This is a genomic window from Rhodococcus tibetensis (assembly GCF_024438035.1).
Classification (GTDB): domain Bacteria; phylum Actinomycetota; class Actinomycetes; order Mycobacteriales; family Mycobacteriaceae; genus Rhodococcus_F; species Rhodococcus_F tibetensis.
In genome coordinates this window covers 57672-173014 of the sequence record NZ_JANFQF010000005.1, presented here as the reverse complement: position 1 = coordinate 173014, position 115343 = coordinate 57672, and the positions used below count along the sequence as shown (strand labels likewise).

At 66.5% G+C, this 115343-nt stretch carries 106 protein-coding genes and 1 riboswitch (3 of these 107 running past the window's edge); of the genes, 44 read left to right on the top strand and 62 right to left on the bottom strand.

Annotation, left to right across the window (positions count from 1 at the left end):
• Window positions 1-38, top strand: partial view of a malto-oligosyltrehalose trehalohydrolase gene (gene treZ, locus NOF53_RS07810; protein ID WP_255966971.1) — the 3' end only. The gene continues 1711 nt to the left of window position 1, outside the view; 38 of the gene's 1749 nt are visible here — the last part of the coding sequence; the start codon falls outside the window, past its left edge; the stop codon is at window positions 36-38.
• Here the strand turns inward: treZ and NOF53_RS07805 are convergent.
• Window positions 1-1570: the 5' portion of an MFS transporter gene (locus NOF53_RS07805; RefSeq protein WP_255966970.1), read on the bottom strand. 11 nt of this gene lie to the left of the window's left edge; 1570 of the gene's 1581 nt are visible here — the first part of the coding sequence; its start codon is at window positions 1568-1570; its stop codon lies off the left edge, out of view. The two genes, treZ and NOF53_RS07805, sit on opposite strands and share 49 nt — an antisense overlap.
• A gap of 124 nt (window positions 1571-1694) precedes the next feature.
• Between NOF53_RS07805 and NOF53_RS07800 the strand changes: the two genes are divergently transcribed.
• Window positions 1695-2219 carry a TetR/AcrR family transcriptional regulator gene (locus NOF53_RS07800; RefSeq protein ID WP_255966969.1) on the top strand — a complete coding sequence of 175 codons (525 nt, stop codon included), beginning with the start codon at window positions 1695-1697 and terminating at the stop codon, window positions 2217-2219.
• A 1-nt stretch (window position 2220) separates the two neighbouring features.
• On the opposite strand, the gene ilvA is transcribed toward NOF53_RS07800, so the two are convergent.
• Both ilvA and NOF53_RS07790 read right to left on the bottom strand, forming a co-directional pair.
• Window positions 2221-3570, bottom strand: coding sequence for a threonine ammonia-lyase IlvA (ilvA, locus tag NOF53_RS07795; protein ID WP_255966967.1), 1350 nt, complete (start codon window positions 3568-3570; stop codon window positions 2221-2223).
• A 50-nt stretch (window positions 3571-3620) separates the two neighbouring features.
• Window positions 3621-4055, bottom strand: a complete 435-nt coding sequence (locus NOF53_RS07790; RefSeq protein WP_255966965.1) for a nitroreductase family deazaflavin-dependent oxidoreductase — start codon at window positions 4053-4055, stop codon at window positions 3621-3623.
• A gap of 145 nt (window positions 4056-4200) precedes the next feature.
• On the opposite strand from NOF53_RS07790, the gene NOF53_RS07785 reads away from it, so the two are divergent.
• Window positions 4201-4443 (top strand): hypothetical protein, encoded by a 243-nt coding sequence (locus NOF53_RS07785; RefSeq protein WP_255966963.1) that lies wholly within the window; start codon window positions 4201-4203, stop codon window positions 4441-4443.
• Window position 4444: 1 nt separating this feature from the next.
• On the opposite strand, the gene dnaE is transcribed toward NOF53_RS07785, so the two are convergent.
• The 5 genes from dnaE to lspA all read right to left on the bottom strand — a co-directional run bounded on the left by dnaE (window position 4445) and on the right by lspA (window position 11192).
• Window positions 4445-7981 carry a DNA polymerase III subunit alpha gene (dnaE, locus tag NOF53_RS07780; protein WP_255966961.1) on the bottom strand — a complete coding sequence of 1179 codons (3537 nt, stop codon included), beginning with the start codon at window positions 7979-7981 and terminating at the stop codon, window positions 4445-4447.
• Between the two features lie 98 nt (window positions 7982-8079).
• Window positions 8080-8997, bottom strand: coding sequence for an EamA family transporter RarD (rarD, locus tag NOF53_RS07775; protein ID WP_255966959.1), 918 nt, complete (start codon window positions 8995-8997; stop codon window positions 8080-8082).
• Window positions 8994-9698, bottom strand: a complete 705-nt coding sequence (locus NOF53_RS07770) for a hypothetical protein (protein WP_255966957.1) — start codon at window positions 9696-9698, stop codon at window positions 8994-8996. Before NOF53_RS07770 ends, rarD begins: the two co-directional genes overlap by 4 nt.
• Complete coding sequence (locus NOF53_RS07765; RefSeq protein WP_255966955.1) at window positions 9670-10596, bottom strand: RluA family pseudouridine synthase; 927 nt, start codon at window positions 10594-10596, stop codon at window positions 9670-9672. Before NOF53_RS07765 ends, NOF53_RS07770 begins: the two co-directional genes overlap by 29 nt.
• Entirely contained in the window at window positions 10593-11192 is a 600-nt protein-coding gene (gene lspA, locus NOF53_RS07760; RefSeq protein WP_255966954.1) for a signal peptidase II, read from the bottom strand. Before lspA ends, NOF53_RS07765 begins: the two co-directional genes overlap by 4 nt.
• Before the next feature lie 51 nt (window positions 11193-11243).
• Between lspA and NOF53_RS07755 the strand changes: the two genes are divergently transcribed.
• Complete coding sequence (locus NOF53_RS07755; RefSeq protein ID WP_255966952.1) at window positions 11244-12197, top strand: hypothetical protein; 954 nt, start codon at window positions 11244-11246, stop codon at window positions 12195-12197.
• On the top strand, window positions 12197-12940 hold the full coding sequence (locus NOF53_RS07750; protein ID WP_255966950.1) for a sensor domain-containing protein: 744 nt from the start codon (window positions 12197-12199) through the stop codon (window positions 12938-12940). Before NOF53_RS07755 ends, NOF53_RS07750 begins: the two co-directional genes overlap by 1 nt.
• A 103-nt stretch (window positions 12941-13043) precedes the next feature.
• On the opposite strand, the gene NOF53_RS07745 is transcribed toward NOF53_RS07750, so the two are convergent.
• The 24 genes from NOF53_RS07745 to NOF53_RS07630 form a co-directional block, all read right to left on the bottom strand.
• Window positions 13044-13544 (bottom strand): WKL family lipoprotein, encoded by a 501-nt coding sequence (locus tag NOF53_RS07745; RefSeq protein WP_255966948.1) that lies wholly within the window; start codon window positions 13542-13544, stop codon window positions 13044-13046.
• Window positions 13545-13699: 155 nt separating this feature from the next.
• Window positions 13700-15046, bottom strand: a complete 1347-nt coding sequence (locus tag NOF53_RS07740; protein WP_445263531.1) for a DNA polymerase IV — start codon at window positions 15044-15046, stop codon at window positions 13700-13702.
• Between the two features lie 31 nt (window positions 15047-15077).
• A complete protein-coding gene (gene ileS, locus NOF53_RS07735) occupies window positions 15078-18212 on the bottom strand; it encodes an isoleucine--tRNA ligase (protein WP_255966946.1) in 3135 nt (1044 codons plus the stop codon).
• A 236-nt stretch (window positions 18213-18448) separates the two neighbouring features.
• Window positions 18449-18697, bottom strand: a complete 249-nt coding sequence (locus NOF53_RS07730; RefSeq protein ID WP_255966944.1) for a hypothetical protein — start codon at window positions 18695-18697, stop codon at window positions 18449-18451.
• Between the two features lie 49 nt (window positions 18698-18746).
• Window positions 18747-19586 (bottom strand): DivIVA-like cell division protein Wag31, encoded by an 840-nt coding sequence (gene wag31 / locus NOF53_RS07725; RefSeq protein ID WP_255966942.1) that lies wholly within the window; start codon window positions 19584-19586, stop codon window positions 18747-18749.
• 102 nt (window positions 19587-19688) lie between these two features.
• A complete protein-coding gene (locus NOF53_RS07720; protein WP_005247609.1) occupies window positions 19689-19991 on the bottom strand; it encodes a YggT family protein in 303 nt (100 codons plus the stop codon).
• 142 nt (window positions 19992-20133) lie between these two features.
• Window positions 20134-20811: a cell division protein SepF gene (locus NOF53_RS07715; RefSeq protein ID WP_255966939.1), complete on the bottom strand. Its 678-nt coding sequence runs from the start codon at window positions 20809-20811 to the stop codon at window positions 20134-20136.
• Window positions 20812-20921: 110 nt separating this feature from the next.
• The gene (locus NOF53_RS07710) at window positions 20922-21698 is read right to left on the bottom strand and encodes a YggS family pyridoxal phosphate-dependent enzyme (protein WP_255966937.1); all 777 of its coding nucleotides are present in this window, start codon (window positions 21696-21698) and stop codon (window positions 20922-20924) included.
• A gap of 36 nt (window positions 21699-21734) precedes the next feature.
• The gene (gene pgeF, locus NOF53_RS07705) at window positions 21735-22478 is read right to left on the bottom strand and encodes a peptidoglycan editing factor PgeF (RefSeq protein WP_255966935.1); all 744 of its coding nucleotides are present in this window, start codon (window positions 22476-22478) and stop codon (window positions 21735-21737) included.
• Complete coding sequence (gene ftsZ / locus NOF53_RS07700; protein WP_255966934.1) at window positions 22475-23671, bottom strand: cell division protein FtsZ; 1197 nt, start codon at window positions 23669-23671, stop codon at window positions 22475-22477. Before ftsZ ends, pgeF begins: the two co-directional genes overlap by 4 nt.
• A 213-nt stretch (window positions 23672-23884) precedes the next feature.
• Entirely contained in the window at window positions 23885-24526 is a 642-nt protein-coding gene (locus NOF53_RS07695; RefSeq protein WP_374212587.1) for a cell division protein FtsQ/DivIB, read from the bottom strand.
• 233 nt (window positions 24527-24759) lie between these two features.
• Complete coding sequence (murC, locus tag NOF53_RS07690) at window positions 24760-26268, bottom strand: UDP-N-acetylmuramate--L-alanine ligase (protein WP_255966930.1); 1509 nt, start codon at window positions 26266-26268, stop codon at window positions 24760-24762.
• Window positions 26265-27413 carry an undecaprenyldiphospho-muramoylpentapeptide beta-N-acetylglucosaminyltransferase gene (gene murG, locus NOF53_RS07685; RefSeq protein WP_255966928.1) on the bottom strand — a complete coding sequence of 383 codons (1149 nt, stop codon included), beginning with the start codon at window positions 27411-27413 and terminating at the stop codon, window positions 26265-26267. The genes murC and murG overlap by 4 nt, the downstream gene beginning before the upstream one ends.
• Window positions 27410-29029: a putative lipid II flippase FtsW gene (gene ftsW / locus NOF53_RS07680; RefSeq protein WP_255966926.1), complete on the bottom strand. Its 1620-nt coding sequence runs from the start codon at window positions 29027-29029 to the stop codon at window positions 27410-27412. The genes murG and ftsW overlap by 4 nt, the downstream gene beginning before the upstream one ends.
• Entirely contained in the window at window positions 29026-30522 is a 1497-nt protein-coding gene (gene murD / locus NOF53_RS07675; protein ID WP_255966924.1) for a UDP-N-acetylmuramoyl-L-alanine--D-glutamate ligase, read from the bottom strand. Before murD ends, ftsW begins: the two co-directional genes overlap by 4 nt.
• A gap of 4 nt (window positions 30523-30526) precedes the next feature.
• Window positions 30527-31606, bottom strand: coding sequence for a phospho-N-acetylmuramoyl-pentapeptide-transferase (gene mraY / locus NOF53_RS07670; protein WP_255966922.1), 1080 nt, complete (start codon window positions 31604-31606; stop codon window positions 30527-30529).
• Entirely contained in the window at window positions 31603-33117 is a 1515-nt protein-coding gene (locus NOF53_RS07665) for a UDP-N-acetylmuramoyl-tripeptide--D-alanyl-D-alanine ligase (protein WP_255966920.1), read from the bottom strand. The genes mraY and NOF53_RS07665 overlap by 4 nt, the downstream gene beginning before the upstream one ends.
• Window positions 33114-34727, bottom strand: a complete 1614-nt coding sequence (locus NOF53_RS07660; protein WP_255966918.1) for a UDP-N-acetylmuramoyl-L-alanyl-D-glutamate--2,6-diaminopimelate ligase — start codon at window positions 34725-34727, stop codon at window positions 33114-33116. The genes NOF53_RS07665 and NOF53_RS07660 overlap by 4 nt, the downstream gene beginning before the upstream one ends.
• A gap of 175 nt (window positions 34728-34902) precedes the next feature.
• Entirely contained in the window at window positions 34903-36753 is a 1851-nt protein-coding gene (locus NOF53_RS07655; RefSeq protein WP_255966916.1) for a peptidoglycan D,D-transpeptidase FtsI family protein, read from the bottom strand.
• On the bottom strand, window positions 36750-37430 hold the full coding sequence (gene ftsL, locus NOF53_RS07650) for a cell division protein FtsL (RefSeq protein WP_255966914.1): 681 nt from the start codon (window positions 37428-37430) through the stop codon (window positions 36750-36752). The genes NOF53_RS07655 and ftsL overlap by 4 nt, the downstream gene beginning before the upstream one ends.
• On the bottom strand, window positions 37427-38443 hold the full coding sequence (rsmH, locus tag NOF53_RS07645) for a 16S rRNA (cytosine(1402)-N(4))-methyltransferase RsmH (RefSeq protein WP_255966913.1): 1017 nt from the start codon (window positions 38441-38443) through the stop codon (window positions 37427-37429). Before rsmH ends, ftsL begins: the two co-directional genes overlap by 4 nt.
• Before the next feature lie 198 nt (window positions 38444-38641).
• The gene (mraZ, locus tag NOF53_RS07640; protein WP_255966912.1) at window positions 38642-39073 is read right to left on the bottom strand and encodes a division/cell wall cluster transcriptional repressor MraZ; all 432 of its coding nucleotides are present in this window, start codon (window positions 39071-39073) and stop codon (window positions 38642-38644) included.
• A 485-nt stretch (window positions 39074-39558) separates the two neighbouring features.
• Complete coding sequence (locus NOF53_RS07635; RefSeq protein ID WP_255966911.1) at window positions 39559-39987, bottom strand: SCO2097 family morphological protein; 429 nt, start codon at window positions 39985-39987, stop codon at window positions 39559-39561.
• Between the two features lie 234 nt (window positions 39988-40221).
• On the bottom strand, window positions 40222-40632 hold the full coding sequence (locus NOF53_RS07630) for an SAV_6107 family HEPN domain-containing protein (RefSeq protein ID WP_255966910.1): 411 nt from the start codon (window positions 40630-40632) through the stop codon (window positions 40222-40224).
• Window positions 40633-40859: 227 nt separating this feature from the next.
• Here NOF53_RS07630 and NOF53_RS07625 point away from each other — a divergent pair, with 227 nt between their 5' ends.
• From NOF53_RS07625 to NOF53_RS07605, 5 genes are read left to right on the top strand one after another with little or no spacing between them, the layout of a single operon-like run.
• Window positions 40860-41495, top strand: coding sequence for a GNAT family N-acetyltransferase (locus NOF53_RS07625; protein ID WP_255966909.1), 636 nt, complete (start codon window positions 40860-40862; stop codon window positions 41493-41495).
• 34 nt (window positions 41496-41529) lie between these two features.
• Window positions 41530-43119 (top strand): phytoene desaturase family protein, encoded by a 1590-nt coding sequence (locus tag NOF53_RS07620; RefSeq protein WP_255966908.1) that lies wholly within the window; start codon window positions 41530-41532, stop codon window positions 43117-43119.
• A complete protein-coding gene (locus tag NOF53_RS07615; protein WP_255966907.1) occupies window positions 43116-43937 on the top strand; it encodes a carotenoid biosynthesis protein in 822 nt (273 codons plus the stop codon). The genes NOF53_RS07620 and NOF53_RS07615 overlap by 4 nt, the downstream gene beginning before the upstream one ends.
• Window positions 43938-43968: 31 nt before the next feature.
• On the top strand, window positions 43969-44691 hold the full coding sequence (locus NOF53_RS07610; RefSeq protein WP_308213789.1) for an LppM family (lipo)protein: 723 nt from the start codon (window positions 43969-43971) through the stop codon (window positions 44689-44691).
• A 56-nt stretch (window positions 44692-44747) separates the two neighbouring features.
• Complete coding sequence (locus tag NOF53_RS07605) at window positions 44748-45848, top strand: glycosyltransferase family 2 protein (protein ID WP_255967228.1); 1101 nt, start codon at window positions 44748-44750, stop codon at window positions 45846-45848.
• Here NOF53_RS07605 and metF read toward each other — a convergent pair.
• Window positions 45841-46848 carry a methylenetetrahydrofolate reductase [NAD(P)H] gene (metF, locus tag NOF53_RS07600; protein ID WP_255966906.1) on the bottom strand — a complete coding sequence of 336 codons (1008 nt, stop codon included), beginning with the start codon at window positions 46846-46848 and terminating at the stop codon, window positions 45841-45843. The two genes, NOF53_RS07605 and metF, sit on opposite strands and share 8 nt — an antisense overlap.
• Before the next feature lie 171 nt (window positions 46849-47019).
• Between metF and NOF53_RS07595 the strand changes: the two genes are divergently transcribed.
• The 4 genes from NOF53_RS07595 (at window position 47020) to NOF53_RS07580 (ending at window position 52370) form a co-directional block, all read left to right on the top strand.
• The gene (locus NOF53_RS07595) at window positions 47020-48117 is read left to right on the top strand and encodes a polyprenyl synthetase family protein (protein WP_255966905.1); all 1098 of its coding nucleotides are present in this window, start codon (window positions 47020-47022) and stop codon (window positions 48115-48117) included.
• Between the two features lie 10 nt (window positions 48118-48127).
• Entirely contained in the window at window positions 48128-49735 is a 1608-nt protein-coding gene (gene crtI / locus NOF53_RS07590) for a phytoene desaturase family protein (RefSeq protein ID WP_255966904.1), read from the top strand.
• Between the two features lie 81 nt (window positions 49736-49816).
• A complete protein-coding gene (locus tag NOF53_RS07585) occupies window positions 49817-51421 on the top strand; it encodes an alpha-(1->6)-mannopyranosyltransferase A (protein WP_255967226.1) in 1605 nt (534 codons plus the stop codon).
• 7 nt (window positions 51422-51428) lie between these two features.
• Window positions 51429-52370, top strand: coding sequence for a phytoene/squalene synthase family protein (locus tag NOF53_RS07580; RefSeq protein WP_255966902.1), 942 nt, complete (start codon window positions 51429-51431; stop codon window positions 52368-52370).
• A gap of 25 nt (window positions 52371-52395) precedes the next feature.
• Here NOF53_RS07580 and NOF53_RS07575 read toward each other — a convergent pair whose 3' ends face one another.
• Complete coding sequence (locus NOF53_RS07575; RefSeq protein ID WP_255966900.1) at window positions 52396-52764, bottom strand: Rv2175c family DNA-binding protein; 369 nt, start codon at window positions 52762-52764, stop codon at window positions 52396-52398.
• A gap of 130 nt (window positions 52765-52894) precedes the next feature.
• Between NOF53_RS07575 and pknB the strand changes: the two genes are divergently transcribed.
• Complete coding sequence (pknB, locus tag NOF53_RS07570; RefSeq protein ID WP_305086601.1) at window positions 52895-54874, top strand: Stk1 family PASTA domain-containing Ser/Thr kinase; 1980 nt, start codon at window positions 52895-52897, stop codon at window positions 54872-54874.
• Between the two features lie 29 nt (window positions 54875-54903).
• Here the strand turns inward: pknB and NOF53_RS07565 are convergent, their stop codons facing one another.
• Together NOF53_RS07565 and NOF53_RS07560 are read right to left on the bottom strand one after the other, a co-directional pair.
• Window positions 54904-56289, bottom strand: coding sequence for a class II 3-deoxy-7-phosphoheptulonate synthase (locus NOF53_RS07565; RefSeq protein WP_255966894.1), 1386 nt, complete (start codon window positions 56287-56289; stop codon window positions 54904-54906).
• 42 nt (window positions 56290-56331) lie between these two features.
• Window positions 56332-56823, bottom strand: coding sequence for a polyadenylate-specific 3'-exoribonuclease AS (locus NOF53_RS07560; RefSeq protein ID WP_255966893.1), 492 nt, complete (start codon window positions 56821-56823; stop codon window positions 56332-56334).
• A 67-nt stretch (window positions 56824-56890) separates the two neighbouring features.
• Between NOF53_RS07560 and NOF53_RS07555 the strand changes: the two genes are divergently transcribed.
• Window positions 56891-58213 (top strand): glycosyltransferase 87 family protein, encoded by a 1323-nt coding sequence (locus NOF53_RS07555; protein ID WP_255966892.1) that lies wholly within the window; start codon window positions 56891-56893, stop codon window positions 58211-58213.
• 6 nt (window positions 58214-58219) lie between these two features.
• On the opposite strand, the gene NOF53_RS07550 is transcribed toward NOF53_RS07555, so the two are convergent.
• The 6 genes from NOF53_RS07550 to NOF53_RS07525 all read right to left on the bottom strand — a co-directional run bounded on the left by NOF53_RS07550 (window position 58220) and on the right by NOF53_RS07525 (window position 62783).
• Window positions 58220-58981 carry a lysophospholipid acyltransferase family protein gene (locus NOF53_RS07550; RefSeq protein ID WP_255966890.1) on the bottom strand — a complete coding sequence of 254 codons (762 nt, stop codon included), beginning with the start codon at window positions 58979-58981 and terminating at the stop codon, window positions 58220-58222.
• A 127-nt stretch (window positions 58982-59108) separates the two neighbouring features.
• Window positions 59109-60122, bottom strand: coding sequence for an ROK family protein (locus NOF53_RS07545; protein WP_255966888.1), 1014 nt, complete (start codon window positions 60120-60122; stop codon window positions 59109-59111).
• Window positions 60123-60180: 58 nt separating this feature from the next.
• Window positions 60181-60579, bottom strand: a complete 399-nt coding sequence (locus NOF53_RS07540) for a hypothetical protein (protein ID WP_255966887.1) — start codon at window positions 60577-60579, stop codon at window positions 60181-60183.
• On the bottom strand, window positions 60576-61817 hold the full coding sequence (locus NOF53_RS07535; RefSeq protein WP_255967224.1) for an ArsA family ATPase: 1242 nt from the start codon (window positions 61815-61817) through the stop codon (window positions 60576-60578). Before NOF53_RS07535 ends, NOF53_RS07540 begins: the two co-directional genes overlap by 4 nt.
• Window positions 61814-62251: an SRPBCC family protein gene (locus NOF53_RS07530; protein ID WP_255966886.1), complete on the bottom strand. Its 438-nt coding sequence runs from the start codon at window positions 62249-62251 to the stop codon at window positions 61814-61816. Before NOF53_RS07530 ends, NOF53_RS07535 begins: the two co-directional genes overlap by 4 nt.
• A 151-nt stretch (window positions 62252-62402) precedes the next feature.
• Window positions 62403-62783 (bottom strand): SRPBCC family protein, encoded by a 381-nt coding sequence (locus tag NOF53_RS07525; protein WP_255966885.1) that lies wholly within the window; start codon window positions 62781-62783, stop codon window positions 62403-62405.
• A 168-nt stretch (window positions 62784-62951) separates the two neighbouring features.
• On the opposite strand from NOF53_RS07525, the gene NOF53_RS07520 reads away from it, so the two are divergent.
• Window positions 62952-64763, top strand: a complete 1812-nt coding sequence (locus tag NOF53_RS07520) for an AMP-dependent synthetase/ligase (RefSeq protein WP_255966884.1) — start codon at window positions 62952-62954, stop codon at window positions 64761-64763.
• A 52-nt stretch (window positions 64764-64815) separates the two neighbouring features.
• Here the strand turns inward: NOF53_RS07520 and NOF53_RS07515 are convergent, their stop codons facing one another.
• The 4 genes from NOF53_RS07515 to NOF53_RS07500 all read right to left on the bottom strand — a co-directional run bounded on the left by NOF53_RS07515 (window position 64816) and on the right by NOF53_RS07500 (window position 69372).
• On the bottom strand, window positions 64816-65943 hold the full coding sequence (locus tag NOF53_RS07515) for a glycosyltransferase family 4 protein (protein WP_255966883.1): 1128 nt from the start codon (window positions 65941-65943) through the stop codon (window positions 64816-64818).
• A gap of 43 nt (window positions 65944-65986) precedes the next feature.
• A complete protein-coding gene (locus NOF53_RS07510) occupies window positions 65987-67354 on the bottom strand; it encodes a hypothetical protein (protein ID WP_255966882.1) in 1368 nt (455 codons plus the stop codon).
• A 49-nt stretch (window positions 67355-67403) separates the two neighbouring features.
• On the bottom strand, window positions 67404-68456 hold the full coding sequence (locus NOF53_RS07505) for a C40 family peptidase (protein ID WP_255967222.1): 1053 nt from the start codon (window positions 68454-68456) through the stop codon (window positions 67404-67406).
• Window positions 68457-68832: 376 nt separating this feature from the next.
• A complete protein-coding gene (locus NOF53_RS07500; RefSeq protein WP_255966881.1) occupies window positions 68833-69372 on the bottom strand; it encodes an NlpC/P60 family protein in 540 nt (179 codons plus the stop codon).
• A gap of 14 nt (window positions 69373-69386) precedes the next feature.
• Window positions 69387-69549, bottom strand: a riboswitch (cyclic di-AMP (ydaO/yuaA leader).
• Window positions 69550-70014: 465 nt separating this feature from the next.
• Here NOF53_RS07500 and NOF53_RS07495 point away from each other — a divergent pair.
• Together NOF53_RS07495 and NOF53_RS07490 are read left to right on the top strand one after the other, a co-directional pair.
• Window positions 70015-71781 carry a DEDD exonuclease domain-containing protein gene (locus tag NOF53_RS07495; RefSeq protein WP_255966880.1) on the top strand — a complete coding sequence of 589 codons (1767 nt, stop codon included), beginning with the start codon at window positions 70015-70017 and terminating at the stop codon, window positions 71779-71781.
• The gene (locus NOF53_RS07490) at window positions 71778-72053 is read left to right on the top strand and encodes an Lrp/AsnC family transcriptional regulator (RefSeq protein ID WP_109335029.1); all 276 of its coding nucleotides are present in this window, start codon (window positions 71778-71780) and stop codon (window positions 72051-72053) included. The genes NOF53_RS07495 and NOF53_RS07490 overlap by 4 nt, the downstream gene beginning before the upstream one ends.
• A gap of 18 nt (window positions 72054-72071) precedes the next feature.
• Here the strand turns inward: NOF53_RS07490 and trpD are convergent, their stop codons facing one another.
• A complete protein-coding gene (gene trpD, locus NOF53_RS07485) occupies window positions 72072-73175 on the bottom strand; it encodes an anthranilate phosphoribosyltransferase (protein ID WP_255966879.1) in 1104 nt (367 codons plus the stop codon).
• 58 nt (window positions 73176-73233) lie between these two features.
• Window positions 73234-73713, bottom strand: coding sequence for a hypothetical protein (locus NOF53_RS07480; RefSeq protein WP_255966878.1), 480 nt, complete (start codon window positions 73711-73713; stop codon window positions 73234-73236).
• 125 nt (window positions 73714-73838) lie between these two features.
• Between NOF53_RS07480 and ctaE the strand changes: the two genes are divergently transcribed.
• From ctaE to qcrB, 4 genes are all read left to right on the top strand, one after another.
• Window positions 73839-74450 (top strand): aa3-type cytochrome oxidase subunit III, encoded by a 612-nt coding sequence (gene ctaE, locus NOF53_RS07475; protein WP_255966876.1) that lies wholly within the window; start codon window positions 73839-73841, stop codon window positions 74448-74450.
• Between the two features lie 64 nt (window positions 74451-74514).
• Window positions 74515-75366: a cytochrome bc1 complex diheme cytochrome c subunit gene (qcrC, locus tag NOF53_RS07470; RefSeq protein WP_255966874.1), complete on the top strand. Its 852-nt coding sequence runs from the start codon at window positions 74515-74517 to the stop codon at window positions 75364-75366.
• On the top strand, window positions 75363-76505 hold the full coding sequence (qcrA, locus tag NOF53_RS07465) for a cytochrome bc1 complex Rieske iron-sulfur subunit (protein ID WP_255966868.1): 1143 nt from the start codon (window positions 75363-75365) through the stop codon (window positions 76503-76505). The genes qcrC and qcrA overlap by 4 nt, the downstream gene beginning before the upstream one ends.
• Window positions 76506-76534: 29 nt before the next feature.
• Window positions 76535-78184 carry a cytochrome bc1 complex cytochrome b subunit gene (gene qcrB / locus NOF53_RS07460; protein WP_255967220.1) on the top strand — a complete coding sequence of 550 codons (1650 nt, stop codon included), beginning with the start codon at window positions 76535-76537 and terminating at the stop codon, window positions 78182-78184.
• Between the two features lie 15 nt (window positions 78185-78199).
• Here the strand turns inward: qcrB and NOF53_RS27690 are convergent, their stop codons facing one another.
• The gene (locus tag NOF53_RS27690; protein WP_255966867.1) at window positions 78200-79132 is read right to left on the bottom strand and encodes a DMT family transporter; all 933 of its coding nucleotides are present in this window, start codon (window positions 79130-79132) and stop codon (window positions 78200-78202) included.
• 66 nt (window positions 79133-79198) lie between these two features.
• Here NOF53_RS27690 and NOF53_RS07450 point away from each other — a divergent pair, with 66 nt between their 5' ends.
• Window positions 79199-79804, top strand: coding sequence for a TetR/AcrR family transcriptional regulator (locus NOF53_RS07450; protein WP_255966866.1), 606 nt, complete (start codon window positions 79199-79201; stop codon window positions 79802-79804).
• A 62-nt stretch (window positions 79805-79866) separates the two neighbouring features.
• Here the strand turns inward: NOF53_RS07450 and NOF53_RS07445 are convergent, their stop codons facing one another.
• Together NOF53_RS07445 and ctaC are read right to left on the bottom strand one after the other, a co-directional pair.
• Entirely contained in the window at window positions 79867-80283 is a 417-nt protein-coding gene (locus NOF53_RS07445; RefSeq protein ID WP_255966865.1) for a cytochrome c oxidase subunit 4, read from the bottom strand.
• Between the two features lie 41 nt (window positions 80284-80324).
• Window positions 80325-81398 (bottom strand): aa3-type cytochrome oxidase subunit II, encoded by a 1074-nt coding sequence (ctaC, locus tag NOF53_RS07440; RefSeq protein ID WP_255966864.1) that lies wholly within the window; start codon window positions 81396-81398, stop codon window positions 80325-80327.
• Between the two features lie 253 nt (window positions 81399-81651).
• Between ctaC and asnB the strand changes: the two genes are divergently transcribed.
• Window positions 81652-83577 carry an asparagine synthase (glutamine-hydrolyzing) gene (gene asnB, locus NOF53_RS07435; protein WP_255966863.1) on the top strand — a complete coding sequence of 642 codons (1926 nt, stop codon included), beginning with the start codon at window positions 81652-81654 and terminating at the stop codon, window positions 83575-83577.
• Window positions 83578-83648: 71 nt separating this feature from the next.
• Here asnB and NOF53_RS07430 read toward each other — a convergent pair whose 3' ends face one another.
• Window positions 83649-84623 (bottom strand): carbohydrate kinase family protein, encoded by a 975-nt coding sequence (locus tag NOF53_RS07430; protein ID WP_255966862.1) that lies wholly within the window; start codon window positions 84621-84623, stop codon window positions 83649-83651.
• Between the two features lie 171 nt (window positions 84624-84794).
• A complete protein-coding gene (locus NOF53_RS07425) occupies window positions 84795-85145 on the bottom strand; it encodes a HesB/IscA family protein (protein WP_213572445.1) in 351 nt (116 codons plus the stop codon).
• A gap of 268 nt (window positions 85146-85413) precedes the next feature.
• Between NOF53_RS07425 and NOF53_RS07420 the strand changes: the two genes are divergently transcribed.
• A complete protein-coding gene (locus NOF53_RS07420) occupies window positions 85414-86070 on the top strand; it encodes a DUF3043 domain-containing protein (RefSeq protein ID WP_255966861.1) in 657 nt (218 codons plus the stop codon).
• Window positions 86071-86088: 18 nt separating this feature from the next.
• On the opposite strand, the gene NOF53_RS07415 is transcribed toward NOF53_RS07420, so the two are convergent.
• Window positions 86089-86304: a hypothetical protein gene (locus NOF53_RS07415; protein WP_255966860.1), complete on the bottom strand. Its 216-nt coding sequence runs from the start codon at window positions 86302-86304 to the stop codon at window positions 86089-86091.
• A gap of 100 nt (window positions 86305-86404) precedes the next feature.
• Between NOF53_RS07415 and cobU the strand changes: the two genes are divergently transcribed.
• From cobU to NOF53_RS07400, 3 genes are read left to right on the top strand one after another with little or no spacing between them, the layout of a single operon-like run.
• The gene (cobU, locus tag NOF53_RS07410) at window positions 86405-87052 is read left to right on the top strand and encodes a bifunctional adenosylcobinamide kinase/adenosylcobinamide-phosphate guanylyltransferase (protein WP_255966858.1); all 648 of its coding nucleotides are present in this window, start codon (window positions 86405-86407) and stop codon (window positions 87050-87052) included.
• Window positions 87049-88146, top strand: a complete 1098-nt coding sequence (gene cobT / locus NOF53_RS07405; RefSeq protein ID WP_255966856.1) for a nicotinate-nucleotide--dimethylbenzimidazole phosphoribosyltransferase — start codon at window positions 87049-87051, stop codon at window positions 88144-88146. Before cobU ends, cobT begins: the two co-directional genes overlap by 4 nt.
• Window positions 88147-88148: 2 nt before the next feature.
• Window positions 88149-88889 carry an adenosylcobinamide-GDP ribazoletransferase gene (locus tag NOF53_RS07400; protein ID WP_255966854.1) on the top strand — a complete coding sequence of 247 codons (741 nt, stop codon included), beginning with the start codon at window positions 88149-88151 and terminating at the stop codon, window positions 88887-88889.
• A gap of 22 nt (window positions 88890-88911) precedes the next feature.
• On the opposite strand, the gene NOF53_RS07395 is transcribed toward NOF53_RS07400, so the two are convergent.
• Window positions 88912-90015 (bottom strand): branched-chain amino acid aminotransferase, encoded by a 1104-nt coding sequence (locus NOF53_RS07395; protein ID WP_255966852.1) that lies wholly within the window; start codon window positions 90013-90015, stop codon window positions 88912-88914.
• Window positions 90016-90077: 62 nt separating this feature from the next.
• On the bottom strand, window positions 90078-91178 hold the full coding sequence (gcvT, locus tag NOF53_RS07390; protein WP_255966850.1) for a glycine cleavage system aminomethyltransferase GcvT: 1101 nt from the start codon (window positions 91176-91178) through the stop codon (window positions 90078-90080).
• Between the two features lie 146 nt (window positions 91179-91324).
• Here gcvT and NOF53_RS07385 point away from each other — a divergent pair, with 146 nt between their 5' ends.
• Window positions 91325-92842, top strand: coding sequence for a leucyl aminopeptidase (locus NOF53_RS07385; RefSeq protein WP_255966848.1), 1518 nt, complete (start codon window positions 91325-91327; stop codon window positions 92840-92842).
• A 66-nt stretch (window positions 92843-92908) separates the two neighbouring features.
• Here the strand turns inward: NOF53_RS07385 and NOF53_RS07380 are convergent, their stop codons facing one another.
• Window positions 92909-93247 (bottom strand): oxidoreductase, encoded by a 339-nt coding sequence (locus NOF53_RS07380; protein WP_255966846.1) that lies wholly within the window; start codon window positions 93245-93247, stop codon window positions 92909-92911.
• A 327-nt stretch (window positions 93248-93574) separates the two neighbouring features.
• Here NOF53_RS07380 and sucB point away from each other — a divergent pair, with 327 nt between their 5' ends.
• The 5 genes from sucB (at window position 93575) to NOF53_RS07355 (ending at window position 98988) form a co-directional block, all read left to right on the top strand.
• On the top strand, window positions 93575-95287 hold the full coding sequence (sucB, locus tag NOF53_RS07375; protein ID WP_255966844.1) for a 2-oxoglutarate dehydrogenase, E2 component, dihydrolipoamide succinyltransferase: 1713 nt from the start codon (window positions 93575-93577) through the stop codon (window positions 95285-95287).
• Between the two features lie 90 nt (window positions 95288-95377).
• Complete coding sequence (locus NOF53_RS07370) at window positions 95378-96268, top strand: TIGR01777 family oxidoreductase (protein ID WP_255966842.1); 891 nt, start codon at window positions 95378-95380, stop codon at window positions 96266-96268.
• A gap of 47 nt (window positions 96269-96315) precedes the next feature.
• Window positions 96316-97095, top strand: a complete 780-nt coding sequence (gene lipB / locus NOF53_RS07365) for a lipoyl(octanoyl) transferase LipB (protein WP_255966840.1) — start codon at window positions 96316-96318, stop codon at window positions 97093-97095.
• A 51-nt stretch (window positions 97096-97146) separates the two neighbouring features.
• Window positions 97147-98157: a lipoyl synthase gene (lipA, locus tag NOF53_RS07360; RefSeq protein ID WP_255966838.1), complete on the top strand. Its 1011-nt coding sequence runs from the start codon at window positions 97147-97149 to the stop codon at window positions 98155-98157.
• 72 nt (window positions 98158-98229) lie between these two features.
• Window positions 98230-98988, top strand: a complete 759-nt coding sequence (locus NOF53_RS07355; protein ID WP_255966836.1) for a DUF4191 domain-containing protein — start codon at window positions 98230-98232, stop codon at window positions 98986-98988.
• A gap of 76 nt (window positions 98989-99064) precedes the next feature.
• On the opposite strand, the gene NOF53_RS07350 is transcribed toward NOF53_RS07355, so the two are convergent.
• Window positions 99065-99541 carry an RDD family protein gene (locus NOF53_RS07350; protein ID WP_255966834.1) on the bottom strand — a complete coding sequence of 159 codons (477 nt, stop codon included), beginning with the start codon at window positions 99539-99541 and terminating at the stop codon, window positions 99065-99067.
• A gap of 212 nt (window positions 99542-99753) precedes the next feature.
• Between NOF53_RS07350 and glnA the strand changes: the two genes are divergently transcribed.
• The 6 genes from glnA (at window position 99754) to NOF53_RS07320 (ending at window position 106461) form a co-directional block, all read left to right on the top strand.
• Window positions 99754-101190 (top strand): type I glutamate--ammonia ligase, encoded by a 1437-nt coding sequence (gene glnA / locus NOF53_RS07345; RefSeq protein WP_109329159.1) that lies wholly within the window; start codon window positions 99754-99756, stop codon window positions 101188-101190.
• 524 nt (window positions 101191-101714) lie between these two features.
• On the top strand, window positions 101715-102749 hold the full coding sequence (locus tag NOF53_RS07340; protein ID WP_255966831.1) for a putative antibiotic biosynthesis monooxygenase: 1035 nt from the start codon (window positions 101715-101717) through the stop codon (window positions 102747-102749).
• Window positions 102750-102847: 98 nt separating this feature from the next.
• The gene (locus tag NOF53_RS07335; protein WP_255967209.1) at window positions 102848-103498 is read left to right on the top strand and encodes an ABC transporter permease; all 651 of its coding nucleotides are present in this window, start codon (window positions 102848-102850) and stop codon (window positions 103496-103498) included.
• Window positions 103491-104702, top strand: coding sequence for an ABC transporter ATP-binding protein (locus tag NOF53_RS07330; protein ID WP_255966829.1), 1212 nt, complete (start codon window positions 103491-103493; stop codon window positions 104700-104702). The genes NOF53_RS07335 and NOF53_RS07330 overlap by 8 nt, the downstream gene beginning before the upstream one ends.
• Window positions 104699-105469 carry an ABC transporter permease gene (locus tag NOF53_RS07325; protein ID WP_255966827.1) on the top strand — a complete coding sequence of 257 codons (771 nt, stop codon included), beginning with the start codon at window positions 104699-104701 and terminating at the stop codon, window positions 105467-105469. The genes NOF53_RS07330 and NOF53_RS07325 overlap by 4 nt, the downstream gene beginning before the upstream one ends.
• Complete coding sequence (locus tag NOF53_RS07320) at window positions 105469-106461, top strand: glycine betaine ABC transporter substrate-binding protein (RefSeq protein ID WP_255966825.1); 993 nt, start codon at window positions 105469-105471, stop codon at window positions 106459-106461. Before NOF53_RS07325 ends, NOF53_RS07320 begins: the two co-directional genes overlap by 1 nt.
• A gap of 3 nt (window positions 106462-106464) precedes the next feature.
• Here NOF53_RS07320 and NOF53_RS07315 read toward each other — a convergent pair whose 3' ends face one another.
• From NOF53_RS07315 to NOF53_RS07300, 4 genes are all read right to left on the bottom strand, one after another.
• Window positions 106465-107430 carry an endonuclease/exonuclease/phosphatase family protein gene (locus tag NOF53_RS07315; protein ID WP_255966823.1) on the bottom strand — a complete coding sequence of 322 codons (966 nt, stop codon included), beginning with the start codon at window positions 107428-107430 and terminating at the stop codon, window positions 106465-106467.
• Window positions 107427-110441: a bifunctional [glutamine synthetase] adenylyltransferase/[glutamine synthetase]-adenylyl-L-tyrosine phosphorylase gene (locus NOF53_RS07310; RefSeq protein WP_255966821.1), complete on the bottom strand. Its 3015-nt coding sequence runs from the start codon at window positions 110439-110441 to the stop codon at window positions 107427-107429. Before NOF53_RS07310 ends, NOF53_RS07315 begins: the two co-directional genes overlap by 4 nt.
• A gap of 8 nt (window positions 110442-110449) precedes the next feature.
• On the bottom strand, window positions 110450-111790 hold the full coding sequence (locus NOF53_RS07305) for a glutamine synthetase family protein (protein WP_109329144.1): 1341 nt from the start codon (window positions 111788-111790) through the stop codon (window positions 110450-110452).
• Window positions 111791-111906: 116 nt separating this feature from the next.
• A complete protein-coding gene (locus NOF53_RS07300) occupies window positions 111907-113475 on the bottom strand; it encodes an alpha/beta hydrolase (protein WP_255966819.1) in 1569 nt (522 codons plus the stop codon).
• Window positions 113476-113657: 182 nt separating this feature from the next.
• Here NOF53_RS07300 and panB point away from each other — a divergent pair, with 182 nt between their 5' ends.
• The 3 genes in view from panB to pip are tightly spaced (at most 40 nt apart) and all read left to right on the top strand, a layout consistent with a single transcriptional unit that may run on beyond the window.
• The gene (panB, locus tag NOF53_RS07295; protein ID WP_255966817.1) at window positions 113658-114527 is read left to right on the top strand and encodes a 3-methyl-2-oxobutanoate hydroxymethyltransferase; all 870 of its coding nucleotides are present in this window, start codon (window positions 113658-113660) and stop codon (window positions 114525-114527) included.
• A gap of 40 nt (window positions 114528-114567) precedes the next feature.
• Entirely contained in the window at window positions 114568-115029 is a 462-nt protein-coding gene (locus tag NOF53_RS07290) for a hypothetical protein (RefSeq protein WP_255966815.1), read from the top strand.
• A gap of 2 nt (window positions 115030-115031) precedes the next feature.
• Window positions 115032-115343: the 5' end (the start) of a prolyl aminopeptidase gene (gene pip, locus NOF53_RS07285; RefSeq protein ID WP_374212582.1), read on the top strand. It continues 663 nt past the right edge of the window; the window shows 312 of its 975 coding nt (coding positions 1-312); it begins with the start codon at window positions 115032-115034; the stop codon falls past the right edge of the window.

Below are 115343 nucleotides of genomic sequence, written 5' to 3'. Positions count from 1 at the left end.
TGGTGCTCGACGCCTCGAGTGCGGTCACCTCGGTCTGACCGCCACGCAGCATCCGAAGCACCAGCACCGCGGTGGCGAACAGGATCAACGCGGTGGCGCCTGCCGCAACGTGCATGCCGTCGACGAACGCGGTTTGCGCCGACTCGAGGAACACCGAGCGCGCCATCTCCGGAAGATGGTCGGCTTCGGCGACCGCAGCACCGAGCGTGCCTCGGGCGGCGTCCACTCGTTCCGGTTCCAGCATCGACGTATCGAGGCCGCCGCGGAAGAGGGCCATCACCACGCTGCCCAAGACCGCGACACCCAACGCCACGCCGAGTTCGTAGGCCGTCTCGGACACGGCCGAGGCGGCGCCCGCCCGCTCCGGCTCGACGGCGCTGACGACGAGATCGGATGTCAGGGTCAGCGCAATGCCGACACCGGCGCCTGCGAGCGCGAAGCCGATGACGAACATCGTGGGCGCACCGTCGACACTCAGTGTCAGCATCAGCGCCGCACCCAGTCCGGCGACCGCGAGACCGCCTCCGAGGACGTGGGATGTCCGCCACCTGCCCACCATCCAGGCGGCGGCGAGCGCGGTGACAGCACTCAGCAGCATTCCGGGCAGCATCAGCACACCCGATTCCAATGCGGTGTTACCCAACACCAGCTGTAGATACTGGGAACCGAAGAACAGCACACCGGCCAGGGCGAAGATGGACAGCAGGTTCGTGAGCACCGCCGTGGAGAAGGCCGGCTTGGCGAACAGTCCGACGTCGATCATCGGATCCTGCATGGCGCGCTGCCTGCGTACGAATGCAACGCCCGAGACCAGGCCCACCAGCCCGATCGCGAGGAGTACCGGGTCGAACCCATGCACCACCGTTTCCTTCACCGCGTACACGAGCGGCAGCATCGTCGACATCGACAGCGCAGCGCCGAACAGGTCGAAGCGGCCGGGGGCCGGATCCTTCGACTCGGGGATCACGAGCGGTCCGGCGACGATGAGGACGGCCATCACCGGGATGTTGATCAGGAACACAGAACCCCACCAGAAGTGCTCGAGAAGCCAGCCACCGATCAGGGGGCCCGCCGCGGTTCCGCCGCCGGCCATCGCACCCCACACACCGATTGCCAGCGTGCGTTCGCGGGGGTCGGCGAAGATCGTCCTGATGAGCCCGAGCGTCGCCGGCATGAGGGTTGCGCCGGAAACGCCCTGCAGCACTCGGGCCGCGATGAGCATCTCCGGGGTCGGCGCCCACGCCGCGATCAACGAGGCCACACCGAACCCGGCAGCACCCACGAGCAGGAGGCGCCGACGGCCGATGCGGTCGCCGAGGGTGCCCATCGTGATCAGCAGACCGGCGAGCACGAAAGAGTAGACATCGATGATCCACAGCAGCTGGGTGCTGCTCGGCTCGAGGTCGGCACTGATGAAGGGCAGCGCGAGATCGAGCACCGTGCCGTCGACGGCGATGAGCAGTACAGCGAAGGCTAGAACGACGAGTCCGAGCCAGTCTCGGCGCGAAGCGGATGCCTGATCCGGCGCGCCGAAGGCGTCGTTGATCCCGCGATCCATGGAGACAGACATGGTTTTCCTGCGACTTTCCCTTGGAGGGCCGGCACGGTAGGTAAACCGTCCAGCCGGTACAGTCGGCTACTGTACCGTGAACCGTCCGGACGGTAAAGTCGTTTTCCAGGTACAGTGCCTCTCCATGGCTGCCGGTACGCGCGATCGAATACTCGACGCCCTCGAAAAGCTGTTACTCGACGTGGGAATCGCTCAGGTGACGCTCGAGTCGGTCGCCGCCGAGGCGGGGGTCTCCAAGGGCGGTCTGCTGTACCACTTCCCCAGCAAAGAGGCACTCTTGGCGGCGATGGTGCGCCGCCTCGGCGAGCGCGCCGACGCCCAGCTCGCCGACGCCGTCTCCGGCGGCACCTCGCTGTCCGAGTGGTACTTGCAGGTTCCGGATGCGAGCACAACCGAAGAGCTGGCACTCTATCGATCCACGATCGCCGCACTGCGCAGCGTCGACGGGCAGCACGACGAGATCCAGCGCGCGGTCATCGAGGTCATGCGCGGCTGGGACGAAGGTCTCCAGAGCGAAATCGACGACCCGGTGCAGGCCGAGATCGTCCGACTGGTCGGCGACGGAATCTACCTCGCCGCACTACTCGGACTCCCCCTGCCCGAACCCGAGTTGTACGGCAAGGTCGTGGAGCGACTGCTCCAGGAGTAACTCAGGTCAGGTAGCGGTACGCCGGGCTGCCCGGTTCCAACCGCTCCACCTGCATCTGCGAGTGCTCCATCCGCTCGAGCAGGTCGCCGAGTCCGTCCGCACTCCCGAGTTCGATACCCACCAGCGCCGCGCCGGTCTCACGGTTGTTCCGCTTGACGTACTCGAACAACGTGATGTCGTCCTCCGGACCGAGTACCTCGTCGAGGAATCGGCGCAGCGCGCCCGGTTCCTGCGGAAAGTCGACGAGGAAATAGTGCTTGAGACCGAGATGCACCAGCGAGCGTTCCAGAATCTCGCCATACCGGGAGACGTCGTTGTTGCCGCCCGAGACGAGGCACACCACGGTCGAACCGGACTCGAACGTGATGTTGCCGAGCGCAGCGACGGACAGGGCACCCGCCGGCTCCGCAATGATGCCCTCGTTCTGATACATCTCGAGCATGGTGGTGCACAAGGCACCCTCGTCGAGATTCGTCATGACGAAACTTTCCGGATCGAGCCGGATCGTCGACCCATCGGCCTGCAGCAGAGCCGTGTGCGAGACCACCTCGGCGCCGAGCGCGGACACGACAGCGAACGGCAGGTCACCGACGCGCTTCACCGAGGCACCGTCGACGAACGGATCGATCTCCGACAACGTCACCGGAGCACCGGCCACCAAGGCGGCCGTCATCGACGCCGCGCCGGTCGGCTCCACACCGACGAGGGCAGTGCGGGGCGCATGGGCGCGCAGATACGTCGCCATACCGGCGATGCAGCCGCCGCCCCCGACCGGAACGACCACGGTGTCGGGAACCGTTTCGAGCTGCGCGAGGATCTCGGCGGCGATCGTCCCTTGGCCCGCCGCAGTGCGTGCGTCGTCGAACGGCGGGACCATCGTGGCACCGGTGCGCAGTACATCGGCTGCGGCAGCAGCAGCCGCGGCGTCGTAGGTCTCCCCCGTCAAGATGAGTTCGACGAATTCTCCGCCGTGCGCGCGGATACGATCGCGCTTCTGCTTCGGCGTATTAGACGGAACATAGATTCGTCCGACGATTCCCATTGCGCGACAGGCGAATGCGACCCCTTGCGCGTGGTTGCCCGCGCTGGCCGTCACCACTCCCGCCGCACGTTCGCCCGGGGCGAGCTGGGCCATCAGGTTGTAGGCGCCGCGCAGCTTGTAGGAGCGGACCACCTGGAGGTCCTCACGCTTGAGGTAGACATTCGCGCCGGTGAGCGCCGACAGTCGCTCGCTCCACTGCAGCGGCGTCGCGTCGATCACGTGGGAAATTCGCTCGATCGCCGCGTCGATCTCGCCCACTGTCAGGGGCGAGGTGATGTTTCGGGCTGCGGTATCGGGCGATGTGGACACCCGAATATGTTCCCACCACGGCAGCCCGCAGTACCAGCCGGGGCGAATTCTCAGGCGAGCTCGAGAACGAACACGGGAATTTCCCGGTCCGTGTTCTTCTGATATTCGGCGTAGTCGGGGTACGCGGCGACTGCACGCTCCCACCAGGCGGTCTTCTCCTCGCCGGTTACCTCCCGCGCCACCATGTCCTGCTTGCGCTGTCCGTCCCGGAGCTCGACGTGCGGATCGGCCTTCACGTTGTAGTACCAGACCGGGTTCTTCGGAGCGCCTCCCAGGGACGCCACCACCGCGTAGGTGCCGTCGTGCTCGACGCGCATCAGCGGTGTCTTGCGAAGCTTCCCGGATTTCGCACCGCGGGTGGTCAACAGCACGACTGGCCGTCCATTGAGCGTCGTACCTTTGGTGCCGTCGCTCGATTCGATCAACTCCGCCTGATCTGCGGCCCACTTGGACGGACTGGGTTCGTATTCACCTGTGAGTGGCATGCGTCCAGTGAACCCCGACCGCCGAGAACGCGCCACCGAACGCCCCGAACCAACGGCTGGCAGCGAGTGTTCGTTGGACCGAACTCACAGTTGCGCGTACCCTGATCGTCACGCACGGATCTACGAACAGCGAGGTGAACCCGCGATGACGACATCCGACACGCCGATTGCTCATGTCTCGGTCAGCCACCGCACTCCCCGCACGGTGGACCTTGCCGGTACCGCGTGGCCCCTCTACAAACTCGAAGCCGTCGCCGTCGGGTTGCTGGTCTTTGTGGCTGTCCTCGCCGTCACCGAGACAGCGCAGGTGGCCGTGCTCACCGCCGCCGCCGTCGCGGTGGTGGTCTGGTGGGTACGCCGACTCTTCCCCGACGCCCCACCCGAGTAGCTCACACCGACAGACAGCTGGGCCCCAGCAGCGCCTTGAGGTCGCCCATCAACGCCGAAGACGGCTCCACGCGCAGCACGTCGTCCACCTTCCACAGCGTGATTTCGGTTCCGCCGATCAAACGCACGTGCACATCGGACGTCCCCGGGTGCCGCGTCAGTACCTGCCGGAGCGCGCCCAGCTTGTCTTTGGTGCACTGGCGCAGCGGGAGGCTCACCGCCAACGGCTTCGCGACACCGACGGCCGAAAGATCCGGCACTGCAAGGTCATTCGCAATGAGTGAAATCCGGTCGTCACGCACCGACACCCGCCCCTTGACGAGGACGACGGAGTCCTCGGTGACATCCATCCCGTACACGGAGTACGCCTGCGGGAAGAACAGCACCTCGATACCACCCGAAAGATCCTCGAGCTGCGCCGACGCCCACGTCAGACCATTCTTGTTGATCCGCCGATTCACCGAGGCGAGAATGCCGCCGACCGTGACCTGGGTACCGTCCTTGACATCGCCTTCCAAAATGGTGGGAATCGCTGTGTCGGACTGGGCGGACAGGACGTGCTCGACGCCGTTGAGCGGATGCCCGGAGACGTAGAGGCCCAGCATTTCCCGCTCCAATGCCAGCCTGTGCTTGCTGTCCCATTCCTCGTCGGGAATCTTGACGTTGAACACCGAGGAGATCGATTCGTCGGCGTCGTCGCCCCCGAACAGGTCGAACTGGCCGATGGCCTCAGCTTTCTTGGTGCCCATCACCGCGTCGATCGCATCGGCGTGGACGAGCATGAGCCCCTTGCGGGGATGGCCCAGCGAGTCGAACCCCCCAGCCTTGATCAACGATTCGGTGACCTTCTTGGAGCAGGCCGCGGCATCGATCTTGTTGAGGTAGTCCGAGAAATCCACGAACTTGGACTTCTCCTTGCGCGCCTTGATGATCGACGCCACCACATTGGCACCGACGTTGCGTACCGCGCCCATGCCGAAACGAATGTCTTCACCGACCGAGGCGAAGTTGACTTCCGACTCGTTCACGTCGGGCGGCAGCACCGTGATCCCCATCTTGCGGCAGTCCGCCAGGTAGATGGCGGCCTTGTCCTTGTCGTCACCCACCGATGTGAGCAGGCCGGCCATGTACTCGGCGGGATAGTTGGCCTTGAGGTATCCGGTCCAGAACGACACCAGTCCGTAACCGGCGGCGTGGGACTTGTTGAAGGCATAACCGGCGAACGGAAGGATGGTGTCCCACAGCGCCTTGATCGCGGGCTCGGAGAAGTTGTTGGCGAGCATGCCCTCGCGGAAACCGGCGTACGCCTCCTCCAGGACCGAGAGCTTTTTCTTACCCATGGCTCGACGGAGAATGTCTGCCTGTCCGAGCGAGTACCCGGCCACCTTCTGAGCGATCTGCATGATCTGCTCCTGGTAGACGATAAGGCCGTAGGTGTCGGCGAGGATCTCCTTCAGAGGCTCCTCGAGCTCCGGGTGAATGGGCTTGACCTCTTGGCGACCGTTCTTGCGGTCGGCATAGTCGTTGTGCGCGTTCATGCCCATCGGACCGGGCCGGTACAACGCGAGCACCGCGACGATGTCCTCGAACCCGGTGGGCTGCATGCGTCGAAGCAGATCGCGCATAGCGCTACCATCGAGCTGGAAGACACCGAGAGTGTCACCCCGCGACAGCAATTCGTACGTTGCCGGGTCGTCGAGCGGCAACGTGTCGAGGTCCAGGTCGATGCCCCGGTTGGCCTTGATGTTGTCGATGGCGTCACCGATGACGGTGAGGTTCCGCAGTCCGAGGAAGTCCATCTTCAGCAGGCCGATGGCCTCGCACGACGGGTAGTCCCAGCCGGTGATGATGGCGCCGTCCTGGGCGCGCTTCCACACGGGGATGGCGTCCATCAGCGGTTCGGACGACATGATCACCGCGCAGGCGTGGACGCCCGCGTTGCGGATCAGGCCTTCGAGGCCCTTGGCAGTCTGATAGATCTTCGCGACGTCCGGGTTGGAGTCGATGAGGGCGCGAACCTCCACCGCTTCCTTGTAGCGCTCGTGATCCGGATCGGTGATGCCCGACACCGAGATGTCCTTGGCCATGATCGGCGGCGGCAGCGCCTTGGTGATCTGGTCCGCGATCGCGAAACCGGGCTGGCCGAACTGGACCCGGGCGGAGTCCTTGATGGCCGCCTTCGTCTTGATGGTGCCGAACGTGATGACCTGGGCGACGCGGTCGCTGCCCCACTTGTCCGTCGCGTAGCGCACCATCTCGCCGCGACGGCGGTCGTCGAAGTCGATATCGATATCGGGCATGGAGACGCGCTCGGGGTTCAGGAACCGCTCGAACAGCAGACCGTGCGGGATCGGATCGATGTTGGTGATACCCATCGCGTAGGCGACGAGCGACCCCGCGGCGGAACCTCGGCCGGGACCGACTCGGATGCCGACCTCACGCGCGTGGTTGATGAGGTCACCGACGACGAGGAAGTAAGCGGGGAAACCCATTTCGAGGATGACGCCGATCTCGTAATCGGCGCGGGCGAGGTACTCCTCCGGCGGTCCGTCGGGGAACCGACGGTCCAGTCCGCGCATGACCTCCTTGCGCAGCCAGGTGCCCTGAGTCTCGCCCTCGGGGACCGGGAAGATCGGCATCCGGTCGTGATGCGCCCACACGTCGTCGTACGACTGGACCCGCTCGGCGATCAGCAATGTGTTGTCGCACGCGCCGGGCACCTGGTCGTCCCACAGGGCCCGCATCTCCGCGGCCGACTTCAGGTAGTAGCCGTCGCCGTCGAACTTGAACCGGGTGGGGTCGGACAGCGTCTTACCGGTCTGGATGCACAGGAGGGCCTCGTGGTTCTCCGCGGCTTCCTTGGTGACGTAGTGGCAGTCGTTGGTGGCGAGCGGCGGAATCTCGAGTTTCTTGCTGATCTCGAGCAGGCCCTCACGAACCCGTCGCTCGATCGACAGTCCGTGGTCCATCAGCTCGAGGAAGAAATTGTCCTTGCCCCAGATCTCCTGCCACTTGGCGGCGGCCTCGAGGGCCTCCCGGTCGTGGCCGAGTCGCAGCCGTGTCTGGATCTCACCGGACGGGCAGCCCGTGGTCGCGATGATGCCCTCGTGGTGGGTGGCGATGAGCTCTTCGTCCATCCTCGCCCACTTGCCGAGTTGACCCTCGATCGACGCGAGCGAGGACAGCTTGAACAGGTTCCGCAGACCGGTTGCGTTCTCCGCGACCATCGTCATGTGGGTGTACGCACCGCTACCGGAGACGTCGTCCGACTTCTGGCTGCGGTCACCCCACAGAACCCTTTTGGTGTTGAAGCGCGATTCCGGAGCGACATAGGCCTCGATACCGATGATCGGCTTGATGCCCTGCTTCTTCGCCACGTTGTAGAACTCGCTGGCGCCGTACATGTTGCCGTGGTCGGTCATCCCTACCGCCGACATCCCCAGCCGCTCGGCCTCTTCGAACAGGGGGCCGACCTTGGCCGCACCGTCGAGCATCGAGTACTCGGTGTGATTGTGCAGATGTACGAACGAGTCAGCCACGTGCGCCTCTCTGAAGGTCTGGGAGCCTCACGAGTGTAGGCCCTCGGACCGACACCACCGGTCGCCGCGACGGGGTGTCGGCGAACTCGTGACGAGAGTTACTGGACTGGCTCCTGTGACGATCGGAGGGTACGTCGGCCGCGCCGGACCCGCACCAGCGCATCGGTTGTGAAGATCGCAAGCGCCAGCCAGATCAACGCGAAACCGATCCACCGGGAGGCCGGCATGTCCTCGTGCAGGACAGCCACGCCCCACACCATCTGCAGGGCCGGCGTCAAGTACTGCAACATGCCGAGGGTGCGCAGCGGCACCCGTTGCGCCGCAGCGCCGAACAACAGCAGCGGAAGCGCGGTCACCGGGCCTGCGGCGATGAGGAGCAGGCTGTGGCCCGGCCCGTGCCCGAGGAACGTGCCGGTACCCGCGACTGCGAGGAATACGAGATAGCCGAGTGCGATCGGTCCGGCGACGATGCCTTCCGCGGTGAGGCTGGTTCTCGGGTCGAGCGGCATCACCTTCTTGCAGAGGCCGTAGAGCGCGAAGGACAGCGCCAGAGTGAGGGCGATGAACGGCGGATGTCCGTAGTCGACGGTGATCACGACGACCGCCGCGGCGGCGAGCGCGAGGGCTACGATCTGCGCGGGCACCAGACGCTCCCGGAAGATCACGACACCCAGGAGAACGCTCACCAGCGGATTGACAAAGTACCCGAGCGCGGTCTCGACCACCCGGTCCGACGTCACGCCATAGATGTACGTGCCCCAGTTGACCGCGATCAACGCCGACGCGGCGGCCACGAGCAGCCAGGTCCGGACACCGAGTCCGCGCAGCGAGCGGATTCGCCCGGACACCCACAACACCACGAGCATCAGCGCCAGCGTCCACACCACCCGGTGGGCGAGGATCTCCACCGAGCCTGCCGGGCCGAGAACGCCGAAGAACGCGGGAAACGCACCCCAGAGCACGTAGGCGCCGACTCCGCAGGCCACGCCGACGGTCTCCGTCTTCCGCGCCTTCACGAACCGCCTCCGGACACCGCACCGTCGTCGGGTCCGGGCGTCACTGTCTCGCCCTGCTCGGGCAGGAGTGGCCGTATCGCGAAACGTCCGAACACCGCGTCGGTGTGTAGTGCCTCGACGGCGCGGACCGCCGAGGCCGACTGCAGTTCCCTCAACCGGTCGAGGTCCCCGCGGACCACGATGGCGATCACGCAGGCACAGTTCTGCGCGAACTTCTCGGAGGACACCTCGGCAATCTCTCCCTGCCGGACCGTCTCACCGGTCATCCTCTGAACCCGGCCGGACGCCAGGACGTGGGCGCGCTCGATCGCCGCGTCGCCCGAGGCGACCGAGACCGGCACGAGCGGCGTCTGGACGCGGTCGAGTGGAAGCCGGAACAGCAACTGTGACACCCGTACGGCGGCCGCGACCTCGAGCACGGTCTCAGAGGACACCGGCAAGGTGAACGACACCAGCGCCCAGTGCTCGTTCCCGAGGGGTTGTTCCAGCGAACGGGACGCACGTACCAGATAATCGGACACCAGCTCCCCGTTGTCGGGACCGAGAGCGTCGGACGTGACGAGCCGGGTCCGAACCGGATTGGTGATCCCCAGCGCGATCACCAGGAGGAACACCAGGGCGATCGTGACACCGATCGCGGCGGCGACTCCAGTCGGGCGGCCGCGGTTCACCTCAGCTGGACCGGAGAACCTCGAGAGCATCCTCGAGGTCTTTCGGATACTTGGAGGTGATCTCCACCCACCGCCCGTCCGCCGGATGCGCGAAACCGAGCGATCGGGCGTGCAACCATTGGCGCTCGAGACCGAGCCGTTCCGCCAGTCGCGGGTCCGCGCCGTAGGTGAGGTCGCCGCAGCAGGGATGCCGCAACGCCGCGAAGTGCACGCGGATCTGGTGGGTCCGCCCCGTCTCGAGGTGAATGTCCAGCAGGCTCGCCGCCTGGAACGCTTCGACGGTGTCGTAGTGCGTGATGCTGGGCTTGCCGTCCGCGGTGACCGCGAATTTCCAGTCGTTGCTGCGATGCCTGCCGATCGGTGCGTCGATGGTTCCGCTACTCGGATCGGGGTGGCCCTGCACGAGGGCGTGGTACCGCTTGTCGATGGTCCGCTGCTTGAACGCACGCTTGAGAAGCGTGTACGCGCGTTCCGACGTGGCCACCACCATCACGCCCGACGTGCCGACGTCGAGCCGATGGACGATGCCCTGACGTTCGTGTGCACCCGAGGTCGAGATCCGGAAACCTGCGGCGGCCAGGCCGCCGATCACCGTGGGACCGGTCCAGCCCACACTTGCGTGCGCGGCCACCCCCACGGGCTTGTCGACGGCGACCACGTCCTCGTCGGCGTACAGAATTTCCATACCTTCGACGGGTTCCGCCTCGATCGTCAGGGGGCGCGGCGGCTCCGGCAATTCCACCTCCAGCCAGGTGCCGGCGGACAGGCGATCGGACTTCCCGACCGGCGCTCCGTCGACGAGAACCGAGCCGTCCTCGGTGAGCTGCGCGACGGCGGTTCTCGAGAGCCCGAGCAGTCGCGCGAGGCCGGCGTCGACCCGCATCGAGTCGAGCCCGTCCGGGACCGGCATCGACCGAGTTTCCCTCACTTCTTCTCCACCGCCTTACGTGTTCCGTCCGGTTCCAGGCCGATCAGGGTGAGCACAACGAGTAACACCGCACCACACACGATGCCGGAGTCGGCCACGTTGAACACGGGCCACCAGCCGACGGAGACGAAGTCGACGACGTGTCCCTGCATCACTCCCGGCGCGCGGAAGAACCGGTCGACGAGGTTGCCGAGAGCACCACCGAGGACGAGTCCCAGACCGAGCGCCCACCACGGTGACCGCAGAGTCCGCCCGATGCGCACGACACCGACCACCACACCGACGGCCACGAGCGTGAGCAACCACGTCATACCCGTGGCCATCGAGAACGCGGCACCCGGGTTGCGCACGAGCCGCAGCGTGACGACGTCGCCGATCACGGGAACCGACTCCCCCGGCGCGATGTTGGCGACGGCGAGCACCTTGGTCACCAGGTCGGTGACCAGTACTACACCGGCGATCGCGAACAGCAGCGGCATGCGCTCATAGCGCGTGGACGAGGGTGCTGCTGCGGTGGACGTGGCACTGTCGTTCGGGTCTTCGGCGGCGGTGTCGTTCTCGGCCGCGGGGTCTTGACTCACCCGTCCATCATCCACTACGCGGGCAAGCCGCCGTTCATGTGCTCCCGTGCCCACTAGCCTGGGGGCGTGCCACTGTTCTCGAAAGCTTCGCGACCCGGTTCCGCTCTACTCGCCGCAACACTCTCCCTGATCGCTCTGGCCGCGGGCTGTGGAAGTGACGACGACTCCTCCCAGGCCAGTCCCGCGGGGACCACATCCACCACCGCCGAGGTGACGGTTCCCATCTCCGCGACGACCGTCCAACTGACCCGGCCCGGTGACGAGCCGCGTGAGGTGATTCAGCGCCGGCAGGCGGAGGACGTCATGCAGCAGGTGCGGCTGACCACGGGCGCCGAGGTATTCCAGCGGATCGACGATCAGCCGGTCCAGGACTTCTCCTCCCCCGAGATCACCGTTCCCCTCACCGCAGTCGTCACGCGCCCGACCGACGACGCCGACGGCGCCACCGCGCTCGACCTCACGCTCGGCGACGTGACGAGCCCGGACCAACGTCTGGGCAGCGCCCTCGAGGCGACCATGGGGTCCGGAGCCGGCTTCACCGTCGATTCGACCGGTGCGATCACCGCGCTTCGCCTCCGCCCGGCCGCCGAGGCCCAGGACATCGCGCGCTCCGCGATCGAGCAGGCCTTCTACCAGGCCGTGTACCGCATGATCGCCTTTCCAGCCGAACCTGTCGGGGTGGGAGCGCAGTGGACCATCCACCAGAAGGTCATGAGCGGCATCGCGCTCGATCAAACGACGGTCGCCACCCTCACTGCCCGCGACGGGAACCGGTTGACCATCGACTACACAGTCGACCAGAAACCGCAGTCGCCGATCTGGCAGCTCCCCGGTGAGGCCGGGACGCTCAACGTCGACCGGTACATCATGCAGGGGGCGGGCACGATGACCGTCGATCTCGGCCTCCCGCTGCCTGTCGCCGGGACGGTGACCGTGTCCGGCGAACAGCAATACAGCGATCCGGACGGCGCCACCCTTCTGCGCCAGACCACGTCGAACCGTGTGCAGTGGGTGTCCTGATGCGCAGGTCAACGACTGCCGCCGTCCTCACCGCCCTCGCCGTGTCGGCGTGCTCGTCGACCGCGGACGGCGAATCGGGACCGGACGAGTTCCTTGGGCCGCTCGGCCCGATCGTGACCGCGTCACCCGGGGCCTCCGGTGCTCCGTTCATCGACCAGGCCGCGCTGCGCGCTGCACTGCTCGACGTCCGTGACCTTCCCGTCGGGTTCGCCCCGGTCGCCGACCCGGAAAAGGACCTCGGACTCCCGCCGGCCTCCGAAACTGCGGAGTCCGACAAATCGAGCACCGACCCGGCCCTGTGCGGCGCCGTCCTGTCTCCTGTTGCAGATCAGCATCCCGGCGCCGCATCGTCGGCGTCCGCTTGGTTTCAGGGCCCCGACTTCACGACCATCGACCAGGATGCGGCGAGTTACGCCACGGCTGCCGAAGCCGCCCAAGCGTTCACCGACATCCAGACAACCCTCGCGCAATGCAGCGACTACTCGGGAACGGACGCCGACGGCGTTGATGTGCAGTACCGGGCCGGCGGCCGGGACGGACATCCGGCGGGCGACGCATCGGTAGGCTTCCGACTCGTCACCACGAGTGACGGCTTCAGCCTCGTCTCGGATGTGGCCGTTGCGGTTGCCGGAAGCACAGTGACCCAACTGGTGGCCACCGGGCAGGAGCCGATCGACGAGGGCGTCTTCGAGAAGATGACGCAGGCCGCCGCGAGCAAGCTCGCGCCCGCCCCGGCCGGCTGAGCGGCCGGCTCCGGCCAGGAACGACCGATGCCGGCGTCCCGCGAAGGGACGCCGGCATCGGTATCGAAACTCTAGCGATCCGTCCGGACCGCACCGCCTCCGATCAGGCGGGGCAGGCAGGCGAGGTCAGCTGCGCAAGCGAAACGATCTGGCATGCGGTGACCTTCGACAGCTTCCACTGTCCGTTCTCGCCCGGGATGAAGATCGCAGGCACACCACCCTGCTGAACCTGGCCGTTGACGGTCAGCTGCAGCTGGCCACTGGCGGTGCCGTCACCGTTGTCGATGACCGGGTCGAGCACGGTGACCTCGGCGTTGTTCGCCTTGGCGGCAGCGGCGACCTGGTTGATGAGCTGGGGATCCTGCTCGGAACCCTCGACCATGGCCGACTTCTCCTCGAGGGGGGTGTTGGGGTCGAGGCCCTTGACGAGCAGAGCGTTGAGTTCGGCGGCGGTGGGCACCTCGATGGCTTCCGAGGTCTCGGCTGCGGAAGTCGTGGTGGTCGTGGTCTTGGTCGCCGTGTTGCTGTCGTCCGAACCACAGGCGGACATCGTGAGGGCTGCGGCGATCGCTACTGCGGCAACCGTGATCTTACGAAGCTTCAACTGAATAACCTCTTCATTCTCGGGTGTTCGTTCTCGGGCGAACTCAGCATCGTAGTGCTGCATCCTGGGGCAACATTACCCAAGGGTAAGCACCAGTCCCCGAGGCTACCTTCTCGCCGAGCCGCCCTGCACCCTGTCCCCGGCTGGCCCGAACCTCAGGCGAGGGAGCCCTCCACTCCCGCTTGCGCGAGTTGCTCGTCGTTCTCCTTGAAGGTGCGCGCCACACCGGGACCAGTTGTGCGCGTTTCGAATCGGACGGTCACGACACCCTGCCCCGCGCCCTGGACCCAACCGTGCCCGAAGTCGGGATGCATCACATCGAGACCCGGATGCCATCGTCGCTCGGCCTCGCGTGCCGGGATCGGCTGCACGGGCGACACCGCGCCGCCTTCGGCCTGTGCCGCCGCCGAGTCCCGATAGCCGGGCACGTCCAGATCGAGTTCGGGAAACAGCGAACCTTGCCGCACCGTCGACAGACCGGCGAAGCCGACCCCGACGAGGCGCACGGGACCGAGTTCGAGAGGGTCGATCACCTGTCGCTGAGCCGCGGCGACAAGGGTGGGACGGTCCAGCGTGGCGTAGGGCAAGGTGACCGACCGGGTGACGATGCTCATATCCGCCTTCTTCAGCTTCAGCACCACTGTTCGCGCCGCCCGGCCGTCCTTCTGCAGGCGTGCGAATGCGGAACCAGCACTCGACTCGACCGCTCCCCGCAGTTCCGCGAGCGTGACAATGTCGGTGGCGTAGGTGGTCTCGGCACTGACCTGTTTCGACTCGGCCCGCTCGGCGACGGGCCGATTGTCGATGCCCCGCGCCAGCCGGTGCAGGCCCGGGCCGATCGTGGTGCCGAGAATGGACGCGACCTCGGCTTCGGGAGTGCGCGCGAAACTTCCGATCGTCTCGATGCCGAGGCGTTTGAGCTTGTCCTCGGCGACGGGACCGATGCCCCACAACTTCCGCACCGGCAGCCCGTCGAGCAGCGCGTGCTGTTCTTCCGGCGCGACGACGGTGATTCCGTTCGGTTTGGCCAGACCGGACGCGATCTTGGCCACCTGCTTGCCGGATCCCGCACCGATCGATGCGACCAGTCCGGTTTCTTCGAACACCAGGGCCCGCAGGTCCTCGCAGTACCTGCGCACCATGGCCGCATCCGCCCCGGCCAACTCTGCCGGTTCACCGAAGGCCTCGTCCATCGACAGCTGCTCGAGCACGGGCATGGGACCACGCACCGCATCGAACACGGACTTGCTCAACATGCCGTACAGCCGACCGCGCGGCGGCAACACGACGGCACCGGGCCCGACGAGCCGCCGGGCCTGGTGCATCGGCATCGCGGAGCGGGCTCCGAACACCCGCGCCTCGTAACTGGCCCCGGCGACCACCCCACGGCCGCCGAGCCCACCGACGAGCACCGGGCGGCCACGAAGCGTCGGCCGGGTGAGCTGCTCGACCGAGGCGAAAAACGCGTCCATGTCGAGGTGCAGCACCCATCGACGGCTCACCTGGTGCAACGTACCCGCCCGGTCCGACAGCTCACACTTTGGAGATGGCCGCCCGCACACCCTCACCGAGCTCGACCGCGTCGGCGGGCGCGTCGGCGAGTTCGAGCTCGACCGCGAGGATCTCGCCCGCGATCAGATCGCGGTGAGCACGTGCCCAGTCCCGCCGTTCGGCCGGAACCTCGAGCACCACGGTGATGCGGTCCGATACGTCGAGGCCTGCTGCCCGGCGCGCGTCCTGCAACTCGCGGATGCGGTCCTTCGCCCAGCCCTCGGCTTCCAGTTCCTCGGTAACGGCCGAGTCGAGAACCACCAGACCGGCACCACCCGGCAGTGCGGCGGTCGACTCGGGTTCGGCCGCCACGAGCCGCTGCGTGTACTCCTCGGGCAGCAATTCGATCCCCGCCGCGGTGACGACCCCGTCCGCATTCTCCGACCACTCACCCGACTTCACGGCCTTGATCACGGTCTGCACGTCCTTGCCCAAACGCGGCCCCGCGGCGCGCGCGTTGACGACGAGCTCGAAACGGCCGTGCACGTCCACATCCGTCGTCAGGTCGACCTTCTTCACGTTGACCTCGTCGGCGATCAGTCCCAGGAACGGACGCAGGCGCTCCGCGTCGTCGGCGGCCACCGTCACCTCGGGCAGCGGCAACCGCACCCGCAGGTTCTGCGCCTTCCGCAAACCGAGCACCGTCGAGCACACCGACCGGACCTCGTCCATCGCCGACACCAGTTCCGGATCCGCCGGCAGTTCACCCTGGGCAGGCCAGTCCGCGAGATGCACCGACCGGCCGCCGGTCAGCCCCCGCCAGATCACCTCGGTGATCAGTGGGAGCAAGGGAGCGGAGAGACGGGTGACCACCTCGAGCACCGCGTGCAGGGTGTCGACCGCCTCGGCGTCCTCACTCCAGAACCGCGAACGCGAACGGCGTACATACCAATTGGTCAATGCATCACAGAACGTGCGCAGTTCGTCACACGCGCCGGCGATGTCGTTCGTCTCGAGCGCATCGGTGATCACGTCCCTGGTGCCGGCCAATTTCGCGAGGATGTACCGGTCGAGGACGTTGGTCGAATCGGTCCGCCACTGGCCCGGCTTCGGCGCATACAGCTGCAGAAAGCTCCACGCGTTCCACAACGGCAGCAGCGCCTGCCGCACACCCTCGCGGATGCCTTGTTCGGTGACCACGAGGTTTCCGCCCCGCAGGATCGGCGAAGACATGAGGAACCACCGCATGGCGTCCGAGCCGTCGCGCTCGAACACCTCCTTGACATCCGGGTAGTTGCCCTTCGACTTGCTCATCTTCAGTCCATCGTCGCCGAGCACGATGCCGTGCGCCGCAACGGTCTTGAACGCGGGACGATCGAACAGCGCGGTCGCGAGCACGTGGAGGGTATAGAACCATCCGCGAGTCTGACCGTTGTATTCGACGATGAAGTCACCCGGGAAGTGGCTATCGAACCAATCGCGATTCTCGAAGGGGTAGTGCACCTGCGCGTAGGGCATCGACCCGGATTCGAACCAGCAGTCGAGTACCTCGGGAACTCGACGCATCATCGACTTTCCCGTCGGATCGTCCGGGTTGGGACGGACGAGCTCGTCGATCATCGGCCGGTGCAGATCGCTCGGCCGCACGCCGAAGTCGCGCTCGAGTTCGTCGAGCGAGCCGTACACATCGGTCCGCGGGTACGCCGGGTCGTCGGACACCCACACCGGGATGGGGCTGCCCCAGTACCGGTTACGGCTGATGTTCCAGTCGCGGGCACCCTCGAGCCACTTGCCGAACTGTCCGTCACGGATGTGCTCGGGTACCCAGGTGATCTCCTGGTTCAGCTCGACCATTCGATCGCGGAATTTGGTGACCGCGACGAACCACGACGGGACCGCCATGTAGATGAGCGGCTGCCCGCTGCGCCAGCTGTGCGGATACGAGTGCTCAATCGTCTCGTGCCGCAGCAACTTTCCAGCAGCCTTGAGGTCCTTGATGATCGCCGGGTTGGCGTCGAACACCTGAAGTCCCTCGTAAGGCGGGACCATCGACGTGAACTTGCCACCCGCGTCGAGCGGCTGGACCAATTCGATGCCGTTGCGGAGGCAGTAGTCGTAGTCCTCCTCACCGAAAGCCGGGGCCATGTGCACGATCCCGGTACCGGATTCCGTGGTGACGTACTCCGCGGAGATGACGCGATGCGCGTTCTCGTGGCCGGCGAAGAAATCGAACGGCGGATCGTAGTGCAGACCGATGAGATCGGCCCCCTTGTGTTCGGACAGCACCTCCGGCGAGTCACCGAGTTCACGGGCATAGTGGCTCAGACGATCCCGGGCGAGCACATAGCGCTTCCCGTCGAGCCCCGATACCTGTACGTAGTCGATGTCGGGATGCACCGCGACCGCGAGGTTGGACGGCAGCGTCCAGGGCGTCGTGGTCCAGATGATCGCGTTCGCGCCGTCCAGCGGGCCCTCACCGCGCAGCGGCATGTCGACGGTGACGGCCGGGTCCTGACGCATCTTGTACGCGTCGTCGAGTCGGGTCTCCTGATTCGACAGCGGCGTCTGCTCGTACCAGCTGTACGGCAGCACCCGGAAGCCCTGGTAGATCAGCCCCTTGTCGAACAGCTCCTTGAACGCCCACATGACCGACTCCATGAAGTCGAGGTCCAGGGTCTTGTAATCGTTGTCGAAGTCGACCCACCTTGCCTGGCGGGTGACGTAGTCGCGCCACTCGTCGGTGTACCGCAGAACCGAGGACTTGCAGTACTCGTTGAACTTCTCGAGACCCATGACGTCGATCTCGGATTTGTCCTTGATGCCGAGCTGCTTTTCCGCCTCGAGTTCGGCCGGAAGGCCGTGGCAGTCCCACCCGAACCGGCGCTCGACCTTCTTGCCGCGCATCGTCTGGAAACGCGGGATCAGGTCTTTGACATACCCGGTCAGTAGGTGACCGTAGTGCGGAAGACCGTTGGCGAACGGCGGGCCGTCATAGAAGACGAACTCTTCGTCGCCGTCACGCTGCGTCACGGACGCCCGGAAGGTGTCGTCCTCGTCCCAACCTGCCAGCACACGCTGCTCCACCTGAGGGAACTTGACGCCCGTATCCTGCTGAACGCCGTAATCGACCTTCGGGTAGGACTCGTTGCTGTTGGTGACGTTACTTGTGGTGCTCACCGCGATCTCCTCGTGCCTGACGTACTCGGCACGGGGACGACGGGGACGCCTCCTGCGTCACCACCGCGGTACCACCCCGCTTGCACTCCGACGGGAATGCCACTCACTAACGGGCTGTGACGGGCCCACCCGTTCGGTTCTACTGAGCCGGCTTACCGGCCGTTCTTCCGAAGGCTCCCCGGTGATAGCCGGATCGACGCCGTGGTTTCGATCTGAAATTGCTCGCTGCACGCAGTCTAGTCGCCCTCGCCGCCATGGGACCGGTTCGCCGATTCACCGGACGTGGTCGATGGCGGAACGGAATCGGTGTCGCGGCCGGGTCCTGCCGCCGTCCGCCTGCCGGCGAGGGCACTGACCAGCAGCAGCACTGCACCCGCGACGCACACCACGATGCATCCCCAGGCCCAGATGACCGAACCGGTCATCAGAGCGACCACCAGAAGGCCGAACCCTACCGCTGCAAGAACGAGTGTCACGACCAGCACGGCTCAACCTCTATCCGGGCCGCTGGCTGGGCAACTACTGCACGCTCAGTCAGCTATTGCCCTTGGCGTAGGACTGGCTGTAATTCGACTGTGATCCGCCCTGTGCGAACGAATCCTGACCACCGTCCACCGGAACCGCAGACCCACGCTGCTCCAGCTCCTCGAGCTGCGACTCCAGGTACGACTTCAGCCGCACGCGGTACTCGCGCTCGAAGGTCTTGAGCTGCTCGATACGACCCTCCAGTACCGAACGCTGCTGGTTGATCGTGGCCATGATCTCGGTGTGCTTCTTCTCCGCGTCGGCCTGCAGTGCGTCAGCCTTCTCCTTGGCCTGCCGCAGCTGGGTCTCGGAACGGGTCTGCGCGTCGGTGATCAGCGCCTCGGACTTCTGACGAGCGTCCGCAATCATCGATTCAGAACGCTGACGCGCATCGCTGACCAGTTGCTCCGAATTGGTGCGAGCGCTACCCAGCAGCTGCTCGGACTCGGTCTTCGCATCACTGGTGAGACGATCCGCCATCTCCTGAGCCAGGCCGAGGACCTTGGCGGCCTGCATGTGAGCATCCGCTCCCTGAGGGGCTGCCTGCGCAGCGGTCGGGGCCGGGGCAGGCGCCGGTGCCTTGGGCTGCTCGACGACACGCGCGGGCTCGGCCTTGGGCGCAGGTGCCTGCGCTGCGCCGGCGGGACGCGGAGCCTTCTTCGCATCGGCGAGCTCCTTGTCGAGCTCACCTACTCGCTGCCGAAGATCGGCGTTCTCCTCGATCAGGCGCGACAACTCTTGCTCGACAAGGTCTAGAAACGCATCGACCTCGTCTTCGTTGTAGCCCCGCTTACCGATCGGCGGCTTGCTGAACGCGACATTGTGCACATCAGCTGGAGTCAGCGGCATGGAAGGATCCCTTCACGCGTCATTTGGCGGTCTAGCAAGCATTCAGTTACAGCGCAGTCTACGTAACGGTGAACCAACACTGGATCAATGGGGTCCATTCTGTCACACCAGACCCGTGGCCCGCGCTTGTCCCTGAACGATCGACATCAGGATGAAGACGATGAACAGCAAGACCATGATGGATAGATCCAACCGCACCCCACCGAGATTTATCGGGGGGATCAACCGCCGGAGCAGTTTGACCGGCGGATCTGTGACCGTAAATATCGCCTCGAGAATGACGACCACGACGCCGGTCGGCCGCCAGTCCCTGGCGAAGGTCCGTACGAACTCGACGATGATTCTGCCGATGAGAAGCAGCCAGAAGACAAACAGTATCAAGTAGATCACCGAGAACAAGGCCACACCTTCACTCTGCCTGAAACAGTTCGGTCTATCAAAACAAGCCGCGTGGCAAGGGCATTGTGCACCTCAGCCACCGCGGCCCGCATGACGTCCGAGCGTCCGGATCCCGATGATCACGCTCCCGTTTCCCCTGACCGCAACTCTACTTCTGACTGTAGAAGCCGGTTTCCGCGATTCGGCGGCGCTCTTCGGCCGAAACGTCGATGTCGGCGGGTGAGAGCAAGAACACCTTCGTGGCGACCTTGTCGAAGGAGCCGCGCAATGCGAACGCGAGCCCCGCCGCGAAGTCGACAAGACGCTTCGCGTCGGCGTTGCTCATCTCCACGAGGTCCATGATGACCGGGGTGCCGTCGCGGAACCGCTCACCGATGGTGCGCGCCTCGCTGTAATCACGGGGCCGGAGCGTCGTGATCTTCGAGAGCGGCCCTCCCTCGTCGAAGAGGGGTCCGCGACGGCTCTCCACTCTCTCGGACCGAGTATCGACAGCCAGCGCACCGCGGGTGCTGCCACGCACCGACCCACTGACACCCGGACGCGCCGAACGCACAGCCACGGGCTCTACCCGGGACGCGTGCCGCGGGCCGTCGTAGCGGTCGAATTCGTCGTCGAGATCATCGCGTCGGCCCGGCGCGTACGCAGCCTTGCTGAAGGCCGGCTCGGCGAAGTCCCGGTCGTCGCGGTCGAGATACGGATCACGTCCACCGTCCCGTACCGGGCGCGCAGGCCTGCGAGCGGGCTCCGGCTCGTCCAGGTACTCGTCCTCGTAGTCATCGAGGGGAACCATGCCGAAGTAAGCCTTGAACTTGTGCAGACTGCTCATTGATCGACCTTCCTTGGCGCGGCGGACAGGATCCCGCTACGACCGGTCGCAGCGGTGTGGACGGGTTGGCGATCACCCAGCCGACTTTCCTTCGAGGCTCGCCTCGGCGATCATTTCGAGGTTATAGGCCGCGCACCCAACAGAGCGGTTCCGACACGCACGCACGTCGACCCGTGTCGGACAGCGTGCTCGAGATCCTTCGTCATACCCGCTGAGAGCTCCGTCGCATCGGGATGCTCCAGGCACAATCGGGCATGTATGTTCTGGAGTTCCTCGAATGCGGCATCGGGGTCGGCCTCGATCGGTGGAACTGCCATCAGCCCCCGGTACTCGAGGTGCGGGGCCGACTGGACCTGCGCCGCAAGGTTTTCCAAATCCGCCGCCACAGCGCCGCCGCGCTGAGGATCACCGTCGAGACTGACCTGGAGCAACACCCGCAGTGGCGCGGTCCGTTCTCCCGCCTCGAACGCCGCGGTCGCTGCTCGCCCGAGCGCGCCGATCAGTCGTTCACTGTCCACCGAGTGAATCGCGTACGCCCACTGGGCGATCGCCCGTGCCTTGTTGCGCTGCAGGTGACCGATCATGTGCCACCGCACAGCCGGGTCCGGAACCCGCGAACGGAACTCGCCGATCTTCGCGGTAGCTTCCTGCTCACGGGACTCACCGAACTCGCGGCAGCCGAGTTGGTAGAGGATGCGGGCATCGGATTCCGGGAAGAACTTGGTGACCGGGAGAAGCGTCACCTCGGACGGTGTGCGACCCGCGGCGCGGCATGCCGCATCGAGCCGGTCGCGCACTGCTCCGAGCGCAGCCGCAATCTCCGACTCACGACCGCGCAGTTCGCCCGCTTCGCGCACACAGTCGCCTGCTTCGGGCACCCTATCCATCGTCTCCACTCCCACACCGATCGTCTCGCGCAGTATCTACCCGCCGCCCTGCCCAGTATCCATCCAGATCACCGCTGCGAGCCGGCCGGTCGGTGCCTCGCGCCGATGACTGAAGAGCGTCCGGTCCTCGATGGTGCAGCGCGGATCCTCGGCCACGCCCGAGACTCCCGCATCGAGGAGCTGCCTACGAATACCGGCCCGCAGGTCGAGACCGGGTGTCCCCCGCACCGTGCGGGTGGCGCTACCGGGAAGAGCCTTCTCGACGTCGGCCTGCATCGCGGCGGGCACTTCGTACTGTCGTCCGCTCGCCGCCGGTCCGAGGAACGCACCGATCCTCCCGATCCGTGCGCCCTGCTCCACCATGACCTCGAGGACCCGCGAAACTATGCCGATGCGCGCACCGATCCGTCCGGCATGCACGGCCGCGATGACGCCCGCCTCCTCGTCGGAGAGCAGGACAGGCACGCAGTCGGCGCTGAGTGTCGCCAGCGCCAACCCTGGGACTGTGGTCACCAGCGCATCCGTTGCCGGTACCACCGTCTCAGTGGGTCGGTCGATGACCGTCACGTTGCGACTGTGGATTTGCTCCATCCAGATCAGGTGATCGAACGGAACACTGATCTTCTCTGCCAGCCGACGACGATTGGCCTCCACCGCGACGGGGTCGTCCCCGACGTGGTCACCGAGATTGAAGGACTCGTACGGTCCGACGGAGCGTCCTCCTGCACGTGCGGTGACCACACGACGAACCCGGAATCCGGGACCCGGCGACGAACTCAACGACGCATGAAGGAGGGCACGTCGACATCGTCTTCACCCTCCTCGTCGGACACCGGCACGGCGCGCGACGAACCGTTTCCGGACAGCGGAGGCAGACCGCCAGCGCTGTGCGAACTGATCGTCTCGCGCGTCACGGACATCGGCTCGCCGCCCTGCGGCTCCGCGCCCTGGCTCACTTCACCTGCGCGTGCGGCTCCGATGGCGCTGCGTCCGGCCGCGGCGGACTCGACCGGACGACGGGCCGGCGTGCCCCCGTCGAATCCGGCGGCAATCACGGTAACCCGCACCTCGTCGCCCAGCGAATCGTCGATCACGGTGCCGAAAATGATGTTGGCATCGATGTGTGCCGCTTCCTGCACGAGCGAGGCGGCCTCGTTGATCTCGAACAGACCGAGGTCGCTGCCACCCGCGATCGACAGCAGCACGCCGCGCGCACCCTCCATCGACGCTTCGAGGAGAGGCGAGTTGATCGCCGACTCGGCTGCCTTGATGGCACGCCCCTCACCGCGTGAGGATCCGATGCCCATCAGTGCGCTGCCTGCTCCCGACATGACGCCCTTCACGTCGGCGAAGTCGACGTTGATCAGCCCCGGGGTCGTGATGAGGTCGGTGATGCCCTGGACACCGTTGAGGAGAACCTCGTCGGCGCTGCGGAACGCATCCATGAGGCTGACCGCGGCGTCGCCGAGCTGGAGAAGGCGGTCGTTCGGAATGACGATGAGGGTGTCGCACGATTCGCGCAACGACTGGATGCCGGTGTCAGCCTGTCCGCCGCGCCGCTTTCCCTCGAACGAGAAGGGCCGCGTCACCACACCGACGGTGAGCGCCCCGAGCTTGCGCGCGATACTCGCGACCACCGGGGCCCCACCGGTACCCGTGCCGCCGCCCTCACCGGCCGTGACGAACACCATGTCGGCGCCCTTGAGGACTTCCTCGATCTCGTCCTTGTGGTCTTCTGCGGCCTTGCGGCCGACCTCGGGATCTGCGCCGGCTCCGAGTCCGCGGGTGAGTTCGCGGCCGACGTCGAGCTTGACGTCGGCGTCACTCATCAGCAGCGCTTGCGCGTCGGTGTTGACGGCAATGAACTCGACTCCTTTGAGTCCCTGCTCGATCATCCGGTTGACTGCGTTCACGCCGCCGCCGCCGATGCCGACGACCTTTATTACGGCGAGGTAGTTGTGCGGGGGCGTCATCGGCTCTCGCCTTCCATGAGTGTGTATCACGCTTTCGTACAAAACAGCCGGGGTAAACTCTCAACCTGAACCATAGGGTTACGGTTATGTCAAGTACTCGACTAGAACGAAACGCTATGCACCGCCATCGGGATACGCCATTAGGCGCGCCGAGGCGCGCCCAGTTATTTGACGAACTCACCCGCGGTCGTGCCGCCCACGTACTCCACTCCCCTACCGGACCGTCGGCAGATCAGGGCTCGACACGTCGTACGTCTGCCCCGGCTGGGTCAGCAGTGGCAACGTGACCGCCGCCTTCCGTTCGGACTTCTCCGTGCCGCCCCACACCACGACGCGTCCATCGAGCAACGTCACCGAGATATCCGAGATCGATTCAGCAGCAACCTGACCCACCTGCCCGCGCAATTGCGGAGGCATCGACTCCAGCACGTCGAGCGCGGCCTCGGTACAGGGGTCACCCCACCCGGGTGTCTCCGTCACCAACCGCGGAACACCGGGCGGCGGTGGCGCGATCTCGTAGTCGACGGCCTCCGCGTCCAGCAGATGCGTGCCGTCGGGCGTGTCGACGAACACGACCGGCAACCGCTCGGTCACCGTCACCCGGATGGTGGACGGATACATTCTCTGCACGCGGGCGCTGGCCACCTTGGGGATGGCGGCGACCCGTTGCGCGGCCGACCCGGTGTCGACACGCAGCAGCGGCTGCCCCTGCGGCACGGCGAGCACCTGTCGAATCTGTTCCTCGGGAATCGTCGTGGCACCCGCGACATCGGTGGAACGCACCGACAGCAGCGGCGTGAACCAGGCCACGAGACCGAGCCCCACCACCACGACGACACCGATCAGACCGGTCACCGTCGGCCGGCGATACCACGACCGACCCGGCGCCTCCACGGCGTCGGGAACTGCTGCGGGGGAGCCGGATCCGCGTGGCCGGCGAGTCGCCGGGTCACCGACCGGCGACGTCCGCCGCGACGAGGACCTGGTGCCGGGGTTCCGCGCCGAGGCGCCGCCGGGACGCGGGCTGCGCTGGGCGTCGCGGCGGACCGGGCGATCCGGCCGCTCGGGGCGACCTCGACGCTCCCGCGTCATCGCGATGCGTGGTGCGGGGCCGCACGCAGTGCGTCGAGAATCTGGTTGCCGAGCATCGTGACGTCACCCGCACCCATCGTGATCACGACGTCACCGGGACCAGCCAACGCCGCCACCTGACGCGGCGCCTGCGACAAGTCGGGCTGATAGTGCACCGGCTTGGACACCGCCAGCGCGACCAGTGCCCCACTGACACCGGGCATGGGTTCCTCCCTTGCCCCGTACACGTCGAGCACCACCACCTCATCGGCGAGATCGAGGGCATGCCCGAACTCTTCCGCGAAAGTTGCTGTACGCGAGTAGAGATGAGGTTGGAACACCACGATGACATTGCCCCGGCGGACCGATTCCTCGGACGCCCGGCGATCCGCCTCGTGCGGCTGGCGCACCAGGTCGGCCGCCGCGCCGAGCACCGCACGGACTTCGGTGGGATGGTGCGCGTAGTCGTCGAACACCCGAACCCCGCGCTCACGTCCGGTGAACTGGAACCGACGGTGCACGCCGCCGAAACCGGCGATTCCTTCCAGGATTTCGTCCACGTCGGCACCTGCTTCACGTGCCGCGAGAAGAGCGGCCAGCGCGTTGAGTGCCATGTGCCGTCCGGGCACACCCATCCGGATCGTCCTCGGCGACTGCTCCCCCGCCAGCTCGAACTGCAGCACTCCCCCGACGTCCCTGGCCTCGAAACTCAGCAGTCGCGCGCCGACCTCGACGCCGTCGACCGGAGCGAAGGCTCCGTCGGCGTTCTCGGCGCTGCCGTATCCGAGCACCCGCACACCGGGAAGTTCCCGCGCCGCCACCCGCTGCGCGAGCGCCGCCGAACCCGGATCGTCGAGACACACGACCAGAAGTCCACCGGGCGCCAGCCGATCGGCGAAATCGTCGAAAACCTGGATATAGGCCTCCGGGCTGCCGAAATAGTCGAGGTGGTCGGCCTCGACGTTGGTCACGACGACGACGTCGGGGTCGTACTGGAGCAGCGAACCGTCACTTTCGTCGGCCTCCGCGACGAACACGTCGCCGCTGCCGTGATGAGCGTTGGTCCCAGCCTCGTTCAGCTCGCCGCCCACCGCGAAGGAGGGGTCGAAACCACAATGCTGCAGCGCCACCACCAGCATCGACGTCGTCGACGTCTTACCGTGTGTGCCCGAGACGAGCAGGGTGCGGTGACCTTGCATGAGCGACGCCAGCACCGCGGGGCGCAGGATGACGGGGATGCCGCGCCGCGCCGCCTCGACCAGTTCCGGGTTGTCCTTCGGAATGGCGGCGTGCGTCGTGACCACCACCGTGGGTCCGCCGGGCAGGAGGTCGAGTGCGCTGGCGTCGTGGCCGATGCGCACGTTCGCGCCACGCGCGCGCAGCGCCAGCACACCGCGGCTCTCCTTGGCGTCGGAACCGGACACCTGGCCACCTCGGGCCAGCAGGATCCGGGCGATACCGGACATTCCGGCACCACCGATCCCCACCATGTGGACGCGTTCCAGGTGCGCGGGCAGGTCGGTCATCGGGTTCCCCTTGTCAGCGCGGCCACGTCGAGAACAATCTGCGCAACCTCGGCGGCTGCGCTACGGTGACCCGCCCCGGCCGCGCGTCGCCCCATGTCCGCGAGCCGCGCTGGGTCGCGCAGCATCGGGATCACGGTGTCCGCGACGAATGCGGCGGTCAGGTCGCCGTCACGGACAATCATTCCACCTCCGGCCGCGACCACCGGCCGCGCATTCAATTCCTGCTCGCCGTTGCCGTGCGGCAACGGCACGTACAGCGCGGGAAGGCCCACCGCCGACACCTCCGCCACCGTCATCGCACCCGATCGGCAGATCACCGCATCGGCGGCCGAGTAGGCGAGATCCATCCGCGAGAGGTACGGAACCGCCACGTAGGGCGGACTACCGGCGGTATCGGGGACGTCCAGGGTGTTCTTCGGACCGTGCGCGTGCAGGACCGCGATCCCTGCCGCTGCCAGCGACTCGGCAGACCCCGACACCGCCTCGTTGAGCGACCGTGCACCCTGTGATCCGCCGAAGACCAGCAGCACCGGTCCGTCCGCGGGAAGCCCGAAATGGGCCCGAGCCTCGGCACGCAACCCGGCCCGGTCGAGACCGGTGATGGACGCACGCACCGGAATGCCCACGATCTCGGCCTCCGAACGGCCCCGCGCCTTCACACCGGAACCCGCCACCGCGGCAAGGACCCGTGCGGCACGACGGGCGCCGATCTTGTTGGCGATTCCCGCGCTCGCATTCGCCTCGTGCACCACGATCGGAATTCTGCGGCGACGCCGCAGTAGCCCGGGCCCGGCCGCCAGGTAGGCGGGCAGCGCCACGTACCCACCGAAACCGACGACGACGTCGGCACCGGTTTCGTCCATCACCGCACGGGTACGACGGACCGATTGCCGCACCCGGCGAGGAAGCCGCAGCAGGTCGAGGGTGGGCTTGCGGGGAAGAGGCACCGGAGGAATGAGTTCCAGTGGATAGCCCCGCTCCGGAACCAGGGTGGTTTCGAGACCCCGCGCCGTGCCCAGCGCCGTCACCACCACGTCCCCGTCGATCGCCTTGATCGCATCGGCCACCGCCAGAGCCGGTTCGATGTGTCCGGCGGTACCACCACCGGCCACGATCACCGACAGCGTGGGCTTCTCGCCGCTCACCTACGAAATCCTCGCTCTCCTGCTCGGCCACCCGAGCTTCGCTGCTGGCGCACACCGCGGTCGGGTGTGCGGGCATTGCCGCGTGCCGCGCGGCCCTTGTCGTACGTGATGCTGCGGGTGCGGGCCGCCATCTCGCGGCCTGCCTGTCGACGTGCCTCGGCCCGTCGTACCGCCTCCGCCCGGGCAGCGTCCGCCCGCACCGGGGAATACGCCTCCGGCTTCGGGAGACGCAGAAGGCGCCCGAAGCGGCCGTCCTGACCCGAATGCAATGCCGCGACCGCCTCCGGTTCGTGCCGGGCCGCATTCGCCACCACGCCGAACATGAACAGCGTCGTCGCCGTCGACGTTCCCCCTGCCGACACGAGGGGCAGCTGCAGTCCGGTGACGGGAAGCAGTCCGATGACGTACCCCACGTTGATGAACGTCTGACCGGTGATCCACACCGTGGCCGTGCCTGTGAGCAACCGCAGGAAAGGATCGGCCGATCGGGCGGCGATGCGTAGACCCGTATACACGAACAACCCGAAGAGCCCCAGCACGGCGGCACCGCCCAGGAAGCCCAGTTCCTCACCGATGATGGCGAAGATGAAGTCGTTGTGCGCGTTGGGCAGATAACTCCACTTCGCACGGCTCTGCCCCAGTCCGCGCCCGAGGATTCCACCGTCGGCCAGCGAGTACATCGCCTGGCGTGACTGATAGCCGATGCCCTGCGGATCTTCGTCCGGATTGAAGAAGGCCCGCACGCGGGCCGAACGGTAACCGGCGGTGAGTGCAAGCACCACCACCCCGGCGAGACCGGTACCGACGATGCCCAGGAACAATTTGAGCGGCAGACCCGCGAACCACAGCAAGGCCATCAGGATGATGGCCAGCGAGACCGTCGTTCCGAGGTCGGGCTGCAAGATAATGAGCACGAACGCCAGAAGCGCGGCGGGAATGAGTGGGACCAGCATGTCCCGGATCCCGACCAGGTCGCTTCGGCGTGACGCCAAGATGTGCGCACCCCAGATGGCAAGCGCAATTTTCGTCAACTCGGCCGGCTGCAGCGACACGCCGCCGACCACGAACCATCCTCGGGTGCCCTGCGACACCGTTCCGATACCGGGTATGAGCACCAGTATGAGGAGGACGATCGTTGCCGCGAAGGCGGGAAAGGACAGGGCACGCATCACCCGTACCGGGATCTGCAGCGCGACGAAGAACAGGATCATCCCGACACCGGCGAAGATCGCCTGCCGGGTGAACAGCGTGTAGGCCGAGCCGTCGTTGGCGTACGCCTCCACACTTGACGACGACAGCACCATCACCAGTCCCAGCACCGTCAGCAGGAACGCGATGGTCACGACGAGGTGGAACGACGCCAGCGGTCGGGCCAGCCAAGCACCGATCCGGGTGCGGGGCGCGCGCGGCGGCGAGGTCCGGGTGCGCGGACCCTGCGGTGGGCGGCGGGGAGCAGCCGACCGCGAAGAACCGGCCTGCGAGCGCGGGTCTTCGGAGAAGCGCGGTCGGGGCGCGTCACCGAACCGCGGCCGCGGCGGGTCACCGCGGCCGCGTTCACCGGCACGGCTTCGCTGCGCGTCGGTCACGCGGCGTGCGCGCGGGTCGGCCGAGGTCATTGCGGCTTCCCGGAGATGTCCGATACACGCAGCCGGCTGACCGCGTCGACGAAACTCCTACCTCGATGACCGTAACTGTCGAACATGTCGAGCGAAGCGGCGGCAGGAGCGAGTACGACGGCGTCACCCGCTGTCGCAAGAGCGGCTGCCTCGCGCACAACGGCCGCCATGACCGCATCGCTGTCGGTACCCGGCGGCAGGACCACCCGTCGGGTCGCGGCTCGAGCAACAGCACTCACTCCAGCATCGTCTCCCGTTTCGACACTGACCACGGGAACCTGGGGGGCGTGTCGCGCAAGCGACTCGGCGATGTGGGTGGCATCACGCCCCAGCAGCACGACTCCGGTCAGGCGGTCGGCCACCGCGACGACCAGGTCGTCGACCTGCGCGCCCTTGAGGAGGCCGCCGGCGATCCACACCACTCGCTCGTGCGCCAGGATCGACGGCCCGGCCGCATGCGGATTGGTGGCCTTCGAATCGTCGACGAAGGTCACACCGCCGATCTCGGCAACGCGCGCACCGCGGTGCGGGCCAACGACGTAGTTCGCCAGACCGCCGGCCACATCCTCGGGCTCGACCCCCGCGGCGCGCGCGAGCGCAGCCGCGGCCAGCGCGTCCATCAGCCCGGCGGGACCGGGCGGGGTGATCCCCGCTGTCGGGGCCAGCCGTTCTCCGTCGGCGAACGCCCGATCGACCAGGTGGCCGTTCTCGATACCCAGCTCCCCCGGCCCCGGGACACCCAACCGGAAACCCACCGTGCGTTCGGCGGGCGACGAGGAGGCGAGGGACGCCGCTATCTCGTCGTCGAGGCCCAGTACCGCGACGTCACCAGTCAGCGCGCGCGCCTTCGCTTCGATGTACGACTGCATACCGCCGTGCCAGTCCAGGTGGTCCTCGGCGATGTTCAGGATCGCTCCGGCCGCGGGCCGGACCGACGGTGCCCAGTGCAGTTGGAACGACGAGAGTTCCACCGCCAGCACCTCCGGCCGAGGCGACGTCTGGCGCAACGCCTCGAGAACCGGGAGTCCAATGTTGCCGCAGGCCGCGCTCGGGATCTTCGCCGACGCGAGGATCGACTCCAGCATCGAGGTCGTGGTCGTCTTTCCGTTGGTGCCCGTGACCACCAGCCATCTGCGGGGCGGACCGTAGAGCCCCGATCGGTCCACATGCCAGGAGAACTCGATATCTCCCCAAATGGGGATGCCGTCTCCGGCGGCGACCGAGAGCAGAGGGGCGTCGGGCCGGAAACCCGGGCTGGTCACGACCAGTGCAAAGCCACGGACCCGATCGCGATCCGCGAGGAGGTCGTCGATGGGCACGGTGGCTGCGCCGAGGCGTGCGCACTCGGCGAGGGCATCGGCGTTCGAATCGGTGACGGTGACGAGGGCTCCGAGTTCCCGGAGGGGTTCGATCGTCGCCCGGCCCGAGACACCCGCCCCCGCAACGAGCACGCCACGACCACGCAACCGATCGAGCTCCTGATCCTCGGCCACTGCGTCAGCCGCCGATCGCTGCCAGGTATTCGCTGTAGAACAGCGCGAGACCGATCGCCGAGGCAATGGCCGCCAGCAACCAGAAGCGGATGATCACCGTGGTTTCCGCCCACCCGGCGAGTTCGAAGTGATGGTGGAACGGCGCCATTCGGAACACTCGTCTTCGGCTCGACCGGAACACCGCGACCTGGATCACCACGGACGCCGCTTCGGCGACGAAGAGTGCGCCGATGACCACCATCAGCAGTTCGGTGCGTGTCGTGATGGACAACCCGGCGAGCATTCCGCCCAGAGCCAGGGAGCCGGTGTCGCCCATGAAGATCTTGGCGGGCGCAGCGTTCCACCACAGGAAGCCGATGCACGCACCGGCCCCGGCGGCGCAGATCAGGGCCAGGTCGAGCGGGTCCCGGACGTCGTAACAGCCCTTTCCCGGACTGGTCTCACACGCGTTGCGGTACTGCCAGAACGTGATGATGACGTAGGCGCCGAGGACGAGGCTCATGGAACCAGCCGCCAGGCCGTCGAGGCCGTCAGTGAGGTTGACGGCGTTCGACCACGCACTGACCAGCAGGTAACAGAACGCGACGAACACCACGGAACCTACGGTCACCGTCGCGATGTCGCGGACGTACGACAGATGCGCGCTGCCGGGGGTGAGGTCGTTCGCGCCGCGGAACTGCAGCGCAAGGATGCCGAACGCCACCGCCGCGACCAACTGGCCGACCAGCTTCGCCGTCTTGTTCAGTCCCAGGTTGCGCTGCTTACGGATCTTGATGAAATCGTCGAGGAAACCGACACCACCGAGCGCGGTGGTCAGGCCCAGCACCAGCAGACCCGACGCCGACGGGCCGTCCGCGTTGTAGCCGATACCGATCAGGTGCGATCCCCAGTACCCGGCCCACAGGCCGGCGAGGATAGCGACGCCGCCCATCGTCGGGGTCCCGCGCTTCGACTGGTGACTCGCCGGACCCTCGACGCGAATCTCCTGGCCGAAACCCTGACGGGAGAACGCCTTGATGAGGACGGGGGTCAGCAGAATCGAGACGGCAAGCGCGATGCCCGCCGCGAAAAGGATCTGTCTCACCGCATGGCCTCCGAACCCTTCTGTCCCGTGTGTCCCGCCAGCACCGCGTCCGCGACCTCCCACAGTCCGATCGATTGCGACGCTTTGACCAATACGAGGTCACCGGCCGCCAGTTCCTTCTCGAGCAACGCGATCGCGGAGGCTGCGTCGGGAACGAGTATCGCCTCGTCACCCCACGAGCCCTCCATGACAGCGCCTTGGTGCATAGCCCGTGCCGGTCTGCCCGTACCGACGATGATCAACTTGCTCACGTCCAGCCGGACCGCGAATCTGCCGATCGCATCGTGCTCGACCACTGATTCTGGACCCAGCTCCGCCATTTCCCCGAGTACCGCCCAACTGCGGCGCGCCGCGCCGCGACCGGTCCTCGCCATCGACACCAGCGCCTTGATGGCCGCCCGCATCGAATCAGGATTGGCATTGTACGAGTCGTTGACGACCGTCACACCGTCCGGGCGATCCCGCACATCCATTCGGCGAGCAGACACCGCTGCGGCCCCGGACAGGGCCTGGGCCACCTGGCCGAGATCCGCACCGCACTCGAAAGCCACTGCGGCAGCGGCGAGCGCGTTCCCGATCTGGTGTTCACCATGCACGGCCAGCTCGACCGGAACACTGCCCGAGGGCGCGGTGAGCGTGAACCGCGCACGCGCCTTCTCATCGAGCACGATGTCAGTGGCCCGGATATCCGCCGCCTCCGACTGACCGACGAGAACGACGCGCGCCGAGGTCCGCGAGGCCATGGCGACGACCAGAGGGTCGTCTGCATTGAGCACGGCGACGCCGCCGTCCTCGGCAGCGGGAAGCGCTTCGGCCAGCTCCCCCTTCGCGAGGGCGATCGCGTCACGCGAACCGAACTCACCGAGGTGCGCCGTACCCACGTTGAGGATCACCCCGATGCGGGGAGGCGCGATGGTGGCCAGGGACGCGATGTGTCCCAGGCCGCGTGCAGACATCTCGAGAACCAGGAATCGGGTGTCGGCGTCCGCGCGCAGAGCCGTCCAAGGATGTCCGAGCTCGTTGTTGAACGATCCCGGCGGCGCCACCACCGGCCCCGAGGGACGCAGAACAGCGGCCAATAGATCTTTGGTCGACGTCTTGCCCGCGGACCCGGTCACTCCGACCACAGTCAGGCCCTTGTCGGTGAGTTCGTCGACACAGGCCCGCGCGAGCTTTGCCAGAGCGGCGAGTACAGCGGCGCCGGACCCGTCCGCATCGTGTTCGAGTGCCATCGCCCGGCTCGGGACATCCGGCGGAATCGGCGGCACCACAACCGCGGGAACCCCTACCGGACGCGCCGCCAGGACGGCGACTGCACCGGCCGCGACTGCAGCAGCCGCATGGTCGTGGCCGTCGACACGGGCACCGGGCAGAGCGAGGAAGAGGCCGCCGACGCCAACCTTCCGCGAATCGAACTCGACGCTGCCGATCACCTCGGCGGAAGGATCGACGACGTCGTGGAGTTCACCGCCCACGATCGCTGCAATGCGAGCGAGTGTCATCGGGATCATTTGCTTCCTCCGACTACCTGCTCGATCGCTTCGCCCAGTACCTCACGATCGTCAAATGGGTGCTTCACCCCGGAAATCTCCTGACCGGACTCGTGTCCCTTACCCGCGACCAGAACTACGTCGCCTGCCTGCGCCCAGCTGACGGCGTCGGCGATCGCCCTCGCCCGGTCCGCTACTTCCCGTACTTCTCCCCGCTCGGATTCCGGCACCTCGAGTGCACCTTCCCGGACCGCGGCCCTGATCGTCGCCGGGTCCTCGGTGCGCGGGTTGTCGTCTGTGATGATCAGCAGGTCCGCCCCTCGCGCCGCGGCCGACCCCATCAGGGGTCGCTTCCCGGTGTCGCGGTCACCTCCCGCACCGACGACCACCGCGATGCGGCCCGGCACCTGGCTCCGAAGCGTCGCAATCACGGCTTCGAGGGCAGCGGGTTTGTGCGCATAGTCGACGACAGCGAGGAAGTCCTGGCCCCGATCGATCCGCTGCACCCGTCCGGGTACGTCGACCTCCGCGATGCCCTTCACGGCCTCGAGCGGATCGACCCCCAGCGACGCGCCCAACGCGACGGCCACCGAGGCGTTCGCCACGTTGTACCGACCCGGAAGCTGCAGCAACACCTCGAGCGACGTGCCGTCCGGTGTGGTGAGGGAGAAAGTCTGCGAACCGGAAGGTGACACCGTCGGCGCCCCTGCGGTCCACTCGGCCTCCGGACCGCCGGGCACGGTGGCCACCCTCGACACGACCGAGTCGGCGTCGGCGGCAACCTCTGCCATCCGTTGCCCCCATACGTCGTCGACGCAGACGACCGCCCGCGGTGCATGGACTGACGATTCGGCACGGAAAAGCCTGGCCTTGGCGGCGAAGTAGTCCTCGAAGTCGCGGTGGAAGTCCAGGTGGTCCTGCGAAAGATTGGTGAAGGCACCCACATCGAAGCGCACACCGTCGACCCGGCCGAGCGAGAGCGCGTGACTGGACACTTCCATCACCACCGTGTCGACCCCTTGCTCGAGCATCACAGCGAACAAGGCGTGTAGTTGCGGGGCCTCGGGCGTCGTCAGTGCACTCGGCACCCGTCGACCTTTCATCCGCGTTTCGATGGTGCCCACCAGACCAGTGGTGCGCCCGGCTGCGGTGAGGGCACCCTCCACGAGATACGAGGTGGTGGTCTTTCCGGAAGTCCCGGTGATACCGATCACCTGCATGCGCTCGGACGGCCGTCCGTAGATGGTGGCCGACAACTCGCCGAGAACTCCGCGGGGATCGTGGTGGACGAGGACGGGCACGTCCGCGCCCAGCCGGGTCACCACCTCGAATCCAGCCTCGTCCGTGAGGATCGCGGCCGCACCGCGTGCCACAGCGTCTGCCGCGAACTCCGCCCCGTGCGCCCGCGCACCGGGCAAGGCCGCGAACAGGTCGCCTTCGGCGATGGCCTGAGCCCGAAGATCCACTCCCGTGACGACGACGTCGGCGGCTGCGCCTGCGGAAGCCTCGATTCTGGCTCCTGCGGCTGCGGCGAGAACGTTCACCGGGGTGCGGACCGGGTGGGCGGGGCGCAGGTCTTCCACGGATTTCAGCGGCGCGGACGTCGACTGCGGGCGGGACGGAACAGGCACCGGGCTCCTCTCGGGTGTCGACTCACTTCGGATAATGGGCGTCACGCACGGCTCGAACAGTGCGCGACCTGGGCATCTTCACGCGACATTGTTCACTGAACGACTGTGCCCACTGAACGGCCGACGTGTCAGATTACCGCGACCGTTCCGAAAGGCGGATTCGGCCGACCATCGCTCAATCGGCTTGGAGCACCAGCCTGCGTCCGGGATCGGGGGACATCGGGACGCTGTCACGTTGGAGCAACCACGACGCGATGTTGTGAAACAGTGGCGCGGCGGACTGCCCACCGGTGCCGTCGGCGCTACGCGTGGGCGCATTGAGCATGATGCCGATGACGTATCGCGGATTGTCTGCGGGCGCGATCCCGGCGAACGTGATCCAGTAGTTCGAATTCGAGTAGCACTTGCACGCCGGATCGACCTGCTGCGCTGTCCCCGTCTTGCCACTGATCTGGTAGCCGTCGACGGCAGCCTGAACACCGGTACCGCGCTGGTTGCCGGTGTCGTTCTGTGTGACGGACCGGAACATGTCGCGCACGGTGGACGCCGTCTGCGGACTGACGACGGTAACCTCCTCCGGTCGCTCTGTCTCGGTTCTGTCGCCGTCCGCGTCGATCGTTGCCCTCACGATGCGCGGCGGAATGCGGACACCGTCGTTGGCGATGGCCTGATACATGCCGGTCATCTGCAACAGCGTCATCGACAGACCCTGGCCGATCGGCAGGTTCGCGAAGGTGCCGCCCGACCACTGGTCGCGGCTCGGCACACTGCCCGCGCTCTCGCCGGGCAGCCCCACCTCGGTGCGCTGACCGAGACCGAACTTCGACAGCATGTCGGCGTACCGGTCCTCGCCGACGCGCTGGGCGAGCATCAGTGTGCCGACGTTCGACGACTTGCCGAACACCCCGGTAGAGGTGTACGGAGCGACGCCGTGATCCCAGGCATCCTTCACCGACACGCCTGCCATTTGAATGGTGCCGGGAACCTCGAGAACCTCGTCGGGGTTGGTCAGCCCGTACTCGATGGCGGCCGCGGCGGTGACGATCTTGTTCACCGATCCCGGCTCGAACGGGGTACTGACAGACAGATTGCCCATCTCGACGGATCTCGGATTGTTGCCCACACCGATTGCCGGATTGAATGTGCTGTCGTTCGACATCGCCAGCACCTCCCCTGTATGGGAGTCGAGCACCACAGCCGAGGCGTCCTTGGCGCCGGACTTGTCCTTCGCCATCTGCACTTGCTGTTGCACGTAGTACTGCAGATCCGAATCGATGGTGAGTTCCACACTCGACCCGTCCACGGCAGGTTGCTTGTCACGCCAACTGCCGGGAATGACGGCTCCGTCGGACCCGCGGTCGTACGTTTCGGAACCGTCCGTGCCGGCGAGGGTGGAGTCGAGGGAGTCCTCGAGGCCGAGGAGTCCGTGCCCGTCCCAGCCGGTCGCGCCGACGAGGTTCGCGGCAAGCGACCCACCGGGATATTCGCGGATGTCCTGGCGCTCGAGACCCACTTCGGGAAACTTCTCGCTGATGTCCGCCGCAACCGCCGGGTCGACACTGCGGGCGAGGTAGACGAATGTCTCGTCGCTGCGCAGTTTTTCCTTCAGTTCTTTCTCCGGGGCAGCGTCACCGAGCCGGTCGTGGATCTCCGCGGCGATCGCATCGAGCCGGGAATCGACTTCGGGGGCGATGTCGCTCTTGGCTCTCGCCTCCTCGAGTTCCTTGCGGACTCGCGCCGGCTGGAAGGTGAGGGCCTTCGCTTCCATCGTGAAGGCAATGGGATTGGCGTTGCGGTCCGTGATCGATCCGCGCAGCGCCGGATCCACCTGGGTCGTGGTGCGTTGATTCGCCGCCTCGGCCGACAGTTGCGGCGCGTCGATGACCTGAATCCACAGAAGTTGCAGCGCGGCGAGGCCGAGCGCTCCGAACATCATCCCGCGTCCGATCCGCTGCCTGAACGGAAAGGACCCCGTGCCGGCGCCCTTGGGGCGCCGGGGACGACTTCTCGGTGCGTTTCGGTTCACCGGCGACCACCCGATGGTGGTGCTGTCGTCGGTGCAGTGGTCGAAGGCATCACGGGAACCAATTGTTCACCTCGGGCCTGGATCTCAGGGCTATTGCCGGGACGCGGCGTGGCGCGTGGTGCCTGCGTGGTGGTGGAACCTCGGTTCGGAGCGGTCGCGACCGTGCTCCCCGCCTGGGTGAACGGGGCCGCGGCATCGAGCGGCGGCACGGGTGACCCGGATGCCGGAGCCGGCTTTCCGACCACCTCGACGCTTCCGTCCAAGTGCACCACGAGACGAGCCGGATCGTTCGCTGGAACCATCCCCAGCTCGGCCGCTTCCTTTGCGAGTTCGGGCGCAGAGTTGGCTGTCTCCACGTCCCGCTGCAGCGCCGCCTTCTCTTCTGCGAGCGACTGATTGTGTTCACGCGCAGCACTGAGCTGATAGGAATCCTCGGCGGAGCGGGTCGTGAGCAGGAGAGTGACCGCCAGGCCAAGGGTGAGCAACCCGAGAATCGTTGCCACGAAAGGGATCCGGGCGGCGAGCGAACCGGCGCGATTCTTGCCGGCTACTGCGGTCGGCGTTCCGTTGTGCACCGCCGCACGCTGGGTACGTCGCTCGTACGCCCGCTGGGCAGCGCCCGAACGGTTACCCCCGCGCGCGGGTCGCACCTCGGGGGAACTCACCTGAACCGTCATGCCGCCGACCTCCTGGCAATTCTTTCTGCAGCGCGCAAGCGCACCGGGGCTGATCGTGGGTTCTCTTCTACTTCCTGCTCGGACGCGCGCTCCGCCCCTCGGGTGAGGATGCGGAACTCCGGCCCCATTCCCGGTAATTCGACAGGGAGCCCCTCGGGACTCCTCGACTTCGAGCGGGGAGTGATCTCCTGTTTGACGACCCGATCTTCGAGCGACTGATACGACATGAACACGACGCGTCCCCCGACAGTCAACGAGTCGAGCGCAGCTGGTATTGCCGCTCGCAGGGAATCGAGTTCGCCGTTGACCTCCACTCGAAGGGCTTGGAACGTCCGCTTGGCGGGGTGCCCCCCGGTCCGGCGAGTGGCCGCCGGAATGGCGCGATACAACAGTTCGACCAGTTCGGCGCTGGTCGTGAACGGCTGCTTCGCCCGCTGTCGGACGATTTCCGAGGCGATTCTTCCCGCGAATCGTTCCTCGCCGTACGTGCTGAGGATCCGAGCCAGATCACCGTGGCTGTATGTGTTGAGTACCTCTGCCGCCGTGATGCCTGTCGTCGGATCCATCCGCATGTCGAGCGGTGCGTCGATGGAGTAAGCGAAACCGCGATCCGACTCGTCGAGCTGCATCGATGAGACCCCGAGGTCGAAGAGGATGCCGTGCACGGAATCCTCGGGAGGAAGTCCCGCTTCGACGAGGGCATTCTCGATGCCGTCGTACCGCGTGTGGACGAATGTCACCCGGTCCGCGAACTGGGCGAGCCGAGCTCCCGCGATCTCGAGGGCGTGTGGATCTCGATCGAGGGCCACAAGTTTCAGCTGCGGGTACGTCCGGAGGAAGTGCTCGCTGTGCCCGCCGAGGCCGAGGGTGGCGTCGATCATGACAGCTCCCCCACCCTCCGGATCGTGCAAAGTGAGAGCGGGGCCCAGCAGTTCGACTGCCCGGTGCAGCAATACCGGGATATGACCGAAACCATCGGCGGGCGAGGATTGTTCCCCCTCGTGATCCACCATGATCCCTCCGGCTCCTGCTTCTGTGGTGCGGGTGGACGTATCCGAAGCCGGGGTCCACTTGTCGAACTTCTCTTTTCGGCCGGTTGCCGGTGCGAATGCTTCGAGGTCCCTGCCCGAAATGGAAACCTGGCGCTGGGGAAGTGCGTCAGGGTTCCGTCGGACAGAGGCCTCGCTGCATTCGCAGGCTCGCAGTCATGCTCAGACGATCTCGCCGAGCGCGACTCCCGTTGCCTGCGAGTAGTTCTCCTCGTTTTCCTCGATGTAGGTCTGCCATGCTTGCGCATCCCAGATCTCGAGGAAATCGACCGAACCGATCACTACGCAATCCTTGGAAAGACCCGCGTAACGACGGTGATCTGCCGAGAGGGTGATGCGCCCCTGGGCATCTGCGTGCTGCTCATCGGTGCCGGCAGCGAGACCACGGACGAATGCTCGCGCTTCCGGATCGCTTCTCGAGGCGGCCGCGGCCTTGCGCGCAAGCGCAGTGAACTCTTCCCGGGGATACACCGCAAGGCTGTGATCCTGACCCTTGGTGACCATCAACCCTCCCGCCAGTGCATCCCGGAACTTTGCGGGCAACGTCAGCCGCCCCTTGTCGTCGAGCTTCGGCGTGTAGGTACCGAGAAACACTCGACACCTCCCACTACGTCCATATCGAACGCCGCATGCCCGGGCGGTTCACCTTCGCTCCCCGCTGCGCACCACAGTACCCCACTTTCCCCCACTGACAAGGCGGAAAGGACGGTGTTTCCCTGCCGTTTGCTCGATACTTGCTGGTCAACGCGAATTCAGGAAAGTGGGGGAAAATTCCCCGAGTGATCGCAAACACGGCACAGGCACGCGGCCAAGCAACCCAGAGCCCCCCGGCGCGCATCAAAAGACCAGGTGAGCCGCCGCGAATGGACACGACTGCGGTCGCGACTCGATCACCCCACCCATGATGGGGGAAAGTGGGGCGAGACGTGGGTGCGGGTGGGACCCGAATACGGGCGGACGTTCACTGGATCGTCGTCCCGCTCACGACACGACGTCGCGGCGGGGCATTCCTCAGCACAAAAAGGCGTTGGCGGTGTGGCATCGAAATGCCACACCGCCAACGCCGAGAGTGAGTTCTGTTACTCCTGCTCGAACCTCTTCTTGAAGCGATCTTCCATTCGCGACGAGAACCCGCCACTCTTGCGTCCGCTCCGAGGCTTACCCCGGTCGGTCCTCTTGGTCTCGTCGGGCGTGGTCGAGCCGCCACGCGACGACTGTCGGGACTGCTTCTTTCCCCCACCCCACAGGAGGAGGACTCCCGCACCGAACATAACGATGAAGCCGATCAAGCTGATGATCGGAAAACCACCCGGCTTGATCGGCAGGGCGACGCCGGCGATGAGCAGTACCAGTCCCAGGACGAACAGGGCTACAGCTTGCAATCGACGACGACTCGATGCCGCACGCATGCGACCGCCTCGCACAGTGGAGGCGAACTTGGGATCTTCGGCATAGAGAGCGCTCTCGATCTGGTCGAGCATGCGCTGCTCGTGCTCGGAGAGTGGCACGGTACCTCCCCCGGCACTGGAGTGTTGGCCACCGCCTCACGGTGCGAGACGGTGGGTAACCGACTTTGGCGGCTACCTAGATTCAATAATACGAGCAGTTCGATCCCCGTACCACCTACTCGGTGCACGAGTTCGACACCAACCTTACGGACTCCCGCACCGAACCCTGCCTCGGGCTTCGCAATGTGGCCGACCGCGCGCGTGTCCGGGCCCGGTTCCGAGCTCGACGGGCAGCTACGACGCCCTCAAATCGATGTCGACACCGCGCCCGATGTGGTCTTCCACCGCTTGGAGAAACCGCCCCACCTCGACAAAGAACTCGTCCGCCTCGAGATCGGTGAGTGTTCGCGACATACCGGCCTCTATCGCCGCGCGAGTGGCGGAGTGCCCGGCGAAATAGTCGGCCCATTCGCCGAAATCGACCGCCGCGTCGGCCATGAGAACCCAAGCGTTACGCGTTCGTGTCCGTCGGCCTCCCGGCGAGGCACCCTCCGCGGCCGCCAGCACCGCACCGGCACCGCGGAGTGCGGCCAGGTACGCGCTGTGGAAACGATCCGCAGGCGAGCCGGCACCGACCGATTGGGAGAGGAGCGCGTCGGCTCGAGCGAGCAACGACGCGGCGCGCCGCGATGCAGGAGCACGCACATCCCCCGGTCGCCGCGAGCGCTCAGAAGTCGGTCCTGAAACCGAGTTGTTCCTCACTTCGAACACCTCCACAACCCCGGTGTGTCCACCCCGCCGGGCGTAGTCCTGTCGTGAGCCGGGGCGCCGGCGATGCTCGCTTCCCTCGAGCATCACCGGATCCCCGCTATCGAACATCCGTTCGACCTATTCAATATAGCTGGACCCACCGACACGTCGTCAAGAGAAGGGTGAGACCGGTCGACACGAACGCTGACCAGATCCCGCTCGTGGTCGAACTCTCGGCTGCCGAGTTTCGCGACCGCCTCCAGGAGGCCCTCGCGATCTATGTCGCCGCCATGGGCTATCCCCGGGGGACGGAATATCACCGGGCGCCGATGTGGACCGAGCACGTGCAGCGATCAGGGTGGTGTGGTGTCGGCGCAGTGGTCCCCGCCGATCCGTCCACCGAATCCGATGCGGTCGACCGCCTCGTCGCTGTCGCCTACGGCTACCGGGGAGCCCCCGAACAGTGGTGGCACCAGCAGGTCCGCACCGGTTTACGGCACACCGGCTGGACCCTTGACCGGATCGACACGATCCTCGACGACTATTTCGAACTGACCGAACTCCACGTGCACCCCGACGCCCAGGGACACCGTCTCGGCGAGACGCTCCTTCTCCGACTGCTCGACCGCAGACCCGAGCGCGGTGTGCTGTTGTCCACCCCCGAGGTCGCCGACGAGGACAATCGCGCGTGGCGGCTCTATCGTCGTCTCGGATTCACCGATGTGCTGCGGCACTTCCGGTTCGCAGGTGACAATCGTCCGTTCGCGGTCCTGGGTCGTAACCTTCCGCTCGGCCGTAGCCTTTCCGCTGGGCTCTAGCCTCCCCCTACAACAGAACCGCTAGCCTGGCCCGATGATCGATGCGGTGGTGGTCGGGTCGGGACACAACGCTCTGGTGTCGGCGTGCTATCTGGCTCGGACCGGGTGGTCGGTCGAGGTGATCGAACGCGACACGGTACCGGGCGGAGCAGTCTCGACGGTGGAACGGTTCCCTGGTCACCGGGTCGACCGCGGGTCCTCGGCACACATCATGGTTCGCCACACCGGCATCGTCGAAGAACTCGATCTGCACGCGCACGGTCTGCGCTATCTGGACTGCGATCCGTGGGCCTTCGCTCCCGCACCTGCGGGAACCGATCGACCGGGCATCGTCTTCCGCCGCAGTATCGACGCCACCTGCCGGTCCATCGAGGAGTCCTGCGGACCCGCCGAGGCCGACGCGTATCGGCGGTTCGTCGACGTGTGGGGGCCGCGCAGCGCGCGCGTGATGCAGGCATTCAGCAGGCCGCCGACCGCCCCCGCGTTGCTGTCCTCGTTCTGGGGCCTCGACACGGGAGCCGGTGGCAGCGACCTGTCGCGGCAGTTCCTCGCGTCGGGTGACGCCCTGCTGGACGAGTACTTCGACGACGAACGGCTCAAGGCTGCACTCGCCTGGTTCGGCGCCCAGTCCGGGCCGCCGATGTCCGAGCCCGGCACGGCCCCGATGGTCGGATTCGCGGCGCTGATGCACACGATTCCACCCGGCCGGGCTGTCGGTGGCAGCGGCGCGTTGACGGCGGCGCTGGCGTCGCGGTTGCGTGCAGACTCCGGCGTCCTCTCCCTGGGTGAAGAGGTGACAGTGCTGCGCCGGGACGGAACCTGCTGGATCACGCGGACATCGGAGGGGCGTGAAATCCGTTCGCGCACAATCATTGCCGGGTGTCATGTGCTCACCACCCTCAGCCTCCTCGAAGAGGGCGGCTTCGACAAGCAGGCTCTCGATCGCTGGCGCCGGCGGATTCGGGTCGGACCGGGTATCGGGATGGTGGTGCGGCTGGCAACCGACGCATTGCCGTCGTATCCGAGCGCTCCCGACACCTCGGTGACCAGCGGACTACAGCTCCTCGTGTCCGATCGCGCGCAGCTGAGGCTCGCCCACGGTGCCGCATTGGCCGGGGAACTTCCGCCGCGGCCCGCGGTACTGGGAATGAGCTTCAGTGGCCTCGACCCCACGATCGCGCCCGCGGGTCAGCATCAGGTGACCCTGTGGTCCCAGTGGCAGCCGTACCGGCTCAGCGGCGGGCGGCGGTGGAGCGACCTGGCCGGGTCCGAAGCCGATCGCATCGTCGACGAAGTCGAGGCTCTCGCCCCCGGTTTCTCCGCATCGGTCCTGGACCGCCATGTGCAGTCGCCGCGGGACCTCGAAGACGAGATGGGACTGATCGGGGGAAACGTGATGCACGTCGAGATGTCCCTGGATCAGATGATGATGTGGCGGCCTCTCCCGGAACTGTCGGGGCACCGAGTCCCCGGAGCCGAACACCTGTATCTCACCGGCGCCTCGACGCATCCGGGCGGCGGGGTGTCCGGCGCCAGCGGGCGCAGCGCCGCAACCCTCGCGCTCCACGACGCGCGCCGCGCCGCCAGGACCGCCCGTCTGCGGCGCCTGTGGCCGAGGCGATGACCGCTCGCATTTCCGTCCTGGCTGCCGCAGCAGCGATCGCGGCGCAAATTATCTACCCCTTGGTGCACGGTGACCTCCGCGACGTGGTGACGGTCTGGGTCGTGCTCCTGTTGGCCGCGGCGAGTATCACCCACGCCGCCGTCACGCGGGGGCCGCGCTGGACCGCGGCTCTGGTGCTGGTGACCGCGGGACTCGGCCTGTTCTCGGAGGTCGTCGGGACGGCAACCGGCGTGCCCTACGGCTGTTACGACTACAGCGTCGACCGACTCGGCCCGGCACTCGCCGGTGTTCCCCTTGTGGTGCCGTTCGCCTGGACAGCGGGTTTCTACCCGGTGTGGTGTGTCGCCTCCCTACTGGCGCGAGGCAGACTTCGGCACCTTGTTCGAATTGCCCTCACGACCTTCGGAGTCGTCGGGTGGGATCTGTATCTCGACCCGCAGATGGTCGCGGACGGGCAGTGGACATGGTGCGTCGCCGACGCGGGTCTTCCCGGTGTGGAGCACATCCCGGTGACCAACTACGTCGGCTGGTTCCTCGTGGCGGCTGCCATGGCGGCCGCCATGGAGTGGTTCGACCACCGCATTTCCCACACCGATCCGAGTGCACCGCACCACGACGGCGTCCCGATCACCCTGTTCCTGTGGACCTGGCTGGGGTCGGCACTGGCTCACGCCGTGTTCCTCGACGGACCGGGACTTCGATACTCGGCGATGTACGGGTCGATCATGATGGGATTTCTCGGAATTCCCCTGCTCGTCGTCCTTCTGCGGTCGAGGGTCCGGCAACCCGAGATCCCCGACACGCCCCCTCGCGCCTGACACCGGTTCACGCCCCTGGCACGATACGACTGTGCAGCTGCCCTCACTCCCCGCCCCGAACACCACCCGCGCGCGGAGCCGGGCCCTCTCGCTGACGGCCCTGGCACTCCTGCTCGTACCGCTGCTCGCCGGCTGCCTGCGTGTTCAGGTGTCGATGGGAGTATCCGCGGACGACCGGGTCTCCGGCCAGATCGTGGCTGCGGCCGTGCCCGCGAACGATCAGGACAAGGGGCCGCAGCTCACCCCGCCCAATGCGTTGTCGGGCAAGATCCGCGTGCAGGAGTACAAGAAGGACGGGTACGTCGGTACCCAGGCGTTCTTCAGCGATCTCACGTTCGGTGACGTGCAGCAACTCGGCTCGATGTCCGAGCAGGCCACCGGCAGTTTCCAGATTTCGCTGCGCCGCACCGGCGACCTCGTGACCCTCGAAGGCAAGGCCGATCTCAGCTCGGTTCCCGCCCAGGGCACCGATGTGCAGTTCACCATCGCCTTCCCAGCCCGGGTGGCCACGACCAACGGCACTCGTGAAGGGGACTCCATCGTGTCCTGGAAGCTGCCTGCGGGTGACACGTCCACCATTCGCGCCGAGGTGCGCTACTCCGACCCCAGTACCCGCAGCTTCGCGGGCTGGGCGGGCATCATGGCGGGTGTGACGCTCGGGGTGGCCGTGATCGTGGGGGCGCTGGCATGGCTGGCCCGCAACAAGGAGCCTGCGGTGGGCAGCGGACGCCGCAAGGACTCCTCGACCGTGTGACTCCTGCGGCGATCGTTCATCTGGTCCGCATAGGTTCGCTGCTGTCGGTGGCCGGGATGGTCACCGCCGCCGCCAATCTGCGCAGCGCTCCACGCCTGCGGGTGCCGTCCCGCACCATCACCGAACCGGTCACGGTCTGCATTCCTGCCCGCAACGAGTGCCGTCGACTGCCTGCGCTGATCGAGGACCTGACCGGTCAGCGCGGCGTCGAGGATCTCTGGGTGCTCGTGTTCGACGACGCCTCGACCGACGACACTGCCGCGATAGCCGAGGCTGCGGTGGCCGGCGACCCGCGGTTCACCGTCGTCAGAAGCAGCGACGAGCCGCCCCCAGGGTGGGTGGGAAAGCCCGCGGCCTGCCACCGCGCCCGCGAACACGCCGAAGCGCTCCATCCGGACCGGGGCGGACTGCTGGTCTTCCTCGATGCCGACGTGCGGCTGCAACCGGGCGCGCTCGCCGCGGCCTGTTCCGCACTCCGCGACACCGGGGCGGGGTTGGTCTGCCCGTGGCCGTTCCAGGAGTCGGTGTCGATCGCCGAGATCGCCGTCCAGCCGCTCCTCGCCTGGTCGTGGGCCGCTTCGCTGCCCGTGCGACTCGCCAATCGTTCGTTGCGGCCGTCCATGGCGGTGGCCTGTGGACAGTTCATGGTGTTCGACTCCGCGGCCTACCACCGGGTGGGCGGGCACGGCGCCGTGGTGAACAGTCTCACCGAGGATCTCGACATCGCCCGACTGCTGCGACGCCGCGGAGTTTCCACGCACGTTGTCGCGGCAGGTGGTGTCGCGACCTGCCGGATGTACGAGGACGCGCGGGCTCTGCGCAGCGGATACGACCGCTGGTTGTGGACGGCCTTCGGCTCGCGGTGGGGGGCGGTGACGGCCCTCGGCATGGCCGGATCTGCGTACCTCCTGCCGCCTGCAGCGCTCGCGGTGGGCCGCGGCCGGGTGCGCCGCTGGGGCGCAGTCGGTTATCTCGCTGCGGTGACGTCGAGGCTGTGCGCACGAGCCCTCGAACGGGGGGCGTCACCCACCGCGACGGACGTGGCCGGGGCGATGGGTCACCCGTTCTCGGTCACCGCGACAGCAGCACTGACCGTGTCCTCACACCTTGCCCACCACCGTGGACGGACCAGCTGGAAGGGGCGGGCCCTCAGCTGACGCGGGCCGAAGTGACCGGCCGGGGCTCGGCTGCTCCCGATCCGACCTTGTCCCCCAGCCTCGCCAGCACCTCGCTGGTGGCACGGGCAAAGTTCAACGTGATGAAGTGCAATCCCGGCGCACCCTCGGCGATGAGCCGCTCGGCCATCTCGGTGGCCACATCGATGCCGATCTCACGGACGGCGGCCCGATTCTCCTCGGGGCCGTTACCGGCGGCCCGGCTCAACCGGCGTTCCAGGTCGACCGGCAGCCGCGACCCCGACAGTTCCATCACACGCTGCACCGACCGGAGGGACGTGATGGGCATGATTTCGGGAATGATCGGCTTTTCGCCCTGCTCGGCGTCGAAAGCCGCGACGCGGTCGCGCAGGCGAAGGTAGTCGTCGACGTCGAAGAACATCTGGGTAATGGAGTACTCCGCGCCGGCACGGAGCTTCGCGACCAGGTACCGGGTGTCGTGGTCGAGGTCCGGCGCCCGGTAGTGACCTTCTGGGAACGACGCCACGCCGACATGGAAGTCACCGAGGTCACGCACGAGGCGGACCAGTTCCTCGGCGTACTCGACGCCCTCCGGATGTTTCTTCCATTCGCCCAGCGGATCGCCCGGGGGGTCGCCACGCAGGACGAGAATGTTGCTGATTCCGCGGTCGGCATAGGCGCCCACCATCGACCGGAGTTCGTCGACACTGTGCGACACCGCGGTGAGATGCGCCACGGGCAGTAGCGTCGTCTCCTCGGCGAGCTGACCGGTGACACGCACGGTGCGGTCACGAGTAGAGCCGCCGGCGCCGTAGGTCATGGACACGAAGGCCGGTCCCAGACGTTCGAACTCCCGGACAGCGCGCCACAGGCGGGCCTCGGCGGCCTCGTCCCGCGGGGGCGAGAATTCGACGGAGAAGGGCACCCGACCGTCACGGCGCGACCGGATGCGGTCGACGATGGAGGGAGTGCGGGTCACCCAGCCTTCGCTGGCCCGCCCCCTGACGGAATCGAATGTCACCCGACAAGCATAGGTACCGCTGCGCCGTCTGTGCCCACCGCGTCTTCGATCATCATCGATCGGGGAACGAGGCCTGCGTCGGAAACACGGCATCAGAACCTGCCGGGGGACGCCCACTATGGTGGTGACGAGGCCTGCTGCCGCTCGCGGTGGGCACGCGGAACTTCGATCTTGGAGGCAACACTGTCCGTCGGAACGCGCCCCACCGCTCTGGCGGCCGAGGTCGAGAATGCGCTTCGGGAGTTCTTCGCCGGCCGGACGGAGTTGGTTGCCTCCGTGGGCGGCGGCTACCGCGACGCCGTCTCCACCCTGGAAGACTTCGTTCTCCGTGGCGGAAAGCGAGTCCGCCCGGCATTCGCGTGGACCGGGTGGACCGGCGCGGGCGGTGACCCGCACGGTCCCGAGGCCGGTCCGGTACTGCGCGCCTGCTCGGCTCTCGAGCTGGTCCAAGCCTGCGCCCTGGTCCACGACGACATCATCGACTCCTCGACCACCCGACGCGGGTTCCCCACCGTCCACGTCCAATTCGAGGAACTTCACCGCGCTGGTTCCTGGAGCGGCGAGTCCCTGCACTTCGGGGAGGCAGTCGCCATTCTGCTCGGCGATCTGGCGCTGGCCTGGGCGGACGACATGATCCGCGAATCCGGCATCGGCCCGGACGCCGTCGCGCGCATCTCCCCTGTCTGGTCCGCGATGCGCACCGAGGTCCTCGGCGGCCAGTTCCTCGACATCAGCAACGAGGCCAGAGCCGACGAGTCGATCGACGCGGCGATGCGGGTGAACCGGTACAAGACCGCCGCGTACACCATCGAGCGACCACTGCACCTCGGTGCTGCCCTCGCCGGGGCAGACGACGATCTCGTGTCGGCTTATCGGCGTTTCGGGACGGACATCGGGATCGCATTCCAACTGCGGGACGATCTTCTCGGCGTCTTCGGCGACCCGGCCGTGACCGGAAAGCCGTCGGGTGACGACCTCCGGGCAGGCAAACGCACCGTGCTGTTCGCCATGGCGCTCCAGCGGGCCGACCGCGAGGATCCCGAGGCGGCAACATTGCTGCGCCGGAGCATCGGCACCGACCTGTCCGACGCGGAGGTGGACGTCCTCCGCGAGGCGATCACCTCGCTCGGCGCAGTCGCCGACGTGGAGCAACGCATCGAGGAACTCGTCGGCTCGGCGCTGACCACCCTGACGGCGAGCGCTGCGACACCCGAGGCGAAGCAGCAACTCACCGACATGGCTGTCGCCGCGACGCGGCGCAACTCCTAAAAGGCACGAGATGGCACGCACACTCCGCACCGTTCCGGGTCCCACCGATCACGTCGTGGTCGTCGGCGCCGGTCTGGCCGGCCTGTCGGCAGCTCTGCACCTGAAGGGGTCGGGTCGACGTGTCACCGTCCTCGAACGGGATTCGCTGCCTGGCGGCCGGGTGGGCACGTACCGCGGCCCGGGCTACGACATCGACAACGGGGCAACCGTCCTCACGATGCCGGAGCTGATCCGTGAGGCCTTGGCAGCGGTCGGTGCGGATCTCACCTCGACCCGGCCCGCCCTGGTGCTCGAGAGACTGTCCCCGGCCTATCACGCGCGGTTCCCGGACGGGTCGTCGCTCGATGTCCACTCGGACCCCGACGCGATGGTCGCCGAGATCACCCGGGTGTGCGGACCCGAGGAATCCGTCCGCTACCTGAAGTTACGACGATGGCTCGGTCGCATCTTCGACGCCGAGTACTCCCGCTTCATGGACGCGAACTTCGACTCGCCCCTCGACCTCGTGTCGAGCCGGGCCGCCGCGACGGATCTGGTCACGCTCACCGCCCTGGGTGGGTTCGGCCGGCTCGGTTCCCGTGTCGATCGCACGATCAGCGATCCGCGACTGCGCCGGATCTTCACCTTCCAGGCTCTGTACGCCGGGGTGGCGCCGGCCGACGCTCTCGCGGTGTACGGCGCGATCGCCCACATGGACACCTCGCTGGGCGTCTACTTCCCGCGCGGCGGCATGCGCTCCATCGCTCTCGCGCTCGCCGATGCGTTCTCCACGGCGGGCGGTGATCTCCGGCTCGACACGACGGTTACGCGGGTGGACACGTCGGGCGGCCGGGTGCGCGCCGTCCACACCGCATCCGGTGACCGGATCGAGTGCGACGCGGTGGTGCTCACCCCGGACACCGCAGTCGTCGACGAACTGCTCCGGCCGGCTACCGGAAAGATCCCGCGCCGCGTCCGGGTGTCACCGTCCGCGGTGGTGCTCCACGGCACGATTCCCACAGCGGTGAGCGCCCGGTGGGCGGCCCAGCGACACCACACCATCGACTTCGGCTCCGCGTGGGAGAAAACCTTCGCCGAGATCACGGCGCGAGCCGGACGCGGTCGCCTCATGACGGACCCCTCACTGCTGCTGACCCGGCCTGCACTGTCGGACCAGAGCCTCCTCGTAAACCGCTCGGATGTTCCGTCCGAGCCCCTGTCCGTGCTTGCGCCCTGCCCCAACCTCCACAGTGCCCCGCTCGAGTGGTCGTCCCTGACCGGCCCCTACGTCCGCGAACTTCTGCAGGTGCTCGAGGACCGCGGTTACGCAGGCATCTCCGCAAGGTTCGAGATCGACCACGTGGATACCCCGTTGACCTGGCTGAACAAGGGCATGAGCGCGGGCAGCCCGTTCGCTGCAGCACACGTCTTCCGTCAAACAGGCCCCTTCCGGCGTCCGAACCTGGTGCCGGGGCTGGACAACGTCGTCCTGGCCGGTTCCGGCACCGTTCCCGGTGTCGGCGTTCCGACCGTCCTGCTGTCGGGGAAACTGGCGGCCCGGCGCATCACAGGTGCGCAAAAGCCCGAAATGCGGATATATGAGCGAGGCGTGGCAATAACTGGTGTCGCGAGCAATTAAACTAGGCGCGACCATGTGGTGCGCGCGATGATCGGTGCACCGATCGCAACCGAACTCACCCCGGGGGAGGAATCTGCACTCATGACGTCCTCTGCCCCGCAGGCGACCGTCGCCCACGCGACGACACTGCCGCACCGTTCGTGGCCTCAGACCACGGCCGACTTCCTCCGAAGCACGGCGGGACACGCGTCGATACTCGGTTTCGCCGGCGCGATCATGATCACGTTCGGTGGTTTCGGAGCGGGCAGCGTCCGCCGTGAGGATCCTCTGCTCGAGGCGATGCATCTGTCGTGGCTACGGTTCGGGCACGGCCAGATTCTCTCCACCGCCATAGTCTGGATCGGCGTCATCTCGATGATCACCGCCTGGGTCCGGTTGGGGCGCGGAACGCTGGCCGGGGACGTCGCGCTGCGACAGTTACGCATTATCGTCCCGATCTGGACGGCGCCCCTGCTGCTGGCGGTGCCCATGTTCAGTCGCGATGCCTACTCGTATCTTGCCCAGGGCGCTCTCTTGCGCGACGGGTTCGATCCCTACGCAGTTGGTCCGGTGGTCAATCCTGGGATTCTTCTCGACAACGTCAGCAACGTATGGACCACGACCACCGCGCCCTACGGTCCGGTGTTCCTCCTCCTCGGGCAGGGGATCACCGCCCTGACCGGTGACAACGTGATCGCCGGCACCATGCTCCTGCGTCTGACGATGCTGCCGGGCCTTGCCCTCATGATCTGGGCGGTTCCACGCCTCGCGCGACATCTGGGTGGAAACCCGGCCATCGCCCTGTGGTTGGCAGTGCTCAACCCCCTCGTCCTCGTGCATCTCATCGGCGGGGTCCACAACGAGATGCTGATGGTCGGTTTGATGACGGCAGGAATAGCACTCGTCCTCGAACGGCGCCATCTCGCGGGCATCGGGCTCGTCGCGATCGCAGTGGCCATCAAGGCGACCGCTGGGGCCGCGCTCCCCTTCTTGGTGTGGATCTGGATGCTGCACGAGAGGCAGAAGGCACAGGCCGAGGGCCGCACTCCGGCGTCACCGCTGACACTGTTCGCGAAGACTGCCGGCGCGGGGTTCGCCGTCTTCGTGGTGATCTTTGCCGCGGCGTCGGCGGTGGCCGGAGTCGGACTGGGCTGGATGACGGCGTTGTCCGGTTCGAACAAGATCATCAACTGGCTGTCGTTGCCGACCGTTCTCGCGCACGTGGTTACCGTCGGAACGTCGTGGTTCGCGGATCTGCGGCTCGGGGAAATCCTCGCGATCACCCGCCCGATCTGCGCGGTCGCACTCGTCGCGATCGTCCTGACAGTGTGGTGGAAATTCAAGAACACCGAACGGGACGCGATTCTGGGAATCCTGATCGTCCTCGTGGCCATCGTCATTCTCTCACCGGCCGCGCTGCCCTGGTACTACTCCTGGCCCGTCGCCATCGCGGCCGGCTTCGCACTGTCCACGCGCACCCTCATGGTGCTTGTCGGGCTCTCCACCTGGCTGATGCTCGTGTTCCAGCCCGATGGCTCGATCGGCCTCTACACCTTCCCGCATGTCGTACTCGCCACGTTCGCCGCTGTGGTCGCGGCAGTGTCGCTGCGCACTGTCGACCCGCTGCGGCTGCGCGCACCCCGGCCGACGCCCGAGGTTCCCGCCGCCGGACTCGGAAGCGTAGCCGCCTCACCCGGTGTCGAATAGCCGGGCAATGACGGACCTGGCGGACAGCTACCGCTACTGCGGCGCCCTGACGGCGGAGCACGGACGCACCTACCACCTCGCCACCCGATTGCTTCCCGGGCCCCGTCGCACGGCGGTCCATGCGCTCTACGCGTTCGCCCGTACGGTCGACGACATCGTCGACGTCGAGATGGGCGAGGAGCGATCGATCCAGGACTGCGCAGCAGAACTCGATCGAATCGAGAAGATCCTCCGCCTGGGTTTCGCCGACCGCACCGCCGTGGACCATGGGGCCGTTGCCGAGATGGCACCCGTCCTTCCCGCTTTCCTCGACACGGTCGCTACCTTCCGCATCCCATCCGAGTACTTCTTCGCGTTTCTCCAATCGATGCGGATGGATATTCCCGGCGCGCAGGCGCACCGGCCCCGGTACGGCACGATGGCTGCCCTCCGGGAGTACATGTACGGCTCGGCTGCCGTGATCGGATTGCAGATGCTGCCGATCCTCGGCACGGTCTGCCCCGTCAGCGAAGCCGAGCCCCACGCCGCAGCCCTCGGCGAAGCGTTCCAGCTGACCAATTTCCTCCGGGACGTCGGAGAAGACCTCGACCGGGGTCGCGTGTACCTACCGGCTGACGAGCTCGCAGCCTTCGGTGTCGACACCGACCTCCTGGTCTTCAGTCGACGCACCGGGACGACGGATCAGCGCATCGTCCGGGCGCTGGCCCACCTCATCTCGGTCACGCGGTCGGTGTACCGGGACGCGGAGCCGGGAATCGGCATGTTGGACCGCCGGGTACAGCCCGGGATCAGAACGGCCTTCATCCTGTACTCACGGATTCTCGACGAAATCGAGCGCAGTGGCTACGCCGTCCTGCACCGGCGCGCGACGGTGCCCCGCAGAAATCGGTGGTCCACTGCTCTGCCGCAGTTCGCCCGGCTCGTGGTACCCCCACGCGGCCGGAAGTGACGCGGCCTCACAGACGTGACGGCGCTCAGAAACCCATCGCCTGAGCCCGGCGGATCACCTCACGCGCCAGGTCGCCGTGAAGCGCCTGCACGGGGCTACCCGGCAGGCTGTCGTCCTCACGGAAGAGCCAGAGCAAGATCTCTTCGTCACGAAAACCGCCGTCGTGCAGTACCGCGATCAGGCCGGGCAGCCACTTCAACGTCTGCCCGTCGTCGCCGAAGAACACTTCCGGCACGCCGAGTACGCCGTCCCGGCGCACAGCGAGCAACTGCTCATCCCGGAGAAGTTGCTGCACGCGCGTGACGGGTACATCCAGCGACTTCGCGACGTCCGCCAGCTGAAGTAGCGAGACAGACGGGTCCAGGACATCGTCACAGTAAGGGATGGCACTCACTCCCCTAACGTTATCTGGTCGGTTCCGGCGTGGCGCTACCGGTCGGTCTCGCTGGCTACGATTGGAGGGCGCGTGGCCGGGCTGCGCGGACATACGGGGGACGGACACAGTGCTTGATGGAGGTCAACGTTTGATCGGCGAACTGCTCGACCGGCGCTATCGGGTGGATGCCCTGATCGCGCGTGGCGGTATGTCCACCGTGTATCGGGGGCTCGACATGCGCCTCGACCGTCCGGTGGCCATCAAGGTGATGGACCCGCAGTTCGCTGCCGACCCGGCCTTCGTCTCCCGCTTCGAATTCGAAGCCCGTTCGGTGGCCCGGCTCAAGCACCCCTCCCTGGTCGCGGTCTACGACCAGGGACACGACCGCGAACACGCCTTCCTGGTGATGGAACTCGTCGACGGCGGAACGCTGCGAGAACTGCTGCGTGAGCGCGGGCCGATGCCGCCGCATGCCGTGGCCGCGGTGGCAGGACCGGTCCTCGACGCCCTGGCGGTCGCTCACCGCGCGGGACTCGTGCACCGCGACGTCAAACCGGAGAACATCCTGATTTCCGACGGCGGCGAGGTGAAGATCGCCGACTTCGGCCTGGTCCGTGCCGCCGCGGCGGCCACCACCACGTCCAACAGCGTCATCCTCGGCACCGCGGCATATCTGTCGCCCGAGCAGGTGACGTCCGGGGTCGCAGACACCCGCAGCGACGTCTACTCCACCGGAATTCTCCTTTTCGAGCTTCTCACCGGGCGCACACCGTTCACCGGGGACACCTCCCTGTCGGTTGCGTATCAACGCATCAACCAGGACGTCCCCCGACCGGGGTCCTACATCGCCGGGGTCCCGCACGAGTTCGACGAACTCGTCGCCGAGGCCACCCACCGGGAACCTTCGCATCGCTTCGCCAACGCCGAACAGATGGGAACGGCGCTCCGCAGTATTGCAGCTTCGCTCGAGCTACCCAACTACCGGGTGCCCGCACCCCGCCGGTCGGCGCAGCATCTTGCGGCCGCTGCGAGCGCGCCCCCGCCCAGCCCGCTCGCCCCACCCACCGTGCATCTTCCCGCTGCTCCGCTCCAGGCACCGCTCCCGCGGCACAGCGGGCAGCCCGGTGTACAGCACACCCGCATCGTGACTACGGGCACCCCTCGTCCCCCGATGGACGGGCAGGGGTTCGACGTCGACGACGAACCCGACGACGGATACCGGTACCCCGACTTCGCGGCCGAGCGCCAACGGTCGCGGCGAACGACGATCGTGTGGCTGCTGGTGATTCTGATGCTCGCCCTCGCCGTGGGGTTCGGCGGCTGGTGGATGGGTTCGGGCCGGTACACCGCGGTCCCGGCCATCGACGGGCTGGGTCGAGGCGCCGCGGTAACAGCGATCGAGGCGGCGGGGCTGTCGTCGGAGATCCGCGGCGAGTACTCGGACACCGCCGCACTCGACACGGTACTGGGAACCGATCCCCCGGGTGGCTCGCGGATCTCCCGGGACGGGACGGTGGCGCTCATCGTGTCACTCGGACGGCCGACCGTCCCTCCCCTGACAGTCGGCGGCGACCGCTCCGAGATCGAGCGCGAACTCCGGAACCGGACCTTCACCCCCGTCGACGGGGGGCAGGCGTTCAGCGCAAAGGTGCCGATAGGTGCGGTGGCCGCGCTCGATCCGGCGCCGGGTACCGAACTCCCGACAGGCTCGCAGGTGAAGCTCGTCGTCAGTAAGGGTGCTCCTCCGGTCGACATCCCCGACGTGCGGGGAGTGTCGGAGGCCGAGGCCCGGGCAGCCCTCGAGTCGGTAGGCATCGTGGTGCAGAACACCGCTACCGACTTCGACCGGAAGGTCGAGGAAGGCGATGCCATCGCCACCGACCCGAAGGCCGGCACCCAGGTCAGCGCCGGCACCAGCGTCACCTTGACGGTGTCCAACGCTGTGCGGCTGCCGTCGATGCTGGGACGCACCGTGGGTTCCGCACGTGACGAGCTGACTCGACTCGGACTCGAGGTGAAGGTGCGTCAGGTCACCGACACCGACCGGTCCGTGGTGATCAGCCAGAACCCGGGCAGCGGCGACCTGGTGAAACCTGGTAGCACGGTCACCTTGGTGTCGCTGCCCTGAGTCTGTTGGATGCGCCGCGTCTGTCTGGATCAGCCGCGCAGCATCTCCGCAACGAGGAACGCGAGTTCCAGCGACTGCTGGGTGTTGAGCCGGGGGTCGCAGGCGGTCTCGTATCGGCCCGAGAGATCGAGATCGGAGATGTCCTGGGCGCCGCCGAGGCACTCGGTGACGTTCTCGCCAGTCAACTCCACATGGATGCCGCCCGGGTAAGTACCGAGACCGTGGTGGACCTCGAAGAATCCCTGCACCTCGTCGACGATGCGGTCGAAATGGCGGGTCTTGTAGCCGGTGGACGCCTCGTGTGTGTTGCCGTGCATCGGGTCGCACTGCCAGATGACCTGGTGCCCGGTGGCCTGCACCTTCTCGATGATGGGCGGCAACATCTCACGCACCTTGTTGTTGCCCATCCGGGAAATCAGGGTCAGCCGGCCCGGCTTGTTCGTGGGGTCGAGACGCTCGACGTATTCGACTGCCATCTCAGGCGTCGTGCTGGGACCGATCTTCAGTCCGATCGGGTTCGACACCAGTTCCGCGAAGGCGATGTGGGCTCCGTCGAGCTGGCGGGTGCGGTCACCGATCCACAGGAAGTGGGCAGACAGGTCGTACAGCTTGGGGTGGTCGTCGTCGTTGTCGAGACGGAGCATCGCCCGCTCGTAATCGAGGACCAGCGCCTCGTGGCTGGCGAAGATCTGCGCCTGATGCAGGCTCGGGTCGGTGACGCCGCACGCGTTCATGAACTGCAGGCCACGGTCGATTTCCGCGGCCAGCGCCTCGTAGCGGGCACCGGCGGGTGAGGACGCCACGAACTCACGGTTCCAGTCGTGGACCTTGTGCAGATCGGCCATGCCCGCGCCGGTGAGCGCGCGCACCAGGTTCATGGCTGCGCTCGCGTTCGCATAGGCGCGCACCAACCGCGACGGGTCGTGGGCGCGTACCGCCTCGTCCGCGACGAGGGAGTTGATCATGTCGCCGCGGTACGACTGCAGTCCCAGCGCGTCGACGTTCGACGATCTCGGCTTCGCGTACTGACCGGCGATGCGCGCGACCTTGACCACGGGCAGGCTCGCGCCGTAGGTGAGGACGACGGCCATCTGCAGCAGCGTGCGGATGTTGCCCTTGATGTGCGGCTCGGTGTTGTCGGCGAAGGTCTCCGCGCAGTCGCCTCCCTGCAGGAGGAACGCCTCCCCGCGGGCAACCTGCGCCAGCTTCTCCTGCAGCGCCACGACCTCGCTGGCCACCGTGATCGGTGGAACGCTCTCGAGGACGGTCCGCATCGCGGCCGCCTGACCCTCGGGCCATTGCGGCTGCTGCGCAGCCGGCTTGGCCAGGGCAGCATCGAGCTGCTCGCGCATCACGGAAGGAAGCGGCGGAAGTTCGGGCAAGCGGTCGATCGGCACGTCGACAGTCCAGTTCACCCATACAGGATATTCGCTCCGCACGATGGATGGCGAGTCAGGTCACCGCAGGGACCGTGCCACCCGCACGGTTTCGAACTTCGCCATGTTGTGCCGGGCATCGGCCAGCGCGTCGTGGGCATCTCCCGGTGCAGGTGGAAGCGCTGGACTGCCGTTGTCTTCCCAGTACTGACGCAGCTCGCGGGTGTACCGGGGCAGCGACTGCGGCAGCGCCGTCATGTCCCCCCACAGCTGGCACAGGGCGACGTGGTCATAGGCGGCCACCCATGCCCACAGCTCGGGCACGACACCGGGTCGTGGGATGAGGAACGCGAACAGGTCGTCCCGGATCCGCGCGCGGCTCTTCCACAGCGGCGACGAAGGCTGGGGCAGTTTGGGCAGAACGTTCCGCCGCACCCACTTCCCGGCACGCGCAGGGTCGAACTCGGTGGACACGGCGTAGAATTCACGTCCGTCCTCTGCGACCACCCCGATCGACACCAGGTCGATCGTGCGACCATCCTCGATGAACTCGCAGTCGTAGAAGTAACGCACGCCCGCAGACTATGCCTCATTCGTCGGCGTCGACCGGATCCACCCCTTACTCCTGAAGGAGACCTTGGTGAGCGCTACCTCCGACGGTCGTCGGTCCGCAGGTACCGTCGCGGACCACTCCGACGCCCCGAGGACGCCGCTGCAACGACGCGTTGCGCGGGGGGTGATCCGGGCCTTCGTCGTCGTCGGACTCGCGGTGGGCTTCGCCTACAACCTCGTCGGTTTGCCTGGTCTGCGCGACTTCGGTTTCTACTACCGGCTCGACCTGGACGTCTACCGTCTCGGCGGATCGGTGTTCCTCCACGGCCCCACTCTCTACGGATCGATGCCGCCGACGCAGATGGGCAACTTCCTGCCGTTCACCTATCCGCCGCTCTCGGCGGTCGTCTTCAGTCCGCTGTCTCTGGTGTCGCTGGACGCTGCCGGAATGGTGGTGACCGTGTTGTCTCTGGCCGCCCTCTTCGGCGTACTCGTCGCCACTCTCGGCTCCCTCAGCATCGCCCCGCGGACCACCCTGATGTGGACGGCGCTCGGCGCGCTGGCCGTGGCCATGGCGCTCGAGCCGGTGTCGTCGACTCTCGATTACGGACAGATCAACATCATCCTGATGGCGTTGGTGGCGTTCGACTGCCTCGCGAAGCGAACACCCCTGCCCCGCGGTGTGTTGATCGGGCTCGCCGCCGCGGTGAAACTGACCCCGGCCGTATTCGTGCTGTACTTCCTGCTGCGCAAGGATTTTCGAGCGGCGGTGACGACCACGGCCGCCTTCCTCGCGTTCAGCGCGGTGGGTGCGATCGCGACGTGGAAGGACTCGGTCACCTACTGGACCCAGACCCTCTTCGACTCGGGCCGGATCGGCACTCCCGCCTATCCGGCGAACCAGAGCATCACCGGGGTACTGGCGCGTTTCGACGCGAGCGAGTCGTTGCGTACCCCGATTTGGCTGCTACTGAGCCTCGGGGTCCTTGCTCTGGTGATCGCCGCGATGCTCCGAACGCTCCGCGCCGGGGAGGCTGCGCTTGCGCTCGGGTTGAACGCTGTGCTGGGACTCTTGGTGTCGCCGGTGTCCTGGTCCCATCACTGGGTGTGGTCGGTGCCGATCATCCTTACGCTCGGAGTTCTCGCCTACCGGCGTCGCAGCATCGCGCTCGGTTTCGCCGCAGTGGCGGGGCTCGCCGTCGTCAAGCTGGCCGCCCACTGGAAACTGGGTGTCGGCCGCTGGAGCGGCGTCCACTGGAGTGTGTGGGACCAGTTCCTGGCATCGTCCTATGTGTGGTGGGGCCTCGCTATGGTGGCCGTGGCGTTCTTCACCTTCGGCACGGCGCCGTCCCGGCCGGACGGGGACAAACGCCGGAAAACGTCCGGCGACGTGTCCGTCCCCGTGGCGTGACTCGGGTCAGCTAGCGCGCGTATCCGGCATCCGAGTGACGTCGGTGGCCGGCGCGAGCGCTGCCTCTGGCACCGCCGTCGGCGCGCTACCGGTGGTCGCCGCCTTCTTGAGCGTCGCCGCATAGATGTCGACGTACTCCTGACCGGACAGCTTCATCAGCTTGTACATCACCTCATCGGTGACGGCCCGCTCGACGAAGCGATTGCCGCCCATCCCCTCGAAGCGGGAGAAGTCGATCGGCTCCCCGATACGGACGGTCACCTTCGCAGGACGCCACAACCGCGAACCGATCGGATTGACCTTCGCCGTTCCGATCATGGCCACGGGGATCACCTTCACACCGGACTCGAGCGCCATCCGCGCCAGTCCCGTCTTCCCCTTGTAGAGCCTGCCGTCCGGAGAACGGGTGCCCTCCGGGTAGATGCCCAGCAACTGCCCCTGCGAGAGCACGCGCAGTCCAGCGTTCAGCGCGTCCTGCGCGGCGTCGGCGCCGGTGCGGTCGATCGGCACCTGACCCGCGACGGAGAAGAACCAGCGCTGGAAGGCCCCCTTCACGCCCGTGCCGGTGAAGTACTCGCTCTTGGCAAGGAAAGTGATCCGGCGCGAGACGCGCATCGGAAGAAAGAACGAATCCAGCACTGCCTGATGGTTACTCGCCAAAATGGCTCCACCCTCGGCCGGAATGTTCTCCGTTCCCTCTACGGTGGGCCTGCCCAACACCCAGAGAACCGGCCCCAAAAACACGTACTTGAAGAGCCAGTACCACATGGCGTCCCTCCCGTTTCAACCCAAGCTTCGTTCGGGTCGACTCTACTTCGGGTAAGTGTGGGCCGCTACACACGCCCTGGTACACCGCACAGCATCACACTGCAGGTTTACACGTGTCGACGAGGAGTCAACCTACCCGGTCGGGTAGGACCGCCCGGGCGAGTTCGGCGGCACCGATCATGCCCGCCGCCTCCCCCAGCTGTGTCGACCGGATACGTGCCAACGGCCGGTGTCCCGCTCCGGTGGTCAACGCAGCATAATGCTCGCGCGCCTCGTCGAGGAACAACGGAGACGAGCTTGCCACGCCGCCTGCGATCACGATGAGATCGGGGTCGTACACATCCCCGATCAATGCCAACCCCACCCCGAGCCAGCGCGCGAATTCGCGCATCGTCTGTTGCGCCAGGGGGTCCCCGTCCTGGGCGGCGCCGGCGATCCGGCGCCCCGTCAGCGAACCGGGATCGACCGCGACATCGCGGGCAAGGACAGTGGACGTCGTCGGGTCGGCGGCCAGCAGCTCGATCGCCGTGTCCACGAGAGCGGTGCCGCTGCAGTACCGCTCCCAGCACCCGCGCTTCCCGCAGGCGCACGGGCGGCCGCCGGGAACGACCTGGATGTGCCCGAGCTCAGGTGCGACACCGTGACTGCCGCGGTAGAGCCGCCCGTCCGCGAGAAGGGCGGCGCCGACCCCGGTACCGATGGCGAGCATCACCACGTTCCGTCCTCCCGCCGCAGCGCCGAATCGGTGCTCGGCCCACGCCGCGGCATTGACGTCGTGTTCGAGGATCACCGGCAGGCCCAGGCGTTCGCTCAGGTCCCGACCGACCGGTTCACCCACCCAGGGCAGGTGGGGCGCGAACCGCACAGTGGTGCGGTCCGGGGTGATGAAACCGGCGACCGCCAACCCGACAGCGGCAATGCTGTGGCGTCCCGCCAGCTCCCGCACGGCGCGATCGAGACCGTTCTCGAGGGCCTTCGCCGACGCCGGTGTCGGCGACTGAAGCGAGTCGAGGACCTCCCCGCTCGAATCGACCACCGAGGCACGGATGCTCGTACCGCCCACGTCGATACCGATGGTCAGTGCCGAGCTGCCGGCCTGGTCGCTGCCCGCGCCGCTACTCATGAACATGATTGTGCCCATGCCGGACCGTCTGCGTGCACGAGATCGGCGGACGGCACCCGCATGAGATCTGCAGCGGTCAATGCTTGATGGTGACCGAGATCGGGACGAACGCCGATTCAGCGGGAGACGGTGGTGCGTCCTCGGCACCGCTGCCACCCGGCGGAGATTCGGGCGCCTGCGGGCCGTCGTGTACACGATGCTCGTCGAGGATCTGCCGCAGAACCGCGACGAGCACGGTCCCCTGATTCGCCAGAAGTGTCACGAGATCGTGTTGCTCGCCGCGAATCACTGCGGCGAGAGCGCAGACCGGGCACCACGTGCACCCCGACCACTCGCCGGTAGCCGCTCTCTCGTCGTTCGGCCCGTCCTGCGAGTGCGGTGCCGCGGCGCGCTGCAATATCGGCTCGAGTCGCTCCAGGGCACTTTCGGCCAATGCCCGCAGATCCGCGACAAGTTGAGCGTGATCGTCGTTCATACCGGCCACACCTGCGGATCTGGGGTGAACCGCACGACGAGATCGGAGCCGTCGAGTTCCGCCGCCGCAACGACGCATCGGCGCAGCACGGAGGCGAGCCGTATCCGACGACGCACCCCTTCGGCACCCACAACCAAGTCGTCCTCCACTCGACCCAAGGTGAGAGTCGACGGATTCACCAGCGGCAGATACATCCGCATCGTGTACACAGAATCCACACCGGCCCCCGATTCCAGCCCCACCCGCACTGCGGGAGGGTTTTTCCCCAGCACCGCAACCGCGTCCGCGTCGTCGGCATACAACTCCCGGGCAATACCGCCGAGATCGGCCAACCCTACCGGCTCCGTCACCGAGCGCGTCACCGAGCGGATCACCGTCGCTCCGACCGACGTTGTGAGCTCGGCGAGCACCCGCTGCTGCAGAGCCCGTCGCCGGGTCAGCCATACGACTCCGGGGCCATCCCCCTCAGAAGCCGAGTCGAACTGCGGCAGAAGGTTGTTCACGAGAATAGCATCGACACGCAGGTCGGAGAGCGCGGCTGCGGCCAGGGTGCGGCGAGTTTCCGTGAGCACTACCCGCTCGGGCGTGGTCACCAGGCGCACAGTGGTTTTCGGGCGATTCGTCAGCAGTGCCCGGACTTCGGCGACGGCGGAGACCACCTGCTCGAGGAGCGATACCAGCATGACCAGCCGGGGGTCCGTGCCCACGAGGGCAATGATCCGCCGGTGTTGCGGCCACACCCGCTCGATGTAGTCGAGGGTCATCGCGGGTGCGGCGAGTGTTCGCAGCGCATCCGCGGTCGGCGGGCAGTCGACAACCACGGTGTCGTACCGCCCGCCGGTGGCGAAGCCGACGATCTCCCCCAGCCCCAGCACGTCCTGCACACCCGGGAGGCCCGTCAACTCCTCGGGTTCGAGTGCCGACAGTTGAGCGCCGTGGTCATGGTTGCCCGCGGCGGCGAGCAAGGCCGACACACTCCGGAAGCGCGCCTCCAGCAGGGCGAGGGTGTCCAGTTCGAGCACGTCGAGACGGTCAGCCACCGACACGAGGTCGCGGGCGGACCCGATGCCGAGGACGTCGGCAAGCGAGTGCGCCTGATCGAGGGAAACGAGAAGTGTCCGACTACCGCTGTGCGCAGCCGCCTGCGCCGTCGCGGCAGCGAGCGTGGTCTTACCCACCCCGCCCTTGCCGACGAAGAACTGAACCCGCGCAGGGCCGCGACCACCCTCGCTGATCAGCCTTCCACCCGCTTCTTCAGTTCCTTGAGCGCCGTATCCGTGATGGCTTTTTCGGCCTTGCGTTTGAACAGCCCGATCATCGGGATGGTGAGGTCCACGGTCAATTCGTAGGTGACGGTGGTACTGCCGCCCGATTCCTCCTCGAGCACATAAGAACCGAACTGAGCCTTCTGAATCTCGCCGGATTCGAGTTCCCAGGTGACGGCCTTGCCGTCCTGCGCCCAGTCGTATCGGAGCACATAGGTGTCCTTCACCATCCCCGCGTCGAGCACGAAGCGCACGCGATCGGCCCTGCCGTTCGCTCCCGGGTCCAGCACCTCCACGGACTTCGCTGCCGTCACCCACGCCGGATACGCATCGAAGTCGGCGATCACATCCATCACCCGGGCGGCCGGCGCCTCGATACTGATCGACCTCTTGGTCCTCTCGGGCATGGAGTGGACGCTTCCTTTCGCGTTGCGGACCCGCTCGCCGATGGCCGGGCCACACTGTTCCTGGTTCCGTGACTGTGTCGTGCCCGACTATCACACACGATTTCTGTGCTCGGACACAATGCCGACGACTCCCAGCGGGTGGGGCACGAGCTCAGGACGGTGGTTCGCCGGGTGCGCGACCCGCTTCGAGTTCCTTCTTCACCTCGAAGGACATCACTTTCCCCTCGACGCGGCGGCGCCGGTTCAGCGCGGCCAGGTCGGGTGAGGCGGACTTTGCGCTCCGCGCCGGTTCGGCGTGCAGGAAGTAGTGGACGATCACACCGTCGAGCACCGGTTCGAGCCACACCTCCATCGTTCCGGTCAGAGAACCGGCCACGATCCACCGGATGCCCTTGTCGGCACGGTCCTCACGGACGGAGAGAGTGAGGTCGGGCCACCACCGGCGCCATCGGGCCGGCGGGGCGATCGCCGCGGCAACCTGCTCGGGTGGGGCCGCGACGAATGTCTGGTCTGCGACCTGAATGCTGCTCACACCGACTAGCTTCACACACTGCCGCGACGCGGGTGACGTGTGGTTCCGCCGGTATACGCAACAGGCACTCACCGGGCGTTCGTCAGGCTGGGAACGAGCTGTACAGGCGAAGGTCTAAAGTCGAGCCGGACAACTTACTCGTCAGTATTTTCAGCGTCGGAGGTTTTCGTGCCCGAGTTCAGCGCGCCACAGTCGTTCACCATCGCGGAGGACGCGTCCGCAGTCGACTCGGTGTTCGCCCACGCAGCGGCCCGGCCGGCGCTGGTCGTGTACAAGCGGAAGGTCGCGGGAACCTGGTCGAATGTCACGGCCGCCGATTTCGCAGCACAGGTCACCGCAGTTGCGAAGGGCCTCATCGCCCTGGGCGTCCAGCAGGGTGATCGGGTCGCCCTGATGTCCGCCACCCGGTACGAGTGGCCGCTCATCGACTTCGCCGTCTGGTCCGCCGGCGGCGTCACCGTCCCGATCTACGAGACCTCCTCCGCCGAGCAGGTTCGCTGGATCCTCGAAGACTCCGAAGCCATCCAGTTGATCGTCGAGAACGCAACGCACGCGGCGACCGTGAAAGCGGTCGCCGCCGAAGCCGCGGCGCTGCGCGGAGTGCACCAGATCGAGGCGGCCGACGGTGGTCGCGGCGTCATCGACGAACTGACCGCACTCGGCACCGACGTCCCCGACTCCGAGATCGAGGCCCGGGTCGCAGCACTGAAATCGAGCGATCCCGCGACTCTCATCTACACCTCCGGTACCACCGGCCGCCCCAAGGGCTGCCAGCTGACGCACTCGAACCTGATCGCCGAGTCCAAGGGCATCCTCGACTCGAGCCTCGGCACCCTGTTGAAGTCCCCCGGTGTCAGCACGTTGATGTTCCTGCCGATGGCGCACGTCCTAGCGCGCGCAGTGAGCATCGCGTCGTTCGACGCGGGCGCCGCGCTCGGGCACACGAGCGACATCCCGAATCTCGTCCCCACGTTCGGCGAGTTCCGTCCCGACTTCATCCTGTCGGTGCCCCGCGTCTTCGAAAAGGTGTACAACAGTGCGCGCGCCAAGGCACACGGCGAGGGCAAGGGCAAGATCTTCGACGCCGCCGCCGAGACTGCCATCGCATGGAGCGAGGCGCAGGACGAGGGGGGAGCCGGCCTGATCCTCAAGGCGAAGCACGCCGTGTTCGACAAGTTGGTGTTCTCGAAGCTGCGTGCCGCACTCGGCGGAAGATGCCAGCTCGCGATCTCCGGTGGCGCACCCCTCGGCGCGCGCCTCGGTCACTTCTTCCGTGGCATCGGAATTACCATCTACGAGGGCTACGGGCTCACCGAGACCTCAGCGGCGTTCGCGGTGAACACCATCGGCGAACAGAAGGTCGGTTCGGTCGGTAAGCCCCTGGCGGGCAACTCGGTCCGGATCGCCGACGACGGTGAGATCCTGCTGTCGGGACCGGTGGTGTTCCACGGATACTGGCGCAACGAGGCGGCCACGGCCGACGCACTCGACAACGGCTGGTTCCACACCGGCGACCTCGGATCGGTCGATGCGGACGGCTACATCACGATTACCGGCCGCAAGAAAGAGATCATCGTCACAGCTGGTGGCAAGAACGTCTCCCCCGCGCAGCTCGAGGATCACCTTCGCGCGCACCCGCTCATCAGCCAGGCCATCGTCGTCGGCGACCAGAAGCCCTTCATCGGCGCACTGATCACCATCGACGCCGACGCGCTCCCCGCGTGGAACGAGCGCAACGGCAAGCCCGCCGACACCAAGGTCGGCGATCTGCTCACCGACGCCGATCTCACAGCGGAGATCGACGAGGCCGTCGCCGAAGCCAACAAGCTCGTCTCGCATGCGGAGGCGATCAAGAAGTTCCGTGTTCTGCCCGTCGACTTCACCGAGGAGACCGGCGAACTGACGCCCACGATGAAGCTCAAGCGAAATGTGGTGCACGAGAGCTTCTCCGAAGACATCGCCGCCATCTACGCGAAGTAGCCACCCCGGGAGTACTTGTCGGCCGGTGGCGGCAGCAAGTACTCCCGGGTCCCTACGCGAGTAGGCCCCGCAGCTGGGCGGCGAGCACGTCCCATCTCCATTCCGCCTTGACCCATTCGCGTCCGGCCGCACCCATGGCGGCGGCGCGATCACGGTCGGAGAGAACGGAAATCACCGATCGTGCCACGTCGTCCACCGACGTGCCGTCCACGACCACTCCGGTGTCGTTCTGGCGCACCGTTTCTGGCGCACCTCCCGACTGTCCCGCAATGACAGGGACTCCGCTGGCGGAGGCCTCGAGGAAGACGATTCCCAGGCCTTCCACGTCCAGTCCTGCGCCGCGCGTGCGGCACGGCATGGCGAACACGTCGGCGATCGTGTGGTGCGCCGCCAACTCCGTCGACGGCACCGTACCCGTGAACACCACGTGGTCCGCCATGCCCGTCGCGCGCGCGATAGACCGCAGGCGGTCCTCGTAGGGCCCACCGCCAACGATCACGAGCACCGCACCGTCGATGTGTGTGCGGATGGTCGGGAGCGCCCGGATGAGAACGTCCTGCCCCTTGCGCGGCACGAGGCGCGAGAGGCACAGGACGGTCGGCCGCTCCCCCAGCCCGTATCGGGCCCGCAGTTCCGCGCGGGCGCCGCTGTCGGGTGCGAACCGGTCCGTGTCGACTCCTGGCGGCACGTGCTCGAGCGCGGCGCTCGCACCGAACGCGGATGCGAACCGGCCGCGGGTATAGCGGCTGACGTAGGTGACGACGTCCGTCTGCTCGCCGATCTGCCGCAACGCCTGGCGCGCGGCGGGGAGCATCGACCAGCCGACTTCGTGTCCGTGTGTGCTGGCCACGACGCGTTGCGCGCCCGCACGGCGAAGCGTCGGAGCGAGCAGTGCCAGAGGCGCAGCGGCGCCGAACCACACATTCGCGCACCCATACTCTTCGATCAGTCGCGCGGCGCGCCGGGCCACGAACGGGGTCGGCACCATCAGCGTGGTGGGATGACGCACCACCGGAAAGGGCTGTCGTGCATCGAAGGTGACGTGCGAGTCGCCCCGCCACCGCGGGGCGTACACCACCAGGTCTTCGGCAGGAAAGTGCTTGGCGAAGGTGTGCAGGTACGACTGGATACCACCGGGACGCGGCGGAAAATCGTTCGTCACCAACAGGGTTCGACGCATGTGATCACCGTAGGCGGTTGACCACATCCTCGGCGACGCAGGGTCACCCCAGGTGGGCGTCCATCCAGTCGGCCCAGTCGGCCCGGAATCGATCGGTGTCGACATCGAGCACCTCGGACAGCCGGTCGTCCACCTGCACCGGATCCCTCTCCCCGACAGCCAACGCGCGATACAGCTGCGTCAGACTCGATTCGCCGAATTTCTCGGCCACGAAGGCACTGAGGGACCAGGCCGTCTCGTAGGCGACGGACCCGCGCTCACCGGCGGCGGAGAAGTCCTCGTCACGCGGGAACTCCTGCGGTGCGCCGTCCGCGTCCACCAGAGCTGAGAGTGCGGGCGCGATCTGACGTTCCTCCTCATTCGAACCGCGGTATGCCGCGTACTCCGCGTACCCTTCGAGCACCCACATCGGCGAATGATCCACCGTGTCGGCCCTCGCCGCCACGTGCGTCAGTTCGTGCCGCAGGATCGCCCTGCGTGTCACCTCTGTGAGGCGCTCCGCCGACGCCGGACTGAACACGATCCGCTGTCCGCTCACCGCAGTTGCCTCCGCGTCGACGGCATCCGAGACAGCGACAGCGGCGATGTCACGTCCGTCGTGATCCGGTCCGACCAGCGCTGTGAACTCGTCTTGCGATGCCGCCACCCACACGAGCGCCCTGCCGGCCCAGTCCGGCCCCCACAACTGAGTGACGTTGATAACCGCCGACGGGAGTTCTTCGGCCAACCGGTCCACCATCGCGGCATTCTCGGGGTGCCCGAGCACCACCGAGGTCCGTCCGTCGCCCGTGTCGACGCGGCGCGACACCACGGGACCGAAATCCCACGGTCCGCGCCAGGTGTGCCGATCCCCGTCCACTGTGGCGTTGTCGCTCACCAGCGTCCAGCGGTCACCGCGCCGGGCAACGACGAGGGCCACGGGTTTGCGAGTGGGAAGCTCGTCGGCGCCGGCGATCGCATAGCGGAGTTGGACAGCCGGCGACCACACCTCGTCGGCGCCGAGCGCGTCGACCAGGCTCGCCGGCACCTCCGTTGCGGGGCCGTCGGCGAGCTCGTATCCCCAATCGGAGAATTCGACACCCTCGAGATTGGCGGTGCGCCGGGTCTCAGCGGCGAGGAAGCCGGGCGACGCCGATGCATCCATTACCTCCGACAGCGCTCCCGCGTCATTCGAGCGCACCGCCCTCGCCCATCGATCCAGGAGCGCCTGCACCCCGACCAGGCGGCTCTGGTCGTCCACGACGGCGGTGCCGACAGCTCCGTCGGCACTCGTGCCGGTCGAGGAGAACGCGGTCAGGCCCAGTACGACGAGCACGGCGAGAACGAGTCCCGCCAGAGCGGCGAGTTCCCACGGACGCGCCCTGCGGCGTGATGTCGGATCCCCGGCGGTCGACGGCTCTGATTCGGGCACGCCGGTGAGTGTATGAGCATGCCTCTGCACCGCTGCGGGACGGTCGCCGTCAGTAGCGGCGTGCGCCGTAGAACGGGAACTTGGCCATCGACTCGATCTTCACCGGAACACCGAACGTCGACGCGTGCAGGATGTTGCCGTTGCCCGCGTACAGACCGACGTGGGAGGCGTCGTCGTAGAAGAGGACCACATCGCCGGGCTGGAGCTGATCGCGCGACACCGGGGTACCTGCGCTCGCCTGCGCCTGACTCGAACGCGGCAACGTCTTCCCGACCTGCTTGTAGGCCCACACCACGAGCCCCGAACAGTCGAATTCGTTCGGACCGGTAGCGCCCCACACGTACGGGTCCCCGATTCGGGTCATTCCGGCCTGCAGTGCGCTGGACCCCGAACCGGGTGTGAGGTGCGCGAGGATCGTATTCGGATCGAAGCCCGGCGGGAACGGGGTACCTGCCAACTGGTCGCGCTCGGCGCCCGTGAGATCACCGAACGCCTTCATCACCTCACCGATCTGTGCCTGCAGGTCGCTCTGCTTACGTTGCAGATCGTCGCTGAGAGCTTTGGCTTGCTCGGTCGCGGAACGGGCGGTGTCCGCGGACTGCTTCGATGCTGCTGCGGCCTTCGCCGCATCCGACGTCGCCGCCTGGAATTGCGCGACCTGATTGCGCGTCTCGTTGGAGATCACATCGAGGGCCGACATCTGGTCCAGCAGTTGTTGCGGCGAATCGCTCACCATCACGGCGAAGAGCCGATTGGTCCGGGCACCCTGGTAGTTGGCGGTCGCCAGTTTGTTCACCACCGGCTCGAACACCGCGATGCGCGCGTTGGCGGCGTCGAGGGCGCTCCGATCACCGGCCAGCTTCACCTCGGCGTCGCGTTGTGCCGCCAACTTGGCGTCGAGGTCGATCTGCGCGTTGTGGAGTGCCTCCGACGTCTGCTCGGATTGGCGGGAAAGGTCACCGAGTTTGGCGAGCGCCTCCGTCGGGTTGGTCACCGCTGGGTCCGCAGCTGCCTGAAGGGTGGGCAGCGAGGTGACTGTCAACGACAGGACGCCCACAGTCAACACGCTGCGCAGCGAGCGCTTCATCTTGTATGAGCCCACGGAATGCGGTTCTCCGTTCATCGATCTCCACCACCCGAGACGCGATGCGGTCCGCGACGCGGAGGGTCCGCGGTCGCGCACGGCCACGGATTGCTGAAGAGGTGGCAACCCGCGTTGTCGCCCGGTTCGGACGACAATGAGTTCGCAAGGTCTCGGATAGGTTACGGAATGGCATACGTTCGTGTCCACCTCCGCCACGGTCCGGTGGCGCAGACGACACAGGAGCCGTTGTTCGCGGATCGACCTGCACGCAGATGCACAAAGAGTGGGTCCGAATGGCGATTCGAACCCACTCTCGGTGGTCGTGCGCGATCCTGCGAAGCTACCCCGTCCATCCCCGAACGAGTGCGGGGGATGCGTGTGCCACGCGGCTGGATCAGTAGCGGCGTGCGCCGTCGAAAGGCATCGACGCGATGGGAGCCAGCTTGACCGGCTGGCCCGCGGTCGACGCGTGGATCACGTTGCCGTTGCCGGCATAGATGCCGGAGTGCGACCCACCGTAGAAGGACACGACATCGCCGGGACGCAGATCGGACTCCGAAACGGGAGAACCGGCTGCGGCCTGGTCGTAGCTGGTGCGCGGGAGGTTGAGCCCGGCCTGCTTGAACGCCCACTGCACCAGACCGGAGCAGTCGAACGAGTTGGGACCGGCAGCGCCGTACACGTAGGGGGCACCGAGCTTGGTCTGAGCGGCCTGAACAGCCTTGTCACCGGTGGAGCTCGCCGGCGGCGCGGGCAGCGCGGGCGCTCCGGGGACCTGCGGGATGACGACGCCCGGGATCTCGAAAGTTCCGATTCCCGGGATGGTGATGGGGTCCGCAGCGGCCGGGGCTGCGGTAGCGGTGAGCGCACCTACTGCAAGAGCGCTGGCGACGATTGCCCGCCGCACATTCCGCTTGGAAACTTGTGACGCCACGAAAGGGGTACTCCGTTTCTTCCATTCGTCCGCCGACCGAGTTAGCTGACGGGTTCGGGCTGGGAAGATCAGCCCTACCCACCGGTCCGATGTACGTCCCGGCAGGATTCACCCCAGTAGAAACTTGGGTTCCCGGTACGGCTCTCTCACGAGAAGCCGATTAGGCGGTGACTAGCGATGCTGTCCCGGTGTGGGGCGGCAAGACTCCGCTAGGTCTCAGGAAGGTTACGAAACGGAGTACCCGGATGTCGACCGGGACACGCTGAAAGCACATGCTCGGCCCTGGTGCGTGGTGGCGTGCGCGCGATACGCGCTTTCGATAACGGCTAGATAACAAGTGGTCGGTTTCCCATCTCGTTTCGGTAGCGCCCGTGGCGATTTCGGGCCGACGAGACTCGGCGAGGCTTCGCCGAAAGTGGCATCCGCGCTGTTCACGTGCCGTTTCCCGGGATGAGACCCGCGATGCATCGCCGACCCGGAGGTCGTCTCCTCGTCGGCCCGAACCGCGCCGATCGTGGGAGAGCCGCGGCTCCCGCCCGCACTCCGGGACGAGTCCGGAAATGACAGTGTGATCCTCGTCTCCCCCGCTCCGGAGAGTCGTCCGAAGGGGTTTGTCGGTGCCCGTCCATACGCTCTCAGACCGTGAGAGCTTCCGGCGTACCCGAGCAACTGAGCTTCGACGAGCTCGACACCCCGCTGCGGGACACCACCTTCGTGATCGTCGACCTCGAGACCACCGGCGGGCGACCCGGCGAAGACGCGATCACCGAGATCGGCGCCGTGAAGGTGCGCGGCGGCGAAGTGATCGGCGAAATGGCCACCCTGGTCGATCCGGGGCGCTCCATTCCGCCGCACATCGTGGAGATCACCGGGATCACCACGGCAATGGTCGTGGATGCGCCGCGTATCGAGCGTGTGCTGCCCGCCTTCCTGGAGTTCGCACGAGGCTCGGTGCTGGTGGCGCACAACGCCCCCTTCGACACCGGCTTCCTCCAGGCCGCCGCGTCGGCCACCGCCACTCCCTGGCCGAAGTTCACGGTGCTGTGCACGGTCAAATTGGCGCGCCGCGTCTTGACCCGCGACGAAGCACCCTCGGTCAAGCTGTCCTCCCTGGCCCGGCTCTTCGATGTCAGCACACAACCCACACACCGCGCACTCGACGACGCACGCGCCACCGTCGATGTCCTGCACGCCCTCATCGACCGTGTCGGCAATCAGGGAGTGCACAGTCTCACGGAACTCGTCGACTACCTTCCTGACGTCTCCTCCCACCAGCGGGCCAAGCGCACACTCGCCAGTCATCTCCCTCACGCCCCCGGCGTATACCTGTTCCGCGGTCCCTCCGACGAGGTGCTCTACGTCGGGACGGCAACCGACCTGCGCCGACGGGTGCGCAATTACTTCACCGGGTCTGAAACCCGCGGGCGGATGAAGGAGATGGTGGCGCTCACCACCCGCATCGACCATGTCGAGTGCTCGCACGCGCTCGAGGCCGGCGTCCGCGAGCTGCGCCTTCTCGCCGCGCACACCCCGCCGTACAACCGGCGGTCGAAGTATCCGAAGCGTGGATGGTGGATCACACTCACCAACGAAGCGTTTCCCCGGCTGTCGGTCGTACGTACTCCCACCCGGGATTCGCTCGGCCCGTTCCGGTCCCGTTCCACGGCGGTTGAGGTCGCGGAGACGCTCGCCGAATACTGTGTCCTGCGCACCTGCACGACCCGAATACCCACGGGACGTGAGCACGGGCCGCAATGTCCGCCGCGAGAGCTCGCCCCGTGCCCGGCGGCCGTGCAGGGTCTCGCCACCGAGGACGACTACCGCCCAGGTCCCCGCCTCTTCCGGCACCTTCTACGCGGCGTCGACGACACCCCGCTACGTCGGATGCGTGAACGGCTGGACAATCTCGCGGCGGACGAATTGTTCGAGAACGCCGCGCGGTTGCGCGACCGCACCGCCGATGTGGCTCTCGCACTGCGCAGGATGCAGCGACTGGCGGCCCTCACCACCCTCGACGAGATCGTGGCTGCCCGTCCGGCCGCCACCGGCGGCTGGGAGTTCGCCGTCATCCGGCACGGCCGGCTCGCATCGTCCGGCCGCGCGCGGCGCGGAGCCCATCCGATGCCGGTGGTCGACGCGCTGGTGCTCGCCGCCGAAACCGTCGTTCCCGACGATTCACCGCTCCGCGGCGCCTCACCCGAAGAAGCCGGCCTGCTGGCCCGCTGGCTCGACACCGACGGCACGCGCATCGTCAGCGCGTCCACGGGGTACTGCGAACCCGCACGGGGTGCCGGATCGTGGGCCGAGTGGTGCGAACGGGCCCGCGCCGGTAGTGAGCCGACCCCGGAACCGGAGTCCAGAGCGCCTGTGCCCGACTCTGTTCGCCACCACATAGGCTGGCAGGCATGATCAACGCCATCGTCCTGATCCACGCCGAAGCCCGCCGCATCCCGGAAACGGCGCAAGCCGTCGCCGATATCGACGGGGTCGACAAGGTCTACTCCTGCGCAGGCGACATCGACCTGATCGCGATCGTGCGGGTCCGGGACCACGCGAAGATTGCCGAAGTGGTCACCGAGGGGATCAACAAGGTCGACGGAGTGTCCAGGACGGCAACACACATCGCGTTCCAGTCCTACTCGAGCGCCGACGTGGAGGCAGGCTTCTCCATCGGCGAATGACCTATGCCGGCCGGGGTGTTACTTCGTCGCCGTCATGGCGGAGGTGACCTCGGCCCACTTCGTCAGAAGTGCCGCCGCCGCCCCGCTGTCGATGGACTGAGCCGCCGACGTAATCCCCTCGGCAAGAGACTCTTCGAGCGAGCGGTCGCCGAGACCACGGAAGGCCGCGATGGCGCCGGCCGCGTTGAGTAGCACGGCGTCCCGCACCGGTCCGGCGTCGCCGTCGAGGAGTCGCCGTGCCACCGCCGCGTTGGCTGTGGCGTCTCCGCCCCGCAGCTCGTCCAACGACACCCGCGCGATGCCGAGGTCGCGAGGATCGAGCTGCCGCACGGTCACCGATCCCTCCGACACGATATGTACGGTCGACGTGCTCGAGGTCGTCAGCTCGTCGAGTCCGTCGTCCCCACGCACCACGAGCGCGGAGTTACCGCGCTGCGCGAGCACGCCGGCGACCACCGGGATCAGATCCGGGAACGCACAGCCGATGAGCCCCGCGCGCGGCCGAGCCGGATTGGTGAGCGGCCCCAGCACGTTGAAGACCGTCGGAATGCCGATTTCCTTGCGGGGCGCCGCCGCGAACCGTAGGGCGGGATGGAAGACCGGGGCGAAGCAGAAACCGATTCCGGCCTCGCGCACCGAGCGCGCCACCTCGTCGGGCCCCAGGTTGATCCGGACCCCGAGTGCCTCGAGTACATCGGCGCCGCCACTCTTGGACGACGCAGCCCGGTTACCGTGCTTCACCACCCGAATTCCGCTGGCCGCCACCACGATCGCCGCCATCGTGGAGATGTTGACCGTGTTGGAGCGGTCACCACCGGTACCCACGATGTCCACGACGTCGGCATCGACCGGCACCTTGCGCGCATGACCCAGCATCGAGTCGGCCAGTCCGCGCAATTCTTCCGGAACGACACCCTTCATCTTGAGGCCGACACCGAACGCGGCGATCTGCGCGGACGTGGCGTTGTCGGACATGATCTCGTCCATCGCCCATGTCGCATCCTGCACCGACAGGTCGTGTCCGTCGGTGAGCGCACCAAGGACCGACGGCCACGTGCGCGCGGGCAGGGTCGCGTCGTTCGTCCCCTGAGCGTCCGGGCCCTGCACGGTCGGGCTCTGCATCGTCGTGTCCCCTCGAACTGGTAGCGATGTGTACTCGTGTCGATCCGCTCCCCGCAGCCTAGTTGCCTGCCGCTTCCGCCTCGCGCGCCGGTTGCACCGCATCCCACCCCGCGACGAATCCACCGAGCCGCTGCGCGAGCCCGGCCATTCTCGACCGTTCCTGGGAACAGTGCAGCGCGTCCAGCACCTGGACGCGCTGCAGCACGAGCTCCACGGCCGCCTCGGCTGTGCCGGACGGACCGGCAACCGAAAGGCCGGTGCGCCGTGGCCGGTATCCGTCCTGCGCCGCGATGGACGCCGCCTCCCCCACTGCGGTGGCCGGCAGTCGCAGATGGTGACGCAGGACGGCTTCCTCGTCGGCCCGCCACACCGGTGACTCGGAGGCCGCGCGTTCGAGGGTGGCCGAGCACGCCTCCACGTCGTCGAAGCAGGAGGCGACGACGACGAGGTCCTCCCGATCCGGATCCAGCGGAGGGGCTGACCTGCTACCGCCGAACAGTCTCCGCAACCACCCCGTACTGTTGTCACCAGTTCGCATTCCCCCACCCTTTCATGCCCGCCACCAGCGCGTCAGCTGGCAGAATCGGACAACCGGGACGCGTCGACGCGCCGAGGGTGGACCCGGGTAGTCGCCTCTTACGACGAAGCGTCATACTTCTGTCTGTGACGAGCGCAGTAGGGACTTCAGGATCAGCAATCACCCAACGCGTGCACTCGCTGAACCGACCAAACATGGTCAGCGTTGGCACCATCGTGTGGTTGTCAAGTGAGCTCATGTTCTTCGCAGGGCTCTTCGCCATGTACTTCGTGGCCAGAGCACAGGCGAATGGAAACTGGCCGCCGGAGCCGACCGAGCTGAACCTCTTCCTCGCCGTTCCGGTGACCCTCGTGCTGATCGCCTCGTCATTCACCTGCCAGATGGGCGTGTTCGCCGCGGAGCGCGGCGACGTCTTCGGTCTCCGTCGCTGGTACCTCCTCACACTCGCCATGGGCACGTTCTTCGTGCTCGGCCAGGGATACGAGTACATCCACCTCGTCGAAGAAGGCACGACGATCTCGAGCAGCGTGTACGGCTCGGTGTTCTACATGACCACCGGATTCCACGGCCTCCACGTGATCGGCGGCCTCATCGCGTTCGTCTTCCTGATCGCCCGCACCATGGTCAGCAAGTTCACGCCAGCCCAAGCCACCGCCGCGATCGTCGTCTCGTACTACTGGCACTTCGTCGACATCGTGTGGATCGCCCTGTTCGCCACGATCTATTTCATCCGTTGATCAGCTGAACGCCCCAGGCAGCCCCCTGACGTCCAGTCCGTCCCGACATACCAAAGGGATACAGATGAGTTCATCCCCCCCTCCCGCATCCGATACCACGGCGTCCGCCGCGAAGACACGTCGCCAGCGGAAGCTCCGCAGGCGCGTCACGGGCGCCCTGGTCCTGATGATGGGACTGGTCAGCGCCGGTTTCCTCGCGTCCGCGTTGACGCCGACCCCGCAGGTGGCCACCGCCACCGACGATCAGGCAGCACTGATCCGCGAAGGCAAGCAGTTGTACGACACCTCGTGCATCACCTGCCACGGCGCGAACCTGCAGGGTGTGCAGGATCGCGGCCCGAGCCTGATCGGTGTCGGCGAGGCCGCCGTGTACTTCCAGGTGTCATCGGGGCGCATGCCGGCCGTGCGCAACGAGGCCCAGGCCGAGCGCAAGCCCGTCAAATTCGACGCCGAGCAGACGGACGCCATCGGCGCATACATCCAGGCCAACGGCGGCGGTCCCACGGTCGTGCGTGACGAGAACGGCGAGATCGCCCAGTCCTCGCTGCGCGGCGGCGACATCGGACGCGGCAGCGAACTCTTCCGCCTCAACTGCGCGTCCTGCCACAACTTCACCGGGCGCGGCGGTGCACTGTCCTCCGGCAAGTACGCGCCCGTCCTCGACCCGGCCAACGAGCAGCAGATCTACACCGCGATGGTCACCGGCCCGCAGAACATGCCCAAGTTCTCGGATCGCCAGCTCACCCTCGAGGAGAAGAAGGACATCATCGCCTACATCAAGTTGGCAGGCGAGACCAAGCAGCCCGGCGGCTACGGACTCGGCGGCTTCGGTCCCGCCTCCGAGGGCTTGGCCATGTGGGTCATCGGAATCATCGCTGTCGTCGGTGCAGCACTGTGGATCGGAGCGAGGTCATGAACGACGCTGGCCAGCCGGGCGGCGCCACGCCAAAAAAGTACACGGATGCAGAACTCGAGAACCTGAGCCGCGACGAACTGGTCGAACTCGGCACCAACCTCGACGGGGTCGACGTTGCGTTCCGCCGCAACCGCTGGGCGGTCGAAGGAACCAAGGCCGAGAAGCGCGCCGAACGCTCGGTGGCGTTCTGGTTCGCTCTCGCCGGCGTGTCGGCGGTCGCGTTCATCGCGATCTACCTGTTCTGGCCGTGGGAGTACGCCGGAGCCGGTGAAGAGAACTACTCCGCGTACAGCCTGTACACCCCGCTGATCGGCCTCACCATGGGTCTGGCGATTCTCGGCCTGGGTGTCGGTGCCGTGCAGTTCACCAAGAAGTTCATCCCGGAAGAGCTGTCCATCCAGGACCGCCACGACGGCGGATCGTCCGAGACGGACCGCCGGACCATCGTCGCGGAACTCGGCGACTCCTTCGACACCTCGACGCTCGGCCGCCGCAAGCTCATCAAGCGCAGCCTGTTGTTCGGTGGCGGCGCACTCGGCATCATGTCCTTGATGCCGCTCGGTGGCCTCGTCAAGAACCCGTGGGCCCAGCGTGACGATTCGCCGCTCTGGGTATCGGGCTGGACTCCGCGCTACGCCGGCGAGACCATCTACCTGCGCCGCGACACCGGCCGTCCCGAGGATGTCGTCCTCGTCCGGCCGGAAGACCTCGACGCCGGTGCCATGGAGACCGTGTTCCCGTTCCGTGAGTCCGATCGCGGCGACCACGACGCCCTTCTCGCAGGTCTGCGTGGCATCCGCAACGCGACGATGCTCATTCGCCTACGCACCGAAGACACTCAGAGAGTGACCAAACGTAAGGGCCAGGAGAGCTTCAACTACGGCGACTACTTCGCCTTCTCGAAGATCTGCACCCACCTCGGCTGCCCCACCTCGCTGTTCGAACAGCAGACCAACCGAATTCTCTGCCCGTGCCACCAGTCGCAGTTCGATGCGCTGACCTACGGAAAGCCGATTTTCGGACCCGCTGCTCGTGCACTTCCGCAGTTGCCTATTACAGTGAACGAAGAGGGTTTCCTAGTTGCCACCGGTGACTACATCGAAGCTCTCGGCCCGGCATTTTGGGAGCGTCGACCGTGACCGACAACAAACCGTCCAGACTCAACGCCATGGCCGCCGGCCAGGCGGAGGCAATGGACTCCCGTTACCACCTCGCAGCTGGAATGCGGCGGCAGATCAACAAGGTCTTCCCCACCCATTGGTCGTTCCTGCTCGGTGAGATCGCGCTCTACAGCTTCATCATCCTGCTGATCTCGGGTGTCTATCTCACCTTGTTCTTCGACCCGTCGATGGCCCACGTGGTCTACAACGGCGCATACGAGCCCCTGCGCGGCGTCACCATGTCGCGCGCATACGAGACCACGCTGAACATCTCCTTCGAGGTGCGCGGCGGACTCTTCGTCCGCCAGATCCACCACTGGGCTGCGTTGATGTTCGCGGCGTCCATCGTGGTCCACCTCATGCGCATCTTCTTCACCGGCGCCTTCCGGCGTCCGCGTGAAGCGAACTGGGTCATCGGCTGTCTTTTGCTGATTCTGGCTATGTTCGAGGGCTTCTTCGGGTACACGATTCCCGACGACCTGCTGTCGGGTACGGGCCTGCGTGCCGCGTTCTCCGGTATCACCTTGAGCATCCCGATCGCCGGCACCTGGATGCACTGGCTGATCTTCGGCGGCGACTTCCCCGGCGACCTGATCATCCCCCGCCTGTACGTGGCGCACGTCCTGCTGTTCCCCGGCATCATCCTCGCGCTGATCGCCGGTCACCTCGCGCTCGTCTGGTACCAGAAGCACACGCAGTTCCCCGGCCCCGGCCGCACGGAACAGAACGTCGTGGGCGTTCGGATCCTCCCCGTCTTCGCCGTCAAGTCCGGTGCATTCTTCGCCATCACCTTCGGTGTTCTCGCGGTTATGGGCGGCGTGCTGCAGATCAACCCGGTATGGACCATCGGCCCATACAACCCGTCACAGGTGTCCGCCGGGTCGCAGCCCGACATCTACATGATGTGGACAGACGGCCTGGCCCGTCTGTGGCCTGCGTGGGAGATCTACCTCTTCGACCGCTACACCATCCCGGCCGTGTTCGCCGTGGCGCTCATCATGGGGTTGGTCTTCACGGTTCTCATCGCCTACCCGTGGATCGAGAAGCGTCTGACCAAGGACGACGCTCACCACAACCTGCTGCAGCGTCCGCGTGACGTGCCGGTCCGCACGGCGATCGGAGCGATGGCACTGACGTTCTACGCCGTATTGACGATCTCGTGCATCAACGACATCATCGCGTACCAGCTGAGCATTTCGTTGAACGCGATGACCTGGATCGGCCGAATCGGCATGGTGCTGTTGCCGCCCATCGCGTTCTTCGTGGCGTACCGGTTCTGCCTGGGCCTCCAACGCAGTGACCGCGAGGTTCTCGAGCACGGCATCGAGACCGGCATCATCAAGCGGATGCCCAACGGTCAGTACATCGAGATCCACCAGCCACTAGGCCCGGTCGACGGCCATGGCCATGGCCACCCGATCCCCCTCGAATACCAGGGTGCGTCCATCCCGAAGAAGATGAACAAGCTCGGTTCTGCCGGCAAGCCCGGCTCCGGCAGCCTTGTCACCGCGGACCCGATCGAGGAGAGCGAAGCTCTCGAGGCCGCTCTGCATCATGGCGAGCGTCAACAGCTCACCATGCTGACCGAGCTGCAGAATCGTGTTCACGGAAACGGAAGCTCCGGCAACGGAAGCTCCGGCAACGGCGAGGCCCACTGAGGCTCACCCCCCTGATCAGGGCCCCGAACCACTTGTGGTTCGGGGCCCTGACTGTATGGGTCGGGCTGCATCTCCCCCGTTCTCAGATTGCGCCCGAAACACCACCGTCACTGCTCCCAGGCTCAACAGCAGGCCGCCCGCGGTGAGGGCTCCGAACGGTTCGCCGAAGGCCACGGCGCCCCACACGGCTGTCACCGGTGCCATCAGGAACATGAGCGCATTGACCCGCGTGACACCTTTGCGCCTCAGCACCAGCCAGTACAGGCCGTAGCCGCCGAAGGTAGATAGACCCACCAACCAGGTCACGGCGAGCCAGAACGAGGCGGAAGCCGGAGGCATCGCCTCGCCGCGGGGTGCTGCCACGGCAGTGAACAACACCGCGCTGGTGACACAGTGGATCGTCAGCGACACCGCGGGGTCAGTGTCTTCGGGTGAGCGCCGCTCCATGAACGTCGCCGCCACCAACGAGAGCATTCCTGCAAACGGCACCAGATACGCCCACCACACCACTCCCCCGGACGCGGTGGCGTCGCCGGCGGTGACGATCACGACTCCGGTCAGTCCGAGCGCCAACCCCCACCACTGGCGCGGTGCAACGTACTCCCTCAACAGCGGTCCGGCGAGTACCGCGACGACGAGCGGCTGCGTGCCGTCGATCAGCGCCGTGGTGCCGCTGGAGACCCCCAATCCGATTGCCTGGTAGACGGTGAGGAGGTAGCCGGTCTGTGACAAGGCGCCGACGATTATCTCGCGCCGTACCGTCTGCCTCCGGATCCCACCCCATCGGTGGCGTCCGAAGAGCACCGCCCAGAGGACGAGTAGCGCGGCAAGGGGTAGAAATCGCCAGGTGAGCACGGTGAGAGGGTCGGTGATGCCGACACCGACTTTCGCGCCGATGAAGCCGGAACTCCAGCAGAACACGAACGCCACGGCGAGAAGCACATTCACGAAGAATCACCTCGGGTATACAGATCGGTTTAAGTCCGACGATATACCGATCTGTATACTTCTGTCATGAGCACAGTGCCGGGGCCGCAGCGGGTGACACTGACCCCGGGCGCCAGACGCGTCTTGTCCGCGGCCGGTCGCCTGTTCTACGAGCGAGGAATCTCCGCTGTGGGGGTCGATCTGATCGCTGCGGAGGCAGGGGTCACGAAGAAGACGCTGTACGACCGGTTCGGGTCGAAGGAACAGCTCGTGGTCGAGTATCTTGCTGACCGCGACGAGCGCTGGCGACTCTTCCTCGCCGGCTATCTCCATGCGGTGGGCAGCTCACCGGAAGCACGCCTGAAGGCCGTCTTCGACGCATCCCGCGACTGGGCCGGCCAGAACAGCACAAAGGGGTGCAGCATGGTGAATGCGCATGCCGAGATCAGCGACCCGTCCCATCCGGCGTACCCCGTCATCCTCGATCAGAAGAAATGGATGCTCGAACTGTTCACCCAAATATGCACCGACGCGGCAGTTCCCGGCGCCCCCGAACTCGCTCGCACCATCATGCTGCTTCATGAAGGGGCCCTCGTGGCATATGGGCTCCACGTGTTCGAGGACCCATTTGCCCTCGCGTCGGCTCGAGCTCAGGCACTCTTGCCGGCGTCCATCACGTCGGCAGGCTCTTGACGGAACGACGGCGGGGCGTCGAATCCCTTAGGATTCGACGCCCCGCCGTTCGTTGTCTGCGCTCAGTGCTTCTCGGGTCCGACATGGTATTCGAAGACCAGGCCTGCCGCTGCCGCCAGTACGGCGACTACCGCAACGACGATCATCCAGGGCTGGAAGAATGCGAGCGCGAGGGCGGCGAGGGCAGCCGCACCGGCTAGCAGGATAGGCCAGTAGCTTCCGGGGCTGAAGAATCCGAGATCGCCGGCGCCGTCGGCAATTTCCGCGTCCTCGTAGTCCTCGGGCCGCGTGTCGAGACGGCGAGCGACGAACCGGAAGTAGGTTCCGATGATCAGTGTCAGGCCTGCCGACAGGCAGATGCCCGTCAGACCCGCCCACTCGATACCGGTCCGTGAGACGGCGGTGAACACGCCGTAGACGATCGCGACGAGAATGAAGAATACCGTCAGGATCTCGAAGAGCTTGGCTTCGATCTTCATATCAGCACTTGTCCTTGGTCAATGAGGTATCAGCAGCGGGTTCAGTTACCTTCGACACTGCTCGCCTGCTTGTAGCCACGATCGGTGGTGAACGGTGAGGTGGAGGTCGCCACAGGTGACTCGCCGATAGCCTCGAGAGCCTCCGCAGTGGTCAACGCCCGGCCACCCTCGGCGGCAGGCTTGCGCAGATCGATGTACTGGGCAAACTTGTCCGGGCTGACTGCGCGAACCTCGAAGTTCATCATCGCGTGGAACGTTCCGCACATCTCGGCGCAGCGACCGACGAAGGCGCCTTCCTTCTCGATCTCACTGATCTGGAAGACGTTATCCGACTGGTTCTCCTTGGGATTCGGGTTGACGTCCCGCTTGAAGAGAAACTCCGGCACCCAGAAGGAGTGGATGACGTCCGACGAGGCCAACTCGAACTGAATCCGCTTGCCGGTCGGCAGGACGAGGATCGGGATTTCCTGGCTGGAGCCGATGGTCTCGATCTTGTCGTAATGCAGGTAGGACAGGTCCTGCGGGGACTTGCCGTGAATGGCCCCGGGCTGCGCGTGGCCGCCCTCACCCTCGTGCTCGGTGCCGGACGCCGCACCGGCCTCGACAGCAGCCTGGGCTTCCTGATCGACGCCGTCGTACTTCGCTTGCCCGTCACCGAGATCGATGGAGCGGTAACCGAACTTCCAGTTCCATTGGTAGGCAGTGACGTCGACCACCACGTTGGGGTTGTCCTCTTTATCGAGGACGTGGTTCTGCACGACCACCGTGAAGTAGAACAGAACGGCGATGATGACGAATGGGACTGCGGTGTACGCCAGCTCCAGCGGCACGTTGTACGCGGTCTGACGGGGGAACTCGGGTGAGTCCTTCTTCTTGCGATGGAAGATCACCGCCCAGAAGGTGAGTCCCCACACCAGGATGCCCATGACGAGGGCGGCGATAACCGACCAGGTCCACAGCTCACGCATGCGTTCTGCCTCCGGGGTGACGCCCGAAGGCCACCCGAAACGAAGCACTTCGTTGTCGATTGAACAACCCGACAGCAGCAAGGCAGCAACGCCCAAAGATGCTGCCAACCCTGCCCGCCGAAGGATCCGACCTTGCGCCACGTTCACGCCTTCCTGATCGCCGCAAATTCCACTAGGGCACACCCGTTGGGAAGGCCCAATTACTACGCAGCGTAGACCAAAGCGGATGGCGATCCATCCTCGGGTCGGGCGGTCGTGTCTCGACCGGGGCCGGGGCGGTGTCGTCGACGGCCGGAACCAGCCGCCGCGGGAAACTGCGGCATACTTTCCGGCAGAGTTCCCTGACCCCCTCCACACCCGTGTGGAGCTTCCCAGATTCTGAATTGAGGTACCAAACGCTGTGTGCGGACTGCTCGGGCTACTGACCTCTGGAGAAACCAGCGACTACGCCGTCTCGCAGGTCGACGAGGCGATGCACTGCCTGCGGCATCGCGGGCCGGACGAGCACGGGACGTGGCACGACGATCACCTCGTGTTCGGATTCAATCGGCTGTCGATCATCGACATCGAACACTCCCACCAGCCGTTGCGGTGGGGGCCGGCCGAGAACCCGCAGCGGTATGCCCTCACCTTCAACGGTGAGATCTACAACTACCTCGAGGTTCGCGCGGAGCTGGCCGAGCAGTTCGGGGCGCAGTTCGTCACCGAAGGCGACAGTGAGGCCATCGTTGCGGCGTTCCACTACTGGGGCGAGGACGCCGTGCGGCGCCTGCGCGGCATGTTCGCGTTCGCTATCTGGGATACCGAAACCCGCGAGCTGTTCATTGCCCGCGACCCATTCGGCATCAAGCCGCTGTTTCTGGCGACGGGTACGGGCGGTACGGCGTTCGGCAGTGAGAAGAAGAGCCTGCTCGAGCTGACCGACCTCATCGGTATCGGTACGGACCTCGATCCGCGGGCCGTCGAGCACTACACGGTGTTGCAGTACGTGCCGGAACCGGAGACGTTGCACAAGGACATCCGCCGACTCGAATCGGGCTGTTTCGCGCGGGTGCGTCCGGGCGAGGACCCGGTGATCACCCGGTATTTCGCCCCCACCTTCCCGGTGCAGCCCTTCACCCCTGGGACGGCGAAGGCGCGATACGCGGAGATCGCAGCGGCGTTGGAGGATTCTGTCGCCAAGCACATGCGGGCCGATGTCACGGTCGGTTCGTTCCTGTCGGGCGGTATCGACTCGACGGCCATTGCGGCGCTCGCGATGCGCCACAACCCAAATTTGATCACCTTCACCACGGGTTTCGAGCGGGAGGGGTACTCCGAGGTCGACGTCGCGGCCGAGTCGGCCGAGGCCATCGGGGCACGGCACGTCGTCAAGGTGGTCAGTCCGGCAGAATTCGCAGCGGCCATCCCGGAGATCGTGTGGTACCTCGACGACCCCGTTGCCGATCCGGCGCTCGTCCCGCTGTGGTTCGTAGCGAAGGAGGCCCGCAAGCACGTCAAAGTGGTGCTCTCGGGTGAGGGCGCCGACGAATTGTTCGGTGGCTACACCATCTATCGCGAGCCCCTCTCCCTGAAGCCGTTCGAGTACTTACCGCAGGGACTGCGACGGGCAGCCGGACGCTTGTCAGAGCGGATCCCCGACGGCACACGCGGGAAGAGCCTGCTCAACCGCGGTTCGCTCACCCTCGAGGAGCGGTACTACGGCAACGCGCGCAGCTTCAACGATGCCCAGCTGCGCACGGTGTTGCGCGATTTCCGTCCCGAATGGACGCACCAGGACGTCACGGGACCGATCTACGCCCAGTCGCGGGGGTGGGATCCGGTAGCTCGCATGCAGCACCTGGACCTGTTCACCTGGTTGCGTGGCGACATCCTGGTCAAGGCCGACAAGATGACCATGGCCAACTCCCTCGAATTGCGGGTGCCGTTCCTCGATCCGGAGGTGTTCGAGGTGGCGTCCCGGGTACCGCTGGAGCAGAAGATCACCAAGAACACCACCAAATACGCGCTACGACAGGCTCTCGAAGGCATCGTGCCCGGGCACGTGTTGCACCGGGCCAAGCTGGGGTTCCCGGTGCCGCTGCGGCACTGGTTGCGCGGCACGGAACTGTTCGACTGGGCGCACGAGCAGATCGCCGCGTCCGGTACGGATCATCTCCTCGACAAGGCGGCCGTCGCGAAGATGCTCAATGATCACCGGGACGGCGTCTCCGACCACAGTCGTCGCCTCTGGACCGTCCTGACCTTCATGGTCTGGCACGGCATCTTCGTGGAGCACCGGATCGAGCCGAAGATCGCGGAGCCTGCGTACCCGGTGTCCCTCTAGGCGCTCCGCGCCCGTGAGTGGTTGACGAGTCCAGGGACTCCTCAACCACTCACGAGCGGCGGAGCCGCCTCTTACGGGAGAAACGCTGCGATCTCGTCGGCCGCGGTGGCGCCGTACGCATCGGCCAGTCGTTTGACGGCCTCGTCGCGGTCGAAGGTCCACTCCTGGGTTCCCATGGTTTCCAGGACGAGCACGGCAACGAGCGATCCCAGCTGCGCCGAGCGCTCGAAACTCAGGCCGGCGCTGTGCGCGAGGAGGAATCCGGCCCGGAATCCGTCGCCGACACCGGTGGGGTCGACCTTGCCCTTCTCCGGTACGACGGCAACCCGGGTATGGGTGCCGTCCGACTCGACAATATCGACGCCCTTCGAGCCCAGGGTGGTGACCCGGACGCCGACCTGCGCACGAATCTGCTCCTCGGACAGCCCGGTCTTCTGCTGGAGCAATCCCCATTCGTACTCGTTGGTGAACAGGTACTTGGCGCCTCGGATCAGCGCAGTTGCCTCGTCACCGTTGAGCCGGGCCAGCTGCTGTGAGGGGTCGGCGGCGAACGGAATGTTCTTCTGCCGGCACTCGTCCGTGTGGCGGATCATCGCGGCGGGGTCGTTGGCCCCGATCAGCACCAGGTCCAGTGCTCCCACGCTTTCGGTGACCCGTTCGAGCTCGATCTCGCGCGCTTCGCTCATTGCGCCGGGGTAGAACGACGCGATCTGAGCCATGTCTTCATCTGTGGTGCACACGAAGCGCGCGGTGTGCGCTGTCGTGGAGATCCGGACCGCGGTGCAGTCGACGCCGTTGCTCTCGAGCCACTCCCGGTAGTCCGCGAAGTCGGCCCCCACTGCGCCGACGAGGAGCGGCGAACCACCCAGGACACCCATGGCGTAAGCGATGTTGCCGCCCACTCCCCCGCGTCGGACAACGAGGTCGTCGACCAGGAAACTCAACGAAATATGGCTGAGCTGATCGGCGAGCAGTTGCTCGGCGAACCGGCCCGGGAACCGCATCAGGTGGTCGGTGGCGATGGAACCGGTTACCGCAATTGTCACGGGCGGATGCCTTTCGGTGAGTTCGGTCGGGATTTCTCACCGTACCGGCAGTACCACCGTGATCGGTGGGAGCACGGCGAGTGGACAGGGTTGTCCGGACACGAAAAAGTCTGACACGGAACCGGAGCTCCGCATCAGACTTGTCGATTCAGTTTTCGGTCGGCCCGGGACTCAGTTGAAGGAGTCGCCGCAGGCGCAGGAACCGGTGGCGTTGGGGTTGTCGATCGTGAACCCCTGCTTCTCGATGGTGTCGACGAAGTCGATGGATGCACCTTCGACGTACGGCGCGCTCATCCGGTCGACAGCGAGAGCTACGCCGCCGAAGTCGACGATGAGGTCACCGTCGAGGTTGCGATCGTCGAAGAAAAGCTGGTAACGCAGTCCTGCGCAGCCGCCGGGTTGCACGGCGATACGCAGTGCGAGGTCGTCACGACCCTCCTGATCGAGCAGCGCCTTTGCTTTGGAGGACGCAGCCTCGGTCATCTTGACGCCGTGGGTGGCGGTCTCGTTCTGCACAGTCATGGGCTCTCCCTGCTAGTTCGTAACAAACCCGTGAACGCTTCAACGGTACTCCGCGCCCGACTTATTCCCGGGTTTCATTGCCGTGCGGCGCGACCGCACAGCAATCGCTCTCCATGGTATCCGACGTCGCGGTTTACGGTTACTACCCGATGATGCCGGATTCGTTCACCTCGCCGGCACTGAGAGGCAAGGTCCCGCCCGAGGCCACCCGGCATTTCGACGCGAGGGCGGTTTTCCTCACGTTGACGTCTTCCCATAGGCTGGAAGGGTGAAATTGCTACGTCGCGGTGATTCGGACGATTCAGACAAGCGGGATGCCGAGACGGTCTCGTCGTCCACGGCACCGGAACCCGAGTCCGCCGAACAAGTGGGCAAGGGCCGTCCGACCCCCAAGCGCCGCGACGCCGAAGCCCGACGCCGTGGACCGGTCGCGCCTGCTCCTTTGACCGCAAAGGAGGCGCGGGCACGTCGCAAGGCCACCCGGGGCAGCAAGGAAGAACGCAAGCTTGCCGCGGCCGAGCGGCGAGCTACGGCGTCCGAGCGACGCGCTCGCATGCTCGCCGGCGAGGACAAGTACCTCCTTCCGCGCGACAAGGGTCCCGTCCGTGCGTACGTCCGCGACATCGTCGACGCCCGGCGCAACCTCGTCGGACTTTTCATGCCGCTGGCGCTCGTGCTGATCATGGCCATGTTCGTCAGCCCGGCCCTTCAGGCGATCGTGACGCTGGCAATGCTCGTCATGATGCTTTTCATGGCCGGAGAGGGCGTCTGGCTGGGCCGCAAGATCAACAGCCGGGTGCGGGAGCGTTTCCCGGACACGACCGACGGCGGTTTCAAACTGGGCTGGTACGCCTTCGTGCGGGCATCGCAGATTCGCAAGCTTCGCGCGCCGAAGCCCCGGGTTCGTCCGGGCGACGCGGTCTGAGACTCACCCCGCTTCGCGTCAATGATGCGGCGCGCGGTGTGACTCGGCGAGTAGTCGGCCCAGTTCGGCATCGCGGTTGCCGGACAGATCCGCCAGTGGATCGGCCGGCCGGAAGAAGTCGTGGCGGAAACTGTTCCGAAGCCACGGGTGCGGCGCACCCACGCGTGTGCCGGCAAGCAGCACAGCCGCGTGCAGTACGAACAGGAGTGCTACGAGGGCGAGAAATTCGGTCATGGCTGGAATTTTCCGCCCCGCTACTTCCCGCCAACAGTGGCAGGAATGACGATGTTCGTCGAAATACTGCCATGTTGCCGGGTTGGTAGCGTCTCGGTTCGTGCCCCTCGCCGAACCTCCGAACCGACCGGATCTCCCCCACCACTCGTCGCGAACCTTGATTCTCGGCGGCGCCCGGTCCGGTAAGTCGGCGTACGCGGAACAACTGGCACGCACTCTCGCGGGTACCGGATCGGTCCGCTATCTCGCCACTAGTCACCGTGATCCCAGCGACGTCGACTGGGAGGACCGCGTCGAGCAGCACCGCACTCGCCGCCCCGCCACCTGGACCACGATCGAGACCGCACCGGGTCGCGACCTCGCCGTGCAGTTGCGTTCGTCCACCGACACCGCAGTCACCCTGGTGGATGATCTCGGAACGTGGCTGACCGTGGAGGTCGATGCCGCCGACGCCTGGGATCTACCGCGCGGCACGATCGCGGGCGAGGTGGACGAATTGGTGGCGAGCGTGCACGACTACCGCGGCGACCTCATCCTCGTAACACCCGAGGTCGGCCTCGGCGTCATCCCGGAGACCCGGTCCGGACGCCTCTTCCGCGACGAGATCGGTGCCCTCAACGCCCAGCTGGCCGAAGTATGTGACCGGGCTGTCCTGGTGGTGGCCGGGCTGACCGTGAACCTGAAAGACCTTCCCGCAGCGAATGTGTCTGGGACAGACGTGCCCAGTCGAACGAGAGGCCCAGTGTGACGAGCGAGTCCGTGAGCAACGACCCCGGTCGGTTCGAACCCGTTCCCCCACCGGACGACGCAATCCGCCGCGCGGCCGAGGACCGTCAACTGCAGCTCACCAAACCGGCCGGCTCACTCGGGCGGTTCGAGACGCTGGCGTGCTGGGCTGCGGCGTGTCAGGGTGTATGCCCGCCCGGACCCATCGAGCGGGCCCGCGTCGTCGTCTTTGCCGGGGACCACGGGGTCGCGAGGACCGGGGTGTCGGCGTATCCCCCCGAGGTGACAGCGCAAATGGTCGCCAACTTTCTCGGCGGCGGGGCCGCGGTCAATACTCTCGCCGACCGGGCTGGTGCAAGCGTGCGCGTGGTCGACATGTCGGTGGACGGCGACACCGATCCGAGCGTCTCGGCGCACAAGGTTCGGCGTTCGTCCGGGGTGATCGACCGCGAGGACGCGCTCACTCACGACGAAACCTTGCGGGCCATCGAGGCCGGTCGATCCATCGCCGATGCCGAAATCGACTCCGGCGCAGATCTTCTCATCGCCGGCGACATGGGAATTGGCAACACGACCCCCGCCACGGTCCTGATCGCGGCGCTGACGGACACCGAGCCCGTCGCGGCAGTGGGCCGGGGAACCGGTATCGACGACGCAGGATGGATACGGAAGACGGCAGCGATTCGCGATGCCCTGCGCCGCGCCCGGCCCGTCGTCCGCGACACAGTGGCTTTGCTACGCACCGTGTCGGGCGCGGACATTGCGGCGATGGCAGGGTTTCTCGCGCAGGCCTCGGCGCGCCGGACTCCGGTGATCCTCGACGGCGTGGTCGTCACGGCTGCAGCGATGGTGGCCGAGGAGTTGGCCCACGGCGCGCGCGCGTGGTGGCTCGCCGGGCATCGGTCCACCGAACCGGCCCACACCGTCGCTTTGAAACATCTGCAACTCGACCCCCTCCTCGAACTCGACATGCGATTGGGCGAGGGTTCGGGGGCGGTGGCCGCACTACCGATTCTGCAAGGGGCAATCGCCACACTCGCGTTCATGGCGACGTTCGACGAGGCGGGAGTCAGTACCGGCGACGTCACCGAGGCCGACGCCGCCGACGTGGACTGAACGTGTCGGGATTGTCGCTCGCGTTCTCCTGGTTGACGGTCCTCCCGCTCCGCGGTCCCGGCACCGTGGACCGCGCGGCAGGCGGACGCGCGATCCGCTTCGCACCGGTAACCGGTGCGGCTCTAGGTTCCTTGGCTGCCGGCTTGTTGTGGCTCCTGGTGTCGGCCGGACTGGACCCGGTGCTGGGGGGACTGTTGACGGTCGGCGCGCTCGCGCTCGCCACTCGTGGCATGCATGTCGACGGGTTGTCCGACACCGTCGACGGTCTCGGGTGTTACGGACCGCCGGAGCGCGCGAGGGCGGTCATGCACAGCGGTGGCGCAGGCCCATTCGGTGTGTGCGCCCTGCTGATCTGCCTGGGGACACAAGCCCTTGCTTTCGGATCACTCGCTGTCGCAGGGCAGTACGGTGCTGTAGCAGTAGCCGTGGCGGCTGGGCGTGTGGCCGTCGTATTTGCTTGCCGTCGTGGCGTTCCCGCGTCCGCCACCGAGGGTTTCGGCGCACTCGTCGCCGAGACGCAGTCGTGGTGGACGGCGCTCGCGTGGACGGTCCCGCTGTTGGCCGCAGCAGCATGGTGCGGCGCCGACTGGGAGCAGGGACTCGTCGTGGTCGCGGTGACCCTCGCCCTGACAGCACTGCTGGTGGCGCACTGTGTCCGCCGGTTCGCCGGCGTGAACGGTGACGTGCTGGGTGCCGCGATCGAAATCACGGTTGCTGCCACGGCGGTCGGATTCGCGTTCTGAACGACCGCGGCGACGCCCCGGTTCAGCGAAGCTTGTGCATCCAGCCGTGGGTGTCGGCGAACGTGCCACGCTGAATTCCGGTGAGCGTGTCCCGCAGGGCCATGGTGACCTCGCCGGGTTCGCCGTCGGCCACGACGAACTCGCCCTCGGCCGACTTGACCCGTCCCACCGGAGTGATGACTGCCGCGGTGCCGCAGGCGAATACCTCGGTGATCTCCCCCGACTGGGCCTTGGTTCGCCATTCCTCGGTGCTGATGCGACGTTCCTCGACTGCGAAACCGGCGTCGGTCGCCAGGGTCAGCAGCGAATTGCGGGTGATGCCCGGGAGCAACGACCCGGACAGCGAGGGCGTCACGAGGCGGGCGTCGGAACCGGACCCGTAGACGAAGAAGAGATTCATCCCGCCCATTTCCTCGACGTATGCACGCTCGAGGGCGTCGAGCCACACCACTTGATCGCAGCCCTCGTCGGCCGCCTGGGCCTGAGCGAGAAGGGAAGCCGCGTAGTTGCCGGCGAACTTGGCCGCGCCGGTGCCCCCGGGAGCGGCCCGCACGTACTCCGTCGAGAGCCACACTCTGACCGGCTTCACGCCGCGTGGAAAATAGGCCCCCGCGGGCGAGGCGATCAGGAGGTAGCGGTACTCGTCGGCCGGCCGCACACCCAGTCCGGCCTCGGTGGAGAACATGAAAGGACGCAGGTACAGCGCATCCTCACCACCCGCGGCAGGCACCCACTCGTGATCGACGTCGAGGAGTTCGGTGATCGACTTGACGAACAACTCGGCGGGAAGCTCGGGCATCGCGAGCCGGCGAGCCGATGTGACGAGGCGTTCCGCGTTCGCCTCGATGCGGAACGTCGCGATGCCGCCGTCCGGCTGCCGGTACGCCTTGAGGCCCTCGAAGATGGCCTGCCCGTAGTGCAGGACCATGGCCGCCGGATCGAGTTGCAGCGGACCGTAGGGTTCCACCCGGGCGTCGTGCCAGCCGTGGGCGGCGGAGTAGGTGATCGACACCATGTGGTCCGTGAAGTACCGACCGAATCCGGGCGCCGCCAATATCTCTCGCCGAGCCTCGTCGGAGGCGGGGGAAGGATGTGGGACGCGAAGGAACTCGGTGACACCTGTCATGCCGGTGATCCTATCGAACCCCTCCCGCTTCCCAGCGCCCGAGAGGGGTTCGCCAGCGCCGGCTACTTTGTGCTGGTCTTCACGAACGGCGGAGACACGACCTCGGCTCGCAACACGCGTCCGCGCACGTCCACCTCGATCTCGTCACCGGCCGCGACACCGGCGTCCGAATCGAGCAGAGCAAGGGCGATCCCGACCTTGAGTGTGGGCGAGAAGGTGCCCGACGTGGTCTCACCGATGGCCTCGCCGTCGCGCAGCACGCTCTGTCCTGCGCGCAGAACCCCGCGGTCGAGCGCCTTGATGCCCCATAACTTGCGAGCGGGACCGGCAGCTTTCTCGTCGGCGAGGGTTTCCTTGCCCCAGAACTTCGGTTTGTTCCATCCGATCGCCCAGCCGCACCGCGCCTCGAGCGGGGAGATCTCCAACGACAACTCGTGACCGTGCAGCGGGTATCCCATCTCCGTCCGCAAGGTATCGCGGGCGCCGAGACCGGCCACCTGACCGCCGCGCGCCCGAACCTGTTCGAGCACGGCCCGGAACAGCTTCTCGCTGTCGTCCCAGCGGGGCAAGAGTTCGAAGCCGATTTCGCCGGTGTACCCGCTGCGACACACCCGCACGGGCACGCCTTCCCACGTCGCGTCCGCAAAGCCCATGTACTCGATGTCGGTCGGCAAGCCGAGTGCGCCGAGCACCTCCGGCGACTTCGGCCCCTGGACGGCGATCACACCGAAGTCCCGGTGGCAGCTGTCGACGGTGACTCCCTCGGGCGCCTGGGCCGTCAGCGCCGCAACGACATCAGCGGTGTTGGCGGCGTTGGGGACGAGGAATACCTCTTCGGGGCTCACGTAGTAGGCAATCAGATCGTCGATCACTCCGCCGGAGGGAGTGCAGCAGAGCGTGTACTGCGCCTTGCCGGGGCCGATTTTGTCCAGATCGTTGGTGAATGCCGCGTTGACGAAAGCAGCTGCTCCCGTGCCGCGCACGAGGGCCTTGCCCAGATGGCTGACGTCGAACACCCCCACCGATTCACGCACCGCGGTGTGCTCGGCAACGACACCCGCATACGAAACCGGCATCTCCCACCCACCGAAAGGAGCGAATGTGGCCCCGAGTTCGACGTGAACAGCGTGGACTGGCCCTTGCGACAGTTGCTCCTCGGTCATGGCCTCAAACCTATCGGACCCCCGGGCACGCCGGGCAAGCGACGGCCGAGGGCATGCCGGGCCGACGACGCTGAGCCCGCACTACCATCGGGACGAGCGCCGGCCGGCCCGGCACTACCCGACCCCGAACTGCTTCAGGAGACACCGTGAGCACTCGCACAGCTCGACCCCTCGGACCACAACTCGCCCTTGCAGGCACTGTCGGCAAGCGGGTGGACGTGCTGGTGATCGGACTGACGTCCACTTCGGACGGCCCCGAGATCGCACTCGGCGACGGCATCGTCGACGAATCGGTCCTCGCCGGCCTCCTCGACCGGTTCGTCGCGGTCGGAGCCAAGGGCAAGGCGGAGGAAACCCTGCGCATCCCCGCTCCCGACACGCTTGGGGTCGACAGTGTCCTCGCGGTCGGACTCGGCGCGGCAGACAAGCTCGACGCGGAGCAGATACGCCGGTCCGCAGGGGCTGCGGCCCGCTCACTCGGCGGCGTCGACACCGTCGCCACCACCCTGTCCTCGTTGGATCTCGGTGCCGCAGCCGAGGGTTTCGCGCTCGGCGCATATCGATTCACGGAGTTCAAGTCCGCGAAGTCGGCACCCGGACCCGATGCACAACCGGTCTCACGGGTCGAGCTGCTCGTGTCGTCCCCCCGCACGAAGGAAGCGAAGGAGACACTGGCGCGGTCCGCCGCGATCGCCGAGGCCGTCGCTACCGCGCGCGAGTTCGTCAATACTCCCCCGAGTCACCTGTTTCCCGCCGAGTTCGCCGAGCGCGCAAAGGCTCTCGGTACAGAGGCCGGATTGAAAGTCGAGGTCCTCGACGAGAAGGCGCTGGAGAAGAACGGATTCGGCGGAATCCTCGGAGTGGGTAAGGGGTCGTCCCGTCTGCCTCGTCTGGTCCGGCTGAGTTACTCGGCGAAGAAGCGGAACGCCCCCAAGGTCGCTCTCGTCGGTAAGGGCATCACCTTCGACACCGGCGGGATCTCGATCAAGCCGGCGGCAGGCATGGAGAACATGACGTCCGACATGGGCGGGGCCGCAGCAGTTGTCGCGACCGTCGTCCTCGCCGCGAAACTCGGACTGCCCGTCGACGTCATCGCCACTGTGCCGATGGCCGAGAACATGCCGTCGTCCACCGCCCAGCGTCCCGGTGATGTCCTGACCCAATACGGCGGTACCACCGTCGAGGTCATCAACACGGATGCAGAAGGGCGCCTGATCCTCGCCGACGCCATCGTCCGCGCCTGCGAGGACGACCCCGATTACCTGATCGACACCGCGACTCTCACCGGCGCGCAGATGGTCGCGCTCGGCAATCGCACGCCCGGTGTGATGGGCACCGACGAATTCCGGGACCGGGTGGCGGCAATCTCCCAGGCGATCGGCGAGAACGCCTGGGCGATGCCCCTCCCCGCGGAGCTGCGCTCCGACCTCGATTCGAAGGTCGCCGACCTCGCCAACGTCACCAACCACCGCTGGGGCGGCATGCTCGCAGCGGCCCTGTACCTGAAAGAATTCGTCGCCGACGGCGTCCAGTGGGCGCACATCGACGTCGCCGGTCCGGCCTACAACTCGTCGGGGCCGTGGGGATACACCGGCCGCGGCGGCACCGGCGTGCCCGTGCGCACCATGATCTCGGTGATCGAGGATATTGCCACCCACGGGTAGGCGCTCCGCGCCTGTGCGGGGTCGACGAGTCCCTGGACTCGTCAACCACGCACGGGTCCGAAGGACCTACAGGTCGCGTTCCCGCTCGCGTTTGCGTTCGATGCGGCGTCGCGCGTCGTGGTCGCGCATGCGCTGCGGGTATCCGGTCTTGCGGACGTCGTAGACGGGAATGTGCAGATCCTCGCCGAGCTTGCGGGCACCACGTTCGCCGCCGACTCGGCGCCGGGTCCATTCCCCGTCGGCGGCGACCAGGACGACGGTGACCTCGGTCACCGTGGTTTGCGGTTCCACATATGCCTCGACGCCAACGTGGGTTCGGGCCCAGTTCGCCAGATAGGAAGCGTCCTCGGGCGACGCCTGGGATCGGCCGGATCGTCGTCGCGAGAAACGGTCGAACAACCCCACGGCTGGCCTCCTCGGGAGCGTGCGCCGGGCGGTGCCGGCGTTGTTCCCCCAGTTTGCCAGGCCACTTCCCCTCGGTGCCGCATTCGGAAACTACTCGTCAGTAGGGAGAACGCCGCGACACACCCGAGCCGACGTGGGGGAACCCTCGACGGACGCGCGCCTCGGATCAATGGAAAGATGTGGAGCGCCGACACAGCGAGTGGGTGACGACGAATCGGAATTACCTGCGAGTAGCCGCAAGAAATGTGCATCTCGAGCACAATGGTTCACGACCACAAGTCGACAAAATTCAACAACCCGAACACAACTGTCGAGGAGTCAAAAGACATGGCCTTCTCCGTCCAGATGCCAGCGCTTGGTGAGAGTGTCACCGAGGGAACTGTCACGCGATGGCTCAAGCAGGAAGGAGACACGGTCGAAGTTGACGAACCCTTGCTCGAAGTCTCCACGGACAAGGTGGACACGGAGATCCCGTCCCCCGTGGCCGGCGTGCTCAGCAAAATCGTCGCTCAGGAAGACGACACCGTGGAAATTGGTGGCGAGCTTGCCGTGATCGGTGACGACGGTGAAGCGCCGTCGTCCGACTCTGCACCCGAGCCTGCCGCCGAAGAACCGGCCGCGGAACCCGCCCGAGAGGCACCGGCCGGTGACACCGCCCCGGCGGCGTCCGGCAGCGGAAGCTCCGACGGCACCCCGGTGACGATGCCCGAACTGGGCGAGTCCGTCACCGAAGGCACCGTGACCCGGTGGCTGAAGGCCATCGGTGACGAGGTTGCCGTGGACGAGCCGCTCGTCGAGGTCTCCACCGACAAGGTCGATACCGAGATTCCGTCCCCTGTGGCGGGCACTCTTCTCGAGATCAGTGCGCAAGAGGACGACACGGTTTCCGTCGGCGGCCAGCTCGCCGTCATCGGATCCGGCTCGCCCGCCGCTGAGCCTGCTCCGAAGCCCGAGCCGACTCCCGAGCCCGCCAAGGCCGAGCCCAAGGCGGAACCGAAGCCCGAATCCAAGCCTGAGCCCGCGAAGGCGGAACCCGCCAAGAGCGCACCGGCACCCGCCGCCGCGTCCGCACCCGCGGCGACCTCCGGCGACAGCACCCCTTACGTCACGCCCCTCGTCCGCAAGCTCGCCGCGGACAACGACGTCGACCTGTCCTCGATCACGGGTACCGGTGTCGGTGGCCGCATCCGCAAGCAGGACGTCCTCGCGGCCGCCGAGGCCAAGAAGGCTCCCGCCGCGGCACCGGCCGCGGCACCCGCTGCGGCTGCCGCAGCACCGGCGCCCGCCTCCGCCGGAGTTCGCCCGGAACTGGCCCACCTGCGCGGAACAACGCAGAAGGCCAACCGTATTCGCCAGATCACGGCGACGAAGACGCGGGAGTCGCTGCAGACCACGGCGCAGCTCACCCAGACCTTCGAGGTGGATGTCACCAGGATCGCGACCTTGCGTGCGCGGGCAAAGAACACCTTCCTCGAGCGCGAGGGCGTCAAGCTCACGTTCCTCCCGTTCTTCGCGAAGGCCGTCGTCGAGGCGTTGAAGTCACACCCGAACGTCAACGCCAGCTACGACGAGGCGAACAAGCAGATCACCTACTACGACGCCGAGCACCTGGGTATCGCGGTCGACACCGAGCAGGGTTTGCTCTCCCCGGTGATCCACAACGCGGGCGACCTGTCGCTCGCCGGTCTGGCCCGCGCCATTGCTGACATCGCGAAGCGCGCCCGGTCCGGTGGCCTCAAGCCCGACGAGCTGTCCGGTGGCACGTTCACGATCACGAACATCGGCAGCCAGGGCGCACTGTTCGACACCCCGATCCTCGTGCCCCCGCAGGCGGCGATGCTCGGTACCGGCGCGATCGTCAAGCGCCCCGTCGTCGTGACGGACGAGTCCGGCAGCGAATCCATCGGCGTCCGTTCGATGTGCTACCTGCCGCTCACCTACGACCACCGACTGGTGGACGGTGCCGACGCCGGACGCTTCCTGACCACGGTCAAGCAGCGCCTGGAAGACGCGTCGTTCGAGGCTGATCTCGGCCTGTAGCACGCGGAGTCGGCACGGTTCGGATTTCGCGCAGGGGCACCATTTCACTCAGGAATGGTGCCCCTGCCCTTGTGAAGGAGGCTGTTGCACATGCGAGTGGTCATCGCCGGCTCCTCAGGGCTGATCGGAACTTCGCTCGTCTCGTCTCTGCGTAGTGACGGCCACGACGTCGTGCGTCTGGTGCGACGGGCGACGGCAGGCCCCGACGAATCGCGGTGGGATCCGCAGAAGGACCGCCTCGACACGGGCATTCTCGCCGACGCCGACGCGGTCGTGAATTTGTGTGGTGTGGGCATCGGCGACAAACGATGGACCGGGGCGTACAAGCAGCTGGTTCGGGACAGCCGCATCGCGGCCACCGACGTGCTGGCCGAGGCGGTCGCAGAATCTCGGGTCCCCGTATTCGTCAGCGCCAGCGCGGTCGGCTACTACGGCGACACGGGCAACCACATCGTCGACGAGGATTCGCCGTCGGGTTCCGGATTCCTGGCGGACACCTGTCGTGACTGGGAGGCGGCCGCGGCTCCTGCTGTCGCGTCCAATGTCCGGACGGTCCTGGTCCGCAGCGGGATCGTCCTCTCGCCGCGCGGAGGGCTGCTCGGCAAGCTGCGGCGGCTGTATTCGTTGGGCCTGGGCGGGCGGCTCGGCGACGGCCGCCAGTACCTGTCATGGATCTCGCTGGAGGACGAGGTGGATGCCATCAAGTTCCTCCTCGCCCACGACGACATCGCCGGACCGGTCAATCTGACCGGACCTGCACCCGTCACCAACGCCCAGTTCAACAGTGCTGTGGCGCGGACGCTGCACCGTCCCGCACCGTGGATCGTTCCGGGTTTCGCATTGAACGCGGTGGTGGGCGAGTTCGCGCGGGAGGGCATTCTCGCCGGGCAGCGCGCCATTCCTTCCGTCCTGGAAGCCTCCGGCTTCTCCTTCCGCCACAACACGATCGGTGAGGCACTCGATGCCTGCCTCATCCGGTGAACGAGGTCACTTCGGCCGGCATGTCCGCCCGGCGTAACCTCTAGCGCATGAGCAGCGCGACACTTTCGGCCCGTTTCAGCCGCGACCCGATCACCGTGGAACACCTCGGCCGGATCGACTACCTCGATGCGTGGGATCGTCAGCGCGCACTCGCCACCCAACGCGCCGAGAACGTCGGAGCCGACACACTGCTACTCCTCGAACACCCGCCCGTGTACACCGCCGGGCGGCGGACGGAGCCCGAGGACAGGCCGAGCGACGGCACCCCCGTGATCGATGTCGACCGCGGCGGGAAGATCACCTGGCACGGTCCGGGACAGTTGGTGGGCTACCCGATCGTGAAGCTGGCCGAACCGGTCGACGTCGTGCGGTACGTGCGCCGGCTGGAGCAGGCACTGATCCTCGTGTGCACCGACCTCGGCCTGGAATGCGGTCGCGTCGAGGGTCGTTCCGGTGTGTGGTTGCCTGCCTCCCTGACCGACGGGCAGTGGCTGCCCGAGCGCAAGGTCGCCGCCTTCGGAGTGCGGGTGCAGCGTGGTGTCGCGCTCCACGGCTTCTCGCTCAACTGCAATTCCGTTCTCACGGGGTTCGACAACATCATTCCGTGCGGCATCCGCGACGCCGGTGTCACCTCTCTCTCGCGCGAACTCGACCGTGACGTGACGGTCGAGGAGGTCACTCCTGCGGTGACCGACGCGGTCGTCGCTGCACTCGAAGGCACACTGCCGATCACCGACCACAACATCGAGCGGGTCGAGTTCGACGCTGCTGCCGCCGCCGAGACCTCCCCTTCGGGGCCCACCTTCACTACTGTTCAGTACGGCTGACGAGCGTCCCCGGCCCGCTGGGCGACCCGGGCCGGGCGTACCATCGGTTCCGTGACTGTGGCCCCAGAAGGACGCAAATTGCTCCGCCTCGAGATCCGAAATGCGGAGACCCCAATCGAACGCAAACCGAACTGGATCAAGACGAGAGCAAAGATGGGCCCGGAATACTCCGAGCTCAAGGGCCTCGTCAAACGCGAGGGTTTGCACACCGTCTGCGAAGAAGCCGGCTGCCCAAACATTTACGAATGCTGGGAAGACCGCGAGGCGACCTTCCTCATCGGCGGCGAGCAATGCACCCGCCGCTGCGACTTCTGCCAGATCGACACCGGCAAGCCCGACGATCTCGACCGTGACGAACCGCGCCGGGTCGCCGAGTCCGTTCAGGCCATGGGACTGCGCTACTCGACCATCACCGGTGTCGCCCGTGACGACCTCGAGGACGGTGGGGCCTGGCTCTACGCCGAAACGGTGCGCCTGATCCACCAGCTCAATCCCGGCACCGGCGTCGAATTGCTGATCCCGGATTTCAACGCGAAACCCGAGCAACTCGCCGAGGTGTTCTCGACGCGGCCGGAGGTGCTCGCGCACAACGTCGAGACCGTGCCCCGAATCTTCAAGCGCATCCGTCCGGCATTCCGCTACCAGCGCAGCCTCGACGTGATCACCGCGGCGCGCGAAGACGGTCTCGTCACCAAGTCCAACCTGATTCTGGGAATGGGTGAAACTCCGGACGAGGTCACCCAAGCCCTGCACGACCTGCACGACGCCGGCTGCGACATCATCACCATCACGCAGTACCTGCGTCCTTCGCCGCGGCACCACCCCGTCGAGCGTTGGGTCAAGCCCGAGGAATTCGTGGAGCATTCCACCACCGCGGAACAGATCGGCTTCGCCGGTGTCATGGCCGGGCCACTGGTCCGCTCGTCGTATCGGGCCGGTCGGCTCTACGCGCAGGCGATGGCGCACCACGGCCGTGAACTGCCCGCCGGGCAAGCGCATCTCACGGAGGGCGGCAGCGCGTCGCAGGAAGCGAGCTCCCTCATGGCGCGGCTCGCACGGTAGCCCGCCGCGGCCGCGGTGACCAACACCGGACGGGTCATCGGTCCCCACTGCCAGGCACGTATCCTGAACAGCATGGCGAACGGCAGTAAATCTGGTAAAGCGGGCAAACCCGGCAAGGAAGCGAAAGCAGCCGCCAAGGCAGCTCGCAGGCAGGCGTCGAAGGAGCGTAGAACTCAGCTCTGGCAGGCCTTCCAGATGCAGCGCAAGGAAGACAAGCTTCTGCTGCCGCTCATGCTCGGCACGCTCGTCGGACTCGCGGTGGTGTTCTTCCTCGTCGGTCTGATCTGGGGCATTCAGTGGCTTCTGCTGCCCATCGGTCTCCTGCTCGGCGTCCTCGGAGCTTTCATCATCTTCGGTCGGCGGGTGCAGAAGACGGTGTACGGAAAGGCCGAAGGGCAGGCGGGCGCTGCCGCGTGGGCGCTCGACAACATGCAGGGTGCTTGGCGAGTGACCAGTGCTGTCGCCGGTACCACTCAGCTCGATGCTGTGCACCGCGTGATCGGACGCCCCGGCGTGATCCTCGTCGCCGAAGGCTCACCGCAGCGGGTCAAGTCGCTGCTCGCCCAGGAAAAGAAGAAGACCGCCCGACTCGTCGGTGACACACCGATCTACGACATCGTCATCGGCAACGACGAGGGTCAGGTGCCGCTCTCGCAGCTGCAGAAACACTTGAACAAGCTCCCGAAGAACATCGACACCAAGCGAATGGACGCCATCGAGTCGCGTCTCGCCGCACTGAGCAGCCGCAGCGGTGGTGCGGCACTGCCCAAGGGGCCGATGCCGGGCGGCGCCAAGATGCGCGGGGTGCAGCGCACGATCCGTCGTCGCTGATTTCGCTGGTCCCACAGCCCGATGCCGGGCCGATGCAGTCGCACTGCAGCGGCCCGGCATCGGCGTTCTGAGTGAATCAGCGTGTGCGCACGAGGGCGGTGCCGGTGGCGCGGTCCTGCATGCCGCGGCCGTCGACGTCGGTGATGGTGCCCGGCACGACGAAGACGAGCAGGGCCTGGCGCACCAGCGCGCGGACGAAGCCGACACGTGCCGGACCGTCTACTCGTGCCACCCGCATACCCAGGCACAACTGGCCGGGGGTGAAGGAGAACAAGGTAACGGCCGCGATTCCGACGACGAACCACACGAGCAACGTGACAGTCGACAGCGGTCCTTCGAGTGGATTGTCGCCGATGATGAGCGCGGCAACGCCTGCCGATGACACCCAGTCGATCATGAGGGCGGCCAGACGGCGCCCGGTGCCGACGAGTGCGCCGGGCCCGCCAGCCGGCAATCCGAGGCGTTCACCTCGATAGGACTGTTGCGCCTCGGGTGCCCCGTTCGGTAGGGCAGCCGAGGGTCCGGAGAGCCAGGAGCCGGTGATACGTGCCATGCTGTCCAGGATAGGCGTCGCCGCTCGGGGCACCTCACACTGGACTTTGGGGCTGTGTGCGCAGTCACACCCGGTTGTAAAAGCCCAGGACGTTGCAACGCGTAACATGCCGGAAACAAAAGGTTGACCAGCGGGCAACACCAGGTCCATACCGTCTGGCACGACGAATTCGCCAATATCTACTTGGCTGAAGCGACTTAAGGAGCACAAGCGTGGCGTTCACCACGGCCGAAGAGGTCATCAAGTTCATCGCGGACGAGAACGTCGAGTATGTCGACATTCGGTTCAGTGACCTTCCCGGCGTCCAACAGCACTTCTCGATCCCGGCCTCTGCGTTCACCCAGGATGTCTTCGAGGACGGCCTCGCGTTCGACGGTTCGTCCGTCCGCGGCTTCCAGTCGATCCACGAGTCGGACATGATGCTCCTCCCCGACGTCGCAACCGCGCAGATCGACCCTTTCCGTGCCGCCAAGACACTGAACGTGAACTTCTTCGTCCACGACCCGTTCACGCGTGAGTCCTACAGTCGCGACCCTCGCAACGTCGCACGCAAGGCCGAGGAATACTTGAAGTCGACGGGTATCGCCGACACGGCGTTCTTCGGCGCCGAGGCCGAGTTCTACATCTTCGACTCGATCCGCTACGACTCCCAGATGAACGGCTCTTTCTACGAGATCGACTCGGTCTCCGCATCCTGGAACACGGGCGCCGAACTCAACGCCGACGGCAGCCCCAACCTGGGCTACAAGGTCCGCCCCAAGGGCGGCTACTTCCCCGTCGCACCGTACGACCACTACGTGGACCTGCGTGACGAGATCTCCACCAACCTGCAGAACGCCGGTTTCGAACTCGAGCGCGGTCACCACGAGGTCGGCACCGCCGGCCAGGCCGAGATCAACTACAAGTTCAACACGCTCCTCGCGGCCGCAGACGACCTGCAGCTGTTCAAGTACATCGTGAAGAACACCGCGTGGAAGCACGGCAAGTCCGCGACCTTCATGCCGAAGCCGCTGTTCGGCGACAACGGCTCGGGCATGCACGTCCACCAGTCGCTGTGGAAGGACGGCAAGCCGCTGTTCCACGACGAGGCCGGCTACGCGGGTCTGTCGGACATGGCGCGTCACTACATCGGCGGCATCCTGCACCACGCTCCGTCGCTGCTGGCGTTCACCAACCCGACCGTCAACTCGTACCACCGTCTGGTGCCGGGCTACGAGGCCCCCATCAACCTGGTGTACAGCCAGCGCAACCGCTCGGCCGCGGTGCGTATCCCGATCACCGGTAACAACCCGAAGGCCAAGCGCCTCGAATTCCGCGCCCCCGACTCCTCGGGTAACCCCTACCTGAACTTCGCGGCGCAGATGATGGCCGGCCTGGACGGCATCAAGAACAAGATCGAGCCGCAGGCTCCGGTCGACAAGGACCTCTACGAGCTCCCGCCGGAGGAGGCCCGCAACATCCCGCAGGCCCCCACCAGCCTGTCGGCAGTGATCGATCGCCTCGAGGCAGACCACGACTACCTCACCGAGGGTGGCGTGTTCACGTCCGACCTGATCGAGACCTGGATCTCGCTCAAGCGTGAGCAGGAAATCGCTCCGGTCAACCTCCGGCCGCACCCCTACGAGTTCCAGCTGTACTACGACGTGTAAGTCGCAAGAGCCCGCGTTCGCGCGGGATTGTTCTCCCGAACGAGCCCATCCGTGGCGTCGGCTGCATGCAGCTGATTTCCCCGGGTGGGCTCGTTCGTCTGTGGCACTTGTTTCACTCCAGGCAACCCGGGTAACCGCGACACCAGGCGTTCCAGTGTTCCGGACCATTGGATCGTCCAGGCGGCGCCGGTTCAGAAGTCGAGGCGGCGCCGCCGCCTCATCGTTCCTGCAGTTCCTGGAGCACCTCCTCGGCGATTACTCGCAGCTTGATGTTGCGGTTCTTCGACTCGATGACCAGCACCTCGAAGGCTTCGTCTGCCGAATCCCATTCGGAATACAGGCCGTGAAGCGCGTCTTTTCAGCGCGTCGAACTGGTGGTCAACGAGTCCGTTCACGCCAACTCCGCTCATCATGGACCTTCCGTGATTCTCCGACCCTCTCCGCTATCCGTCACCGCGACGGACGTGGATGGGCCCAGTTCCGACAAGTGGAGGAAATTCCGCGCCGCCGCCGAGACCGGCGATATGATCCGACAAACCCGGTCGCACACTGCCCTGGCCGAACCGATGGGGGTGAACGCGGTGCCTCGCTCCGCCCGCGATTCGGCGCAATCGCCGGTGTCGATCATCTTCCAACGCCGGATCGACGACGCCAGTTTCGACGAGTACTGGCGCTGGGAGCTGCGGTCGGCCGAGATCCTGTCGGGTCGTCCAGGATTCATCGATCAGGACGTCATCCCACCGTCTCCGCCCGTACAGGACGACTGGGTGACCGTCCAGAGGTTCTCCACACTCGACGACGCCAGAACGTGGCTGGACAGTGACGATCGGACCGCCCTCGTCGCGGAGATCAAGCACGCGTTCATCGGCAACGAGGACGTCCATCTCCTGACCGGTGAACAGACCGCCGCGCAGGCTGCGTCATCGGTGGTCATCTCCTGCCGCATCGATCCCGAGGACGAGTCCGCATTTCTGGATTGGCAGCGTCGGATTTCCGCCGCCGAGGCCCGGTTCGTGGGTTTTCGCGGGCACAAGGTGGAGCGGCCTGTTCGGGGCGTCACCGAGGACTGGACGATCGTTCTCAGCTTCGACACCGAGGACAATCTCGAGCGATGGCTGAACTCGGCGGAGCGCGCCGAACTCCTCGAACAGGGCGCAAAGTTCAATCAGGACCTTCGAGTCCGCAGGGCCAGTTACGGTTTCGACTTCTGGTTTCGCGGGGCGAAAAACGTACAGTCCGCGGAGGTTCCGGTCGCGCGAAGCAACCTTCTGGTGCTCCTGGTGTTGTATCCGCTGGTGGTGATCTGGGGCCATTTCGTCAGTGCTCCGCTGATCGAGGCTCGTGGGGTCCCGGTGGCCGTCGCGCTGTTCATCGGCAACGTCGTCACCACCCAGATCCTCGGGTGGTGGGCGGTCCCGGCCGCCTTCAAGGCGTTCGGTTGGTGGATGGACCCGGCGATTTCCCCCAGTCGACGCAATCTCGGATACGCCGTGATGATTGCACTCTTCGGTGTCTCCATCGCCGTGTGCACCCTGCTCTTCGCCATTCCCACCACCTAGCCGAGATTTCGCATTCCCCTGCGCACAGGCCAGGCGCATAGCACTGTGAAATTTCCACGGACAGGTTTCGACGGGGTGAAAGGTGTCGGATATTGGACATCGCGCAGCTGTGGGATTTCGTCTCCGCCCGGAAGCAGCAACTGCTCACCGACTCTTATCTGCATGTCAGCGCCGTGGTGCAATCGGTGATTATCGCCACGGTTTTCGCGGTGGTCATCGGCATCCTCGTGTATCGCAGTCCGGCGGGCTCGGCCGTCGCCACAGCACTCGCGAGCACCATCCTCACCATCCCGTCGTTCGCGTTACTCGGACTGCTCATCCCCATCCTGGGCCTTGGTGTGGCCCCCACCGTGACGGCCCTCGTCCTGTACGCCCTGCTGCCGATCATCCGGAACACGATCCTCGGGCTGTCTTCGGTGGACCCTGCGGTGACGGACGCCGCACGCGGTGTCGGCATGAGCCGAGTTGCTGTTCTCAGCCGGATCGAACTTCCACTCGCGTGGCCGTCGATTCTCACGGGTATGCGGGTGAGCACCCAGATGTCGATGGGCATCCTTGCCATCGCGGCCTACGCCAAGGGTCCCGGACTGGGCAACCTCATCTTCTCCGGGCTTTCGCGGGTGGGAAGCCCCACCGCGATACCGCAAGCCCTCACGGGCACCGTTCTGATCGTGCTTCTCGCTCTCGTGCTCGACGGTCTGTTCGTGATCGTCGGCCGACTCACCACCTCCAGGGGGATCCGTGACTGATCTCGACACCGCACGCACCGGCACCGACACGGTTTCGGGCGTCGACATCGTCCTCGAGAACGTCATCAAGAGCTTTCCCGGCCAGAACCAGCCGGCGGTCGACAACGTCTCGATGCGCATCCCGGCCGGCGAGATCGTCGTGTTCGTCGGCCCGTCCGGGTGCGGTAAGACTACGACGATGCGGATGATCAACCGCCTCATCGAACCGACGTCGGGAAAGATCACGATCGGCGGAAAGGATGCGCTGTCCATCGATCCCGACAGGTTGCGACGGGGTATCGGCTACTCGATCCAGCAGGCCGGGCTCTTCCCGCATCTGACCATCGCCAAGAACGTCGCGACAGTGCCCGGGCTGATCGGCTGGGACAAGAAGCGAATCATCGAACGCACCGACGAGATGCTCGACCTGGTGGGACTCGACCCCGACGTGTACCGGGACCGCTATCCCCGGCAACTGTCGGGTGGGCAGCAGCAGCGGGTCGGGGTGGCCCGCGCCTTGGCCGCCGATCCGCCGGTCCTGCTCATGGACGAACCGTTCGGCGCGGTGGATCCGATCACGCGTGGGTTGCTGCAGGACGAACTGATGCGACTGCAGTCGGATCTGGGCAAGACGATCGTCTTCGTCACCCACGACTTCAACGAGGCCGTGAAGCTCGGCGACCGCATCGCCGTTCTGGGGAATCAGTCACACATCATGCAGTACGACACCCCCGATGCGATTCTCGCGAATCCGGCGAACGACATGGTGGCCGGGTTCGTCGGCGCGGACGCATCGCTCAAGCAGCTGACGCTGACCAGGGTCCGGGACGTGCCACTCCTCGACTGCCCCACCGCGTATGCCGACGGTTCGGTCGAAGAACTGCGGGCGGCGATCACGCCACGCAAGATCAAGTGGGGTCTGATCCTCGACGCCCGTGATCGTCCCATCCGCTGGGTGTCTCCCGGCCACCTGGCGCACGCCACCTCGCTGCACGACATCGGTGATCCGATAGACGAAGTGGTCTCCACCCAGTCCACGCTGCAGGATGCGCTGGAGGCGTTGCTCGCCGAGAGCAGTGCCTCGACCGTCGTCACCGGACGGCGTGGCGAATACGAAGGTCTCATCAGTATCGACACGCTGGTCAACCACCTCTCCGCCATGCGGGAGGAGTACGGACAGGACAACGAGGACGAGGAGACGAGCGCAGACGGGACACCGTCATGACCGCGGCCGTGGTCGCGAAGGACGTACCCGCTGCCCGCCGCTCGGAACGTGCGCGACTGCTGGTTCAACCGGTGATCGTGCTCACGCTCGTGGCGGGGGTACTGGGCTGGGCGTTCAACCGAGAACTCACCGCCACTCAGCAGGGCAGCCTGAACGCCGCGAACCTCGCCACCTTGACGTGGCAGCACGTGCTGATCACGGTGGTGGTCGTCGCCATCGTCGTCGCCATCGCCGTTCCACTGGGCGTCCTTCTGACGCGCCCCGGGTTCACCCGGCTGGCACCGATCTTCATCGGTATCGCCAACATCGGTCAGGCCGCCCCGGCGATCGGACTACTCGTGCTGTTGTTCCTGGCTACCAGTACCACGGGGTTCTGGATCGGCGTTCTGCCCATCGCGTTCTACTCGCTGCTTCCCGTGCTCCGCAACACCATGCTCGGGTTGCAGGAGGTCGATCCCGCTGTCATCGACGCCGGTCGTGGGCAAGGAATGACGGCGAGTCTCGTGCTGCGGAAAGTCGAGTTGCCGCTGGCGGTTCCGTACATTCTGGCCGGGTTGCGCACCTCGCTCGTGCTCGCCGTCGGCACCGCGACACTCAGCTTCCTCGTGAGCGCGGGCGGACTCGGCATCCTCATCGACACCGGATACAAGCTGCGCGACAACGTCACGCTGGTCGTCGGTGCAGTACTCGCCGTGGCGCTCGCCCTTCTGGTCGACTGGTGCGGCGCCTTGGCCGAGGAGTTCTTGGGACCGAAAGGACTGCGCTGATGACGATCCGGCGAGGCCTCCGACGCGCCCTTGCGGCAACGGCATTGGTGTGCGGTCTTCCCCTTGCGGCCGGTTGTGGTCTCGAATCCGGTGGCGCGCTCCCGCTGTCCGTACTACCCGGCAGCATTGAGCTCGTGCCCGAACTCGAGGGTGTGAAGATCACCGTGGGTTCCAAAGATTTCACCGAGCAGGTCATCCTCGGCTACATCATCGAATTCGCGCTCAGCGCCGCCGGCGCCGACGTTCGCGATCTCACCAACATCCAAGGGTCGAACAGCACCCGGGACGCCCAGTTGGACGGGCAGATCGACGTCACCTACGAATACACGGGAACCGGCTGGATCAACTATCTGGGTAACGAGAAACCCGTGCCCGACCCCGTCGCGCAATTCGAGGCCGTGCGGGACGAAGACCTCGAACGCAACGCCATGGTGTGGGTGGACCCGGCACCGATGAACAACACGTACGCACTCGCTATGAACAGGCAGACCGCCGAACAGACCGGCATCACCACGTTGTCTCAGTATGCAGACCTGGTCAACCGCGACCCCGCGGCCGCCACGACGTGTGTCGAGACGGAATTCAACGTGCGACAGGACGGGTTCCCCGGTTTGGCCGCCACCTACGGGTTCGATCCCGCGCGGGCGAACCGGCAGATCCTGCAGACCGGGATCATCTATCAAGCCACCGCGGACGGCACACAATGCAAGTTCGGTGAGGTGTTCACCACGGACGGGCGGATCATCGCGCTCGATCTGGTCCTCCTCGACGACGATCGGCAATTCTTCCCGAAGTACAACCCCGCCATCACCATGCGTCAAGACTTCGCCGACGCCCACCCGCAGGTGGCGGAGGTGATGGCCCCCATCTCGGAGGCGCTGACCAACGAGGAGATCACCGAGATGAACCGGCTCGTGGACGTCGAAGGGAAGGAACCAGCGGACGTCGCACGCAACTGGCTGGTGGACAAGGGATTCGTGACACTCCCCTGACAGTCACGGCCCTAGGGTGATTCTCGCGATCAAGCCCCGGTGATCCGAACCGGTGAGCACCACCGACTCCACCGACTGCGCCCGGGCACCGCTCGTGACGATGTGGTCGATCGCGATCATCGGCGGAAAGGGTTGCCGGTCGGCCGGATACGTGTTCTGGATGCCGGCACCCACCTGGTCGGCTGCATCCCGGAAGCGGCCGCTCACAAGGCTGCGGTACTTCACGTGATCACGGGTCGAGTTGAAGTCGCCACTGAGAATCACCGGGCCCGAGTTTTCGGGGATGGCGTCGAGCATGGTCTTGATGCGGTCCATCTCCCCTGCCCACACCGCCGAATCCACCGGCCAGGGTGGAACGGGATGCAGCGCGTAGACGGCAGTACTCGCGCCGCCCGGAAGGGTCACCCGCGCCGACAGCGCCGTGAGCAGGAACTCCTCGTGGTGTACTTGTTCGGACAGCGGATACCGACTCCAGATTCCGGTGCCTACTCCACCGGCCCCGGGCCGCAGGAACGAGTAGGGCAGCACGGACGCGATTCCCGACGCCTCGAGCCGTCCGATGGCCTCGGGTGTCAATTCGTTCACCGTCACGACGTCGACGTCATTGTCCTCGATCTGCCTCGTCAACGACCCCGCGTCTGCGTTGCCGAGCCAGATATTGGCCTGCATCACAGTCACTTCCGGGCCCGACGCCGGCGCCGAACCGTTCGCCAGATACAGCGGCGCCTGCGACAGCGTGGCCACAGCGGCCACCGCAAGGGCCACGCCGAACCCCACCCAGTGCCGGGTCACTCCGAGCACCAGCACCCCCACCGCGGCGGCGGCCATCAAGTACGGCGCGGCCGACGCCAGAACGAGGAGTCGTTGGTTGTGCACATCGAGAAATTGGAGCAGGACACCGAATACCCCGACGAGCACCGCGCACCACCCGAGGGCGGTGAGCGCTCGCACCCCCCAGACAGCGATCACCCGCCGAAGACTCTCTCCACCACAGCTTTGGCCCGTCGGGTGACGCGCAGGTAGTGGTCGAGGAACTCGCCGGCGTCGTCACTACCCCATCCGGCGATCTGCGCGACAGCGGACAGGACGCGACCGGAGCCGGGAAGCTGGTCGGTGGGTTTACCGCGCACCAGCACCAGGCAGTTGCGTGCTTTCGTCGCCGTGATCCACGCGTCGCGCAGCAGTTCGACGTCCGCCTCACTGAGCAGTTCGGCGGCGCCGATGGCATCGAGCGTCTCGAGGGTCGATGTGTTGTGGAGCGACTCGATGTCGTGTGCGTGCCGAAGCTGGATCAGCTGCACAGTCCATTCGATGTCGGCGAGACCGCCGCGACCGAGCTTGGTGTGCGTGGCCGGGTCGGCGCCGCGAGGCAGCCGCTCGGAGTCGACACGCGCCTTGATGCGCCTGATCTCGCGCACTGCCTGCTCGGACACCCCACCCTCCGGGTACCGCGTCTTGTCGATCATGTGCAGGAAGCGCAGTCCGAGGTCGGCATCGCCGGCGACGTGGTGTGCTCGCAGCAGCGCCTGGATCTCCCAGGCCTGCGCCCACTGTGCGTAGTAGGCCTCGTAGGACGCCAGCGTGCGCACCACGGGACCACTACGGCCCTCGGGCCGCAAACCGGTGTCGACCTCGAGCGGCGGATCCGTGCTGGGCGCACCCAGGAGTGAGCGCACCTTGTCGGCCACGACGTTGGCCCACTTGACGGCGACGGTCTCGTCCACGCCCGCGCGGGGCTCGCACACGAAAAGCACGTCGGCGTCGGAGCCGTATCCCAGCTCGCCGCCTCCGAGCCGGCCCATCCCGATCACCGTGAACGTCGCGGGGGCCGGTTCGCCGCGCTCCTTCTCGCTCGCGTTGATCACCGAGGTCAGCGCGGAGTTGAGTACGGCGGCCCACACCGAGGACAGTGCACTGCACACGCCGGGCACGTCGAGCATGCCGAGGATGTCGGCAGAGGCGATCCGGGCGAGTTCGTACCGGCGCAGGGACCGTGCAGCGGCGATGGACCGCGCCGGATCGTCGTGGCGGGCCGACGCGGTCAGAATGCCACGCGCGACGTCCTCGGGTTTCGATTCCAACAGGCGCGGTCCACTCGGCGAATCCGCGAACAGGCGCACCACGTCGGGGGCCTTGATCAGCAGATCCGGGACATAGGCCGAGGATCCGAGCACGGTCATCAAGCGCTCCGCGACGGACGCCTCGTCGCGGAGCAGACGCAGGAACCACGTCTGATCGTTCATCGCATCCGACAAACGGCGGTAGGCGAGCAGCCCTGCGTCGGGATCCGGTGTGTCGCCGAGAAATTCGAGCAACGTCGGTAGCAGCAGCGCCTGGATCCGGCCCTTGCGGGACGCACCGCTCGTGAGGGCCGTCAGATGTCCGAGCGCGTTCTCCGGTGCCGTGTATCCCAGCGCAGCCAACTGCCGGATTGCCGCGTCGGGACTGAGCCGCAGAGCGTCCTTGTCGATCCGTGCCACCGATTCGAGCAGTGGACGGTAGAACAACTTGGCGTGCAGGCGCCGCACCCGATGCGCGTTGCGCTTGATTTCGGCATTGAGGACACCGAGGGCATCCTTGCTGCCGTCCGGCCGCATGTGGGCGGCGCGCGCCAGCCACCGCAATGCTTCCTCGTCCTCGGCCGACGGAAGGGTGTGGGTGCGTCGCAACTTCTGCAGTTGCAGCCGATGCTCGAGTAGCCGCAGGAACTCGTACGACGCTGCCAGGTTCGCGGCGTCGTCGCGCCCGACGTATCCGCGCGCGGCGAGCGCCGTCAATGCGTCGATGGTGCTCTGCACGTGGAGTGCCTCGTCCGCACGACCGTGGACGAGCTGGAGCAGCTGCACCGCGAACTCGACGTCCCGCAGGCTGCCCCGTCCCAGTTTGAGCTCGCGCTCGCGCAATTCGGGCGGAACCATCTCCTCGACCCGCCGGCGCATGGCCTGCACCTCGGGAACGAAGTCCTCCCGCTCGGAGGCGGTCCACACCATCGGGCTGAGGGCCTCGACGTACTGCCGCCCCAGCTCCAGATCGCCGACCATCGGTCGAGCCTTCAGCAGCGCCTGGAACTCCCAGGTCTTGGCCCACCGCTTGTAGTAGGTGACGTGGGATTCGAGGGTGCGCACGAGTTCCCCGCGTTTGCCCTCGGGCCGCAGCGCCGCATCCACGTCGAAGAACGCGGTCGATCCGATACGCATCATCTCGCCCGCGATCCGGCTCGCGATCGAATCGGCCGGTTCCGCGACGAAGACCACGTCCACATCGCTGACGTAGTTCAGTTCGCGCGCACCGCACTTGCCCATCGCGATCACTGCGAGCCGCACCGGGCACGGCGCTTCCGGGCACACCGCAGCGACCGCGACCGCAAGGGCGGCATTCAGCGCGGCGTCCGCCAGATCGGACAACTGACGCCCGACGGTCTGGTACGGCAGTACCGGTTCGTTCTCCACTGTTGCTGCGAGATCCGCGGCGGCGAGGAGCATGAGCTGGTCACGGTAGGTCTTGCGCAGTGCGGCGACAGCCTCCGAGCCGGTAACGGCGGCCCGGTACAGGTTGGCGCCCGGATGGGCGCCCTCCTCCGGGTGAGCCTCGACGGACGCCAGCATTCTGGCGGTCGCCTGTTCCTTCGTCGGCAGAGTGACGTCGCCCGCGAGGCTGGTCCACAGCGCAGGGTCGGCTACAAGGTGATCACCGAACGCGCTCGAGGCACCCAGCAAGCCGAACAGTCGCCCGCGCAGGCCCTTGTCGGTGCGCAGGGCCTTGTCGAGAGCTTCCCATCCGCCGCCCAGACCGTCCTTCAGTCGCACCAACGTGCGCAGCGCGAGGTCGGCGTTCGCGGCGCGGGAGAGGGACCAGAGCAGTTCGATGCTGTCTTCGCCCACCCAGCCCAGATCACGAAGTTCGGTGGGAGCGGTCGGCTCGACTAGACCCAGTCGACCCGGCCCGGGAACGGCAGACCGCGCTGCCGGAGGCTTCACCATGTTCTTGCTCACAACCCCAGATACGTCTTGAGTTCGAACGGCGTCACGTGGCTTCGGTACTCTTCCCACTCGCGACGCTTGTTGCGGAGGAAGAAGTCGAACACGTGCTCACCGAGTGCTTCGGCGACCAGTTCGGACTTCTCCATTTCCCGCAGCGCGCCGTCGAGGTTTCCGGGGAGTTCGCGGTACCCCATGGCACGCCGCTCGGCCGACGTCAACGCCCACACGTCGTCCTCGGCCTCCGGCGGCAACGCGTAACCCTTCTCGATGCCGCGCAGGCCCGCGGCGAGCAAGACCGCGAACGTGAGATACGGGTTGCACGCAGAGTCCGGGCTGCGGATCTCGACGCGACGCGAGGACGCCTTGTTGGGCGTGTACATCGGGACACGCACGAGCGCCGACCGGTTCGACGGACCCCAGGACGCCGCGGTCGGAGCTTCACCACCGTGGATGAGGCGCTTGTACGAGTTCACCCACTGATTGGTGACGGCACTGATTTCGTTGGCGTGTTCGAGGATGCCGGCAATGAACGCCTTACCGGTCTCCGACAGCTGCATCGGATCGTCCGGATTGTGGAAGGCGTTGGTGTCGCCCTCGAACAGGCTCATGTGCGTGTGCATGGCCGAGCCGGCCTGATCGCTGAACGGCTTGGGCATGAACGTGGCCCGCACACCCTCGGCGATGGCAACTTCCTTCACCACGTAACGGAAGGTCATGACGTTGTCGGCCATCGACAGTGCATCCGCGTACCGCAGGTCGATCTCTTGCTGGCCGGGAGCCGCCTCGTGGTGGCTGAACTCGACGGAGATTCCCATCGACTCGAGCGCGTCGATGGCGTGGCGGCGGAAGTTGGGGGCGGAGTCGTGGACGGCCTGGTCGAAGTACCCTCCGGAGTCGGCGGGCTTGGGCGGCGTGCCGTCGATCGGCCCGTTCTCGAGGAGGAAGAACTCGATTTCGGGGTGCACGTAGCAGCTGAAGCCGAGGTCGCTGGCCTTGTTCAGCTGCCTGCGGAGCACATGCCGCGAATCGGCCCAGGACGGAGATCCGTCGGGCATCGCGATGTCGCAGAACATGCGGGCGGAGTGCTGATGGCCCTTGCTCGAACTCCAGGGCAGGACCTGGAAAGTGGAGGCGTCCGGCTTCGCGACAGTGTCCGCTTCCGACACCCGCGAGAACCCTTCGATCGCGGATCCGTCGAAGCCGATGCCCTCCTCGAAGGCACCTTCCAGTTCCGCGGGGGCGATCGCCACCGATTTCAGGTATCCGAGAACATCCGTGAACCACAATCGGACGAACCGAATGTCGCGCTCTTCCAGGGTGCGAAGCACGAATTCCTTTTGGCGATCCATGTCCGCGAGAGTAAGCAAAGTTCGTTAAATCTGTGTTACTTCGCGGATTCGCCCGGCTACGATTCCGCATCGTGCCAGCGTGCGGGCACATCGACCCCTCGCGGCGGACGGGCGTGTCAACACGTGAGGTCCGCGGGCGGCGTCTCGAGGTTCACGAAATAGTCGATGACGGCGTGGTCGACGCACGCTTCGCCGTCGAGAACAACCGTGTGCTGAGTGCCTCGGAACGTGATCAACGCCCCGTTCATCTGCTTCGCCAGATCCACCCCTGCCTGATATGGGGTGGCCGGATCCTCGGTGGTCGAGACCACTACCACCGTCGGAATTCCAGGGGCGTCGACAGTGTGCGGTGCACCCGTGCTGGGCACCGGCCAGAACGCGCAGACGTCGAGTGGCGCGTTGCCCGTGCCGCGACCGTCGTCGAGGAACGGTGCCGCCTGCCGGTACCGCACATCGGCCTCGCCGACCTTCGCGCGATCGGTGACCGGCGGATCGTCCACACACCGGATGGCGTTGAAAGCGTCGTTGAGGTTCGAGTAGCTGCCGTCGTCCGCCCGGCCCTCGTACAGATCGGCCAGCATCAGAAGCGAATCCCCGGTGCCCGTCCGCAGACTCTGCAATCCGCCGCGCAGCGGTCCCCACAGGTTGGGCGAGTACAACGCCTGCTGGACTCCGGTGATCGCGTCGGTGTAACTGAGACCTCGCGGATCGGTCGTGGCCGCCGGCTTCGCGATCAGCGGATCGACCAGGGCGCGGAACCTCTCGTCGGCCTGCGCCGGGTCGGTACCCAAGGGGCAGTCCTGCTGCCTCATGCAGTCGGCGACGAAGGCGTCGAACGCCTTCTGGAAACCTTCGGCCTGCAGGATCACCTCGTCAGTCGGATCCTGCTCGGGGTCGAGGGCGCCGTCGAGCACCATGGCCCGCACGTTGCCGGGGAACGTCTCCGCGTACGTGGACCCCAGCCGCGTGCCGTAGGAGTATCCGAGGTAGTTCAGCTTCGCGTCGCCGAGCACCGCCCGGATGACATCCATGTCCCGGACGACGTCGTAGGTGCCCACGTGGGCCAGCACGTCCGGCCCTGTCCGCTCTGCGCACTTGGTCGCGTAATCACGGTTCTCTGCTTCCGTCTGCGCGATACCGGCAGGACTCATGTCGACGTCGTCGTCCCTGCGCTTGGCATCCACCTCGGGATCGGTCAGGCAGGCCACTGCCGGGGTGGACGCGCCGACACCGCGCGGATCGAACCCGATGACGTCGAACTTTTCGCCGAGTTCCGTGCCGTCGGCGACAGATGCGAGCGCCAGCCCGGATGCCCCGGGGCCGCCGGGATTGACGAGGAGGGACCCGAGTTTCGCGCCACTTGCCCGGGACCGCGAGATCGCGATCTGGGCGATGGCGCCGCCCGGATCCGCGTAATCGTTGGGCACGCTCACCTTGGCGCAGTCGAGGTTGTCACCGAGCGGTGAGCCGTCCGTGCTGTATCCGTCGCACGAACCCCAGCTCACCTGCTGGGTATAAAAGGCCTCCAGTCCGTCGGGAGCGGACTCCCCGGGCGACGCAGCGGAAGGCGACGCTTCCGCGACTGCCTCTCCGGACTCTCCCCCACTTTCGCTACATCCTGCGACGACGAGAACAACTGCGACGGCACCCGCAAACGCGGCCGGTACGCGAGCACTGCGAAACATACGACGATCGTGCCAGTGTTCACCGTGTGCGTGCTCGAAGGGCAGGTCAGCCCGCACCGACCGATGTGACCTATCGCACCCGCGACAGGGGTTCGCACCCTCGTGGCCCGGTGGCAGACTGTAGGCGTCATCACCCGCACCCGGGGACCCGCCAAGGGCCTCGAGGCCAGAAAGGGACAACGATGTCCGCTAGCAAGTCTTCCGAGAGCACGTCCGAGAATCGGCTCTACGGATCAGCCCCCTCTCACGACGTTCCCAAGCGCAAGACCCGTACCCACCACCTGCAAGCCATGAAGGCCGAGGGCGAACGCTGGGCCATGCTCACCGCGTACGACTACTCGAGCGCCCGCATCTTCGAAGAAGCCGGCATTCCGGTTCTTCTCGTCGGCGATTCCGCCGCCAACGTCGTCTACGGGTACGAGACAACCGTTCCGGTCACCGTCGACGAACTCCTCCCCCTCGTCCGGGGTGTCGTACGAGGGGCACCGCATGCCCTGGTCGTGGCCGACCTTCCGTTCGGTAGCTACGAGAGCTCGCCCGAGCAGGCCCTCGCCACCGCCACCCGGTTCATGAAGGAAGGCCTCGCCCACGCCGTCAAGTTGGAGGGCGGCGAACGCGTCGCACCCCAGATCGCCGCGATCACCGCCGCAGGCATTCCCGTGATGGCCCACGTCGGCTTCACTCCCCAGAGCGTCAACTCGCTCGGCGGCTTCCGCGTCCAGGGCCGAGGTGATGCCGCAGAGCAACTGGTGGCCGACGCCATCGCCGTCCAGGAAGCAGGCGCTTTCTCGGTCGTCATGGAGATGGTGCCGGCGGAGATCGCCGGCCAGGTCACCCGCAAGCTCACCATCCCCACCGTGGGCATCGGAGCGGGCGCCGAATGCGACGCCCAGGTACTGGTGTGGCAGGACATGGCCGGCTACACCAGCGGTAAGACTGCGAAGTTCGTCAAGCGCTTCGGTAACGTCGGTGACGAGTTGCGGAACGCGGCCGCCGCATACGCGACCGAAGTACGCGCCGGAACGTTCCCGGCGGAAGAGCACAGCTTCTAGGTCGTCCTCAATTCACCAGGGCGGCACACACTCGAGGGGGATGTTCATGGGACAGCGATGCGTGCAGGGCACCGGACGTCGTCACCGCCTGGCCGTGGTCGCGGCCGGGATGGTGGCCGCCGCGACGCTGGTCACGGGGTGTGCCGGACAGAGCCCTGCACCCGCCCCCGGCACCACGGCACCCCCGGCACCGACCACCACCGCGGTTCCCGGCGCCGCCCTGGTGCCGGGTGGGGTCACCGAGGCCCAGGCCGCCCAGTTGTGCAGTGATCTCGAGGGGCAGCTGCAGAGCTGGCGCACGTACACGCCCACCATCGGAAAGACCGGGCTCAACGGGCTGGTCGGGACGTGGATCGCGAAGAACAACCTCAATGCCCTCGACTTTCTGCAGGATCGTGGACGCGTCGACGTGATCACGACGACCGCCTGCCCGCAGATCCGTCAGGAAGCCGTGACAGCGTTGGAGATACCCGATCTGGCGTCCGGCCTGATCGGGTTCTGAAGGTGCCGGCCGAGGCGCAACTGCGCACCCTCTATCCGGCGTTGGAGCCGTTCCGGTTCGGGCATCTCGACGTGGGTGACGGCCAGCAGGTGTACTGGGAACTGAGCGGCAATCCCGCCGGAAAGCCCGTCGTTTTCCTGCACGGTGGGCCGGGCGGTGGCACGGACCCCGTGTATCGCCAGTTCTTCGATCCCACCGTGTACCGAATCGTGCTCTTCGATCAGCGCGGGTGTGGCCGTTCCACGCCGCACGTCGCCGACGGTGCCGATCTGTCGGTGAATACGACGGACCGCTTGATCTCGGACATCGAGCTG

Bases quoted from the DNA above. Each gene is read 5' to 3' on its own strand.
- NOF53_RS07800 (WP_255966969.1), top strand. From the start codon at position 1,695: ATGGCTGCCGGTACGCGCGATCGAATACTCGACGCCCTCGAAAAGCTG.
- NOF53_RS07790 (WP_255966965.1), bottom strand. From the start codon at position 4,055: ATGCCACTCACAGGTGAATACGAACCCAGTCCGTCCAAGTGGGCCGCA.
- NOF53_RS07785 (WP_255966963.1), top strand. From the start codon at position 4,201: ATGACGACATCCGACACGCCGATTGCTCATGTCTCGGTCAGCCACCGC.
- NOF53_RS07770 (WP_255966957.1), bottom strand. From the start codon at position 9,698: ATGCTCTCGAGGTTCTCCGGTCCAGCTGAGGTGAACCGCGGCCGCCCG.
- NOF53_RS07750 (WP_255966950.1), top strand. From the start codon at position 12,197: ATGCGCAGGTCAACGACTGCCGCCGTCCTCACCGCCCTCGCCGTGTCG.
- wag31 (WP_255966942.1), bottom strand. From the start codon at position 19,586: ATGCCGCTGACTCCAGCTGATGTGCACAATGTCGCGTTCAGCAAGCCG.
- NOF53_RS07715 (WP_255966939.1), bottom strand. From the start codon at position 20,811: ATGAGCAGTCTGCACAAGTTCAAGGCTTACTTCGGCATGGTTCCCCTC.
- NOF53_RS07710 (WP_255966937.1), bottom strand. From the start codon at position 21,698: ATGGATAGGGTGCCCGAAGCAGGCGACTGTGTGCGCGAAGCGGGCGAA.
- ftsZ (WP_255966934.1), bottom strand. From the start codon at position 23,671: ATGACGCCCCCGCACAACTACCTCGCCGTAATAAAGGTCGTCGGCATC.
- murC (WP_255966930.1), bottom strand. From the start codon at position 26,268: ATGACCGACCTGCCCGCGCACCTGGAACGCGTCCACATGGTGGGGATC.
- ftsW (WP_255966926.1), bottom strand. From the start codon at position 29,029: ATGACCTCGGCCGACCCGCGCGCACGCCGCGTGACCGACGCGCAGCGA.
- NOF53_RS07665 (WP_255966920.1), bottom strand. From the start codon at position 33,117: ATGATCCCGATGACACTCGCTCGCATTGCAGCGATCGTGGGCGGTGAA.
- ftsL (WP_255966914.1), bottom strand. From the start codon at position 37,430: ATGACGGTTCAGGTGAGTTCCCCCGAGGTGCGACCCGCGCGCGGGGGT.
- rsmH (WP_255966913.1), bottom strand. From the start codon at position 38,443: ATGGTGGATCACGAGGGGGAACAATCCTCGCCCGCCGATGGTTTCGGT.
- NOF53_RS07620 (WP_255966908.1), top strand. From the start codon at position 41,530: ATGATCGATGCGGTGGTGGTCGGGTCGGGACACAACGCTCTGGTGTCG.
- NOF53_RS07615 (WP_255966907.1), top strand. From the start codon at position 43,116: ATGACCGCTCGCATTTCCGTCCTGGCTGCCGCAGCAGCGATCGCGGCG.
- NOF53_RS07605 (WP_255967228.1), top strand. From the start codon at position 44,748: ATGGTCACCGCCGCCGCCAATCTGCGCAGCGCTCCACGCCTGCGGGTG.
- crtI (WP_255966904.1), top strand. From the start codon at position 48,128: ATGGCACGCACACTCCGCACCGTTCCGGGTCCCACCGATCACGTCGTG.
- NOF53_RS07585 (WP_255967226.1), top strand. From the start codon at position 49,817: ATGACGTCCTCTGCCCCGCAGGCGACCGTCGCCCACGCGACGACACTG.
- NOF53_RS07580 (WP_255966902.1), top strand. From the start codon at position 51,429: ATGACGGACCTGGCGGACAGCTACCGCTACTGCGGCGCCCTGACGGCG.
- NOF53_RS07550 (WP_255966890.1), bottom strand. From the start codon at position 58,981: ATGTGGTACTGGCTCTTCAAGTACGTGTTTTTGGGGCCGGTTCTCTGG.
- NOF53_RS07545 (WP_255966888.1), bottom strand. From the start codon at position 60,122: ATGGGCACAATCATGTTCATGAGTAGCGGCGCGGGCAGCGACCAGGCC.
- NOF53_RS07540 (WP_255966887.1), bottom strand. From the start codon at position 60,579: ATGAACGACGATCACGCTCAACTTGTCGCGGATCTGCGGGCATTGGCC.
- NOF53_RS07530 (WP_255966886.1), bottom strand. From the start codon at position 62,251: ATGCCCGAGAGGACCAAGAGGTCGATCAGTATCGAGGCGCCGGCCGCC.
- NOF53_RS07515 (WP_255966883.1), bottom strand. From the start codon at position 65,943: ATGCGTCGAACCCTGTTGGTGACGAACGATTTTCCGCCGCGTCCCGGT.
- NOF53_RS07490 (WP_109335029.1), top strand. From the start codon at position 71,778: ATGATCAACGCCATCGTCCTGATCCACGCCGAAGCCCGCCGCATCCCG.
- trpD (WP_255966879.1), bottom strand. From the start codon at position 73,175: ATGCAGAGCCCGACCGTGCAGGGCCCGGACGCTCAGGGGACGAACGAC.
- NOF53_RS07480 (WP_255966878.1), bottom strand. From the start codon at position 73,713: ATGCGAACTGGTGACAACAGTACGGGGTGGTTGCGGAGACTGTTCGGC.
- qcrC (WP_255966874.1), top strand. From the start codon at position 74,515: ATGAGTTCATCCCCCCCTCCCGCATCCGATACCACGGCGTCCGCCGCG.
- qcrA (WP_255966868.1), top strand. From the start codon at position 75,363: ATGAACGACGCTGGCCAGCCGGGCGGCGCCACGCCAAAAAAGTACACG.
- qcrB (WP_255967220.1), top strand. From the start codon at position 76,535: ATGGCCGCCGGCCAGGCGGAGGCAATGGACTCCCGTTACCACCTCGCA.
- NOF53_RS07450 (WP_255966866.1), top strand. From the start codon at position 79,199: ATGAGCACAGTGCCGGGGCCGCAGCGGGTGACACTGACCCCGGGCGCC.
- NOF53_RS07445 (WP_255966865.1), bottom strand. From the start codon at position 80,283: ATGAAGATCGAAGCCAAGCTCTTCGAGATCCTGACGGTATTCTTCATT.
- NOF53_RS07425 (WP_213572445.1), bottom strand. From the start codon at position 85,145: ATGACTGTGCAGAACGAGACCGCCACCCACGGCGTCAAGATGACCGAG.
- NOF53_RS07415 (WP_255966860.1), bottom strand. From the start codon at position 86,304: ATGACCGAATTTCTCGCCCTCGTAGCACTCCTGTTCGTACTGCACGCG.
- NOF53_RS07395 (WP_255966852.1), bottom strand. From the start codon at position 90,015: ATGACAGGTGTCACCGAGTTCCTTCGCGTCCCACATCCTTCCCCCGCC.
- gcvT (WP_255966850.1), bottom strand. From the start codon at position 91,178: ATGACCGAGGAGCAACTGTCGCAAGGGCCAGTCCACGCTGTTCACGTC.
- sucB (WP_255966844.1), top strand. From the start codon at position 93,575: ATGGCCTTCTCCGTCCAGATGCCAGCGCTTGGTGAGAGTGTCACCGAG.
- NOF53_RS07370 (WP_255966842.1), top strand. From the start codon at position 95,378: ATGCGAGTGGTCATCGCCGGCTCCTCAGGGCTGATCGGAACTTCGCTC.
- lipB (WP_255966840.1), top strand. From the start codon at position 96,316: ATGAGCAGCGCGACACTTTCGGCCCGTTTCAGCCGCGACCCGATCACC.
- NOF53_RS07355 (WP_255966836.1), top strand. From the start codon at position 98,230: ATGGCGAACGGCAGTAAATCTGGTAAAGCGGGCAAACCCGGCAAGGAA.
- NOF53_RS07350 (WP_255966834.1), bottom strand. From the start codon at position 99,541: ATGGCACGTATCACCGGCTCCTGGCTCTCCGGACCCTCGGCTGCCCTA.
- NOF53_RS07340 (WP_255966831.1), top strand. From the start codon at position 101,715: ATGATCCGACAAACCCGGTCGCACACTGCCCTGGCCGAACCGATGGGG.
- NOF53_RS07325 (WP_255966827.1), top strand. From the start codon at position 104,699: ATGACCGCGGCCGTGGTCGCGAAGGACGTACCCGCTGCCCGCCGCTCG.
- NOF53_RS07320 (WP_255966825.1), top strand. From the start codon at position 105,469: ATGACGATCCGGCGAGGCCTCCGACGCGCCCTTGCGGCAACGGCATTG.
- NOF53_RS07310 (WP_255966821.1), bottom strand. From the start codon at position 110,441: ATGGTGAAGCCTCCGGCAGCGCGGTCTGCCGTTCCCGGGCCGGGTCGA.
- NOF53_RS07305 (WP_109329144.1), bottom strand. From the start codon at position 111,790: ATGGATCGCCAAAAGGAATTCGTGCTTCGCACCCTGGAAGAGCGCGAC.
- NOF53_RS07300 (WP_255966819.1), bottom strand. From the start codon at position 113,475: ATGTTTCGCAGTGCTCGCGTACCGGCCGCGTTTGCGGGTGCCGTCGCA.
- panB (WP_255966817.1), top strand. From the start codon at position 113,658: ATGTCCGCTAGCAAGTCTTCCGAGAGCACGTCCGAGAATCGGCTCTAC.
- NOF53_RS07290 (WP_255966815.1), top strand. From the start codon at position 114,568: ATGTTCATGGGACAGCGATGCGTGCAGGGCACCGGACGTCGTCACCGC.